The sequence below is a fragment of the Serratia sp. AKBS12 genome (assembly GCF_024793895.1).
Lineage (GTDB): Bacteria > Pseudomonadota > Gammaproteobacteria > Enterobacterales > Enterobacteriaceae > Serratia_F.
In genome coordinates, this window is the sequence record NZ_JANUSB010000015.1 from 628,670 (window position 1) to 742,302 (window position 113,633).

The window sequence follows — 113,633 nt, forward strand, 5'->3', positions numbered from 1 at the left end:
AGCCGTAAAATAAACTCACTTGCCGGCCCATTTATTAATGGGCTAAGGATAGCTATGTTCAAAAATATTCAATCTTCGGCTGCCGATCCGATTATGTCATTAATGGAAGCGTATTTGCAGGATGCCAATCCTCATAAAGTCAATTTGGGAATTGGCTTATATTATGACGAGTGGGGGAATATTCCGCTGATGCGGGCAGTACAGCAGGCGGAACGGCGACTGCTGGACGCGGGCCAGCCGCATGGCTACCCGCCGATCGAGGGCAGCGCGCCGTTTGCGCATCAGGTGCAGGCGTTGCTGCTGGGGGCCGACACCGTCGGCGACTCGCGCCATTTGGCCACGGTACAGACCGTTGGTGGCTCCGGTGCGCTGAAGCTGGCGGCGGATTTTCTCAGCCACTATCTGTCACGGCGTGAAATCTGGGTATCGGACCCGACCTGGGCCAACCACTGGGCAATTTTTGGCGGCGCAGGTTTACGGGTGAACGCCTACCCCTACTTTGATAACGACAGCGGCGAGCTGCGCTTTGCCGAGATGCTGGAGACGCTCGGCGCGTTGCCTGCCGGTACAGTGGTATTGCTGCATCCTTGTTGCCACAATCCAACCGGCACCGATCTCAGCCAGGCGCAGTGGCGAGCGACTATCGAGGTGATGCAGCAGCGTCGTCTGTTGCCGCTGTTTGACCTGGCCTATCAGGGATTTGGCGGCGGGCTGGAGGAAGATGGCTACGCACTGCGCGAAACGTTGAAAACCGATCTGGACTTCCTCATTTGCAACTCGTTCTCCAAAAACGTGGCGCTGTACGGCCAACGGCTGGGGGCGTTGACGGTATGCTGCCGCAACGCCGCTGACGCGGCCAACGTCAAGGGGGCGCTGAAGACGCTGATCCGCCGCAGCTATTCCTGCCCACCGACCCACGGCAGCCAGATTGTCGAAACGCTGCTGGCCGACCCCGCGCTGCGCCGCATGTGGCAAGACGAACTGGACGCCATGCGTCAACGCATCCGCCAGATGCGGCTGCAACTGGCCAGTGGGCTGGAGCGGGGTGGTTCTACGCTGGACTATCGCCGCATCCGTGATTGCCACGGCATGTTCAGCTATACCGGTTTGCAACCCCGGCAGCTTGACGAACTGCGCCACCGCTACGCCATCTATCTGGTCGAGCCGGGCCGTATGTGCTTGCCAGGCCTGAACCCGGCCAATATTGACTATGTGACCAGCGCCATCCTTGATGTTACCCGCAGCGCGTGAAAAAGGTAGGGCCATGATGAAAGACCAGAAACGTTTTGATGCCATTGCCCAGCGGCAGGGCGGTTTGAAGCAGCAGCTTACCGCCGCGCAAATGACCATGCTGGCGATTGGCGGTGCGATCGGTACCGGGCTGTTCCTCGGCAGCGCCTACGCCATCCAGATGGCAGGGCCGAGCGTGCTGTTGAGCTATTTTATTGGCGGTGTCATCGCGTTGCTGCTGATGGGCTGCCTGGCAGAAATGACCTCCGAACACCCAACGCCCGGTTCGTTCGGCGATTATGCCGAATTTTATCTCAGCCCGATGTGCGGATTTCTCGTGCGCTATTCGTACTGGTCGTGCGTGGTGCTGGCGGTCGGCACCGAAGTCACCGCCATCGGGATGTATATGCAGTTCTGGTTCCCAGCCACGCCGGTCTGGCCGTGGGTGCTGCTGTTTTCCGCTGCGGTGGTCGTGATTAACGTTATCGGCGTGAAGTGGTTCGGTCAGGTCGAATACGCTCTGTCGACCATCAAGGTGCTGGCGATCGCCGCCTTCATCGTGATTGGCATCGGCATTCTGGCGTTTTCCGCCAACCCTACCTTTGGCCTGCGCAATTTTACCGCCGGGGGCGGCTTCTTCCCGTTTGGCCTTACCGGCATGTGGTTTGCGGTTATCGTTTCAATTTTCAGCTATCTGAGCATCGAGATGATCGCCGTTGCCGCCGGCGAAGCCCGCAACCCGGTAGTCGCGGTAAAATCGGCGTTCAAGGGCACCATTCTGCGGCTGTTTATCTTTTACATGCTGTCTATCGCCCTGATGCTGGCGATCGTACCGTGGCGACAGTCGGGCACCTCGGAGAGCCCGTTCCTGGTGGCGATGAACGTGATACACCTGCCGGCGGCCGGCGGTATTTTCAACTTTATCGTGCTGATAGCCGCGCTGTCAGCGATGAACAGCCAACTGTATATCACCACTCGCATGATGTTTTCGCTGTCTCGTGCCGGGCAGGCTCCGGCGGCGCTCGGGCGGGTCAGCAAGCGCGGGATTCCGGTCAATGCGCTGGCGATGTCATGCATTGGCATCGTGGTGTCAATCGTGTTGAGCGTGGCTTACCCGGAAAAGTCCTTCGCCGCCATGATGTCGATCTCGGTGTACGGTGCCTGCTTTACCTGGCTGATGATTTTTGTCACCCACCTGTTTTTCCGCCGCCGCCATCGGCAAACGCACCTGAAGTTCCGCATGTGGGGCTTTCCGTATACTACATTGGCCGGGGCCGGGTTGATGACCGCGCTGATGGTTTCCACGGCGTTTACCGACTTCTTCCACATGACGCTGTGGTTTGGCATCCCGTTCACGCTGCTGCTGATTGCGGCCTACGTCTGCTACGCGCGTCAGGCGCCGCTGCCGGCGGCGTCGCCCGAGGTCTCGCGTGACGCTAACGGTACGCCATAGCGGAACCGGTCAGCGCGCGGATTACAATTGGCTCTTCGGCACCAGCGCGTCGCCGAAGGTCAGGCGTTGGCGGCCCGGCTCTTCTTCACTGAGCGGGGCTACTTCGCGCAAAGAGCGCTTGCAGCGGCCGACCAGATCCTGATACTCCCGCGTACCGGTGCGCTTCCAGCCTAGCTCTTGTTCGGTCAACTCGCGCACTACGCGCGCCGGGCTGCCCACCACCAGTTTATTGGCGGCGATGTCTGCGGCGGCCTTGATAAAGGAGCAGGCGCCGACGATGGTGTTTTCACCCACGATCGCGCCGTCCATCACTACCGCATTCATGCCGACCATGGCGTTACGGCCGACGCGGCAACCGTGCAGAATAGCGCCGTGGCCAATATGGCCGTCCTGTTCCACCACCGTATCCTGTTGCGGAAAGCCATGCATTACGCAGTTGTCCTGAATATTGGCACCGTCGTGCACCACGATACGGCCAAAATCGCCGCGCAGGCTGGCATTCGGGCCGATATAGACGTTTTTGCCGACGATCACGTCGCCAATCAGCACCGCTGTAGGGTGAACATAACTGCTGGGATCGACGACCGGCGTCAAACCGTCAATTTGATACACAGGCATGGCTAAAGCTCCTTAAAGCGTAACGTTATCGCGCGGCAAGCCGCCAAAGCGACGGTAATAACCTGCGCCGGGGGCCGGCAGGGCACCGATGGTAGTTTCCGCCAGTGCGCTGACATAGTCGGTGGCGGCACGGTCGACGCGCTGATAAATATTGATGCACAGGTTGCGGGCGATCTGGCCTTCCCACTGGGTTGGCAGTAATGCATCGGGCAACAGCGGGTCTTTCAGCACCACGCGACGGAAGAAATGAATCAATAATAGCTTAATCTGAAAGCATCGCTGCGGTGTCAGCACGCTATCGTCGGCGTCGCGCAACAGCGCCATCAGCGGCCGGAAAGAGACGATAAACTCATGATAATGGCCCGCCACCGCATCCAGCGACCAGCAGTCGGCCACCAGTTGGCGCAGCTGGTGCGCCGAACGGTCATAGGGATAATCGGCGCGGAAGTAAATCACCCGTTCGCTGGCGTTCAGCTCGCCAAGCAGCGCCGGGACGTCGGTTTGCGCGTGGGTCGGCGCGGCCATCAGGTTGTTGGCAATCTGGCCAAAACCCAGCCAGCCCAGTTCCTTGCGCAGCCGTGCGCGTTCGCTTTTATCTGCCGTTTCCAACAACAGCAGTTCCCATTTTCCGTCCCATTCGGGCTGTTCGCTAAGGTATATCTTTGATTCGGCGTGGCGAAACTGGCGCATACCCTGATCGGTAACGCGGTAATAGCTGCGTCGGCCAATCTTTTCCACATCCAGCCAGCCCTCTTTTTGCAGACGGAACACCGAGGTGCGTACGAAACGATCGCCAAAACCCAGCGATTCCAGCAGTGCGCTCAGACTGCCGAGCCACAGTTCGCCGCCACGGTGGCTGAGTGCATCACCATATAATGAAATGATCAGTGAGGTGCCGCTGATGGGTTGGGCGTCGAGAGCCTGATGGATAAATTCATCCAGTTTATGTTCCATATTTTCCCACGGGTTAGCCAACGGTGAAGCACAACATTAGCATAAAGCCGGGCCGCGGCAACCGCTTCCCCTTGCCACCACGGCGGCAAGGGGAAGCGGCCTGTCAGCGTGGTCGCAGATCGACCACCCGTTGGGCTTTGCCTTCCGAACGCGGGATATCCCCGCAGTTGGCGATGCTGACATCGGTGCTGACGCCGATAATCGACTTGATGTGGTGGCGCAGCTGATGGCAGATATCGCAGCGTTGCTGATGGCTCAGGCTGAGCGCCGTCTCCTTCAGCTCGACGCGCACCGCCAGCGTATCAAGGTGCCCGGCGCGGCTCACCTGCAGCTGGTAATGCGGCGATAGATGTTCGAACTGCATAATCTGTTCTTCCACCTGTGACGGGAACACGTTCACGCCGCGAATAATCAGCATGTCATCCGAGCGGCCGGTAATTTTGCCCATGCGCCGCATCTGGCGGGCATCACCCGGCATCAGGCGGGTAAGATCGCGGGTACGATAGCGGATCACCGGCAACGCCTCTTTGCTCAGGGTGGTGAACACCAGTTCGCCGTGCTGGCCGTCTGGCAGGCAGTTGCCATTATCCGGATCGATGATTTCCGGCAGGAAGTGATCTTCCCAAATGGTCGGTCCGCCGCCGCTTTCCGCACATTCCATTGCCACACCGGGCCCCATCACCTCCGACAGGCCGTAGATATCCAGCGCTTTGATCCCCAGCCGGTTTTCAATTTCATGGCGCAGTGATTCGGTCCAGGGTTCGGCGCCGAAGATGCCGATGCGCAGCGAACACCCCCGCGCGTCGCCGCCCAGTTTGCGTTCCAGCTCGTCAATCAGCGTCAGGCAATAGGACGGCGTAACCATGATTACGTCGGGTTTGAAATCCAGGATCAACTGCGCCTGTTTTTCGGTCTGACCGCCGGACATCGGGATCACCGTGGCGCCCAGCCGTTCGGCGCCATAATGCGCCCCCAGGCCGCCGGTAAACAGCCCGTAGCCGTAGGCGACGTGCACCTTGTCCCGTGCCGTGGCGCCCGCGGCCCGTAGGCTGCGAGCGACGATATCAGCCCAGTTGTCGATGTCGCGCTGGGTGTAGCCGACCACCGTTGGCCGGCCGGTGGTGCCCGAGGAAGCGTGAATGCGAACTATCTGTTCCATCGGCACCGCAAAGGTATCGAACGGATAATTGTCGCGCAGATCCTGTTTGGTGGTGTAGGGGAACAGTGCAATATCGCCAAGCTGTTGCAGATCGTTCGGGTGGACGCCGGCCTGATCGAACTTGCGTCGATACATTGGCACGTTTTCATAGGCGTGCTGCAGGGTCCACTTCAGACGTTGCAGCTGCAGCGCTTCGATCTCATCGCGCGAGGCGAACTCGATCGCGTCCAGGGGCTGGGGATTGATTGTCATTGTTGTTGCCTCAATCTTTAGACACGCTCAATAATCATGGCGATGCCCTGGCCTACGCCGATGCACATGGTGCACAACGCGTAGCGACCGGCTCGCCGTTCCAGTTCAAACATCGCGGCCAGCGCCAGACGCGCGCCGCTCATGCCCAACGGATGACCGAGGGCGATGGCGCCGCCGTTGGGGTTTACCTGCTCGGCGTCGTCCGGCAGGCCGAGCTGGCGCAGTACCGCCAGGGCCTGAGCGGCGAACGCTTCGTTGAGTTCAATTACGTCCATTTGCGCCAGGCTCAGCCCGGCGATTTCCAAGACCTTGCGCGTCGCCGGCAGCGGACCGATACCCATCAGGCGTGGTTCGACGCCGCAGGTGGCGGTGGCGACAATGCGCGCGCGCGGCGTCAGCCCCTGCTGTATGGCCATCGCCTCGGAGGCTACCAGCAGTGCCGCCGCGCCGTCGTTAAGGCCAGAGGCGTTGCCGGCGGTCACGCTGCCAGGCTGGCGAAACGGTGTTTTCAGCGCCTGCAGCTGCACCAGAGTGGTGTCTGCGCGTGGGTGCTGGTCCTGGTCAAAAAGGCTTAGCGCGCCTTTTTTGTCGCTGATGCTCACCGGTACGATTTGCTGGGCCAGTATGCCGGCGGCCTGCGCGCGAGCGGTGCGCTGCTGGCTACGCAACGCAAAGGCATCCTGATCGGCGCGGCTGATGGAGAACTGCGCCGCGACGTTTTCGGCGGTTTCCGGCATGGAGTCGGTGCCGAACCGCTGCTGCATCAACGGGTTGACGAAACGCCAGCCGAGCGTGGTGTCATACAGCTGCGCCTGGCGGCTGAAGGCGCTGTCGGCCTTGCCCATCACCAGCGGCGCACGGGTCATCGATTCGGCGCCGCCGGCCATCACCAGTCCGGCTTCGCCGGATTTGATACTGCGTGCCGCCATTGCCAGCGCATCCAGCCCGGAGCCGCACAGGCGGTTGACGGTGGTACCGGAAACGCTTTGTGGCAATCCGGCCAGCAGTGCCGCCATGCGCGCCAGATTGCGGTTGTCTTCGCCGGCCTGATTGGCGCAGCCGAGGATCACGTCGTCAACCCGCGCCCAGTCCAACCGGGGGTAACGCTCCATCAAGGCGCGCAGCGGCAGCGCGGCCAGATCGTCGGCGCGTACCGTCGCCAACGCGCCGCCGTAGCGGCCAATCGGCGTGCGCACGCCATCACAGATAAACGCCTGACTCATGATTGTTCCTCCAGAATGCGATGGCCAAGGCGATGTGCGCGACCGCGGAACCAGGCGACGGTTTTGCCCCGCTGGTTGACGATCTGCACGTCGTACAGGCCGCCGGTTTGGCCTTGATGGCGCACTTCGGCGCAGGCGGTCAGCCGGTCACCGGCCAGCGCCGGGCGGATAAAGTCAATGCTGCAACCGGCGGCGACCGCCGCCAGCCCCTGGCTATTGCAGGCGTAGGCAAATGCGGTATCGGCCAGGCTGAACAGCTGACCACCGTGACAGGTCTGATGGCCGTTGAGCATCTGTGGGCCGACCACCATACTGACCTGGGCAAAGCCGCAATCAACGGCGTCTAGCGTCATGCCCATCGCTTGCGCGCAGGTATCCTGTTGGTACATGTGTTCGGCACAGCGTTGTGCCAGATCGCGGGGAGTCATGGCGTTCATTGGCTTTCTCCTGACGGCAGAGCGGCGTGTTGAGTGGCAAGGTGGCGAAGCAACGGCATTGGCCGGTAGCGTGGCTCAAGATAGAAACGGTGCAGGTTTTCCAGCGTCGCCAGTATCTGCGGCCAGCCGAGCGCGGCACCCCAGGCCAGCGGTCCGCGCGGGTAGTTGACACCGAACAGCATGGCGTTGTCGGTATCGGCGGCGCTGGCTACACCCTTGTTCACCACGTCAAGCGCCTCGTTGGCCAGCATTGCGACGGTGCGCATCACCAGTAGTCCAGGATAATCCGGTAGGTCGATAACACGCTTGCCCAGCGTTTGCAGCAGGTGAATCACTTTGGCGTTGTCCTGCGGACGGTTCTGTGGCGCGCTGGCCAGGGTGAAAGTCGGCGCGTGCCGGTAATTGGCGGACAGATCGAACAGCACCACCGGCGTGCCGAGCCGTTCTGCCATCTGGCCCGCAGTTTTACCATTTGTTAACATAAATGTAACTTCATCAACCGTAGCAAACGGGCTGGTCTGGCCGGGTTGTTTGACCGCGTCCGCATTTTCCTGCAGCAGGGCAGCCAGCTCCGGCAGCGACGACCAGTCGCCATGCAGCGTTACCCGGGGTAGCGACGCGGCGCCTACCGGCTCGGCATATCGTGCTGCCGGATTGAGACTTTCATCATCGTAGCGATAAAAACCGCGCCCGCTTTTACGTCCCAGATGTCCGGCGCTGACCCGCTCCTGTTGCAGCAGCGAAGGGCTGAAGCGGCCGTCATGAAAGAACGCCTGAAATACCGATTGGGTAACGGCAAAGTTGACGTCCTGGCCAATCAGATCGGTGAGTTGCAACGGCCCCATGGCAAAGCCACCGGCGTCACGCATGGCAGCGTCCAGCGTCGCCACGCCGGCAATCTGCTCCTCTAATGCCCGCAGCGTTTCGGCGTAGAACGGTCGGGCGACGCGATTGACGATAAACCCCGGCGTCGAGCGACACTGCACCGGCTGTTTGCCCCAGTGTCGCGCCAACGTGTCGAGCCGGCGCAGGGTAGTGGCATCGGTCTCCAGACCGGCGACGATTTCCACCAGCTTCATCAGCGGCGCCGGGTTGAAGAAATGCATGCCGGCCATGCGCTGCGGATGGCGTAGCACGCTGGCGATGGCGGTGATGGACAACGAGGAGGTATTACTGGCAAACAGCGTGTCGTGGGTGCAGATCGTTTCCAGATCGCGGAACAGGCTTTGCTTGATCTCCAGCTGTTCCGCCACCGCTTCGATCACCAACCCGCAGTCGGCCAGTTGGTCGAGCGAGGTGGCAATGCTGATATTGGCCAGCAGCCGTTCACTGTCGGTGCGTTGCGCCTTGCCGGCCTCCACTCGGCGGCGCAGGCGTTGGCCTAACGTCTCCAGCGCCCGCACCGCTGCGGGCTGGGCAATATCAAACAGTTTGACCGGATGCCCGGCGGAGGCGGCCAGTTGGGCGATACCAATGCCCATGGTACCGGCGCCAATTACTGCCAGTGGCCGGTGAAGCAGGGGAGCGTTCATGTTTATTTCCCGCTGAACGAAGGTGGACGTTTGGCGAAAAAGGCGCTGACGCCTTCGCGATAGTCGTCGCTACGGCCGCCAAGGCGTTGCAGATCGCGCTCCAGGTCGAGCTGCTGATCGAGCGTATTGGTCGCTGCACTGTATATGGCCTTTTTGATCAGGCCCAGCCCATAGGTCGGCTGGCTTGCCAGATGCCGCGCCAGCGCTTGCGTGCGTTCGGCCAACTGTGCGCCGTCTACCACCTGCCAGATCAAGCCCCATTCCAGCGCCTGGCGCGCGTCAATCCTGTCGCCCAGCAGAGCCATGCCCATGGCGCGCGCATGGCCGGCCAGTCGTGGCAGGAACCAGCTACCGCCGGAATCCGGCACCAGTCCCAGTTTGCAGAATGACTGGATAAAACTGGCGTTGTCGGCGGCGATCACGATGTCACAGGCCATCGCCAGTGCAGCGCCGGCACCGGCCGCTACGCCGTTGACGCCACAGATCACCGGCTTGGGCAACGTGGTCAGCCGGCGGATCAGCGGGTTATAAAAGCGCTCGACCGACAGGCCGAGATCCGGCGCCTGCCGATCGGCGGTCACCGTGCGATCGTTCAGATCCTGCCCGGCGCAGAAACCGCGGCCGGCGCCGGTAATCACTACGCAGCGCACCGTATCATCGCGCTCGGCGACGGTCAGCGCTTCTGCCAGTTGATGGTGCATTTCATCATTGAAGCTGTTCAGCCGCTCCGCGCGGTTCAGGGTAATGGTCAACACCCCGGCGTCGAGCTGGCTTAAAATCAGTGCGTTATCCATAAATCAGCGCCCCTTGTAGTGCGGAGTACGTTTTTCAAAGAAGGCGGCGATGCCTTCGTGACGATCTTCCGTGGCCGCCAGCGTAACGAACTGCTGACGTTCAATGGCCAACCCGGCGCTCAGGCCGGTTTCTTCCGCCTGTTTCAACGCCTGTTTGGCGGCGCGTAACGCCAGCGGCGCTTGCAGACTGATGCGGGTGGCGATCTGCTGAGCGCGCTCCAGCGTCAGTGCGTCGACGCAGACTTCGCTTACCAGCCCGCTTTGCAGCGCCAGCCGGGAATCGATGGCTTCGCCGCTCAGTACCATCTGGCTGGCGCGAGATTTGCCGACGCAGCGAATCAGGCGCTGGGTGCCGCCGGCACCCGGCATCAGGCCGAGGGTGATTTCCGGCAGGCCGAAGCGGGCACTCTCGCCGCAGATAATGATGTCGCAGGCCAGCGCCAGCTCACAGCCGGCGCCGAGCGCGTAACCGTTGACCGCCGCCAGCAGTGGCTTGCTGAACTGGGCGAGACGTTGCCACAGCAGCGGGCGGCGATCGGCCAGTGCGGCCGGCAGGTCTTGCTGTTGCAGCTCGTGTAAATCGGCACCGGCGGCGAAGTAACGCGCCGAACCACCAATCACCACCGCGCCTACCTCGGCGTCGGCATCGGCCTGTTCCAGCAGATAGGCCAGCTGTTCCAGACACGGGGTGCTGAGCGCGTTACGGGCTTGCGGACGCTGCAAGGTCAGGGTGACCACGCGCTGGCGTTGGTGGCGCTGTATCCAGGGGGTATCCATCAATGGCTCCTATACGTCGAAATCCAGCACCACGCCGTCGCCCTTTGGCCACGACTGGCAACTGAGCACATAGCCAGCGGCAAGTTGATCCGCTTCCAGACTGTAGTTGACGCCCATTTCCACTTCGCCGGACGTCAGCCTGCATTTACAGGTAGCGCACACGCCACCCTTGCAGGCGTACGGCAGATCCGCACCCTGGCGCAGCGCGGCGTCGAGGATGCTGTCATCCTGCGCCGTGACGTCGATGTTTAACCGGCGGCCATCGAGCAGGATCTCCACCCGCGTGGCATCGCAGCTGGCATCGTGTTGCGGGCGCACGCTACGGCCGCTGGTGTTGAATCGCTCACTGTGAATACGGTCAGCGGGCAGGCCGGCCTGCTCCAGTACCCGGTGGGCGTCGTCCATCATCGCCTGCGGTCCGCAGATGAAGGCGTGGTGGTAGTCGAGGTAATCGAGCAGCCTGTCGCCCAGCGCCATCAGGCGTTCGGCGTCGATGCGACCGCTGAGCAACGGGCTGTCCTGGCTTTCCTGACTGAACAGGTACAGCGGCTGGAAGCGTTGCGGATAGCGGTTTTTCAGATCGGACAGCGCTTCCCTGAACATCACCGAACGGCTGCTGCGGTTGCCGTACAGCAGAGTAAATCGACTGTGCGGTTCGAGTTGCAGCGTGGCTTTGATGATCGACAGCATCGGCGTGATGCCCGAACCGGCGGCGATGGCCAGATAATTACCATGCCGTTCGGCCTGCGGCTGGTAGCCAAAGCGCCCCTGCGGCACCATGACGTCCAGCGCATCGCCGACCTTCAGACTCTGCGTAACGAAAGAGGAAAAGCGCCCCTGTTCCACGGCCTTGACGCCGATTTGCAGCAGGCCCTCCTGCGGCGCGCTGCAGATTGAATAGCAACGGCGCAGTTCTTCGCCATTCACCTGCGCCTTGAGCGTCAGGTGCTGACCGGGGGTGTAGCGGTAGAGACCCTTGAGTTTGTCGGGTACGCGCAGGGTGATGGCCACGGCATCCGGCGTTTCACGCTCAATGGCTGCGACGTTCAGGCGATAAAAGGTCGTCATGGTGTTCTGCGCTCCTGTCCTGCGATATTTTCCGCCGCCAGCCTGGCTGACGACGCATTGCGGGAGGTCTTTAAATGCATTTGAAATAATCGAACGGTTCGCGACAGGCGCGGCAGCGATACAGCGCTTTGCAGGCGGTCGAACCGAACTCGCTGATTTTTTCGGTGTGTTCACTGCCGCAGCGCGGGCAGGGCACCGGGCCGTGGCTGAGTGGTCGGTCGCAGCTGTGACCCTGCGGCGGCGCTACGCCGTATGCCCGCAGTCTGTCGCGCGCTTCGGCGTTCATCCAGTCGGTGGTCCAGGCGGGATCGAGGCGTACCTCAACCTTCACCGGGCTGAAACCGGCCTCTGTCAGTTGGCGTTCAATGGTTTCGAGCAGAAATTCGGTCGCCGGGCAGCCGGAATAGGTTGGCGTAAAGGTGATGCGCCAACCGGTACCTTCGGCTTCCACGCTGCGCACCATGCCCAGATCGGTAATCGACAGCACCGGCAACTCCGGGTCGCTGATCTGTTGCAGGCAGTGCCAGATTTGCGGAATTTCGGCGGGTTGCAAACGATTCATGTTCATCGGCCTGTCTACCAGCGGCAGTTTGGATAGGCGCGTTGCAGAAATTGCATTTCCGCCAGCATGAAACCAAGGTGCTCGGTGTGCTGCCCCTGTTTGCCGCCGAGACGAAAGGCCGGTTGCTGCGGCAGCGTTAGCGTAGCCTGTTGCAGCGTCTCGCTGACCAGCGCCTGCCACGGTTGCTGCAACTGGCGCGGATCGACGGCAATACCCCGTTCGGCCAGTTCGATTTCGGTGTCATCGGCGTGGAACAGTTCGGCGGTGAAGCGCCACAGCGCGTCCAGCGACTGCTGGAGCTTCTGATGGCTGGTTTCACTGCCATCGCCCAGGCGGATCATCCAGCCACGGCTAAAGCGCAGATGGTATTCCGCTTCTTTCAACGATTTTGCGCCGATTGCCGCCAATCGTGCGTCGCGACTGCGGCTCAGTTGGCGATGCAGCAGCAGGTGATAGGCATCCAGCAGGAACTGGCGCACCAGCGTGTCGTTAAAGCCGCCGTTCGGCTGTTCCGCCAGCAGCAGGTTATGAAATTCACGTTCGTCGCGGCCGAACGCCAGCGTGTCTTCACTGTGCGGCGGCCCCAGTAACTCGGCGGCATAACCGAGGAGGTTGCGCGCCTGCCCGAGCAGATCGAGCCCCACATTGGCCAATGCCAGATCGATCTCCAGTTCTGGCGCATGGCCGCACCAGGCGCACAGACGCTGTGCCAGAATCAGCGGCGTATCGCCCTGGCGCAAAATGTAGGTAATGCGTGGATCGCGTTGCGTCATGGAGAGCCTCACATGTTCTTGATGCCGTCGGGAATGGTATAGAACGTCGGGTGCCGGTAGATCTTGTCATCTGACGGATCGAAAAACGCCGCGCGATCCTCCGGCTGCGAGGCGATCAGATGGCTGGAGCGTACCACCCAGATCGAACAGCCTTCGTTGCGGCGGGTATAGGCGTCGCGGGCGTTTTCCAACGCCATCTGGTCATCGGCGGCGTGCAGACTGCCGACGTGGCGGTGCGCCAGACCTTGTTTGCTGCGAATAAACACTTCGTATAACGGCCATTCAGCGTGGGTCATCGGGATCTCCTCATCCAGGGGCGTCATGCTGCCTGATTGCCTTTTGCCGCGTGGGCCATTGCGCCTTCGCGCACCCAATCGCCCTGTTGCCAGGCGTGACGCTTGGCAGCAAGGCGTTCGTGGTTGCATTGGCCCTGGCCCTTGATCACCTGAAACAGTTCGTTCCAGTCGATGTCGCCAAAGCGGTAGTGACCGCTGGCTTCATCCCAGCGCAGATCGGTATCTGGCGCGCTCATGCCCAACGCTTCCAGTTGTGGAACGGTGTTGTCGACAAATTTTTGGCGTAGCTCGTCGTTGCTGTGGCGCTTGATCTTCCAGGCCATGCTTTGCGCACTGTGCGGTGAGTCGCTATCGCTCGGGCCAAACATCATCAGTACCGGCCACCAGAAACGGTTGATGGCATCCTGCAACATGGCCCTTTGCGCCGCGCTGCCGTTGGCCAGCGCCATCACCGCTTCGTAACCCTGCCGCTGGTGAAAACTTTCCTCTTTGCAAATCTTCACCATTGCCCGGGCGTAGGGGCCATAGGAGGCGCGGCACAGTGCCACCTGATTGACGATGGCTGCGCCATCCACCAGCCAGCCGATGACGCCGACGTCAGCCCAGTTGAGGGTGGGATAATTGAAAATCGACGAATACTTCATCTTGCCATCCAGCATCTTCTGGTAGATGTCCTGGCGTGAACAGCCGAGGGTTTCAGCCGCGCTGTACAGGTACAGACCGTGACCGGCTTCATCTTGCACCTTTGCCAGCAACACCGCCTTGCGCCGCAGGGTGGGGGCGCGCGTCAGCCAGTTGGCTTCCGGCAGCATGCCGATAACTTCCGAATGGGCGTGCTGACCTATCTGACGGATCAGGTTCTGGCGGTAGGCATCCGGCATCCAGTCTTTCGCTTCGATGGAAATATCTGCCGCGATCTTGTCGTCGAACAGCGCTTCATGTTGGGCTTCTGTTGCCATGCCAAACCTCAATATGGTTCGTTTATATCGATAGAAATAGAAAATATGAATCATTTATAGTAACCATAAAGCTACAAGTTGATAACATAAATATCAAACGTGATTATTGTTGTTTTGCGATGAGCATCACACGGGATGGTGTTAACTGGTTGTTTTAATTGTATTTTTAAGTGGTTATTTAAATGACAGACTACTGTAATCGAAGCTTTACGCTGGGTTTGTTTGCTTTTTGTTAAATATAGCCTTGGCGTTGACTGGCAAATATATGATACGTAATTATCCTTGTTGGTGTGATTTTGTGAAATCAGGAGAGGCAGATGCAGCAGTTAACCAGTTACCTTACCGGCCAGTGGCTGTTCGGACAGGGAAAAATGCGCCAGATCGCCGATGCCGTGACCGGCGAACCCTTGTATCAGGTGTGCTCGGACGGCTTACCACTGGCTGACAGTCTGGACTATGCGCGACAAAAAGGCGGGGCGGCGCTGGCGCGCATGACCTTCCAGCAGCGCGCCCAAATGATGAAAGCGCTGGCAAAGCATCTGTTGGCCCATAAAGAAACGCTGTATGACATCGCTTATCAGACCGGAGCGACGCGCAACGACAGCTGGGTCGACATCGAAGGCGGCATCGCCACGCTGTTTTCATACGCCGGGCTGGCTGGCCGCGAACTGCCTGACGATACTCTGTGGCCGGAGGATGAACCGATCCCGCTGTCGAAACAGGGGCAGTTTGCCGCGCGCCACGTGCTTACGTCGCGTCCTGGCGTTGCACTGCACATCAACGCCTTCAATTTCCCCTGTTGGGGCATGCTGGAAAAATTGGCGCCAACCTGGCTGGCCGGGATGCCGGCCATTATCAAACCCGCGACCGCCAGCGCGCAGGTGACGCAGGCGATGGTCAAGCTGATGATTGACAGCGGCCTGTTGCCGGAAGGCGCCTTACAGCTGATCTGCGGTGGCATCGGTGACATGTTTGCCCATCTGGACTATCAGGACGTGGTTACCTTTACCGGCTCGGCACAAACTGGCCAACGGCTGCGCTCGCATCCGCGTTTGCTGGAGAAATCCATTGCCTTCACTATGGAGGCGGACTCGCTCAACTGTTGTGTGCTGGGGGAGGACGTCACGCCGGAAATGCCTGAGTTCGACCTGTTCATTAAAGAAGTGTGTCGTGAAATCACCAGCAAGGCGGGGCAAAAATGTACCGCAATCCGGCGTATTATGGTGCCGGTATCGCAGGTAGCGGCGGTACGGCAGGCCCTGTTGCAGCGTTTGTCACGCGTGACGGTGGGCGATCCGCGTCTGGAACAGGTGCGAATGGGGGCGTTGATCGATCTGGCGCAGCGCGATGACGTCCAGCACAAAGTGGATCTGCTGCTGCATAATGGTTGTGAACCGCTGTGCGGCGGCACCATCCAGGGCGTTGAGGCCCTGGGCAACCACAGCGGTAAAGGGGCGTTTTACCCACCGACCCTGCTGTACTGCGCCGAGCCGTTTAGCCACACCGCGGTGCACGAAACCGAGGCGTTCGGGCCGGTGGCCACCCTGATGCCGTACCAGACCACCGAGCAGGCGATTGATTTGGCGTTGCTGGGGCGCGGCAGTCTGGCCGGTTCGCTGGTTACCGCCGATCCATCATTGGCCAGGCGTTTCGTTCGGGCGGCGGCCTGCGCGCATGGTCGCATATTGGTGCTCGACAGCGCGGCGGCGGCGGAATCCACCGGCCACGGCTCGCCGTTGCCAATGTTGCTGCACGGCGGCCCGGGGCGTGCCGGCGGCGGGGAGGAACTGGGGGGCCTGCGGGCGGTTAAGCACTACATGCAACGCAGCGCGATCCAGGGCAGTCCAACGATGCTGGCGGCGATTGGCAATGAGTGGGTGCGCGGTGCCGAGGTGGTTGAGGAGCAGCTCCATCCGTTCCGCAAATATTTTGAACAGCTACAGATTGGCGAGAGCCTGTTGACCGCGCGGCGTACGGTGACCGAAGCCGATATCGTCAATTTTGCCTGCCTGAGCGGCGATCATTTCTATGCGCATATGGACAAGATTGGCGCTGCGCAATCGCTGTTCGGCGAGCGGGTCGCGCACGGCTACTTTGTGGTTTCTGCCGCCGCCGGGCTGTTTGTCGATGCGGGCGTCGGGCCGGTGATTGCCAACTACGGGATGGAAAACCTGCGTTTCATCGAGCCGGTGAAAATCGGTGATACCTTGCAGGTGCGGCTGACCTGCAAGAAGAAGATCCGCAAACCGCAAAAAAGCGCCGAAGATCGCCCGCACGGCGTAGTGGTGTGGGATGTCCAGGTGCTGAACCAGCACCAGCAGGCGGTGGCGCTATACAGTATTCTGACGCTGGTGGCTCGCCAGCAGGGAGATATTGCAGCCGAGCAGTGAGCCGTTGAGGGCGCTACGCCGGTTGCTGCGTTGAGTACCCGGCAGCCTGGTTCAACCGGCACAGTGAGGTGACGCACTACCGTTTGGCACAACGGCAGGGGGAACGGTGTTAACCGATATCGGCTGCTTTCAGCCACTGCATACCCGGTTTTTGCCGTTCTCTTTTGCTTCGTACAACGCGCCATCGGCCTGATTGACCAGGCTAATGGGGGTGTCGCTGTATCGTTGTGGCACTTTGGCGCACAGGCCGATACTGACGGTTATCATTCCCAACGGGCTGCCCGAGTGGGGAATGTGCAATTGCCGCACCTGTGTCAGTATGCGTTCGGCAACGGCCAGCGCGCCAGCAGTGTCGGTGTCAGGCAGGATAATCGCCAGCTCTTCCCCGCCATAACGCGCCATGATATCGCCGGTGCGCCTGGACAGGTTTTGCAGCAGCTGCCCCAACTGCTGTAGACAGCGGTCGCCGGCTACGTGACCATAGATATCGTTGTACTGCTTGAAGTAATCTATATCCAGCATCAATAGCGCCACGCTGCGCGCATTACGCGCTGAACGGGTAATTTCGCTTGTTAACGCCATATCAAACTGCCGTCGGTTGGCCAGCCCGGTCAGACTGTCCAATAGCGCCATCTCCTCCAGCGTCTGATTCATCAGGGTGAGCTGGTCACGCGTACGCACCAGCTCGGCTTCGGTTTGCACACTGTGATTGATTTGGCGAATCAGCACCAGGCCCAACACCAGCAGCACGCTTAATAGCACCAGGCCGCCCAATACAAACAGCGTGGTGTCGCTGCGCCAGCCTGCCAACGCATCGTTACGCGACAACCCGGCGGCGATCACCAGCGGATAACGCTCTACGCGGGAATAACCGTAAATGCGCTCCACCTTGTCATAGCGCGAGATAAGAGTGGCGTTGCCAAAGGACGAATGCGGCAAGATTTGGCTGAACAGGATGCCTTGGGAAATGTTCTTGCCGATCGAGTTCAGCGAATAGGGGCGGCGATACAAAATGGTGCCGTCTGCCAACAGCAGGCTGAGCGAGGCATCGTTATCCAGCGCGAAGTCGTCATAAAACTGGCGAAAGTAGTCGACGTACAGCGTTGCCAGGACCACGCCGCCAAAACTGCCGTCGGGGTTTTCCAGACGGCGCGAAATCGGGATCACCAGATCACCGGTGGTACGGCTGCGAATCACCTGGCCGATATAGGGGCGTTTGTCATCATGGGTTTGATGATATCTGAAGTAGGCACGATCGCTGTTATTGGCCTGGGTGGGGACATTGCCGAACGAGGTGGCGATCCAGCGCCCCTGCGCATCGTAGACAAAACTGCCGTGCAACTGCGGGGCGTTTTCAACCTGCGCCTGCATCACCTTGTGCAGCCGTGCCCGCTGGGCCGGGCCACGTCCGTCGTGGTCGAGACGCTCGGTTAATTCAAGCAGAGTGTTATCTACCTGCTTGAAGGTGTCATCGGCATGTTGTGCCAGGGAGCGTGCCAGGTTGGAAGAGGTATTCTCCGCCGTTTTCAGATCTATCTGCCGCGCATGCCATATCTGCCAGGCGTTAAGCACGATCAGCGTAACGGCGACGATAATAACGAAAACGGCGGCTTGCAATAATAACGGTGAGTTTTTATGCCGATCCGGCGTGGGTGATTGCGGCGTTGGTATCATGTCATCCTTGTGTGTAGCGCAAAATATCTGGCCGATAACAACAATCTTAAACGCAGTTAAACGATTTTGCCGTGCCAAGAAGCGCCAGCCTGGAAATATTATCGCCTCAGGGTCGTCAGAAGCAGTGCCACGGCGCTACGCGGCACTGCGTGCCGTTATTCGACGTTGACCATCCAGTTTACGCCAAACTTGTCGGTCAGCATGCCGAATCCCTTGGCCCAGAACGTAGGTTGGTATGGCATGGTAATGTTACCGTCCTGCGCCAGTTTGTGGAACAGTTCGCGGCCCTGTTCGACATCGTTCGGGTTTAGCGACAGGGAATAGCCCTTGTGCGTCACCGCGGCGTCGCCTTCTTGCGGGCAGCCGTCCGACGCCATCAGACGGCTGTCGCCGATCCGCAGGCAGGCGTGCATGATCGATTCCGGATCCATTTCTGGTCCACCTTCCTGTTTGGCCTGCTCCGGCATCTCCTTGTAACGCATCATCATTTCCACTTCTGCGCCCAACTGCTGGACATAAAAATCAATCGCCTGTTCGCAACTGCCATCAAAAAAAAGATAAGGTTGAATCTGCATGACGTTGACCTCGCTAGTGGCTCGCCAACCCACGGTGCCAAGGGGCTGGCAGAATAGTTTCCAACGGCGATAATTACCGCAGGTAACCTACCAGTGTAGTCTGGTTCAGCGTGAATACCGGGCGATTGCTCACGCAAGCGGCATTGAACGAAAAACCGGGATAGTGCATCCCGTTTCGCGCAGATTATCTGTTCGATAACCCTTTCTATACTGACAACACCTTCACAAAAGGAGTTATTGCAATGGGTAATCAATCTTTAAGCGGAAAAGTGGTATTAATCGCTGGTGGTGCGAAGAACCTCGGCGGCCTGGTGGCACGAGACCTGGCGCAAAGCGGTGCCGCTGCGGTGGTAGTACACTATAACAGCGACACCAGCCGGGCAGCGGCAGAAGAGACGCAGGCTGCGGTGCAGGCCGCAGGGGCCAGGGCGATGACCGTGCAGGGCGACTTGTCTAAACCGGACAACGTGGCCCGTCTGTTTGCCGAGGCGGTACGGGCGTTTGGCAAAGTGGATATTGCCATCAATACCGCTGGCCTGGTGATTAAAAAGCCGATTGCCGAGGTGACCGAAGCGGATTACGACAGCAGTTTTGACGTTAATGCCAAAGCGGCGTTCTTCTTTATCCAGCAGGCGGGCAAGCATTTGGCAGACAATGGCCGCATTGTGACTATCGTCAGTTCCCTGTTGGCCGCCTACACGCCGTTCTATGCGGTGTATCCGGGCAGTAAGGCACCGGTGGAGCACTTTACCCGTGCGGCGTCGAAAGAGTTTGGCGAACGTGGCATCAGCGTGAATGCCATCGGGCCAGGGCCGATGGATACGCCGTTCTTCTATGGGCAGGAAAGTAAAGAGGCGGTGGCTTATCACAGCAGCGCCGCCGCGCTGAGCAAGTTCTCGAAAACCGGCCTGACCGATATCGAAGACATTGCGCCGATCGTCAAGTTTCTGGTCACCGATGGTTGGTGGATCACCGGTCAGACGCTGTTTGCCAATGGTGGCTATACTACCCGTTAATGGTCCTACCCGCTGCGGCGCTCGGTCGCAGCGGTTTTATCAGCATGAGGCAGCAGTGGATAAGATAGGGAGATTGCGGGTATTTATTCAAGTGGCCGATGTTGGCAGTTTTGTTCGCGCATCGGAGCTGTTGCTGATGCCGAAAACCACGGTTTCAGCCGCCATTCAACAGTTGGAAAACGAAATGGGCGCGCGGCTGTTTCACCGCACGACGCGCCGGGTTCAACTGACCGGCGACGGTGAACGCTTATTGGAGCGCGCCCGCAGCTTGCTTGACGATGTGGCGGCGTTGGACAATCTGTTCCAGTCTGCGGGCTCGCCGATCGGCGGGCGACTGGCGGTGGACGTGCCCAGCCGCATTGCGCGGCGAATCATCGTGCCGGCTCTGCCGGATTTCTTTGAGCGGTATCCTGATATCGAACTTTTTCTCAGTTCCAGCGATCGGGCGATCGATCTGGTGCAGGAAGGTATGGATTGCGTGGTGCGCGTCGGCAGTCTGAGCGACAGCAGCCTGGTAAGCCATACGCTAGGGCAGTTGAGCATGGTCAACTGCGCCAGCCCAGGCTATTTGCAACGCCACGGCACGCCGCAGGAGAGCCAACAACTGGCGGAGCATTGGGTGGTGGGGTATGCGCAACCGAGCCTGCTGACTGCCAACAGCTGGCAGTGGCGGCACAATGGGGAAACCGTTGAACACACGCTGCGCAGCAAGGTCACGGTCAACAATGTGGAAAACTACATTGGCAGTTGCCTGGTCGGCATGGGGCTGATCCAGATCCCGCGTTTTGATATTCAGCATTATCTGGATGACGGCAGCCTGGTAGAAGTATTGCCGCAGGCGCGCGCGCCTGCGATGCGCATTTCGCTGTTGTACCCGCACCGCCGCCAGCGTACGGCGCGCTTTAGCGCTTTTGCCGACTGGTTCAGCGGTTTGATTACACCGTTTTGTGAAGCTTGATGGCCATCAATATAGCGGTGCTTCGCCCGGCGGCCGAGTCTTGAAGCGACGGTGCAGCCACATGTACTGGTCTGGTGCCAGTAATACCTGGTCTTCCACCACCTTGTTGAGATAGGTTGCGGCGGCGATTTCATTGTCCAATGGCATACCGTCCAGCGGGGGTTGCACGATCAACTCATACCCTTTGGCATGCGGCAGGCGGCGAGGCACGAACGGCACGATTTCCGGGCGGCCAGCGCGCGCCAGCAGTAAGGTGCCGGTGGTAGTGGCAGCCTGTTTTACCGCGAAGAATGGCACAAAGACGCTGCTTTTGGCGCCGTAATCGTGATCCGGCGCATACCAGACGATCTCGCCCTGTTTCAGGCAGCGAATCATGCCTTTCAGATCTTTGCGATCGATCATGTATTTATTGGAGCGTAGCCGGCCCCAGGTTTGCACGTATTCCATCAATTTATTGTTATGCGGCCGGTGTACGCCTACGCCGGGGTTTTGCATGCCGAAAATGCGTGCGCCAAGCTCCAGCGTCAGGAAATGCAGGCCAATCAGCAGTACGCCTTTGCCGTCTGACCGTGCCTGCTGCATGTTTTCCATTCCTCGCACCCTGCACCAGCGGGCGATACGCCAGTCAGGCCAGAACCACGCCATGCCGACTTCGAACAGCCCCATGCCAACCGACTCGAAGTTTTTGACGATCAGCGCTTCGCGCTCGGCTGCGGGCATTTCGGGGAAGCACAGCGACAGGTTGCGTCGAGCGATATTTACCCTGCGGCGCATAAAATGCATGGCGATCCTGCCCAGCCCATGGCCAAGGCGGTAAATGAGGGGGTAAGGGAGTAATACCAGCAGATAGAGAATGCCGAGTCCGATCCAAAGCAGCCAGTATCGTGGGCGCAACAGCGAGCGCTCAAAAGTAGGGCTTAACCGCATTTGTTTTTCAATTCCTGACGTTAGGTAAAATTATCTCACTAAGGGATTTGCTGAATCATAATATAAACCAACGTTTGCTCGCGATTTTTCCCTTTTATGCCTTTGCTGGTTGCCGGAGTTTTCCCCGGAGCCAATGCGGTGAAAATCAGCCGGTTGGCATGGGTAAACCGCTGATTTTTGTCTATAGTAATAGAGTGCAAATGCGTTTTAGCGCAGATAAACCGGTAGGGCTTAACCTGAACTTTTCAGACTGCGTAATATAAGGAACTGAAATGTTTGCTAAAAATGACGTAAAGGATCGGGTAGACTCTGTACGCGACAGCGCCAAGGGTAGCGCGTGTGAAGTGCGCGCCAGCCTGAAGGACGCTGCCGATCAGTCCTGTAGTTATATCAAGGACAACCCGTGGGCTGGGGTTGGCGCCGGAGCCGTTGTCGGCTTGGTGATAGGTTTTCTTTTAGGCAAAAAGTAAATAGGGAGAGTACAAATGGGCATCATTTCCTGGATCATTTTTGGTTTAATCGCCGGTATCCTGGCTAAGTGGATCATGCCGGGCAAGGACGGTGGCGGCTTTATCATGACCGTCATCCTCGGGGTTATTGGTGCGGTTGTCGGCGGTTGGATCAGTACCCTGTTCGGTATGGGCCGCGTCGATGGCTTTAACCTGGGCAGCTTCGTTGTGGCTGTAATCGGTGCCTTGGTGGTGCTTTTTGTCTACAGAAAGATCAGAAGCTAATCAGGTGCTGATCAACGAGGGTCGCTGCGGCGACCCTTTTTCGTTTAAACACAGGTGACGATCGTGTGCTGACAATCGCCGATCGGAAAAGGGGAAATACCATGGGATTATTAGATGGCGCATTAGGCGGCGTGCTGGGCAATGTTCTTGGCGGCGCGCTGGGTAATGGCGGTAAGGGCGGCATCGATATCGCCGCCATTCTGCAATGGGTCGAGCAACAGGGCGGCCTGCAGGCGATCCTGAATAAACTGCAACAGGGACAGCTGGGCGACATTGTCGGCTCGTGGCTCGGCAACGGTGACAACCAGTCCATCAGCGGCGATCACGTACAGCAGGCGTTGGGCAGCGATGCGATCGCGCAACTGGCGGAGAAGCTGGGGGTTGATCAGACCCAGGCTTCCGACACCCTTGCGCAACTGTTGCCGGCCCTGACCGACAAAGCCTCGCCAAATGGTGAAGTCAAGCAGGACGAACTGGCCAATTACGTAGGCAAACTGTTCAGCTAAGCCTTATGCCTCCGGTTTATCGCCGGAGGCATTGCCAACATCAATCCCTTCCACGTTCTCCAGCGATCGTGCCAGATAATCGACCCAGGCACGTACTTTGGCCGGAATAAAACGCGCCGCCGGGTAGACCGCATGCAGCGCCATCGGCGGATAATGGTAGGCCTCCAGTACACGCACCAGGCTGCCCTGCGCCATTTGCCGACCAATCAGCGGTCGTTGCGCACCGCCGATACCCAGTCCCCCTTCGATGGCGGCCAGCAAGGCAAAGGAATTATTGGCACGGAACACCGGACGCAGCGGGATCAGCGTCGCTCCCTGCGGACCGATCAACGTCAGCGTGTCACCAATGGCCGCGCCGCTGAACCGAACGTGCGGATGCTGGCTGAGTTCTTGCGGCGTTTGTGGCGTGCCGTATGTGGCAAGATAGGCAGGCGAGGCGACCAGAATACGCTGCATGGTGCCCAGGCGGCGTGCCACCGTACCCGGGGCGTTCAGCTCGCCAAAGCGGATCGCAACGTCGATGCCCTCAGCGCTGAGGTCTGCCAGCCGATCGTCCAGCAGCAGTTCAATGCGCAATGCCGCGTGCAGCTGTTGAAACGCCGCCGCCAACGGCGCGATATGCGCCTGACCAAAACCGCTTGGCGCATGCACGCGCAGATTGCCCTGCAGCCGTTGGCTGAGGCCGTGCAGCGCGTCTTCGGCTTCAACCACCGCAGCCAGAATCGGCTTGATCTGTTGATAATAACGCTGGCCGGCTTCGGTCGGGGTGACCGTACGGGTGGTACGAAACAGCAGCAGCGTACCGAGCTGCTGTTCCAGGCTGACGATCTGCTGACTGACCGCCGGTTGCGACAGTTGCAGGCTGCGTGCCGCCGCTGACAGGCTACCGAGTTCCACCACGCGCGCGAAGGTGGACATGGCGTTCAGTTTGTCCATGTGGTTTCCATTGATAGTATTTTCTTATAAGTGTTAGTGCCTTTCCCCCTCTACCGCAAGCTTTCTATATCAATCATGCTTTAGCTTCACTTTGATGGCGGAGAAGCATTATGCAAAACCAACGGCTGGCACTGGTTATCGGCGCGAATGGCGTTATCGGCGCCAAATTGATTGAACATCTGGCACAGCAGCGCTGGCAGGCGATCGGCGTTTCGCGTCGTGGCGGACAGGAGCGTCCCGGCGTGCGCTATCTGGCGGTGGATTTACTTGATGCGCAGGCGACGCGTCAGGCCTTGCAGCCGTTGACGCAGGTGACGCATATCTTTTATACCGCTTACCAGGACGCCTCGGATTGGGCCAGTCTGGTGGCACCGAATCTGGCAATGTTGCAGAACGTGGTGGAGGCGGTGGAGCCTAGTGCCGCAGGGTTGCAGCACGTTAGCCTGATGCAGGGCTACAAGGTATACGGCGCGCATCTGGGGCCGTTTAAGACCCCGGCGCGGGAAAGCGATGCCGGCCATATGCCGCCGGAGTTTAACCTCGATCAACAATATTATCTGCAGCAGCGGCAGCAGGGCAAACGCTGGCAGTGGTCGGCGATTCGCCCGAGCGTAGTGGGCGGCTTTTCCCTTGGCAATCCGATGAATCTGGCGCTGTCGATCGCGGTATATGCCTCGATCAGCAAAGCGCTGAACCTGCCGCTGCGCTTTCCGGGCAAGCCGGGCGCCTATCACAGCCTGTTGGAAATGACTGACGCCGGGCTACTGGCAGAGGCGACGCTGTGGGCGGCCACCGAACCGCAGGCGGCGAACCAGGCGTTTAATATCAATAACGGCGATCTGTTTCGCTGGAGCGAAATGTGGCCGAAAATTGCCGACTATTTTGCACTGCCGGTCGCGCCGCCGTTGCCGATGCCGTTAACGCAGATGATGGCGGACAAGGGCCAGCTGTGGAGCGACATGGTGCGTCAGCATCAACTGGCCGAGACGGATTATCGGCAGGTGGCGAGCTGGCCGTTTGCCGATTTCGTGTTTTCCTGGGACTACGACATGTTTGCCGATGGCAGCAAGGCACGGCGTCTGGGGTTTCATCAATATGTCGCAACCGACGGTATGTTCTTTGCGCTGTTCGATGAATTTCGGCGCCGTAAGATAATTCCATAACGGTCGCTGGCAGCCAGGGGGGGTTTTATGGCAATCTTTGGCTGCCGCTACGCCATGCGGCGGCCAGAGCAGGGGGACTGGCTCTGCGCCGAACCATCTATGAGGACCGTTACGTGATAGGGATTACCGCCACACTGACGCTATTACTGGCGCTGGTAACCATTGCGCCGATGTCAAGGCACCCTGCCTGGTGGATTCGGGTATGGGATTTTCCACGCTTGCAGATACTGGCGCTGTCGTTACTGGTGCTGCTGATCAATCTGCTGTTTTTGCCCTTATCGTCACCGCTAGTGTGGACGATGATGGCGATTAACCTGGCCTGCGCGATTTACCAGGCGGTGTGGATTTATCCCTACACCGCGCTGAGCAAGCCACAGGTGCTGGACTATACCGGCTATCAGACCAGGCCACGCCTGCGGATCCTGGTGTCCAACGTGCTGACGCCCAACCGCCATGCGGACAAACTGCTGGCACTGGTGGCTGCGGAACGTCCCGACGTGCTGGTGGCGGTGGAAACCGACGCCTGGTGGGAAACGCAACTGGCGCCGTTGGAACGGGATTACCCGTACCGACTGGCCTGCCCGCAGGACAATCTGTACGGCATGCACGTTTATTCTCGTTTGCCGCTCAGCGATGCCGAAATCCAGTACCTGGTGGATAAAGAGATCCCATCGATGCATATGCTGGTGCAATTGCCTGATGGCCCGGCAGTGCGCTTGCATTGCGTGCATCCGATGCCGCCGAGTCCGACGGAAAATGACGAATCGGAAGATCGTGATGCCGAACTGGTGTTGGTCGGTAAAAGCGTGGTAGATGCCAAACTGCCGGTGGTCGTGACCGGGGACTTGAATGACGTGGCATGGTCGACCACCACTCGGCTATTCCTTAAGGTCAGCGGCCTGCTGGATCCGCGCCGCGGACGCGGAATGTTCAGTACCTTCCATTCAGGCTATCCGTTCCTGCGCTGGCCGCTGGATCACGTGTTTCACAGCGATGACTTTATTTTGGGCAGCCTGCGGCGTTTGCCGGATATCGGCTCCGATCACTTCCCGATCATGGCAGAACTGGTGTATGCGCCAAAGCAGGGCGCGCAGCAGGAAAGTCTGGAAAAAGACGGTCAGGATGAGGCGCTGGCGCAAGAAAAACTGGCCAGCACCGACAGCGATCCGGACGACGTGCACGCGCCTGCCGCCTAACTGTCCGGCCCCGCCGTTACGGCGGGGCAAGGCTGGTTTATTGCGTCAGCATGATTTTGCCGATGTGCACGCTGGACTCCATCAGTGCGTGCGCTGCGGCGGCCTGTTCCAGCGGGAAGGTTTTGAATATTTGCGGCTTGAGCGCCCCGCGCTCCAGCAGCGGCCACACCTTCTGCTGTAGATCGGCGGCGATCTGCGCTTTATCTTCGACGCTGCGCGCTCGTAGCGTCGAGCCGGTATGCGTCAGGCGCTTGAGCAACAGCGGCATTAAGTTCAATTCTTTCACCACGCCATTCTGCGTGCCGATCTGCACGATGCGCCCATCCATGGCGGCGGCCTGATAGTTTTTGGCCAGGTAGTCACCGGCAATCAGGTCGACAATCACCTCGGCACCTTTACCGTTAGTGGCCTGTAGGGTTTGTTCGACAAAATCTTCCGTACGGTAGTTGATCGCAACGTCTGCACCCAGTGCCAGACTGGCTTCACGCTTTTCCTCGGAACCGACGGTGGTGATGACGCGTGCGCAGAATGCCTTGGCCAGCAGGGTGGCAACGGTACCGATGCCGGAGGTGCCGCCATGGATAAGCACCGTTTCGCCGGCTTTCAGATGGCCGCGCTGGAATACGTTAACCCACACGGTGAAGAAGGTTTCCGGTATGGCTGCGGCCTCCACCAGGCTGAAGCCCTTGGGCACCGGCAGGGCATTGCTTTCGTGTACCTTGCAGTATTCGGCGTAACCGCCGCCGGCGATCAGCGCGCAAACGCGGTCGCCGATGGCATAATGCTGCACGCCGGCACCGACGGCGACCACTTCTCCGGCAATTTCCAGCCCCGGAATATCCGATGCGCCCGGTGGCGGTGCGTATTGGCCTCGACGCTGCAATACGTCCGGGCGATTTACCCCGGCTGCCGCGACCTTGACCAGGATTTCGCCCTGCGCCAGTTCCGGCAGTGGCCGTTGCGTTACCACCAGCACCTCCGGCTCGCCGGGTTGTGCAATTTCAATTGCTTTCATGTGCTTCGGTAGTGTCATTGCGGGCATGCGTTTCTCCTCATCAAATGCTCAGTCATCTCTACCAGTGTAGGTAAACGACCGTATAAATCCCATTGGTTATGCTAGCGAAATTGCCAAGGGCGCATATGACTGAAAGGGCGATCGGTACAGATTCGGTAATGCTACAGGCAGCGCGAGGCGAACATGTGGATGAAAGGGCGATCGGTACGGGTTTGGTGATGCTACAGGCGGCGCGAGGCGAACATGTGGATGAAAGGGCGAACGGTACAGATTCGGTAATGCTACAGGCAGCGCGAGGCGAACATGTGGATGAAAGGGCGAACGGTACGGGTCTGGTGATGCGTCAGACCGTATGAAACGCCAGGAGATAGCCGGACAAAGGGCGCAGAAGGAGCCGCCGCAAAGGGCGGCACGGGGATTAGTCGTTCGGGGGAATGCGAAAACCTTTCAGAGAGACGATAAAGTGTTCTTTACCTTTGGATATTTTTGCACCTTTATCACACCATAAGCTGGCGAGTTTAAAAAAGTCGTCGCTACCGATGTCATAAGCTAATTCTATTTTTTTTGCTGTTCCTGCGCGGATTAGCCTTTCCGCTTCCTGGTGATTTACCGCTTTAATGGTTGTCATGGGCGAAATCCTTGGTGTAAGCCTGTGAGGATAACCGCCGACCATCATATGGCTAAATTGTGACATTTTTGTGATGGAAAAGTGACAGCAAGGGTAAAGAGCGCGAGGAAAAAGCCGGGGAGACCCCGGCACTGATGGACGCGATCAGACGTCCGGACGAATCAACTTGCTTTTTTTTACGGATTTGAAGTGCTTATACAACGCATATCCGGAAACGGCAGCCAGTATGGCCAAAACCAATAAATAAGAGCTCGCCATGTAGGTTCCTCCGTTAAGACGGGTTTGAGCGCCATAGTTGTGACAGTTATCACACTCCATCTCAATGAGAGCATTCTGTATCTGCCGCTGCGCTGGTGATGCCATGGCATGACGCAATAAAAAAAGCGCCGATGAAGGCGCCTAAATATGCAACACAGCTTGTAGAGCCCAGCTCCAGGAGGAGTGGTGAACTTGTTGCCATTGTAAGAACGCCGGGCGGCAGAGAATATAGGCAAACTCCTAAAGCCGACGTCGCGTGTCATGCCTGGTACAATTTGCTCTGGCAAATGGCGAGGCTGATGACGAATGAAATATCGGCGCATCGGCGATAAAATCGGCATGCCGGGCTGAAACTTGAGCGTTTATCTCCCTTTAGCGTTTTTAGCGACGAAAACAGTTGCTATTGATCGCCCGTCATGAGTTAATGATTCCCGGCCTGTGGTACAGACCTATTTATGCACGACATTTTGAGTAAAGTAGTTCAAATTTAAAGCGTTATCCCTGATAACCCTTCTATGACGAATTTCCTTTCTAGTGCCTCCATAAGTAACTGATGACCGGCTATAACATGCCCATGGTGGCTTACATTTAATATTGAAGGAAATAGACATGTCTAACATGATCAAAGGTCAAGTGAAGTGGTTCAACGAGTCTAAAGGTTTTGGTTTCATCACTCCTGCTGACGGCAGCAAAGACGTGTTCGTACACTTTTCTGCTATCCAGGATCAAGGCTTCAAGACCCTGGCTGAAGGCCAGAACGTTCAGTTCTCTATCGAGAACGGCGCTAAAGGTCCATCAGCGGCTAACGTTACCGCTATCTAATCGGCTTGTTGCTGATTGATAAAAACCCGCCAAGGCGGGTTTTTTTGTGCCTGTTATTTGGCAAAGGTACAAAAAAAGCCCGCAGGTCTGCGGGCGAAAGTTCCTTGTTACTGCATGTACAGATGTTCCTCTGGGGGGACCATCTGCGAATAGGCTAACCGTTGGGCATGCTGGATTCTGCGGGCAAAACGTTAAGGAAGCGAAAAAGTGCCGGCTGTGGATGGCTATGCTCGTTGGCGGTGGTGGGTGAAGCGCCGCACCGTGTTTCTTGCCGCGTTGTGTAATACACTGACTAGAGAAACAGATGATGAGGTCAACGATGAAAGTAAAAGATTTGGTGACGGTCAAAACCGACGGCGGGCCGCGGCGCGAAGGAGTTATCCTGGCGGTGGAAGCGTTTAATGAAGGAACCATGTATCTGGTGGCGCTGGAGGAGTATCCGTCCGGCGTCTGGTTCTTTAACGAGATTGACAGCCGTGATGGTACCTTTGTCGAACCGCGTATAGCGGCGGATCAATAATCTCGCGGCTGGCGCAGCCAGTTGCAGGGTGTTGAATGGTTTTTCCAGGAAATAATATTCATCTGTAACAATCGCGTTACCTTACCGAATATTGCTGCTCATTTATCAATTAACGTCGATTTAACATCAGGCGCCGTTTATCCGCTGCATTATTTATGCCGCAGCGGATAAACTATTGGCACGGGATAAATAGAACCCGTAGTGCTAGAGGCGGCTAATAACTCCGCCGGCTGTGGACGATCATGATACTTATCCGCATATTATCGGCTATTAACAAATATTCCACTGGTCAGCGTGTCGGTTAAACGAACAACGTGGTAAATAATCTGCTTGTTGTGCGTTTTTATCTTCCTTTTGATATTTCCCTTATGGGATGACACCGTTTTTGCTTTAATTTGCATCTGGTCGGATATCTGGATGGTCCCCTGTCCGGACATCCACATGCGCAACATATTTGATTCCGTTTGGCTTAGGGTAACCGGCGTCTGGTCGAGATTGACCTTTTCCGCACGTGGCGCCTTGCGTTCAAGATAGTGACCAAGTAGCTGATTCATGGTCTCTGGCTTGATCGATTTTGACGAAATGATGACATTTTTACGAACATATAAATAATCGTCAAAATGTACGTTGGTAATAGCCATGAAAATGAAGAATAACGTATCCGGGTTAAGAGAAATCACCCGTTTTATTCGTTCCGTGGCGTTGGCTTCATGGATGAAACAGTCTTCATTAATAAACACCAGGCTGGGCTTTAGCCGGTTGCACTTTTCATGCAGGCTGGCTATGTCCGTAATAGCATTTATATGACGTTTCTTGACTCCATGCGTCGTCAGGTAGTCGGTAAGACCCAGCCGCGTATAGCTGCATGAGTCCATGATGATCGTTGGCATATCGCACCCCCACTTAAATCCGTTTTACCGCGGTAATAATGAGAAAAAGCCTAAAAGCCAAAAGGCAAAAAAAACAAAATGTACTAATTAAGAATGTTCTATCAACAAAAGAGAAACGGCTCAATGACATTTTCTGACTTAGCTTATCAATCAGCATGATCCATAAGTTTGGCTTAAGTCAGTCAAACATGCTGCGGTCTTGGCCTGGTGTGAAGACTGGCAATCCAGGCCTGAGCGATCGACACGCAACCCGCTCTCTCATTGATTCTGTTTATCATGTCACGAAATTAAATTTTAGATTGCTAAGAAAATTCTTAAAAAAAATTCATGTGTTGTTTTTTTATCACTTTTTTGGCTATTTTTTCTTCCGCTTGGGGTAGGTGTTATCCGGCTGGAACAAGAAAACTCTTATATATCATATAATTAGTGATCATATGGTTTGCGCATGATAATGATAACCTTTTCATTTGTTATCATTAACGTTTCTTTCCTAACACATTGGTGCAACATTTCCCTGGTGCGACGTTACATAAAATTAAACTGTAACAGGCAGATAGCAATTTTTCGCCGTTACCGTGCGGCGTCAGCGGTGGGAAAATTGTGAATTAATTGGTTTTTCTGAACTGTTGCGGCAGATACTTGCCGGTATCCCTCAGCAAGAAGGATACCGGCGGTAGGCAAGCCAGGCGCGTTAGCCGGCGGGGTAGCTTACCAATAGCGCTTCCAGCTCTGCGTCAGCCGCGTCAGGGCTTCCAGGTAGAAATAGTCACCCCAGCTGCAGCATTCATCAATGCCTTTGCCGCTGGCCATATGGTAGACCGAATGCTTCAGCAGGCCGTCGATGGGTTCATCGTCCTGTGCCAGATACTTCTCGGTCAGTGACGCCATGATGCGCAACGCCATTTCTTCATAGCTGGCGCGCTCGGTGTCCAGCAGCGGTAACTGACCAACCAGTTCCAGTAGGCCGCAAACCGCAATCGCCGCCGCCGAACTGTCGCGCGGCTGATCGGTGCCCAGCAATGCCAGATCCCAATGACACACCTCATCTTGCGGTAAACGGTTGATGAAGTAATTTGCCAGCCGCTTGGCCAGATCGACCATCTGGCGTTCGCCGCTGTAGGCGAAGCTCAACAGGAAACCGTAAATGCCCCAGGCCTGGCCGCGTGACCAACAGGAGTCATCGGCGTAGCCCTGGTGGGTATTGCCGTAACGCGGCTTCCCGGTGACGGTATCCATATAATAGGTGTGATAGGTTGAGGCATCCGGCCGCACAATGTAACGCGCCGCCTGGGCTGCGTGGTGACGCGCGGCATCGGCAAAGCGTGGGTCGCCGGTTTGCTCGCTCGCCCAGTACAGCAACGGCAGGTTCATATTGCAGTCGATGATCATGCGTCCGGCCTGTTCGGGATCGTGCAGATCGCCCCAGGCCTGGATAATGCCGGCCTGGGGGTTGAAGCGTTCCAACAAGGCTTCTGCGGCCAGCAGCGAAAAACCGCGTGCCGGGCGATTGCCGGTCAGCCGCCAGGCGCTGACGCACGACAGCGTATACAGAAAGCCCAGATCGTGGGTGGCAGTATCCTGGCGGCGCGTGATGCGCTCGCCAAAGGACAGTACGTTAACCTCGGCGGCGCGACGATATTTGTCATCGCCGGTCAGTTCGAACGCCAGCCACAGCTGGCCAGTCCAAAAGCTGGTGGTCCATTCGACGTTTTCCGTCAGCGGGTAACGGCCATCGATACAGGTTTCACCGGGAAAACGTTCGCCAAAGCGCGCCATATTGCGATCGATTTTGTTCAGTACGCTATGCCGAGCCGCATTTAAGCGCTGTGCCAGCGCGGTACGGTCAAGCTGGTGCAGTTCAATGGGGCGCAACTTTTCGTGCGTGACGGATACGGACATGCTGATTTTCCTTCTACGGCAGATTATCGTTTCAATGTGGTGAGATCGGCATTCTTCGCCAGCGGCGGCGTTGCGCGTACCGGCCGTTTGTTTTGGCAACTGGACAGCGTAAAGGCTGAAACGCCGGTGAATAACAGGGCGATACAGCCCATGATCAGGTAGGTATGCTCAAAACCGATGCGGTCATACAGATAGCCGGCTGGCGGCGCGATGACGATCGAGCCGACGTAGATCATTGCCTGATAGCCCAGCAGATACATGGTGGCATTGACGCGCTTGCTGAAGTGTTCGGCAATGTATTTGAATACCGAGATCAGCAGCATTGAAATTTCCATGCCGTAAAATGGTTTGATAATCGAGATCACCAGCGGATCGCTGGTCAGGCCGGAGGCTATCAAGCGTGCACCGACCAGCACACCGGTAAACAGCAATCCCTTTTTGGCGCCGAAATGGTTAACCAAAAACGGGATCGCCATCATCATCAGGAATTCGAGGCCGGACTGTAGGGTGCTCAGATAGCCGTACATGGCATTGCCCTGCGCCTGACTGTCAAAGAAAGACACGAAATAGCGCGGGAACTGCTGTTCGGCGATAAACATCATCCAGGCAACGCCGGCGACGTACAGACTGAACATCCAGAACTTACGGTTCCTCAGCAGCGTGATGACGTCGGCAAAGACGATTTTTTCTTGCGCTATCACATCGTTATTCCGCAATTGGGCCTCGCCGATGCGCAAACTGAACAGCACCGCCAACATCAGCAGCGAGGTCGCGCTGCTGAGCATGAAATTCATCACCGGCGAGATATTGAACAGCAGGCCGGAAAACGATGCGGCCAACGCCCACCCCAGTGACCCCCACATGCGTATCTGGCCGAACTCCAGCCCATACAGCCGGCTGAAACGATCGGCGTAGGATTCCGATGCCGCCACCCCGGCGTACCAACCCAGACTGAGATACAGTGCGCCGATGATAATGCCGATCGGCGTGTGGCTGGCGAGCAATGGCTGATAAACGTAAATGAAAAACGGCGCCATCAATGCCGAGGTCAACACCACGAAATACAGCAGATTCTTGCTCATGCCGATTTTATCCATGATGTAGCCGTAAACTGGCTTCATGATCACCGCAAAAATGCCGTTGACGGCAAACACGCTGCCGATGGTAACGCTGTCCAGTCCGGCTTTTTGAGCCAGCCACAGCGTATACAGTCCGAAGCTGGCCGACCAGGTGAAGAAATACAGGAAAATAAAACTGCTCATCTTGTAATAAGCCGATTTGGTCGGCGTGGTGAAGGCATTCATATCAACTCCTGTAGAGCGGATGCGTATTGTTATGGTTAACGCGCTATCGTCAGCGTGCGTTGTGGGGAGGTCACGACGATCCGCGTGCCGTCAATACGGCAGCTCGGTTGCGGATCGCGTAGCCGGGCAGCGTGGCGATGGGCCGCAGCAGCGCAAACCAGCCAGTGCTCGCCCGGTAGCAACGTGTGGGTAAGTACGGGAATGGCCGCGGTTTCGGCGAACAGAATATTGCTGTTGGGCGGTGTAATGACGGTGGTGGCTGTCCGCTGCCGCTGCGAGCCAAGATCGTGAAGCGTACTGAAACCGTGAACGTCGTCGACGCTGCTGACGCCGTCGGCGCAGTGGCACGGCGTGGTGCGGCGATAGGGTACGGCAAAGCCGCCTTCTGCGCTGTGCAGCGTACGCGCGCTGGTGACGTGGTGAACCCGTAGATGCCAGTCGCCGCAGGCAACCAGCCAGGTGGTGATGGCAACGTCGTGCCACGGTGACCAGCGGCTGACGATGTAATCCGCATGGGTTGCTACCGCGCTGCATTCACGGCGACCGCGGTAATAGCCGTCCTGCTCTGCCAACAGCAGCATTGAGTCGCCGGCCGCATGATTCAGAGCGTAACGGCCACGTTCAATGGTGAAGCCAAACAGGTTGGAATAGGCAAACTTGGTGTACTTGGCCTCGGTATTAACATAGTTGTTCAGCTCCAGTTGGCCGGAGGTCAGCATATAGACGTGTTCTGCCTCGGCGTCGTGCACCAGAATCTGGTTGGCCTGCGGAATGCTGCGCTGGCGTGCCAGGGGGGGCAATGGCCGCTCTTCGGCCTGCCAAAAGGCGTGTCTTGCCGGTAGCGCCAACACCAGAAACAGTTTGCAGGCCCAATATGGCGACCCCGGCGCATTGTAGTCCTCGGCCATGGCCAGGTTGGGATAGGCATAACCGACGCTCAGTACGCCGTCGCGATCAAAAATCGGCTGTGCCAGCCACCAACGCAGATGGCGTAGAATCAGCCCCTTCACCGTACCCATGTCGAAAACGTCCAGTTCGGCAAATGCCACCGCACTCCAGAACGCCGCTTCGGCAAAACGATAGGTCAGGCTGCGACCGAACGGCACCGCAGAGCCGTCGGCGGAAAACAGGTAAATGAAGTCCTGGGCAAAGCAGCGCGCGCGCTCACGCAGGCACCGGGCTCGCTGTGGGTCGACATCTGCCATCAGCGTGGCATACAGCAGGCCGTAATAATGGAATGCCATCGAAATGTAATAATCACGTGGACGCCCCGGCCCGTCGGCATACCAACCTCCGCCAAGATAATAGTCCTCCATTTTGTCGAACAGGGCAGCGATCAGCGCGGCGTCGTAGGGCAAACCGGCTTGCTTAAAGCCCATTTGCACCATAATGGGGAAGTAGTTCCAGTTGTTGTTCGGGATGACCGCCGTTGCGCTTTGTTGCAACCAGACGATCAGGTTCCGTTGCTGGGCGGTGTTTAGCTGCGCCAGCAGCTGACCTTTCATCAATGCCAACCCGACGCCAAACGCCGCCATTTCCACCACCCGCTGGTCGAACTCGGCGATATCACCCCAGTAAGCCGCGTGCTGCGGGTCACTGCCGTTAATGATTGCGCTGCGATAAAACCCCCAGTCATCCAGTTCATCGCCACCGGCCAACAGCGGGAAAATGCCCCACAGCATGCGTGACAGCCCTTCCATTTCTGCCACTCCGGCACCGTAATGCGCGGTAAAGTTGCCCAGCGCAATGCCGCTTTGCCCTGCTGAACAGTAGGGCGTTACCGCAGCAAGCAGTTGCCTCACTGCACGTTGCATATCGCTGCGCGTTGCGAGTGGGTTAGGATCATCATCGGATCTGTGGTGCATGATATTCTCCAAATCCATTGGTGGATCAGGGGGTTAATAGGAGTCTGACGGTGCGTTTTTGCTGAGTGTCTTGCGGAGGGAATATAAATTAAAACTGCGTTTCAATTGTTATGGCGGTCACAAAATTGCCTTTTATTTAAAACCAGCGTTGAAAAAAAACGCCAAAAAGGCCTTAAATTGCAAAAAACGCGGGGAAAATGTTAAACGGTTGCGGTGGAGATATGGCTGAGCAAAATTATCTGGAACGCATTGCGCTGAATGAACGTTTTATCAGCTTTAACCGCATGAATATCGGCAGCGCCAACTATTTTCATTGGCACCAGTGTCTGGAAATGCTGTTTGTCAGCCGCGGATACGGCATCGCGATTGTTGATAACCAGCAGTACACGCTACGACCTGGACGGCTGTTTATTTTCCCGCCGTTCAAACTGCATAAAGTGTTTGTCGAGCAAAACGACGGCAATTGCTACCACCGTACCACTCTGCATCTCGAGCATACGGTGATCGAACACTTCCTGCGGCCTTTTCCCCAGCGGCGCGCGCAGTTCCAGCGGCTGTGCTATAGCCAGAGTAATGCGTTTATCTGCGATCTGGCAGACAGCCAGTTGCAGGTGGAAACCGTTCTGGAGCGCTTTAATCAGCGCTACCTGACGGGAACTCACCAGTTGGAGGATGTGGCGTTCCTGACGCTGGAGATGATGGCGTTTCTGCCGGAAAAAGAAGGCGAAGCGTTGAAAATCTCTCAGGGAAGTCCGGCGCGTATCATGCAGTGGGTGGAAGAAAACTATCAGCACAAATTTTCTCTGGCACGCCTGGCTGCAGATCTGGGGCGCTCAAAAAGCTATCTGTCGCGGCTGTTCAGCCGTGAAACCGGCAGTACCATTCAGGAATATCTTTTGACACGTCGAGTCAAGCGGGCCTGCGAACTGTTGCGCAGCAGCGATCTTGCCATCGGCCAAATCGCCGCTGCGGTGGGGTTTGCCGATGCACCGTACTTCATCAGCTGTTTTAAAAAAATGCTTGGCCAGACGCCGTTGCAGTATCGCAAGGGCGCGACTGGCCGGGGTGATTAACCTGCTTGTGGTCGACAGGCGCGCAGTGAGTCCAGCGCGAGCGTAATATCCTGTTCCTGCGTCATCCAGTTGACCAGTGCGGCGCGTATCCCGGCCTGGCCGTGATAAAGGGTAGGGGTACAGCGCACCACGCCCTGCTGATCCAGACGTGCAAGAAAATCATCGCGTGCTGCTAGCGCATCGCCGCTGGCGCCATCGAGCGCAAAACACACCACGTTAAGATTGACCGGCGCCAGCAGGCGGAATCCTTCGCTTGCCGCCAGCCCGGCACCCAACTGCCGTGCCAGCCTCACGTTGCGTTCCACCATATCGCGCATGCCGCTGCGGCCGTAGGCCTTCAACGCCATCCACAGCGGCAGGGCACGAAAACGGCGTGAGTTTTCTGGCGTCAGGTGCAGGTAATTGTCCGGGCGCAACGTTGGCGCTTCCAGATACGATGAATGGTTTTGAAACACCTGCATCTGCAATGCCAGATGGCGGGTGAATTGAATGGCACTGTCATACGGCACGTTAAGCCATTTATGGGCGTCTACGGTAATGGAATCAGCCTGTTGCCAGCCCTCCAGCAACGGGGCAAATTCGGGAGAACAGGCCGCCACGCCGCCGAAGGCCGCATCCACATGCAGCCAGAACGGATAACGTTCACGCAGTGCCAGCAACTGCGGCAGATTATCGTAGGCGACGGTGTTCACCGTGCCGGCGCTGGCCAACACCAGCGTTGGCATATCGGGCTGTTCGGCCAGGCAGTGAGCCAGCGCATCAACGTCGATGGCTTCGGAATTCGGCAACGTACCGACGATTTTCAGCGCTTCTCGGCCGATACCCAGCATGCTGAGTGCTTTCACGCTGCTGGAATGCGGGTTGGCTGACAGCACACGGATCGGCCCCAGCGCCGCTATGCCCTGTTCGGCGACGTCGATGCCGCGTTGTAAACCGAGCCATTGGCGGCCGATGGCCAGGCCGGTAAAGTTGGCCATGGTGGCGCCACTGACAAAGCTGCCGCTGAATGCCGCTGGCAGGCCGAGCAGCGATTTTAATTGTTCCACCGTCGCCAGTTCTATCGCTGCCGCAACGGTGTCATGACTGAGCAGGCTATTCTGGTCGATAACGCTAACCAACCAGTCGGCGGCCAATGCGGCCGGTGTCCCGCCGCCGGTGACAAAGCCGAAATAGCGTGGCCCGGCGCTGGCGGAAATGCCGTCGGCATAATGGTGCCAAAAGTGCTCCAGAGCGGCGAGCGCACCGTCGCCATCTTCTGCCAATAGCCGATCGCCATTTTTTACCTGCTGCGTCGCCATTGGCGGGGAGACGGAGCGTTCGCTCAGACCGGCCAGAAAGTCTTGCGACCATTGACGGGTACGTTCCAGTATCTGCGGTAACTGGGTGAAATCCTGTTGTAAAACCGGGTGCATGGCGTTTCTCCTGATAAAAATGATAGAAAGAGCTTATCGCTATTGCCAGCCGTCGATAATCGATAAAAAATACGTTTTTTGGATAGAAAGGCTAACCAATGTGAATGAGCGATTACCGTTGCACCTGCTGCCGACGTTCGTTATCGCCGCTCGGCTGGAAAACCTGCGCGCTACGGCGCAGCAGATTCATTTGACGCACGGCGCGGTCAGCCAGCAGATCCAGCAACTGGAGCACGCGTTGGGCTGTCCGCTGTTTGACCGCCCTGGGCGCGGCATACGGCTGAACGCCGCCGGCCGAGAATTGCTGGCGATTGCGGAACCGGCGTTGCAGGCTCTGCAACAGGGCGTCACGCGGGTGAGGCGCATTGCCGCCAGCCAAACGTTACGCATCAGCGTGCTGCCGTCGTTTGCGCATTACTGGCTGTTGCCGCGTTTGTCTGCATTCCGTCAGACGCATACGGATATTGTGCTGGATATCGATGCGTCGCTGGTGGTGCAGGATCTGGCGCAGCAGGGGTTTGACGGTGCGATCCGCATCGGCAAAGGGCAATGGCCAGGGGCACACGCGCAGTGGATTGCCGCTGGCGAAGTGGTGCCGGTGGCGACCCCGCAACTGGCGCAGCAATGGCAATCGGCCCTGCAGCAGGGAGCGGAGGCACTACCGCTGTTGGAACACGATGTTACTCCCTGGCGCGGCTGGTTCCAGGCACAGGCGTTGACCGAGCCCGGACCCGCACTGGCGTCGTTCAACGACGCCGGTCTGTTGATCCGTGCCGCCGAGCAGGGATTTGGTATCGCACTGGTGAAAAGCCTGTTGGTACAAGACGCGTTGGCGGCGGGTCGACTGGTGGCGCTGGGCGCCGCGTGGCGGCCGCAGGACAGTGATTTCTATTTTGTCTGGCCGCAGTCAGCCGCCGACAATCCGGCGGTACAGACCCTGTTGCAGTGGTTGCAGCAGCAGGTGCGCTGATTCAGCGCCGCAGCCATTCGGCCTTTGCGCTGCCTAGCGCATTCGCCGGCAGCGCCCATTGCAGCGCGGTACCTTCCAGCCGTAGCGGAGCCTGCAAGCGCTGCGCTGCTCCCCAGGTCGTCAGTTCCATCTCTGGATTTTCGTCCTCCAGCTGTGCCGGTTGCAGCGGGGCAAGCACGTGATGCCGCGGATGCGGATTGTCAAACAGCAGTTGCGCGGTTTTCGCCAGTGAAAGTCGGGCGCTGTAGCCGGTGCCTCGCGCCAGCCGCTGGCACATTCCTTCCAGTACTGCGGCGGCCATCATGTAGCCAGTCGCGTGATCCAATGCCTGTACCGGCAGCGGCAGTGGCATATCACAGGTACTCCAGACCATGCCTTCCGCCGCCAGTCCGCAACTCATTTGCACCAGGCTGTCGAAGCCGCGACGGCTGCGCCAGGGGCCACTCCAGCCATAGGCATTCAGGCAGACGTCAATCAGCCCTGGAGACAGTCTGCGCCGTTGTTCGGTGTCGTAGCCCAGCTTTTCCAACGCGCCGGCGCGATAGCCGTGTACCAGCACGTCGGCCTGGCTTAACAACTGCTCGAAGGTCGCGCGATCGTGCGTATTGTGCAGATTCAAGCGAGCGCAGCGCTTGCCTAGCGTCACTTCGTGTTCCGCACCGGGTTCGTCCCAGCCGTAGGGGTCGATGCGTAAAACGTCGGCCCCAAGGCCGGCGAGAAAGCGGGTCGCCACCGGACCGGCGATAATGCGCGTCAGATCCAGCACGCGTATCCCCTGCAATGGCCGTGCGGTTGGTAGCGGCCAATCCGCTTTGCCGGCTTGCGCTTGCAGCGACTGATGGATCAGCGGCTCCATGGCCACGCTTTTCCCCTGTATATGCTGCCGCCATTGTTCGGTAGTGCGCATTTCCGCCGCGCAGCCGCCGGCGTCAATGACCGCCTGTTCCAGTGAGGTCTTCTGCCAGCTTTCCACGCTCGCCGCCAGCGAGCTTTTGTCGTGGTGTTGGCCCAAAACCTGCTCCACGGCTTTACGGTGTTGCGGGGCATTGGTATGCAGGCGGATCCAGCCGTCGCAGGTGGCGTAGTCGCCGGCCAACGGGTCCCAGACCGCCGGCAGCGTCCAGCCGACGGGGCGCAGAGTCCAGCCAAACCACAATGACGCCAAACGCCGATCGACATACACCTGCGGCACGCTGCCGTAACGCTGTTGCAGCAGGCGAGCGCAACTCAGCCCGGCGGCGGCCCAGCAGGCGGTGGCGAGTTCGGTCACTGGAAACTCCGAGCCTAGTTCGCCAATGCCAGTCACGGTCACTTGGCCGAACGGGGTTTCTGTATGGCCCAGACTTTGCCAGATGTCATTGAGCAGCGTATGCGTCAGAGTATTCATCGGATGCTCCTACGGCTGAAAAGGGGTATGCGCATAGCGTAGTCCACTGCGTCAATGGCTGCTATGACTCCGCCACTATTATTCATGGTCGCCGGAATACTTTGTTAAATTATTTATTGGGTTTATATTTCGTTTAATAATTTAAGCTTTACAGTATTGGTTTACGTCATTATAATCCGCTCAAAATTTCACAGGAGAAATTAATTGGACAGTTTTAGTTGCGATAACATCAATAAGGCAAGCTGAACAATCTCTTCTGATTTTGCTGCTTGCCTAACCGGCGGGCGGCACCCTCCCAGTTTTCTGAGTCGTGCATCCCCGAATATTTTCATTCTGCCCAGTGCCGTACGGTATTGGGAGGTTCAATTCGGACATTATTATGACACTGTTCCGCTTTAGTCTTTTTCCTCCAGGCCTGCCTGCGCCTCGACGCTGAGTTTTCTCGGCGTGATGGCGGCTGCGCCGTAGGGGCGTTGCCGAGTAGCCGATCTTGCGTTATTCACCGTACCTGGTGATAAGGAGGCGTCATGGACGATCATCCCAGAACCGTTATTAATTCGTTTTTTAACGTGCAATATCGCCGTTAATATCGCGAAAGAAAAGTTCATCTCTGTGTAAGACACCTATTATTCGGGCGGGATGTGCCTGCGCGTGTAATAAATAAAGAGAATAGCGTTATGTCCTATATTAATCACAAGACTCGCCGCCATAATAAAGGCTGCGAAACCTATGTCATCGCCCAAGAGGCAGCAAACAGCCTTGACCAAACCCTGGCGAATTTAAATTGCAATCGTATTGGCCTGACGCAAGAGGATGCGCAAGAGCGGTTGCGACATTTTGGTGCGAATCAGGTCGCGCATGAAAAAGCGCCGCACGCATTGGTACAACTGGTCAGCGCGTTCAACAATCCATTTATTTTCGTACTGATGGCGTTGGCGGCGATCGGTTTCTTTACCGACTACTGGTTACCCGCCCGGCACGGTGAAGAAACCGATCTCACTGGCGTAATCATCATTTTAATCATGGTAGCGCTCAGCGGTCTGCTGCGCTTCTGGCAGGAATACCGTACCAATAAGGCCGCCGAGACGCTGAAATCCCTGGTGCGCACTACCGCGACGGTGTTGCGTCGCAGCAGTTTCAGCAGTCAGGCGCTGACGATGGAAATTCCGATCCGCGAGCTGGTGCCGGGCGATATCATTCAGCTATCAGCCGGCGATATGGTACCGGCAGACGTGCGTTTGCTGGCCTCTCGCGATCTGTTCATCAGCCAGGCGATCCTGACCGGCGAAGCGATCCCGATTGAAAAGTACGACGTTCTCGGCAACGTTAGCCCAAAGTCCTGCGACACGGACGTCACCAACGAAAGCCAACTGCTGGAACTGGCCAACGTCTGCCTGATGGGTACCAACGTTGCCAGCGGCACGGCCACGGCGGTGGTCGTGGCAACCGGGGGCAAAACCTACTTTGGTTCATTGGCGAAATCTATCGTCGGCAGTCGCTCGCAAACTGCGTTTGACCGCGGGGTAAACAGCGTCAGCATGTTGCTGATCCGCTTTATGTTGGTGATGGTACCGGTGGTGCTGCTGATCAACGGATTTACCAAAGGTGACTGGGGTGAAGCAGCGCTGTTTGCCTTGGCAGTTGCGGTGGGCCTGACGCCGGAAATGCTGCCGATGATTGTCAGTTCCAACCTGGCGAAAGGTGCGATTGCCATGTCACGGCGCAAAGTGGTGGTCAAGCGGCTGAACGCCATTCAGAACTTTGGCGCGATGGACGTATTGTGCACCGACAAAACCGGTACGCTAACGCAGGATCGCATTATTCTGGAGCACCATCTGGATGTGACAGGGGCGAGTAATGGCCAGGTGCTGCACCTGGCCTGGCTAAATAGCGTTCATCAGAGCGGCATGAAAAATTTGATGGATCAGGCAGTGATCCGTTTTGGCCGTGGCAAACCCGGAATCGAGGCGCTGGGGCGTTACCGTAAGCTGGATGAACTGCCGTTTGACTTCATTCGTCGTCGTCTGTCGATCGTGGTCAGGGAGGAAAATGGGCAACCGCTGCTGATCTGCAAGGGTGCGGTAGAAGAAATGCTGCAGATCGCTACCTGGGTGAAGGACGGCGAGCAGACTTTGCCGTTGGACGACGAGCGTCGGGCGGCGCTGGTGGCGCTGGCCAATCGGTATAACGAAGACGGCTTTCGCGTGCTGATGTTGGCAACGCGCGAGCTGGGGGAAGAGGGCGGTAAATTGCCACTGAGCGTGGCCGATGAGTGCGATATGGTGATCGAAGGGCTGTTGACGTTCCTCGATCCGCCAAAAGAGAGCGCTCAGCAGGCCATTGCGGCGTTGCAGGAAAACGGCGTGGCGGTGAAAGTATTAACCGGCGATAACCCGGTAATTACCTGCAAAATCTGTCGCGATGTGGGACTGGAACCGGGAACGCCGCTGTCCGGGGCGCAAATCGAGCAAATGGACGATCGCCAGTTGGCGCATGAAGTCGAGTTGCGCACCGTGTTTACCAAGCTGACGCCGTTGCAAAAATCGCGCGTATTGAAAACGTTGCAGGAAAATGGTCACACCGTCGGTTTTCTCGGAGATGGCATCAACGACGCCCCGGCGTTGCGGGATGCCGATGTCGGTATTTCGGTGGATACCGGTACCGATATTGCCAAAGAGTCGGCGGATATCATCCTGCTGGAAAAAAACCTGATGGTGCTGGAACAGGGAGTCATCAAGGGCCGCGAAACCTTCGGCAATATCATCAAGTATCTCAACATGACCGCCAGTTCCAATTTCGGCAATGTATTCTCGGTGCTGGTCGCCAGCGCTTTCATTCCGTTTTTACCGATGCTGGCGATTCATTTGCTGATTCAGAATCTGATGTACGACATTTCGCAGCTGTCTTTGCCATGGGACAAGATGGATAAAGAGTTTCTGCGCAGGCCGCGCAAGTGGGACGCCAAGAACATTGGCCGCTTTATGCTGTGGATCGGGCCGACCTCGTCGATTTTCGACATTACCACCTACGCCTTGATGTGGTTCGTGTTTGCGGCCAACAGCATTGAGCATCAGGCGCTGTTCCAGTCCGGCTGGTTTATTGAAGGCCTGTTGTCGCAAACGCTGGTGGTGCATATGCTGCGTACCCAGAAAATTCCGTTTATCCAGAGTACCGCTGCGTTGCCGGTACTGCTGATGACCGGATTGGTGATGGCGATAGGTATTTATATTCCCTTCTCGCCATTGGGCACGTGGGTTGGCCTGCAACCGCTGCCCTGGGAATACTTCCCATGGCTGGTTGCCACGCTGGTCAGCTACTGTGTTGTTGCACAGCTGATGAAGCGTTTTTATATTCACCGTTTCGGTGAATGGCTCTAATGGTGAAGGCCGCCGTACGTTACCCGGCGGCTACCATAATGCCTTGATCAACAGACCGAGCATGGTGGTCAGGGTGAATGAGAACAGCGTACCGAGCATCACGTACTCGGTACGCATTTTGTCATCACTTTGGCGTAAATCACCAAAGCGAAAGATTGATTTGGCCGCCAGCAAAAAACCGATGGCCGGTAGTTGGCCGATCAGCACAAAAGTCAGGATCAGCGTCCTTTCCAAATAGCCGATCTGCTTGCCAGCGCGCAATAGTGAGTCGTCGTCGGCCTTGGCCGAGGGGGGCATCTGTGGTGTCCAGCGAGCCAGAAACAGCCCAATCAGAATCCCCATCGGCATATAAATCAATAAATAGGCCAATGCCAACAGCCCCATATGCCAACCGGTAACTGGCAGCGCCGCGATGGCGGTTAGGGGGTAGGCGTTTGGCGTGAACGACAGCCATAGTAGTAGCAGCATCAACAGATGCAGTCCCTGATCGAGCAAAAAACCGCCGACGTGCTGCAGCTGCCTCAGCAACGTGACCTTCATTAAATCAATCAAATAGTGGCTAATGCTGATAAAAAGCAGCGCCGCCAGCACGCCGACGGCCGTTATGCCGCCGTAGATCCCGCCAAAGGCGGCGACCCCCCATGCTGCTACAACGCCATGGATCAGCGCATGTAACACCAATAAGCGCGAACGGGCGCGATGCCTGGACTTGTCTTGCACCCAACTGAGCGGTTGCAGCGGAAAGTCGGCTATCACATGGCCCACCAGCAACCACAGCAACAAAGGAGCGTAGGGGATTTCCATACTTAAATGATCCTGTTAACCGCCTCGACGAACCGTATGGTTTCTTCATAAGCTGCGCGTTTTAGCGTAGCAGAAACGGTGGACGCTGCCTTTTGCAGTTTTTTTGCCACCTGCGCATTGCTGTCGGCAAACATGCGCGCCTGCATGACTTGCGCTTCCGCCTGGGACAAACGGCTGAGGGTATGATCTAGCATCGGTAGCAGATCGCTGACAATGGCGTTGGCGCGTTGGTTGTCAATTTTCAGAGCCAGCCTGCAACTTTTTGTCATCTGGTCCATGGCGTTGCCAGAATTAAGGAAGGCGCTGCCATAACCAGCGCCCCTTGCGGTGCGGCTGCCCAATCCGACGGCGATGCGCGCATCCCACTCGGCATTGCCGGCCTTTAGCGAAACACGTAGGTACACCGCCAGCAGCAAGCCATGTTGCGGTTTACATACCGCCTGGAAGGCATCACCGCGGAAAATATCAAAATGCTGTAGCCAATTTTCCTGCTGGAGTCGGTTGAGCAGATGGCGTAACTGCGCAATGTAATGCGCGGTATCGACGTGGCGTGAGTTGACCAGGTCGCCGGTAATAACGCTGAGTTGTGCTTTCATAGGCATTGAACCAAGGGGGTAGAGAGTAATAAATTCGCATCTGGGGGCGAATTTGTCAATAATTCGTATCTAGAGGCGAATTTAAGTAATATTCGTATTCAGGGGCGAATGTTTTACAATGGATGTTGGCAGCGTAAGAGCCAGCGCAGGGAACCGCCACACCGCCCTGCAAGGCGGTGGGCTGGGGCGTTTAGAATTCACCATCGGTGCTGATGGAAAGCTGACGGTAGGCGGCCAACTCCTGGCTCAGCGTGGCGATTTTATTTTCTGCTACCATGACTGCATCACTGCCGGCGAGAAAGCGTATCGGGGGGCGTTCGCTTGCCGCGAGTTGCAGTATGGCATCAGCGAGTTTCTTCGGATCGCCGGCTTGCCGATGGTTGCGCTGTTGCATGCCGTCGGTGAACTGTTGTGACATGGCATGGTAATCATCAATGCTGGCCGCGGCAAAACGCACCGAGCGGTTATCAAGGAAGTCGGTGCGAAAATAGCCCGGTTCGATCAGCGTAACGGCAATGTTGAACTGTGCCACTTCGGCCGCCAGCGATTCGGAAAACCCCTCCACGGCAAATTTGCTGCTGCAGTACAGCGATGCGCCGGCACCGCCGACCATACCGCCAATGGATGAGAGATTAAAAATCATCCCTGCGCGTTGGGCGCGCATCAATGGCAATATGGCACGAGTGACGTTAAACAGACCGAACACATTGGTGGCGAACTGCCGCTCAGCCATCTGCGGTGGAATTTCTTCAAACAACCCCAGTTCACCGTAGCCGGCGTTATTGACTAATATATCAATCCTGCCAAAGCGTGCGCTAGCGGCTGCCAGCGCCTGGGCAATCTGCCCGGGTTGACTGACGTCCAGCCTGACCGTCAGCAGTTGCTTGCCATCAGGCGTCGATGGGGAGGGGTTACGCATTGCCGCCACCACGTTATCGCCTGCCGCCAGGGCCGCTTTGACGATTTCGGCACCGATGCCGCGGGAAGCGCCGGTAATCAACCATGTCTTGCTCATACGCTGTTCCTCTCTGTAAAGTCAGAGTCCAGTATGCGCGGCATCGTCTGGTTGGTTGTGCCAATTACTGGCTGATTCTTGCCTAAAACTGGCAAATCGCGGTGGAGAGACATATGCAGCAGCTTGATGAACTACGTGGTTTAATCGACAGGCATTGTCGTCGGATGATCGAAATGACGGCCATCCCGCGAGTGATATTGTCCCGATCCGACTGTCTGACCGCAGCGTTGCCGGCGGTTTACCAGCCGATGATCTGCATTGTGGCGCAGGGGGCGAAACGCGCTTCGCTGGGTGAAAAGGTATTTGAGTATAATCCGGCGAATTACCTGATTACTTCAGTGGCGCTGCCGCTGAGCGGCGCGGTGTGTTGCGCCACTAAAGCCGAGCCCTATCTGGCCATTGGACTGGAACTGGATAGTGCACAACTGGCGTCACTGGCGATTGGCATGCCGGCCACCACTGGTGAAAGCCCCAACGCGGCAATCGCCGTACATAGCCTGAACACCGACTTACTGGATCCGGTTGTACGCCTGCTGCGGTTACTTGATCACCCACAGGATGTTTCGACCTTGGCACCGCTGATTGAACGCGAAATACTCTACCGCCTGTTGCAAGGCGAGCAGAGCGCGATGCTGCGGCAAATTGCCGTGCCTGACAGCCGACTGGGACAGGTGCATCGAGCGGCGCAATGGATCAATCAACATTATACGCAATCATTTGAAATTACTCGGTTAGCGGCTGATTGTGGTATGAGTCCATCCTCATTGCACCGGCATTTCAAAGCGGTAACCGGCGTCAGCCCATTGCAATATCAAAAGCGCATTCGTCTGCAGCAGGCGCGCCATATGCTGGTGGCCCAACAACGGGATGTCGGTAGCATAGCGTTCAGTGTGGGGTATGAGAGTCCCTCGCAGTTCAGCCGCGAATACGCGCGGCTGTTTGGCCTGCCGCCGGCAAAGGACGCCAGCGAATTGCGTAAAGCAGGCCGCTATTCGGCGTAGCGCTGGCCGGGTTAAAAACTTTTTACCAGCACCTCGCGCGGTTCACTACCGTGCTTGAGCAGGTGGTCAAACGATTTTTCGGTGCTTTTTAGCTGTTGCAGGAATTCTTGCGGTGACAGGTCATGTCGTTTACCGCTCATATAAGCCAAAGCCAGTTCTTTGGCCTGATAGCGCGAAAAGTTGTACATGGAGTGCTCCCAGAAAGGTTAGGTGTGGCTTTTTTATGCAGTTACATTGTAGGGGAAGCGCACATAATGAACAGACGCTTTGGCGTATGGAATCAATAGCCGAAACTTAACTTATTGGTACCAGCAGAGCGTCGCACATGCGTTTGATGGTTTCCGGCTGTGTTAAACCACTGTCCAGCAAGCGGCGAATATTGTCCGCATCATTGGCTCCACGCAAGACAAAACGTTCAAGCGTTTGTAGCAATTGGCGTTCCTCATCATCAGCGGCTTCTGGGCGAAGCCGAGCCAGCGTCGTCAGGATATGTTCGGCCAGGCTGCAACGCTGCAACGTTTGTGCATCGACGTAATCGGCCTGCAATCCATGACGGCAGGCATTCAATTTGTTGTACATGGAGAACGCGTTATATTCCGGGATGATTTCATGCCGGTTTTTCAATAGATAACGGGCAATTAAGCGACAATATCCCACCAGGTTTGCCGCGTGGTTAATATGTAACGGCGTGTCACAGACTCTTATTTCTACCGTGCCAAGCTCCGGTTTTGGTCGCGCATCCCAATAAATATCCTTGATGCTTTCGATAACGCCGGCAGCGGTTAGTGTTTCATAATATTCAGTAAATTCCTGCCATGAATATACTTTTTCAATACAGCCATAGTTGGGGAAGGAGTTTTGCGCGCTGAAACGAGAACTGGCAAATAGCGTATCTTCGCCCTGATAATAAGGTGAGGATGCACTGAGTGCCAGAAGTTGCGGGAAGTAGGGCGTTAACGCGTGGCATAAATATATCGATTCATCACCGTTGCTTACGCCAATATGGATATGCTGGCCGAAAACACAGGCCATTTTGCTGATATAACCGAAGCGCGACGCCAATTTTTTGTAGCGCTGTGCATTGGTAATCTGTTGATCTTTCCAGTCATTGGACAGATGGCGTCCGCCGCCGGTGACGTCGCACTGGTGTCGCTGGGCGGCGGCACGTACACGCTGCACCTGGGCGGTCAGTTCCTGCTTTAATTCAGCCAGCTGAAGATGCACCGAACTGTTGATTTCCAGCATGGAACGCGTTAATTCGTGTTTAATGTGTTTTTTATCATTGATATCCGCAACTATCAACGCCGCCTTGTCAGACAGGTCGAGGCTTTTAATATCAATCAGTTGGAGTTCTATTTCCGTACCGATGCTGAGAGGAGTAGAAGGCTTGAATTTACGAGGCATATTCACCTCCGCAATGAATGCGCTTTTGATAATTATAATGTGCTTTCAGCCCATTACCAGCCATCCGGTTAAATAACGTAGCCAAACCGCTAAGTGGCAGTGTTTTATGTTTTTTATCCGTCTCATGGTAGCGTTACATTGGTGTTATTTGCCGTTGCGTTAGCCGATTGGAGTGCATACGAATATTGGTCTACCCTTTAATGCTGAATATAACTGCGTTGGCTTTTATTTCTTAACGTTCGGACAAGGTGGAACAATGACGAAAAAACCTATTGAAAAACCGCAGGATAAAACGACCAGAATGAAAAAGGCATCGGCAGGCAATCCTGCGGATGAGATTCATTTGGGGGATACGGCGCCGGTAGATAATTCACATTTGCCTAGCTCAAAACCGACCGCGCCAGGCAAAGAGCCGACGGCACCTGGCAGCAAGAAAAAAACCGGGCCGGCCAGCGCCAAAATCAAGGCGTTGGAGATCAATCGCAAATATGACGATCGACAACCGCTGACCACTAACCAGGGCACGCGCATTGGTGACGATCAAAACTCGCTGAAGGCTGGCGCACGTGGCCCGACGCTGCTGGAAGACTTCATCATGCGTGAGAAGATCACGCATTTTGACCATGAACGCATTCCAGAACGCATTGTGCATGCGCGTGGTTCGGCGGCGCATGGCTATTTTGAGCTATATAAAAGCCTGGCGCACCTGACCAAGGCGGATTTCCTGCAACATGAAGGACAAAAAACGCCGGTTTACGTTCGTTTCTCAACGGTACAGGGTTCTCGCGGCTCGGCGGATACGGTTCGTGATATACGTGGCTTTGCCACCAAGTTTTATACTCAGGAAGGCATATTCGATCTGGTTGGCAACAATACGCCGGTGTTTTTCATTCAGGATGCGATCAAGTTTCCTGATTTCGTGCATGCGGTGAAACCGGAACCGCATAATGAAATCCCGCAGGGCGCCAGCGCCCACGACAGTTTTTGGGATTTTGTTTCGCTCCAGCCCGAAACGCTGCATAACGTAATCTGGGCGATGTCGGATCGCGGTATTCCGCGCAGCTATCGGACGATGGAAGGGTTCGGCATTCATACCTTCCGGTTGGTTAATGCGCAGGGCAAAGCCACGTTTGTGCGTTTTCATTGGAAGCCGGTAGCGGGTAAAGCATCGCTGCTGTGGGACGAAGCGCAAAAGCTGGCGGGAAAGGACGCCGATTTTCACCGCCGCGATCTGTGGGAAGCGATCGAAGCCGGTGATTACCCGGAATATCAGCTTGGGGTTCAGTTGATCCCGGAAGAAGACGAGTTCAAGTTTGATTTTGATCTGCTGGACGCCACCAAGCTGATCCCGGAGGAACTGGTACCGGTAGAGCTGGTCGGCAAAATGGTGCTGGATCGCAACCCGGACAATTTCTTCGCCGAAACCGAGCAGGTGGCATTCCATCCGGGGCATATTGTGCCGGGGATCGATTTCACTAACGACCCGCTGTTGCAAGGTCGCCTGTTTTCCTACACCGATACGCAGATCAGCCGGCTGGGCGGGCCTAACTTCCACGAAATACCCATTAACCGGCCAACCTGCCCGTATCACAATTTGCAACGCGACGGCATGCACCGGATGGACATCGACACCAATCCGGCCAACTACAGCCCGAATTCGATCAACAACAACTGGCCGCGCGAAACGCCACCTTCGGCTAGCGGTGGCGGCTTTGCCAGTTATGCTGAGCGGATTGATGCGCATAAAATTCGTGAAAGAAGTGAGTCGTTCCAGGAATATTATGCGCAGCCGCGGCTGTTCTGGCTGAGTCAGACGCCGGTAGAGCAGCAGCACATCATTGATGCATTCTCGTTTGAACTGGGCAAAGTGGCGCGCGCGTATATCCGCCAACGTGTGGTGGAAAAACTGGCGCATATCGATATCACATTGGCAAAAAAGGTGGCGTTCAATCTGGGCATCACCCTGTCGTCTGGCGTGTTGAAAACACCCGCACCGAAACCGGTCAACGGGCTGCAAAAAGATCCGGCATTGAGCCTGTATGCCATGTCGGGCGGTAGCGTCAAAGGCCGCGTTGTTGCCGTGCTATTGGGGGCGGGCGTGGTGTCCAATGACCTGCTGACCATCCTCAAAGAGCTGAAAAAACGCGGCGTGCACGCTAAGTTGCTGGCGGCTACGCAGGGTGTGTTGCAGGGCAGCGACGGTTCGCAGATTCATATCGATGCGACCTTCGCCGGTGCACCTTCCATTACCGTTGATGCGGTAATGGTGCCTGACGGCGCGGCTGCTGCGTTGCTTGGCAGCGGCGATGCCCAGCATTATCTGTTGGAGGCCTACAAGCACCTTAAAGTCATTGGCCTGAGCGGCGATGCGCTGCAATTGAAATCGCTGTGGCGTGGGAATGAGCAGGCAGAAGAGGGCATCATCGAGGCCAGGGCAGTGAAAGGTGAGATGGTGGAGCGCTTTATTCAGGCGCTGGCCGCACACCGGGTATGGAGCCGCAGTGACAAAGCGGCGACGATCCCCGCGTAGCGTTTCTGGCGGGCAGCACGGTGTTTGACGCCATGCTGCCCGTGAGAGTTAATCGAGCGCCTTTTCATAAGGGGTGACAATGACATCTTCCTGACCTTCGAGGATGGTAATGCCCGCAATGCCTTTAATCTGTTCCGGCTGATGTAAAATAGCTTCCTTGTTAATACTTTCCCGAGTGCGGATGAATTGATTGAGGCCAAAACGTTTCAACGCGGCCAACGCCTGTTGGGGATCGTTGACAATCACCGCGGGTGGGCGGATACGCCATTTTACTTCACCGGTGATCAGATTGACGGACTTTTTGCCATCGTCCGTTAACAACCGTTCCTTATGGGCCTCACACCAGATGGCGATATCCTGATAGAGCTTCTGATACTGAGTTTTGGTCTGCTTAATGCTGGTCATATAGCGGTCGGTCAACTGGCTTATTTTTTCATTGAGCTCGTTTTCCAGGGTGTTCATTTCTCGACCGAGCTCGCCAAGCCGTTTAATCGCATCGGCGATATCATCACGGTTTCTCGGTTTGTCTTGCAAATTGAATGTTTCACTGTGGTTATGCATGGTGGTATTTCCTTTGTGACAAAAAGTGACCTTAATAATCACTGTGAACATGAATTCATATATTTTTATAAGAATAATCTTAAATGATGATTTGCTATTTGTTTGAGTTGTTTTAAGATGTGTAAATTGTAATTTTCATTAACCTGACTGGAATATTTAGCATGATTTACTAAAGTTATCTGGGTGAGGTGAAATAATTCTGCTTTTTCATCCTAAATGCACGGGAGAATATAATGAGCGATTTAAAAGACCACTTCATCGACTGGCTGCGCGATGCACACGCCATGGAAGAACAGGCGGAAACCATGCTTAACGGCATGAAAGATCGCGTCAAGGATTACCCACAGCTGCATAACCGTGTGATTCAGCATCTGGAAGAAACCAGACAGCAGCAACAACAGCTGAAGAGCTGTATCGAACGGCTGGATACCTCCACGTCCAGCATGAAGGATCTGGCGGGCAAGGCGGTAGCGCTTGGCCAGACGCTGAGCGGCTTCTTTGTCGAGGATGAGATCGTCAAGGGCTCCATGAGCTCTTATGTCTTTGAGCATATGGAGATTGCTTCCTATACCACGTTGATCGCCGCTGCCGAATTGGTGGGAGACTATGAAACCCAATTGGTACTGGAAAAGATTCTCAAGCAGGAACAGGCGATGGCCGACTGGTTGCTGGAAAATATGCCATCTATCACAAAGGCTTATTTAAATCAGAAATAAACGTTTCTCTTATCCAGAACAGAAGCAAAGAAATGCTTAATGCATCCTTAGATATTTAATCGAAAACTAGCGAGGAAATATCATGGCTGATGTTGTGAGGTATCAAAATAAGATCATCTTAGGTGCCGAGATATTACCACCGCCGCATCCCATGGACGGCAGTTGTAAGGGCAGTATTCTTATCCACTGCGAGCAGTCGCCGGAAATTGCCAAGATATTGAGCTCATTAGGTGAATGGGACGAAATAGAATTGGAAATTAACGGCGAAAAGACGCTGTGTCAGGTTGAAAAGTACGACCGAGAAAGAAATATCATTGCCTTGAAATCTGACAAAAGGCAAAGCAACGCTGAGATCCCCTATCAGCAGGAAAAGTAACCCAATTTCATTGGCTAACGATACAACGGAGGCGACATGGAACAGAGAAACCAACCTGCACAGCATCAAGACGAACAGCCGGGCTTCGAGAATGAAATGCTGCCTGAACCGGTCTATGACGATCCGGCGTACCGCGCCGGCGGTAAACTGGAAGGGAAGGTGGCGATCATTACCGGCGGTGATAGCGGTATTGGGCGAGCGGCAACCATTGCCTATGTGAAAGAAGGGGCAAAGGTAACGGTGGTTTATCTGGATGAAGATGAAGACGCTAAAGAAACCAAGCGTTGTGCGGCGAAGTACGGCGGGGAAATCCTGCTGCTGAAGGGCGACCTGCGAGATAATAGCTTCGTGAAGCAAATCGTGGCGAAAACCATCGCCAACTTCGGCAAGCTGGATATTCTGGTCAATAACGCCGGCGAACAACACCCGGTCGATCAACCGGAGATGATCACCGAAGAACAATTGGAAAAAACCTTTGCCACCAATTTCTTCAGCATGGTGAAGCTTACCCAGACGGCATTGGAATATCTGCCCAGGGACGGGGCGATCATCAACACTTCGTCGGTGACGGCCTATCACGGCAATCCCGATCTGATTGACTATTCGGCGACCAAGGGTGCGATCACCGCCTTTACGCGTTCGCTGGCGCTGAAGCTGTGCGAACGGGGGATCCGCGTCAATTCCGTGGCACCGGGGCCGATCTGGACGCCACTCATTCCCGCCTCATTTGGCGCAGATAAAGTGGCCAAGTTCGGTAAAGATACGCCGATGAAACGCCCTGGACAGCCCTCGGAACTTGCTGCGGCCTATGTGTATCTGGCAAGCAGCGATTCGTCGTACATGACGGGACAAACGCTGCATATCAACGGCGGGATGATCCTGAACGGCTAATTGCCCCTCTCGGCCCGGTCTGCGCTCAAAACCGGGCTTTTTTGTGCCCGAAAACGACGCTTTCCAGCATAACCTTTACCTACCAAGGGGCTAGCGTATGAAAGTTTTTGATTTCAATAGAATTGCAATCAATGATTATCCGTACACCTATCTGCTTGAAGTGGCGTTTCGTTCGGTGTTTACCTTTTTCCTGGCCTATATTTTCCTGCGCTGGGTGGGGCGGCGTGGCGTTAAGCAAATGACCCTGTTCGAGTTGATCATCATTCTGACCCTGGGGTCGGCGGCCGGCGATGTAGCGCTTAACCAGGATTCGCCGCTACTGCCGGTGATCGTCACGTTTATTACCATTACCGGGCTGTATCGATTTTTTACCACCTTGATTAATAAAAGCACACGCTTGCAGATTAAATTGGAGGGCAAGCCGATTTTATTGGTTAAAGAAGGTGTGCTGCATTGGGAAAATACCAAGAAACAAAGTTTTGCCTATGAAGAGTTTATTATGGAGTTGAGAGAGAAGGGCATTGATCATCTTGGGCAGGTCAGACTGGCGATATTGGAGATAGATGGCAATCTTAGCGTCTATTTTTACAAGGACGAAGATGTCAAACCAGGTTTGTCGGTGCTGCCATTTTCCATGGTTGAGTGTTGTAATGCCATCGAAAATGATAATTACTATTCATGTACTTGTTGCAGTCATACCTGTTTTTTGAAAAAAGGCGACGATTTTATTTGCCCACGTTGCCAGTCTAAAAAGTGGACCGTGGCCAGTAAAGAAAAACGTATTACCTGACGTCCCTGTCAGGAATATATTACCAATACATTATACTGTATATGATGGCTAGAATGACCACAATAACGCCAATAATATAAGCGTAATAGGGGCGTGGCCCCTTCATGCCGGTTTTTGAGGACTTTTCCCTGGCTGTTTCAGATTGTTGGTCTCGCATGGTTTACCCTCCAATAACAGTGTCGCCTCCGAAAACAAAATACAAAAAAGGCCGGTAAGAACCGGCCTGTTTTCCCACCGGGAAGATAAGCCTGTTTAGGCGGCTTTTTGATTCACTTTCTTCTCTGCCAGCAGGGTCAGTTTGCTGTCGGTTGATTTTTCTTCTTCCAGCGTTTCGCCTAACAGTTTTTTCGCCGTGGTATAGCCCAATTGTTCTGCCAGCGCACACAGGGTGCCATAGGTGGCAATTTCATAATGTTCAACTTTCTGTGCCGCAGCAATCAGGCCTGCATCACGCACTGCGCCCGCTTCAACACTATCAATCACTTCCTGGCCTTCCTCGATCAATCCCTCCATCGCCAGGCATTTAATACGCTTTATGCGTACTTCCGGTGTGTTTTCCACCAGCTTGTCCAGCCGCTCAATTTGCCCCTGGGTTTCTTCCAGGTGCGCTTTGAACGCATTGGCCAAATCTTCCGAGCTGGCGGCGCGCGCTAATTTAGGCAAGGCTTTTGTGATCTGTTTTTCGGCGCTGTAGACATCCGATAGTGCATGAATGAATAAATCCTTCAACGTTTTAATTGACATAGTGACACTCCTATTTGGTTATTTCGGTGTGATGCTACGTTGTGAACATTAATCACATGCTCAATAATTAAGTTTAGCTGATGCTAGCCATTCTTGCCGCCTTGCAGGAGGCAGATTTTCTTGCGCACCATGGTTTGGGAATAATCTTAAAAAACTTTCTTTGTTAACTATTTAAACCGCAATTTTATTCTTGCTGCTGTGGGATTATGGATATGTCACCGTTTTTTTCCATGATGGCAAATTTAATTTTCTCCACATCCTCTATACCCTGTTTGTTACGTGCCACCTCCAGGATGTCATCAATGGTCAAATGCAATTTGGTTAGCCGCCAGCGCAGTATTTTGCCGTTTTCTACCAGAATTACCGGTGAGCCATCCAGAAACTTATCGGCTAAAGGGATATATGTTTTTATCAATGAGAAAATAATATCGATGGTAAATAATGTGATGATGGTAATAAAAGCTGCCGTGACCGAAAAGTCGTCCGGTAACATGGCCTGTTGTGTGGCCTCGCTGATAATCAACAATAAAATGAAATCAAAAGAGGTCATTTGCAACAAGGTGCGGCTGCCGGCGATTTTCAATACAATAAACAGAATCATATAGATAGCCGTAGCGCGGAAAACAATGTCCATAGCGATTCCTCACGGGTAAATCCATTGGTGAATAACGATAGGAGGAGCCTCACCATGCGCGAGGCTGGCGCTGAACCGTCCCCAAGCCTGGGCGCGTAAGGTGAGACTGAATGTGTGCCATTGCTGCCGATCGTCATCCGGCACGCTGAACAGGATCTGATTGCCGCGCTGCGTGACCTGTACCGATTGCGGCTGGATATTTTCTATCAGGTAGCTTGCCGTCAGGCTGTCCGATACCGTCAAGGTGAGCGGACCATCACCGTCATCTTTCACTTTTACCCACCACTGGCTTTGCGCACCTTGGCGTGCGAAGCGCTGATAGTCAACGGTGAGGGTGCCGTTAGGGTTTTCCTGTCGGGTGTTGCTCAACACGCCGTCGGCAAACACGCCGGCCAGGGCGGCGCCCACCACCGAGAACATCAGCGCATAACCCAGTTTTTCCAGGAACCATGACAAACGTAACAGCGGTATATCTTCTGTTACCGGCGTTTGTCGGCTTTGCTTTTCGTTTTTTATCGGGAGCGTCATTCAACCTCCAGGCGTGGTTGCATGGAATAACAAGTTTAGCGTAATTACGCAGCGGTAAACGTGGGTTCGCCAACGGTCAAGTCAACACATTCGTTTTTTCATATGTTTTGTTGACTTGTTGCCCCACCGGAATATGATAGGCGCGAGCAACAACCTGAGGCCATTATGACAACGCTGACACCTTTACGGCTGTTCAAAAACCTTTCAGACGATACTCGGCTGAGCATGGTGCTGCTGTTGCGGCACGCCGGGGAACTGTGTGTGTGCGAGATTTCGGCCGCATTGAGCGAATCCCAGCCTAAAATTTCCCGCCATTTGGCGATGCTGCGCGCCAGTGAGTTGCTGCAGGACCGACGGGAAGGCAAGTGGATCTACTATCGTCTTTCGCCGCATATGCCGGCGTGGGCGGCACATATTATCGAGCAGGCCTATCTCAGTCAGCAGGAACGGGTGACGCAGTTGGCCAGGCAACTGGCTGCCAGTGGTGCGTTAGCTGATAGCCGTGCGATCTGCCTGTAACGATGGCGAGTGCGATTTATAACATATGAAATTCCATATATTTTCAGCGTGTCACAAGGAGGCCCCATGTGGCTGGCAGGCGCAATTTTTATTCTGACCATTGTATTGGTGATTTGGCAGCCCAAAGGACTGGGCATTGGTTGGAGTGCTTTATTGGGAGCTGCCCTGGCCTTGCTGAGCGGCGTGGTGCAGGTGGGTGACATACCGGTGGTGTGGCACGTCGTCTGGAATGCCACGGCCACGTTTATTGCGGTAATCATCATCAGCCTGTTGCTGGATGAGTCCGGCTTTTTTGAATGGGCAGCGCTGCATGTTGCCCGCTGGGGGGGCGGCAAAGGGCGTTGGCTGTTTACCTATATCATTCTGTTGGGGGCGGCGGTTGCTGCGCTGTTTGCCAATGACGGCGCGGCGTTGATCCTGACGCCGATCGTCATCGCCATGCTGCTGGCGCTGGGCTTTAGCCCGGCGGCGACGTTAGCCTTCGTGATGGCGGCCGGCTTTATTGCCGACACCGCCAGTCTGCCGCTTATCGTCTCCAATCTGGTTAATATCGTCTCGGCCGACTTCTTCAAGCTGGGCTTTAACGACTATGCGTCGGTGATGGTACCGGTGAATATGGTGGCCATTGTTGCGACGCTGGCCATGCTGCACTGGTTTTTCCGCAAGGACATTCCGACCCGTTATGACGTCGCACGGCTGAAGGTGCCAGCGCAGGCGATTCGCGATCTAGCAACGTTCCGCGCCGGTTGGGGCGTGTTGCTGTTGTTACTGGTCGGTTTCTTCGCTTTGGAGCCGCATGGCGTTCCGGTCAGCCTGGTCGCCGCGGTTGGCGCATTGATTTTATTGTTGATCGCGAAAAAAGGCCAGGCGATCAACACCGGCAAAGTGCTGCGCGGCGCCCCATGGCAAATCGTGATTTTCTCGTTGGGGATGTATCTGGTGGTCTACGGCCTGCGTAATGCAGGGCTGACCGACTTGCTTTCTGCCGTGCTCAATCGTCTGGCAGATAGCGGCCTGTGGGCCGCAACGCTCGGTACCGGATTTATTACCGCCTTTCTGTCGTCGGTGATGAACAACCTGCCGACGGTACTGATTGGCGCGCTGTCGATCGACGGCAGCACTGCCGACGGTGTGGTCAGGCAAGCCATGATTTACGCTAACGTGATTGGCAGCGATCTCGGGCCGAAAATCACCCCGATAGGCAGCCTGGCGACGTTGCTGTGGCTGCACGTGCTGTCCCGTAAAAACATCAACATCACCTGGGGATACTATTTCCGCGTGGGGGTGGTGATGACATTGCCGGTGCTGTTTGTCACGCTGGCCGCTTTGGCGCTGCGCCTGTCCGTTGCGCGATAACAGAGAAAGAGGTGAGAGCGTTTATGAGCAATATAACGATTTATCATAACCCGGCCTGCGGTACGTCACGCAATACGCTGGCGCTGATCCGCAACAGTGGCGTACAGCCAACGGTCGTTTTGTACCTGGAAACGCCGCCAAGCCGTGATGAACTGATCGGGTTGATTAGTCAAATGGGCATATCGGTGCGCGATTTGCTGCGTAAAAACGTCGAACCTTACCAGCAACTGGATTTGGCGCAGGATAGCTGGAGCGATCAGCAGCTGATCGATTTTATGTTGCAACATCCGATCCTGATTAATCGCCCGATTGTGGTCACGCCGCTGGGCACCCGGTTATGCCGTCCGTCAGAGGCGGTGCTGGATATTTTACCGGATGCACAGTTAGGGCCGTTCAGCAAGGAAGATGGCGAAGTGGTGATTGACGCGCAAGGGCGGCGGGTGAGGTAAACCATGCTGCGGTATGGCAAGGGGGTTGCACAGGGGTGACCCCGGTGCTGAATTAAATTCCCTGCGTCTTCAGCCTGATAATGGCTTTTCTTTATCTGCCGCTTGATCCCGGTCGGCACCTCTAATACTGTATATAAAAACAGTGTTAGAGGTGCCGGATAATGTTTATCAAACTGAATGAAAAAGCAGCAGAATCTGCTTTCCCCTTGTTTGCCGAGCGCGTGCCCTGCGGGTTTCCTTCCCCGGCGCAGGACTATGTCGAGTCGCGGTTGGATATCGGCAAGCTGCTGGTGCGGCATCCTAACGCCACCTATTTTGTACGCGCCAGCGGCAGTTCGATGATCGATGCCAATATTCATGACGGCGACCTGTTGGTGGTCGACAGCGCACTTCATCCTGAGCACGGAAATATCGTGATTGCCGCCATCGACGGCGAATTCACCGTCAAGCGATTGCAGTTACACCCCACGCGGCAACTGATACCCATGAACCCGGCCTATGCGCCGATTATCCTGACCGAAGATGCAACGCTGGAAATCTTTGGCGTGGTGACGTTTATCGTCTACGCGGCGCGGTGAATTGACGCCATGGCCATGATTGATGGTGCAAACGTCATATTGCAGCCTATTGCTTGGGCGGAGTTTGGCCTTGAGCATTGGCATTTCCCGCCATTTTTTAACAGATGACGCGATCGCGCTTGTGACATAACTACGTTGTATCTATATACAGCAATTATTGTGAGTATCATCATGTTTGCTCTGGTGGATGTGAATTCGTTTTATGCATCTTGTGAAACCATCTTCCGCCCGGATTTGCGAGGGCAGCCGGTAATCGTGCTTTCCAATAACGATGGCTGTGTGATCGCCCGCAGCGCCGAAGCCAAAGCGCTGGGTATCCCGATGGGGGCGCCGTATTTCAAAATACGACAGGAAGCGCAGCGGCTGAATGTGGCGGTGTTTTCTTCCAATTATGCGTTGTATGCCGATATGTCGGCGCGTGTGATGGATACCCTGGAGGCGATGGCGCCAGCGGTAGAAATCTATTCGCTGGACGAGGCCTTCCTAAAGCTGGATGGCATGAGCAACGGCGTACCGCTGGCAGAGTTTGGTCGGGCGGTGCGCGATAGGATCAAACGAGAAACCCACCTGACGGTGGGCGTGGGCATTGCGCCATCCAAAACGCTGGCCAAACTGGCCAATCATGCGGCCAAAAAATGGGGGCAAACCAAAGGAGTGGTGGACCTTTCCGATCCGCTGCGCCAGCGTAAGTTGCTGGCGTTATTACCGGTGAGCAAGGTGTGGGGCGTTGGCCGCCGCCTGACGCGGCAGTTGCAGACCATGGGCATTGAAAATGCGCTGCAATTGGCGGACTGCGATACGCAACTGATCCGCAAAACGTTTAGCGTGGTGTTGGAACGTACGGTGCGTGAACTGCGTGGGGAATCCTGTTTGCATTGGGAAGATGTCGCGCCGACCAAACAGCAGATTGTCTGTTCCCGTTCGTTTGGCCATCGCCTGACGTGCTATCAGCATATGCGTGAGGCGATTTGCAGCTATGCGGAGCGTGCCGCGGAAAAGCTGCGTGGCGAAAAACGCTTTTGCCGCAACGTATCGGTATTTATCAAAACCAGCCCGCATGCCGCCGGCGAAGGTTATTACAGTAACCTGGCGACGGCACGGCTGACGATGCCGAGCAATGACAGCCGCGATATCATCGCGATGGCGGTACGGGCGTTGGATGAAATCTGGCGTGAGGGATGTCGCTATCTGAAGGGCGGGGTGATGCTGGGGGATTTCAGCGAGTCGGCGATGGCGCAAATCGACCTGTTTGACGAGCACCCGCCGCGCCGCAATAGCGGCCAATTGATGGCGGCGCTGGATAAATTAAATCAGGAAGGGCGAGGGCGGGTGTGGTTTGCCGGGCAGGGGATTGTCAAACCGTGGCAGATGAAGCGCGATATGCTGTCGCCGGCGTATACCACGCGGTATTCAGATTTGCTGCGTGTCAAATAGCGCGCTTAGGGATGTTCTGACCTAGCGGCATGTTATACAGGCCACCGCTGGACTGTGGCAGGGAATCAGTCCTCAAAATCATCAGGGAAGGCTGCTCAACGCTGGGCGAAGGGTTTGCTAATAACATAAAAAAGCCCCAGAGTGAATGGGGCATAAATCGGTAAAACTACTGTAGGTTTGCTTTATAATTTAATTAGGTTGTTATGAACTACCATAATTTAATTTTTAAACCTTCGGTAATCTGAGATTTAGCGATTATCTTACGGTGAATACAGTATACACATTTACCTGAACGCCAAAAATTAACCTGTGGTTACTGAGTGTTTTCCTGCTATTGTCGTGCAATAAAAAAGATATATTTAATGTGGGTCGGTAATTCATAAAATATCAATGGCTTGTTAATGTAATAGCAGAAACTAACGTGAGCAAGGAGCTGAAAGTGCGTACACTGTATTTACTGTCTGCTAAAACCGAATTTTCGTCGTAAGGGTAAATCACGCTTGCACTGGCCACGCCGGGAACCCTTAACCTGCGCTGCTTCATCGATTTTTGCCTGATATACTGGTTTGAGGAAGGCGCTTTCGCACCTGTCATCACGGAAACTATCGGCTCTGATTAACCTAAATAGTGAACAATGGTTATTGATTATAAGTCAATAAGTTATTTATTTTAATTAAATCGTCTTGCCTTTCTTTACTGATAGCCTTTTGAAGGCTGTGAAAGAGTAACCAGAATCAATAACACTATTGTGAAAGGATATGTAATGAAAGGGAATAAACCTGACCAGGTACGGCGCCTATTGGTAAAAGCCCCACTGTTAGTGCCACTATTAACCAGCCTGCCCGTATCAGCAAGAGAAAACATGATATTGTCGCTGGATGATAGTAATTCATATTCAGCGCCTTTGAGTGCTGGGCAAACATTACTGCTGAAGAATGCCGACATGCTTGTTACTATGGATAAAGAGCGCCGGGAAATTAAACAAGGCTGTGTTTTTATCAAAGGTAATACTATTGTGGCGGTGGGAACTGCAAGCGAAGTGCCACAAATAGCGGATAGGGTTATCGATTTGAAAGGCCATATTGTGATCCCGGGTCTGATCAATACCCATCATCATATGTTTCAGAGTCTGACCCGGGTGATCCCGGATGCACTGGATGGTGAGCTATTTAAATGGCTAACAGCGCTTTACCCCATCTGGAAAAAACTAACGCCAGAAATGATGAAGATCGCGACTAAAACTGCCATGGCGGAACTGATGCTCTCTGGCTGTACCACTACCAGTGACCACCAGTACATTTATCCTAACGGTATCAAGCTGGATCACAGCATTGAAGCAGCAGAGGAAATGGGTATGCGTTTCCACGCCTGCCGTGGAAGTATGAGTGTTGGACGTAAGCAAGGGGGGTTACCACCGGAGTCGCTCGTTGAAGATGAAAAAACAATCCTGAAAGATACTCAACGGGTAATCGAGCAATTCCACAATGCCAGCCGCGGTGCGATGGTCCGGATCGTGGTGGCGCCATGCTCACCGTTCACGGTCAGTGAACAACTAATGCGCGATTCGGCGAAACTGGCCCGCGAGTATGCTGTCTCGTTACACACTCACTTGGCAGAAAACGTCAGCGACATTGAGTACAGCAAAAAAAACTTCAATAAAACACCAGCTCAGTATGTAGAAGACCTGGAGTGGGTGGGCAGTGACGTTTGGCACGCGCATTGTGTGAAGCTCGACGATTACGGCATAAAGCTCTTTGCACGCACCGGTACCGGGGTCTCACATTGCCCGTGTTCAAACATGCGCCTGGGCTCCGGTATAGCGCCGGTACGCCATATGCTTGACGCCGGTATGCATGTAGGGCTGGGCGTTGATGGTTCTGCATCAAATGATAGTTCAGACATGCTTGCTGAAGTACGCCAGGCACTACTACTGCAACGTGTGGGATATGGTCCGGAGGCTTTGACCGCACGTGAAGCATTGGAAATCGCAACCCTCGGCGGGGCGAAAAATCTCAATCGTGATGACATTGGGGCATTGGCACCGGGTATGATGGCGGATATCGCCGTGTTCAGACTTGACAGTATTGGTCTCGCTGGCGCACAGCACGATCCTGTGTCGGCGCTGGTATTCTGTAATCCGGGGAAAGTTGCTTACAATATCATTAATGGTCGTGTGGTAGTAGAGGATGGCAAAGTCACTACGGTGGATGTGCCTATAATTATTGAACAGCACAATCGATTGTCTCATCAGCTTTTTGTTTCCTGAAAAAAACAGGGGTAAACCATAAGCGTTATCATGGTGGGCAATTGAATATGGTTTTTTAATTAATTGTATTAATTAAGATAAGCCAAATGGGAAGCCTGTGCGCGCATTCTGTATAATGCATTTTCTCAGAAGTGGCCGTCCAGGCGCTCTCCGAACTCGATAACAAAGCGGCTCATTACCTACTGTAGCCGCTGGTAAAAATTTCGCCGCTAGTTTGAGTGCCCGCAACTTTGACTGACGGTTGCCCGTCAATACTTCCCGGCGTCGATGACGCCAGTTGGAATCCCTGCACGGTGTTTTCCAGCTCTTTGGCCAGGCGAGCCGCGACTTTGTGCAACGTATCGTCAGGCGTAGCCGTGGCGCGCGAGACGACAAAGGTAAACTCGCTGGCATTGTTTTCACTTAACGTGAAGAGATTCATCGTTCTGTCTTTAAATGCATCGGGCAATTTAAATTTTGCCTCTTGCGTTACATAGTGCGTCATAGCTTATCCTTTACCGTTCCCTTCGGGAAAGAAGCTTTGAATCTGGGAATTGATCGCATCTTTATGGCCGGCGCCTGGTGCATCGGTCTTTTTACTGCCGCTGGAGGGGTTGAGGTTGAGCTTGCCACCCGTGGTATTGATCTCACCGGCATTATCAACGGTGATGTTGAAGTTCACCCCTTTGATATTGATATTGCCCTCTTTGGTCAGTTCCAAAACGCTTTCCCCACACTCAAGGCGAATTGACTCGCCAGAGCCGATAATGAAGGCGCCAAGCGCATTATCGGTACGCTTTTGCGCGGTCAGCATGGTGGAATCGCCCTTGACGCAAATAGTCTGGGTTTCGACCACGCGTTGTTCCTCTTTGCCGCCGACAAAATGGGTATGGTTTTTATCAATGGTATGGGTCTCGTCGTTCTCCACGTCGATGTCCATATTGCGCTCGGCATGCAACCACACCTGCTCGGAGCCCGCCTTGTCCTCAAATCGCAGGGCGTTGGCGTTGTCCGGCGTACCGTCTTTCGAACGGCTCATAAAGCCCATCTGGGTCGCGGCAGCCGGCAGCGCCCACGGTGGCATGCTGGCTTCGTTGTAGACTCGGCCGGTGACGATCGGCCGGTCCGGATCGCCGTTGATAAAGTCCACCACCACTTCGTCATTGACCCGCGGGATCTGCACGCCGCCGTACCCCTGGCCAGCCCAGGCGCTGGAAACGCGCACCCAGCACGAACTGGTGTCATCGCCTTTGGCCAGCCGATCCCAGTGGAACTTCACCTTGATGCGGCCATATTTGTCGGTCCAGATGGACTCGCCTTTCGGGCCGACTACCCGGGCGGTCTGCGGCCCGTGGGTTTTGGGCCATTCGGCACGCTGCGCCGGCCGCCATGGCACGTCCGCCGGGATAACGGTAAAGTCGATGCGGTGTTCGCTGGATTGGTCGTCGCCACTGGCGTAACGGTTCTCTTGCAGCCTATAGGTGGCGGCCAGCGTCAGGTATTCACCGTTGTCGGCAAGGTAGGGGGCGTTATACAGCGTGAAGGTGCAGCCGGGGGCGATGCCCAGCGCGGTAGCAGTGCCGCCGATCTGTTGGTGTTCGGCCTGCCATGCTTCCTGACGTACGCGGGCGTAGAACTCACCCTGCTGATGCTCGGTGTAGCGGCCCGGCCAATCATAAACGTCGATCTGGCCCGGTGACGGTGAAACCGGGTTTTGCCGTGCCTGGAACAGCCAGGCGTTAGGTTTGCGGAAGTCGTAATCATCGACGCTGTAAATGCCCGGTGTTACCCGATCCGCCAGCGTCCACTGGCTGATGCCTTCTTCGCTGGTGCTGCCACCGGAGGGCGTAAGGTGATAGGGGATCATTTCATAGCCGGGGAACGGTTGATGATGGTGTGGCGCGTCGGCCAGTACCAGCGTGTGCTTGTCTTTCTCGTGCTTGAAATAATAGTAAATCCCTTCCAGCTCCATCAGACGGCTGATGAAGTTAAAGGTCGATTCGCTGTACTGTACGCAGTAACCCCATTGGCGATAGCTGCCGGTCAGCCGATCTTCCAGCTGGACATTGTGCTCGCCGAGCAGCGTTTTGACGATCTGCGGAACGGTCTGTTCCTGAAAGATACGGAAGTTGCGGTCTTTGGTCATCGGCCACAGATCGGGCTGCATGCGCAGCGAATACACCGAATACCGGGTGCCGCTGATTTCTTCGCTGCTGACGGCGATGGCGGTGATTTTGCCATTCAGGTAACGCGTTGGACCAATCAGACTCGAGGTGGGGATTTCCAGCGTCAGCGGTTGACCGAGTAGCGCCTTGCGATCCAGTCGCGCGTCTTTGCTCAGCAATTCAACGTTGAAATCAAACGGGGTGGAAAGGGCTTCGCTCCCTTCCAATGAGCGGAACAGCAACTGCTCCTTGCCCAGCGGCGTATGCGCAATGATGCGGTCGAACATGAAAACATCCTCGGTAAATGACATCCCCCGGCTCATTTGACGCTGTCCCTGCATCGGCTGCTGGCTCTCGCCTGCGTCACTTACCGCGTAAGCGCCGCGGAACCAGCCCGCTTGCCGTTCTGAGTCAATGCCAACCGTGGGGGTAAGTATGTCAATCCCATGAAATAAGGTAACAACGGCGCCGAAAGCCCGGCGCTCGATAGGGGAGGGGTCAGCCGGCGCTTGCCGGGTTGACCAGCCAGGTGCCGGCGCTGTCGATGGTCAATTGCTGGCGGCGCAGGCTGTCGTTGCGGCGGATCTCTAACTGATAGCTGCCCGGTGCCAGATTCAGGCGGGCGTTGCCGTTGCTGTCGGGTTGCAACTGTTGCGCCTTACCGTCCAGGGTAACGTTTTCGCCCGGCTGCAATTTGAAATACACCAACGCTACCGGAGCAGGTGCCGGTGCCGCTTCAGCAGGCAGCGCCTGCTGTTGGGCGGTCGCCTGCTGTGGTGCGCTCTGCTGTGCGCTCAGCGTTTTCTCCGCAGGCGGCGTATTGGCACTCTCAACGGCAGCGGTGGCGGGTTGAGCCTCTTCCGGGGCGCTGCTGATCCAACTGATGGCGCCGACGATCAGCAGGGCGGCGACGCCGGCGCCAATCAGCATCGGGCGGGACAGTTTGAGGCTGCCGGCGGTGGCCGTGCCGGCTGCGGCGGCGCTGGCCGCCGGATTGGTGGCGATCAACGGCGGCTCAGGCGTCGCGGCCGGCGTGCTGATGATTTCCGCTTCGTCAGCGACCGTCAGGTGCAGCAGTTCGGCCATTTCATCAATGGTTTGTGGACGATCTTCCGGCCGCAGCGCCAGCGACTGGTCAATCACCCGCAGCAGTTCCTGCGAATAGCCCTCTGGGCGACGCGTGGTCAGCGGCTGATAGCTGTCTTCGATGCTGCGCACCACGCTCACCGGCGGCGGGCTGCCAACAATCAGCGTATGCAGTACCGCTCCGAGCGCATAGATATCGGTCCACGGTCCTTGCTCGCCGTCGCTGTTTTCGGTGTATTGTTCGATCGGCGCAAAGCCCGGCTTGAGCATGATTTCCGTTTCGTCGGACAGGTTGCCGATCTCTTTGCGCGCCGAGCCGAAGTCCAGCAGCACCGGCAGCTGGTTTTCCTGAATCTGGATATTATCCAGCGAAATATCGCGGTGTAGGTAACCTTCCTGATGGATGGTGTTGATGGCGCTGAACAGCGGTGGTAACAGCCTGCGGATCCACGCTTCGTCAACGATCTCCGGCTGCTGCGCCTTGAGGTTTTTCAGCGTGGTGCCGCTGTAGAACTGGGTGCCCATATAGGCGGTGCCGTTTTCTTCCCAGAACCGCAGCACGTGCAGCAAGCCAGGGTGAGAAAAACGGGCCAGCAGCCGTGCTTCCTGAATGAAGCTGTTCAAACCGGCCTGGAATGTCTTGCTGAAGCGTTCGCCGCGCAGGCTGAGGGTCAGATCGTCATTGCGCCGCGCCAGCTGGGTTGGCATGTATTCCTTGATGGCGATGGTGCGTTCCAGCTGGTGGTCATAAGCGCGATAAACGATGCCGAAGCCGCCTTCGCCAATCACTTCCCTGATTTCGAACTCATTGAACCGATGGCCGACAGGCAGGCTGTTTGAGTTCGGTTTTTTTATCCCGGTTCCCGACATAATGGCTACTCTCTGTGTTCAAACGGTCGCCGCCGGGGCGACCTTGGCATTAAGCCTGAAATTGACAAACAAATTCGTGGTCTTGCAGCGTGATATGCAGCTGACGGTAACGTTGATCGTTGGCGCTGGCCGACAGCAGGGTATGGCTGATCTGCGGCAGCAGGGTATTGGTCAGGATCGCGTCGACCATGCGGCCGCCGGACTCCACTTCGGTACAGCGGCTGACGATAAGAGAAATCACCGCATCGTCGAAGGTGGTGGTAATGGCATGGTTTTCTGCCATACGGCGCTGTATGCGGCCCAGCTGCAAACGTACGATATTGCCGAGCGTGGCGTCGGTCAGCGGATAGTACGGCACCACCAGCAGACGGCCCAGCAGCGCCGCCGGGAACACCGACAGCAGCGGTTGGCGTAGCGCGGCGCTGAGCGCCTCGGGCTCCGGCATCAGCTCCGGATCGCTGCACAGGCCGGCGATCAGGTCGGTGCCGACGTTGGAGGTCAGGATAATGATGGTATTGCGGAAGTCGATGTGGCGACCTTCGCCATCTTCCATCCAGCCCTTGTCAAAAACCTGGAAGAAAATTTCATGCACGTCCGGGTGTGCCTTTTCGATCTCGTCCAGCAGAACCACGCTGTAAGGACGGCGTCGCACCGCTTCGGTCAAAACGCCGCCTTCGCCGTAACCAACGTAACCCGGCGGCGCGCCTTTCAGGGTGGACACGGTGTGCGATTCCTGGAATTCGCTCATGTTGATGGTGATGACGTTCTGCTCGCCGCCGTACAGCGTTTCCGCCAGCGCCAGTGCCGTTTCGGTTTTACCGACGCCGGACGGACCGGCCAGCAGGAATACCCCCACCGGTTTGTTCGGATCGTCCAGCCGGGCGCGTGAGGTGCGTACGCGGCGGGCGATCAGATCCAGCGCGTGACGTTGACCGATCACCCGCTGGTTCAGGGTATCGGACAGCTGCAATACCGCATCGATTTCGTTTTTGACCATGCGCCCCAACGGGATGCCGGTCCAGTCGGCAACCACCGCCGCGACGACGTTGGCGTCCACCGCGGCGAAGATCAACGGCGCCTCGCCCTGCAACGCATTGAGCTGCTGTTGCAGAACGGTCAGCTGTGCGCGTAGCGCATCGGCGCTGAGCGGTGCGTCAGTCGGCGAGGGATCCTCGGCGTGGTGGGCCAGCGCTGGTTCACTGGCGCCTGGCTCATCGCTGTCGTGCGGCGTTTCCTGCTGATGCAGTTGGCTGCGCAGATCGATAATCTGCTGAATCAGCGCCAGCTCTTGTTGCCAACGCTGGGTCAACTGCGCCAACTGCTGTTGCAGCGTGGCCAACTGGGCTTCGATTTCTTCAGGACGTTGCAGATTGCCAATGCCGACTTTGCTCTCGCGGCGAGCAATCTCCAGCTCGATTTGCAGTGCCTCAATGCGGTGACGGCAATCTTCCACCTGTGCCGGTTCAGCATGCTGGCTGACCGCCACGCGCGCACAGGCGGTATCCAGCAGCGCCACCGCCTTGTCCGGCAACTGGCGCGCCGGAATATAACGGTGCGACAGGCGTACCGCCGCTTCGACCGCTTCATCCAGCAGCAGCACACGGTGGTGCTGTTCCAACGGGCTGACGGTACTGCGCAGCATCAGCAGCGCTTTGTCCTCGCTGGGTTCATGCACCTGTACCACCTGGAAGCGGCGGGTCAGCGCCGGATCCTTTTCGATGTACTTTTTGTACTCGGACCAGGTGGTAGCGCCTACGGTACGCAGTTGGCCGCGCGCCAGCGCCGGTTTCAGCAGGTTGGCGGCGTCGCCGGTGCCCTGGGCACCGCCAGCGCCGATCAGCGTGTGAATTTCATCAATAAACAAAATAATCGGCGTCGGGCTGGACTGAACTTCGTCGATCACCGCCTGCAGGCGTTTTTCGAACTCGCCTTTCACCCCGGCGCCGGCTTGCAGCATGCCGATATCCAGCAGCATCAGTTGTACGCCACGCAGCTGCGGTGGCACATCGTCGGCGACAATGCGCAGTGCCAGGCCTTCGACCACGGCGGTTTTACCGACGCCGGCCTCGCCGGTCAGCAGCGGGTTGTTTTGGCGGCGGCGCATCAGGATGTCAATAATCTGGCGAATTTCTTCGTCACGGCCGGCGACCGGGTCGATCTCGCCGTTGCGTGCCCGGGCGGTCATGTCCTGCGCATATTGTGCCAGCACGCTGCCACCGCTTTGGCTGGCCGCGGCGGCGTTGCCGTCGGCAGCCGCTGCTGCGGGCTGCGCCAGTGCATTTTCGGCGGAATTGGCGGTGATGTCGGCAAATTGCGCCATTAAAATATCACTGTTGATGCGCTCGAACTGGCCGGAGATGGCCTTCAACTGGTGACGCAGACTGTAGGTTTTCTGAATGCCGAGCAGCAAATGACCGCCGCGAATGGTTTGAGCGCCGAACTTCAGCGAGCCGTATACCCAGGCGCGTTCTACCGCGTTGTCGATGTGTTCCGAGAGATCGGAAATGGCGCTGGCGCCGCGCGGCAGGCGATCCAGCGCCTCGACGATATCGCGCGCCAGCTGTGCTTCGTCAACGGCAAAGTGGCGGAAAATCTGTTGCAGATCGCCGTCTGGTGCCTGCATCAACTGGTGCAGCCAGTGCGCCAGTTCGACGTAGGGGTTGCCGCGCAGCTTGCAGAAGGCGGTTGCGCTTTCCAGCGAGGTGAATAATAAACTGTCCAGTTTGCCAAATAATACCGAGCGGCTGATTTCAGACATGGTGTTCCTCAAGTCTCATTAAAATGGATTTTCCAGCGGTTCCGGGCTGAAGATCAGATCGCCGACGTCGTGGCGTCGTTGCGCCGCGGCCATCCAGCTGCTGAGCCCGAGACGCTGAACACCGCCAAGTTGAGTGCCGACCAGCTGTTCTTTTGCCAGAATCAGCCGCACTTCCCAGACGAACTCAATACCAAGATACTGTCGCACCCAGTCGCGGAGCTGTTCGCACAGCGCTGCGCCGGGCAGAAATCGATCGTAATCGCGTTGTGACATCGGCCCCAGCTCGATGCGAAACTTATGCTGCACATCACGCACCGCGACGCCGAGAAACGCAGACTCCCCGAGGCGTGGCGCATTGCGGCCGGCCTTCAGCCGTGCCTGTTCGCGCGGTTCCACCCGTAGCCAGTGCGGGACATTTTCCACGATGCGCACCGGCACCTGAAAATACTGTCGCAGAATCTTGCTCAGGCCTTCCGGATCGCGACTGTGGCGAATCAGATGACCGGCCATAAAATGCTTGGCGTGGGCATTGATTGCGTCGCGTCGGCGCTGCGCCGGCTGGCCGTTGCCAATCAGGCTGGCCAGATAGTCATCGAAGCGGCCGTTATCGGCGCGATCGAGTGACACCGTCGGTTGCGCATCGGCCCAGGCGCGGTAGAACAGCAGCGTCAGGCGGTGGTGAAACAGATTGGCAAAGGCCATCAGGGTGGTGTCCTGATGGTGGTGGATCCGTTCGCGCACGTATTCGGTCATATGCAGCGGTAGCGGCCCATTGGGACCGAACAGGCCGAAGCTGAAGATCGACACGTCATGCAGCGGGCTGCCGTCACGCGGGCTGACTCGCGCCAGCGTTGATGGCGCGAACGACAGCGACGGCTCCTGGCCAAGCCGCAGCATTTCGTGGCGCGGCAGCGGTGCACGGCCCAGCAGATAAGGCTGTCCGCCTTGCGCGTCAAGGCGGCGCAACAGCTGGAACAGATCGTATTGATACGGCGCGGCGCGCAACCGTTGCCAGAAATCCTCCGGCAGACGGTAAAGCGCGTTGATCTGCGGCCTGTCGCTGACCGGCCGTTCGGTGACGCTGTCGCTCATATCAACGTCCTTTTGCCCATGCGGGCCTGCCAGTGGGCGATTTCACCGCGTTGCTGGCTGGACAACGTCATTTCGGTAAAGGTGTTCATCGCCACCAATCGGGCGAACAGCCGCTCCAGCACGCTGCCCAGCAGGTAGGGGCTGCTGCCGGAAAAGGCCTGATCGTCAACGGTCAGGTCAATGGCAATACCGCGCGCGAATACGATCGGTCCTGGCTCCGGCACCCGGCGGTAGACCGGTCGCAGATGACAGTGGCGCACTCCCTGGATCTGCTTGGCAACCGCCGGTTCGCTCAGGTTGCCATACAGACCGAGCAGTTGACGCAGGCTGGCAGCGCCCTGTTCAGGATCGCCGTCCATCATGCTCAGGTAGTTGAGCTGCAACTGGCTGATCAGCCGCCAGGTGATCATGCCGTCCGCCAGCGCCGGGCGCGGGGGCGTAGGGCCTTTTCTCAGCGTGACCTGCTTGATCGGAATGGAATCCGGCATCACGAAGTTGCCCTGATCCTGTTGCAGCAGCATCAGCGGTAAATCGCGGCTGGTGCACAGCACGTCGGCGGTCAGGTATTTCAGATCGCTATGCCACGGTGACTGACGCTCGTCCACCAGCGACACGAACACCTCGGAACCGAGATAGCCGGTGCGCGTGCCGTAACGGCGCGCATGTTCAGACAGCGTGCGCTGTTCGCGGCGCAGCGAGAAATAGGCACCGTAATTGCCGTCATCCTCGCTCAGCGTGCTGTAAAACGGACGAAACTCCTGCTCGTAGCGTTTTTCGCTGGCGCTGCCTCCCAGCCGTTGTACCGAAAACACCTCATAATCCAGCGGGCGTATGTTGTCGACTACCAGGTGGTATTCATGGTTTTTCTCGTTGACCGTGATGCGTTCGGCGACTTTCGGGAACAGGTTGATCACCGGCGTGCAGTGCAGCGCCAGATGGCTGACGTCGATTACGCGTTCCAGCGCGGCATCCTGCTTGTCGAGCAGCACCACGATTTCGAACTGACGCAGCGGTTTCTTGCCTTCGCGTACCCCGTGCAGCAGTGGCTGTAAGCCGCCGATGCTGAAGAACTGAAAACGCGCCGGGAAGGCAAAGTATTCCTGCAACAGCCGATAGCCGTCAAAGTTGCGCAGATCGTTGGGTAATAACGCCTGCTCGGCGTCGAAACCTTCCTGACGCAGCGCGTCCTCCGCCAGTACCCGGCGCTGCGGCTGTGCATCGACGGTTTGGCACAGCAGGCCGACGGTATGCTGCATCAGCAGTTCCAGCAGTTGCTGCGCTTGCAAATCCGGTCCGGCCAGGTAGAACATCAGCCGATCGAGATTCAGGTTGTTCAGCGTGACGGTGTCGTAGCATTCCAGCGTGATGCGCAACGCACTGACGCAGCCGCTGTGCTGCAAGCCGAGCGACGCCAGCGGAATATCGGCCGGAATGCCGCCCAGCTCGACGTTTTTCAGCCGTACCGGTTGCAGCGTGACGTCATGCGCGGTGGTGTAACTGCAGGTAATGCCGTTTTTCTTCAGCGTCTGGCTGTCCATCATGGTGCCGCGTGGCACCACAAAGCCATTGCTGATATCGCCTTTATGGCTGTCCGGCTGTAGCTCGGCAATCGCCATCGACGGAGTGGGCGATAAATAATTCGGATAAATAATTTCCAGCAGCCGTTGGGAAAAGCGCGGAAACTCCGCGTCCATCTTCAGCTGTACGCGCGAGGTGAGAAAGGCGAAACCCTCCATCAGGCGTTCAATGTACGGGTCCGCCACGTCAATGCCGCGCATGCCAAGACGCCCGGCGACCTTGGGATACTGTTCGGCAAACTCGGCGCCCATCTCACGCAGATAGGCCAGCTCGCGGTTGTAATACTCTAAAAGTTTACTGTCCATCGCCTTACCCTATGTCTTTCAGATCGAAATGGCCGTTTTCCAGGTCTACGTCGGTACGGAACAGAAACTCCAGCGGGTAGGGCACGCACCACAGGCGGCCCTTGATTTCTATCGACAGCACGTTGTGCAACTCCAGCGAACCGGTGTCGGAAATACAGCGCACCTGCAAGCCGTCGGGCAGGATGCGCGGTTCGAAATTGAGGATTGATTCGGTGAGTGCGCGCTGAATATCCAGCCATTCGATGTCGGACATGCGTTTGCCGGCCAGCGAGGCAATGCCGTAATTGAGGGTCGAGCGACGCACCTGCGGCAGATCGGCGAGATCGAGATTCGATTCGCTGTTGACGCAGTTGAACAGCCATTGCAGATCGCGCAACACCCGGCGGCGCAGTTCGCTGTGCGACACCAGGTTGCGCGTTTGCGCTTCCTGTTTTTTCTGCGGTTCGTCATCGGTCAGCAGATCCAGCAGTACTGGCTGCATTTTGTCGCGCGAGGTCAGGCGATCGCTGTCCTGACGCTGACGATAACCCTGACGATGCAGATCGCCGTCACTGGGGGGCGCGGCCGGGCGTTTGGCGTTCATCATCAGGCGTCCTGGTTAAAACTCAGCTGGCGCAGACCGTGCAACGGCAGCTCATCGCTGTCGCTCAGCCAGGTTTTCAGACCGAAACCGGCATAATGCGGGCTGTCACCCAGCGGCTGCCATTCGGTGCGCTTGCCGAGCAGCAGCGCATCGTCGCTGCCAGCCACCAACGGATAGCGTGCCGGTAATTGACACACCTGCTCGCGGCCGTCGGTCAGGCGCACCAGCGCGTGACTCCACACCAGGTCGATGGCGCTTTGCGGCGCCTGAAACTGAATGTCGGCGATGTCGCAGAACGGCAGCCAGTAATACACGCCGTTCAACGCCAGTTCGCAGATCGGGCCGAGACGGCCATCGCCATCCATCAGCCAGTCGAAGCTGAGGGTGTTATCGCCGTTGGCGTCGGCCTGCGTCAATTGCCCGCCAACCGCCGGCGCCTGTTCCAATGCACTATCGCGCGAGGCTTGCGCCGCCTGATGCTCGCCGTTAGCGTCCTGTTGCAATGCCTGGATCATCAGCGCTGGCCACTGCTGGTGCTGTTTCAATAAGGCAGGCGCGGCCTGGCCGGCAAACACCGCCTGGCGTTGCAGTTCGGCGTCAACCGACTGCATCAGCAGCAAGGTGGTGGGTTGTGCGATAGGTTTTAGCGCCTGCCATGACTTCAACTGCGCCTTGGCTCGCTGCCAGTTGCCGCTCAGGCACAGCAGTTGCACCAGGGCGGCGCGCAGATCGGCATCCGCCGGCCGCGCCTTGATTGCAGATTCTACCGCCAGCGTTGCGTCACCTATGGAGCCGCCTTGCAACATCTCAGCTAATGATTTCACAGCAATTCCTCTTGATTCAGTGGGCAACGTTGTTAACGGACAGGTAACTGCCGCTGGCGGGATCGGCGCGGTCGGCAACCAGTTTATCCACCAGACGTACCGTGAGCGCCGCGTTGTGCTCGCTCAGCAACGGTTGCCAGGCGGCCTGTACCTCGGCGGCGCGTTGCTTGACGCGTTCGGCGTCGGCGGCCTCAAGGCGCGGAAATTCGGCGATAAGCGTGCCGTTAAATGACCAGGCGTGCTGTTTGGCATCAAACGGCAGCAGCAGATAACTGCCGGCCGCCTGCGGATTGCCGAGCACCAGCCGTTGCGCGTTGGCGCTGACCACCTTCAGTGGCTGCGTCGCCACCTCAATGTTTATCAGCGGATAGCCCTGGTAGAAATTGACGGACGGCGTCAGCGTTTTCCCGCCTTGTTGCAGCGTGACGGCGCTATTGCCGTTCAGCCAGCCGTCCACGCACTGCAAGGCATCACCGCTGGGGATGAACAGCGCGCTGCCGGCGTTGCCCTGGCCCCAATAGGTGCGGAACTTGCAGCCTTGCGGCAGGGTAAATACCTGTGCCGGTGCCGCGTCGGCCGGGGCGGAGCTGACCGCCACCGCCGGTGGCGGCGTAGGGGCCGGTTCTGACTGCTGTGCCGCCGCGCTCGACGCCACTTCCGGCTGCCACTTGCGGTTTTTGCTGGCGTTGCCGCTGGCCAGGGTAGCGCCGCTTTTATCGGTCAGCGTCCAGGGCAGTTGCGTGGCTTTGGCGCATTGCTTTTCCAGCAAATTGCCGACGCGTGGCAGAAAGTCATCCAGCACCGCGGCATCGCGACTTTTGGCGGACACAATGCGTAGCGGAATGCTTTTCGCACACCAGCTGGCAGGTTTGTTGTTCTTGACGTCGTCGATGAATACTTCGAGTTTTTGGCTGGGGGAATACACCAACCGATAATTTGCCGCGTGAACGGCAGGCATCGCCATCAGGGCGATAACACCGGGCATCCAATATTTCATCGTTAACCTTGCTAACGTGGGCTGTGTTAAGCGACTCAATCGCGCGAGAGGAAACGTTCGGCATCCGCCAGCGAATGCAGCAGCGTGGTTTCTTGCGGCGAGCCAATCCATACGGCGATAGCGCTGTAGTTATCGCTGTTATTATTTTTCTTCCATGCCTGTTGCATCAGAGCGATCCACTCACCTGGTGAATTGACCATGTGTAGCGACTGCTCCAGTTCCGACTGGGTAAAGCTGTGCCAGAAGCCGTCGGTACACAGCAGGAAAACGTCGCCGTCTTCCAGTTGCAGTACATCGCTGTAGGTGGCGTCACGCTCTTCGCTCAGGCCGAGCGCAAAGTACAGCAGGTTGCTGTTGATGCCGCTGGTTTGATAGCCGGCGTCCTGCATTTGCTGGATCAGGCTGTGATCGGTGGTCACGGCATGCAGATAACCGCGGCGGAACAGGTACAGGCGGCTGTCGCCGGCATGCGCCCAGTAGGCCAACTGATAATCGCGATCGATAAACAGGCTGACCAGCGTGGTGCCCATTTTGCTGAGCTCGTCCGACTGGCTCTGCTGCTGGTGGATGGCGGCGTTGGCCTGCGAAATGTGCTGGCGAATGCTCTGCGCATTCAGGTGTTTTTCACCGTCGAAATTATGCAGAATGGTGTCGCGTGCCAGCTTTGCGGCGATATCGCCACCGGGGAAGCCGGCGATGCCGTCGCACACCACGAAGCAGGCGGCGCGGTTGCCAACCACTTCACCGGTCTGATCCTGATTGGAATCGCGGCCGCCTTGATTAGAGGTAGAGGCTATAGTGATATTCATTACGCGTCCGGTTTGAGCCAAAATTGCGCCTATCAAGACAGGCCTTGGGTTTGTGAGTCTTTATACTGATTCACTTCAACGTCATAGGCGTGCAGGAAGGCTTCGCCAAACAGCGTATGGAAGTCATCTTCGATTTCGCCTGCGGTTTGCTGGTAATTCTTGACAAAGTAATCCCACAGCGCGGCCTTGCGATTGGACGGCAGCGCCAGGCGCGGTGCCGAACCTTCCTTGCGCGCTTCTTCTTCCAGACGATCCGGATTAAACGACTGCAACATTGCGGCGATGATGGCGCGGATGCCGGCAATCATCCCCAACTGGTGAGCCTGCAAATCGATCAACGCATCGCGCACCGCCTGTTCCGGAGGCATAAAGCCCGGCATCTGGCTGCCGAACATCTGCATCAGTACGGTTTTCCCGGATGGCAACAGCTTGAACGGATTATTGGCCTCGTCGAGGATCATGGTCATTTCCGCCTTTACGCCGCGCTTGAGAATCGAGCGCGAGGAGAGCAGGGCAACGGTACCTTGTGAAAACAGGCTCAGCAAACGACCAACCTGGCGCACCTGCTGTTCGTCGAAATGCGGTTGCGGCTGCAGATCGTCCAGACCGATACCTTGCAGCAGCGCATTCAGCAAAGGCCCTTCCAGCAGATCGCCGTTCGGCGTAGCGGCGTTTTGCGCGCGGGACGACTGATAGGCCACCGGATCGATACCCAGACGGTTACCGGCGCGTGGCCGATGCTGCGGCGGTTGGGTGAATTCAGGTTGTGTCGCGGTAGATTGGGCAAACTGCGGCTCTGGCGCAGGCGGCGTGCGTGGTTGTTCTTTTGCTGCCACAGGCGGCACTGGCTGCGTAACGGACGGCGTCGGCGTCGGCTCGAGTGGCGCAGGCTTCGGCTGCTGTGGCGGCTGCGCTTGCGGTGACGGTGGCGCTTGCAGTGGCGCCGCGGGCGCCTCGGCGTCCACCTGGGTCAGCGGCACGGCACCGCCCATCAGCAAGCCCAACGGGTCATTGCCGTTCAGTGCGTCCGGCGCGGCGGGCGCCGACGATGCGCCAAACAGTGCCAGCGGGTCGAGTTCTTCGCTCGGCTGGTTGGTGGTTGATGCAGCACTGGCGACATTGGCCGCCGGTTGCTGCGGCGCCTGCGGGCGATTTTCCGCCAGCAGCGCGCTCGGCGTGGTGTCGGTCAGAATATTGTCACGTTCGAAAGTGCTATCGGTGTTGAACAGCGCGCTGGGATCGGTCTGTTTTTGCTGTAACTGATGCAGATCGACGTTGCCATCCAATTGGCTCAGTGGATCCGCCGGGTTCAGCTCGCTGCGCGGTTTTTCCAACAGCGGGTTATGCCCGCCGTGGGCGGGGTTGGTCTGCGCGGGCTGCGCTGTGCCGCCGACCGGCGTGAACTCTTCCACCAGGCTGTCCCAGATTTCGTTGGGGATCGGTGCTGCGCCAGGCTGCGTCTTGGCGGCAGGTGCGGCATCGACCGCTTTGGCGACCACCGGCTGTGCCTGCTGAACCGGCGCGGCCTGCTGGTGCAGGGCACTGACCTGAATCTGGTAATCGTCGATGCCGAGGATATCGCCGTCTTGCAGTTCCACCTGACGGCCTCGCTCCAATGGAATATCGTTCAGCAGGACGCGGGTCACGTTGCCACGGTTGGTGATGCGGCATTCGCCATCAGCAGAAATATGCACAATGGCCTGCAAGCGGGAAATGGCACGCTCTTCATCCGGTAATACCAGATTGTTATCCACGCTACGACCAATAGTGCCGCCCGGCGGCAGAAAATCGCAGCTGCTTTGTGGCGGCAACTGGCCATTCTTGTTCTGTACAATGGTAAATCGCATAAGGCATTCCTGCTGATTAGGTTTTAAATATTACAATACCCTCACCCCAGCCCTTGGGCAGGAAAGGGCTGGGGTGAGGGGAATTAACATCGTTAACGCGTAAGCCCGAAGCAGACAAACAGTGCCAGGCGATGAAAATGATTACGCGGACATAAGGCATACGTGGTTACGCATATTGCAGCGAAGGGTTTTTTATTATTGTCATCGATATATGAATGCCCCTCTTATTGAGGGGCATAATAGACACAGATTACGCTTCGCGGTTTTCCTTGATATTCCAACCGGCGCTGCTTTCTGCACCTTTACCGCCTTTGTCACTCTGCTCCCAGTATTGCTGTTTGACTTTCGCCGCCTGGAAGGAATAGGTCACGCCAACGGTATCTTCGCCACCGGCACCGGTGTACTGCACCGCGGTAACCAGCACGTCGTCGAGGGTGATCTTCATATATTCGACCTGGGTACCGCCGGCTTTGCAGACGGACAGCTCAACCTTGGTCAGGTGTTTACCGCTGGAGCAGTGCTTCAGCAGCGCAGGGGTTGATTTATCGACCAGCGCATTGACATGCAGATCGTTAAAGCAGACTTTACCGGCACCGCCGCCGCCGCCCACGCCCATGTTGCCAGGTTGGGAAGCGCCCCAGGAGAAAGAAGTAATGTCGGTCCAGCCTTTGTGGTTTGAATCTTTAGATTCGCCGCTGGCACCTTCGACTTTCAGGAACATATCAATAGCCATAGCTCATTCACTCTTTATTAAGGGTTAACAGTAGTATTAACGTTGCGTTGAAAAATTCAGGTTATAGCAGCAGGAAGTCAAAATGCGGTAATGCACTACCAACCAATATCCTTGTGCCATGCACCTTGTGAAATACCGAAATTTAACGGTATTGATTACCGAACCATTATTAATCGTGCCAATGGCCCAAGTTTTAATTATTGCGGATTATCCTGGTTCCAGGAGTGATTCGCATCGCCGACGATAACTTGGCGTGACAGGGCGTCTAGCTCGGCGCTGTGATACAGCCGCAGGCAGTTTAACGTAACGCCTTGACTCTGGGTTTTTGCTTCGCTGTGGGTCGCATTGTGGCTGGATTTGAACTTATCGATCAGCGCATTGATCTTCGTATCGCCTGATTCGATATCAAACGGCATCCATTCCCTCATTGCGTTTGCCGTTCTGGCAGCATCAACGGAAAAGGCATTGTCCGCTTTGGAAACCTGCGCCAGGCAGCGTGCCAACGCCAGTTCTTTAACCACCTGGGTGTAGGGCATCTGTTTGATAAATGCCACCGGGTCCACAGCGTCTTTGGCGAGCGAAGGTTGTGACATAGTCAACAACGCTGACACCAGACCGACCGTTAACAGCGTCTTCATGGCAACTCCCAAAAATTGGCTCGAGGCGTCGAGTAATTGGTACCTGGTTCATTGAAATAGCAGTGATCGGAACATTGGCTGCCGTTCCAGAACGTCGCGTGTCCACCGGCGTTGTCCCAACCCGAAACCTCAAACAAGATCAATCCCTTTTTGTTAGCCAACTGGGACACCGGCAATTGAGGATAATTAACAATCAAATCAGGCTTTCCCCAGGTTTTGGTCAAATACGCCACCAAATCCCGCACGCGGAAAAAGTACCATTTCTTATCAGCACCGGAGACCGTCAGTTGGCTTATGCGAGGTACCGGGTGACCGGTGTAATTGAGCACATAACTCATTCTTACCGCACAACTGTTCTCCCAACCTCCTGCGCTGGCAGGGATCTCGAAATTACGTTTTACCGCACCACCAATGGTGTTTTTGACTTTTACCAAAGCATCGTTTGGGTCGTAAATATTTCTGGCCGCCGTCCAGGCAGCCAGAAAGCGGGGTCTTGCTCCCATACAGCATCTCCATATTCTGTTTGCTCAGGCTGCGGTGCCGCAGCCTGATATCGGGTTTATCAAGAGGCGTCGTTCTGTTTCAGCGACGGCAGTTTAGAAACCAGACGCAGTGAAACGGTCAAACCTTCCAACTGGTAATGCGGGCGCAGGAAGAACTTGGCGCTGTAGTAACCCGGATTGTCCTCGATCTCTTCGACCTGAACCTCGGCGGCTGCCAGCGGCTTGCGTGATTTGGTTTCCTGCGACGAGTTGGCTGGATCGCCATCGACATAGTTCATGATCCAGTCGTTCAGCCAGCGTTCCATGTCGTCGCGCTCACGGAAGGAACCGATCTTGTCACGGACGATGCACTTCAGGTAGTGGGCAAAGCGGCAGCAGGCAAACAGATACGGCAGACGCGCGGACAGCTGGGCGTTGGCCGAGGCGTCTGCATCATAATATTCCGCCGGTTTCTGCAGCGATTGCGCGCCGATAAAGGCGGCGAAATCGGAGTTTTTACGGTGTACCAGCGGCATAAAGCCGTTTTTGGCCAACTCCGCTTCGCGGCGGTCGCTGATGGCGATTTCGGTTGGGCACTTCATGTCCACGCCGCCGTCGTCGCTCGGGAAGGTATGGCATGGCAGGTTTTCTACCGCGCCGCCGGATTCTACGCCGCGGATTGCCGTGCACCAGCCGAACTCTTTGAACGAACGGTTGATGTTGGCGGCCATCGCGTAAGCGGCGTTGGTCCAGGTGTAGTTGCCATGGGTCGCGCCGTCGGTTTCTTCTTCAAAGTCGAACTCGTCAACCGGGTTGGTGCGGATGCCGTAAGGCAAACGCGCCAGGAAGCGCGGCATCACCAGGCCAAGATAGCGTGCGTCCTCGGATTCACGCAGGCTGCGCCAGGCGGCGTACTCGGTGTTCTGGAAGATTTTGGTCAGGTCGCGCGGGTTGGCCAGTTCCTGCCAGGATTCCATCTGCATCACGCTTGGCGCAGTGCCGGCGATGAACGGGCAATGCGACGCGGCGCCGATTTTTGCCATTTCACCGAGCAGTTCAACGTCTTGCGGACTGTGGTCAAAGTAATAGTCGCCCACCAGACAGCCGAACGGTTCGCCACCGAACTGGCCGTACTCTTCTTCGTACACTTTCTTGAAGATCGGGCTCTGGTCCCAGCCCACGCCCTTGTGGCGCTTCAGCGTGCGGCCGAGCTCCTGCTTGGAAATGCTCATAAAGCGGATCTTCAGCATTTCGTCGGTTTCGGAATTGTTCACCAGATAGTGCAGGCCGTGCCAGGCGCCCTCCAGCTTCTGGAAGTCCTCATGGTGAATGATCTGGTTGATCTGCTGAGACATTTTCTCGTCGATTTCGGCGATCAGCGCCTGAATGGTGCGGTAGGCGTCGGAAGACACGGTAACGGTGTTTTCCAGTGCCTGCTGCGCCAGGGTCTTCACCGCATTCTCGACCGCTTCTTTGGCCTGATCGGTCTTTGGACGGAACTCTTTGTTCAGCAGCGCGCTGAACTCGTCGCTGGAGAAGGTTTCGGTGGTCTGCAACGCGTTCTGTTGCTGAGGCAGGTTGCTCATCAATCAGTCCTCCTTCTCGGTGTTGTCGTCGGTAGACGCCGGCTTCGGCGCGTTGGTCAGGGACTTCAGCAGTTCGGGATTTTGCAGGATCTTGGAGATCAGCTCTTCGGCGCCGTTTTTGCCGTCCATATAGGACAGCAGGTTGGACAGCTGGGTGCGGGCTTCCAGCAGGTTATCCAGCGAATCCACCTTGCGCGCGATGGCGGCAGGGGAGAAGTCTTCCATGCTTTCAAACGACAGATCGATGTTCAGCTTGCCTTCGCCGGTCAGCGTATTGTCGACCTGATAGGCGACGCGCGGCTTCAGCGATTTCATGCGTTCGTCGAAGTTGTCGATATCGATGTCGAGGAATTTACGCTCGTCAACGCTTGGCAACGGGTCGACCGGCTTGCCGACCAGATCCGCCATCACCCCCATCACGAACGGCAGCTGGATTTTGCGTTCTGCACCATAGATTTCGACATCGTATTCAATCTGTACGCGCGGTGCGCGGTTGCGGGCGATGAACTTCTGTCCGCTGCGGGATTTCGAGTTTGCCATGAGTTACTCCATCTGATGATGATTAAGAACGTCTTACGTGGGCATAAGGGCGTTCAAATTCTGGCCTGAAGCGCATTGCACAGGCGACGAAAAGTGTGTGAGGAAAACGACGCATCTTAAGGTCAGTTGTTCTCCTCGTTATCCGGGCGACCAAGGATGGTCTCCAGTTGGTTGAGGCCATCAGGTGCCAGATCGCGGACGATTTGCAGGAAGTCCAGGGCAATCAGCCGCTGTACCCGATCGATCATCAGCGGAGCCGGGTGGCTTGGCTCATGCCGCTGAAAATAGTTTTTCACCTTGTCCAGCATCAACTGAGCGTCATCGCGCGACTGGATCTGGGCGCTGCGCCAGTTGAGCGTCTGCGCTGCGCCGGGCGTGGCCACCGGGCTGACGCTGGCGTCATCGTCGTGGCCGTCTTGCAGTTCTTCTGCCGCCGGCGCTGCGCTATGACACGCCTGCGCCAGGGTGTTGAACATCTTCATCAGGGCGTTCATTTCCGGCAGTGCACTTTCGCCCAGATGCCGGGTAACCACCTCGCGGATGGCGGTGAGCTGATGAATGATATTTTGCACCCATTCCGCTGCCGGCTGCTCCGGCTGCGCCAGCTCATCCTGCAAGCGCGCGCGGCCGCCGGGGAAGGTGGCGCATTCCAGCTTGCTGCCATCGAGCAGGGCACAGGCGTCACGCAGGGAAATCTCGCCGGCGGCCCCCTTCAGCAATGTTGCGCTGCGCACGCAGCTGGTCAGCGCCGCCTTGTCGCCAAGGTCAGCCAGCACGTTGATGCGAAACAGCGGATCGACTTCGCCGTCAAATTCCAATGGCGGCAGCAGCGGCTCCCAGTAGCGTTCCAGCGCCTGATGAATCAGCGCCAGGCCGTCGGCGTAACCTTGCAGGCCGCGCAACTGCGCCCAGGCGTGGGTCAGACGCAACATCACGCGTAAATCCTTGGTTCGCGACAACAGGGCGGTCGCCAAACGCTCAACCTGCATCCAGTCCGGCGCTTCGGCCGGGATGATGGTACTGCCAAACTGTTGCTCGGCCTTGCCTGCCGAGGCCTGTTCCATCGCCAGGAAATCGGCGTCATATTCCAGGTTGTCGCCACAGGGACGCTCGGCGTCAATCGGTGCCAGCAGGGTTTCGATAACCATACAGTTTCTCTATAGTAAACTACGTTTAATCAAACATTTGCGGATACTGACCGCCGCGACCGGGCCGCGCCCAACCGTTGGGTTCAAACAGCAGCGAAAACAGCTGCACCGTCAGGTTACCGCTGTGGACGTGGGTATAAAGCGGGTGGCCGTCAGCCTGATTGGTCCACCAGAAGCTGGTGTACTGCGCCGGGTCGAAACAATCGGCGGCCTGCTGCCAGCCCAGCCCCGGCACGTCCGGATGGCGAAAACCGATAATCGACAGAATTTCGGACTCGCTCTCTTCCGGCGGGATCGGCAGCGCCGGGATCGACAGCAGCGAACGGTCAATCTGTTCGGCGGAAAACCCGTTGCGCACGCCGTTGAGCAGCGTATGCCCCAGTTGGCGATACCACTCCGCCGCCATGTTTAACTGCTGGCTGCGCCACTCTTCCGGGGTAAACAGCCGAATGGCGCAGATCGGGTAGTGGCGACCTACGCGGTCGCGCGCCGGCAGCAAGCACCCCATCTGCACGTGCTGGCTACCGAGCGTGGCAGGAATGACGAAGTTCCATACGGGGGCATTGCTGAACGGATGCCCGGCATCGCCCGGCAGGTTACGCTGCAAATTGACCAGGCCATTATGAAACCAATGGGCCCAGTTATTGACCACTAAGTCGGGCAGGCGGCGCTGTAAAAAATCACCGGCGGTTGGGATCTTGCCATACCAGCCGATGCTCGCTGTCGGGCTCTGGTCATTGTTCATGGTAATGAGTGTCCTTTCGGGGCTACGGGCACGAGAATGCCGGTAGCTGGAACGGATTGCGGATACTGTTCGGGGTGAACTCCAGCGTGACGCGGTGGCCGTCGAGGTTAAACGTGGCCTGCCGACCCAGGCTGCTGCTGCCGGCGGAGCTGTGCGCCATATCCACCAGGCGGTTCAGCGCCCAGGGGCCGCTGGTGACCAGGCTGGCAGTGGTGCCGTTGGCCAGAGCCAGTTGCAGGTGCACCTGATTGGTATTACGGGTGCCCGGCCAACTGACCACCAGTGGGACCTGCGGGCCATGGCTGTATTTGAACAATTGCCCGTCGATATCCAGCGTCATGTTCAGAATATCGTTATCCATACGCACCGGACGCACCGTCACGCGGTACGAGGGGGTTGCCGTGCCGTTGGCAAAGAACGCATCGCGTATGCGTTGTGCCTGCTGGAACGACCGTAGAATGCCTTCGCCGCCTGGCAGAGTCTTGCCGTCTACGCCCGGTGTAAAGCGCCAGCTGGCGCGCGTGGTATCCACTTTGCCTTGCAGGTTTTCGCGAAAGAAACTGTCCATCAGCCCGCTGTTTGGCGCGAACATGCGCGCCAGATCGTCCGGCGTGACCTCTCTTTGTGCACGCGAGGAGAGGGGATAGCGTCCGGCGATCGCCTGGCGGCAGAAGCTGCCAACTTCAAAACTGATGCGCTTTTTGACGTTTTCCATTTCCTTGCGCTGGGTATCGCTGCTGGCGCCAATCGCCAGCGATAACAGCATCTGCTTGAACGGCACCGGCAGTCGGCCTGATTCAGCCTGCAGGCGCGGGATCACGTCGCTTGGCGGCGCGGACATGCCGCTGTTGGCCGCACCCTGTACCGCCGTCAGATAGCTGTACAGCTCGTCCACCTGTTTCAGCACGCTGTCGAACGGGATCGCCTTGTTGCCTTCGCCCTGGCTTTGCGCCAATTCCAGCAACGGCGCAAAGTGCGCCATCACCACCTGTTCCGGCTGGGCTGACACGTCGCCGTCGGCATTGGCGGCACGGTTGGTGAACAGCGCCTCTAACGTGCGGTTGGCGCTCTGGTTGAGCGACTCGCCGGCTTTGTCCGCCAGCGAACGCTGTTCGGCCGTGCTTTTTTCCTCGCGCAGCGTGACGTTTTTACTGACATTGACCAGCAGATTGCGCATCGGCGACGGGTTGCCGGAGAGCAGACGCGCGCTGCTGATGCGTTGGCCAAGGTTGCTGATATTGGCCAACTGGATATCGCCGAGCAGTTCATCCCATGCGGCGATAAAATCCTGCATATACAGCTGGCGAACGGTTTTGGTCAGATCGGCGCTTTTCTGCTCGGGGGTTTTGGTGTTCAACACCCAAACGTCTTCCTGACGCAGGGTATCGGTAACGCGATCGATATTGCTGTCGAACGCCTGCCAATACCCCTTTGGCGTAAACAGACCCGGTACACCGTCGGTAACCGGCTTGCCGCTCTTGCGCGAAAAGGCCAGTTCGGTTTGCGGCCCGGCCAGATCCACCAGCCCGACCGGCTTGATCTCGCTCTGCTTCAACAGCAGGCGCTTGAGTCGACCGTAAACCCGTTGCGACAGCGGCGCGCGGTTAATCGCCGCCTGCGCCTGTTCGACCAGCGCGTCGTCTTTGGCATACGGCGAAGACTGAATCTGCGTGTCCAGCAACTGGCTCAGATGCCATTCAATTTGTTGCAGCTGCTTTTGCGTACTGCCCTGCGGCAGATTACGTTGCAGATTGAGCATCACCCAGGCACGCAGGAACTTGCCGTCGTACTGTTTGGGGAGATACAGCATTTGATAGGCTTTCAGCGCCTCGTAGCTGAAATCGGCATCGCCGTGATTGTCGTTGCGCAGCGTGGTAGCGATCTGCTGAGCTACCTGCGGCAGCAGCAGTTCCTTCAGCGTTTTCTGATACAACGCGTTGCTGGCGTCACTGACCTGATCGCCGCGATACAGCCCCATGCGATAGGTAAATGGCGGATCCTCCAGCGAGAAGCTGCGGCTTTCCGGCAGGTGCAACACGCTATTGAGGAACGGCAGCAGTGCCAGCATATCGCCAGAGTCCAACTGGGTTAACCCTTGCCCCTGTCGCTCCACCGACGGTACCTTGGCGGCGACTTCTTGCAGATACGCCTTGTTGTTGCCGTAGCTGGTGAACCAGATAATGCCCAATACCAGCAGAACCAGCGCCAGCGCGATATAACCGGCCCAGTGCAGGGCGCGGTTGCGATATTCCCACCAGCGGTTGCTGCCGGCCAATCCGGACTCCTGGAAAATCACCGTTTCCAGCATCTCCTTCAGGAAGAAACTCTGGCCTTTGCCAGCTGGAATGGGGGTTTCGTTGCTGACGCCATCCCAACTGGCGCTGGCGCTGTTACCGCCGTTGGCCGCAGGCAGTTGCAGGTAACGATTCAGTTCGCCCATCACGCGGTCGAACGGCAGGCCCTCCTGGGTGCCGCTGGTGAAATAGATACCGCGTGGCGTGAAGCGGGTTTCAAAGCTGGAGGTGGCAAACACCGCGTCGAGGTACTGAGCCAATAGCGGACGCAGCGCCGCAAACTCCTGCGGGAACAGGTAACTTTCGGCGCGCTGGCGGGCATCGTGCTCCACCAGCAGGGTATCCGGCAACCCGGCATCCAGCCGCTGTTGCAACAGGTCATATTGCTGTTCGAAGGCATCGCCAAGCGAAAAATCCGCTTGGCGCGATTTTTCGTACGGGAAGGTAAAGCCCCAGATCTGGTCACGCTGCGCTTTGTCAAAGCCGCTGAAATAGGCCATAAAGCCATTCAGCAGATCGGTTTTGGTAACCATCACGTAAACCGGGAAATGGATGCCCAACTGTTGGTGCAGTTCGATCAGGCGCTTGCGCAGCGCACTGGCCTGTGCGGCGCGCGCGTCAGCGCTTTCGCTCAGCAGATCGGCGACGCTGACCGTCACCACCACGCCGTTGATTGGCTGCCGGGTGCGGTATTTCTTCAGCAGTCCGACAAAGCTTTTCCATTCGCCCGCATCTTCTTCACGCTGGCTTTCCTGCGTGGTGTAGCGGCCGGCGGTATCCAGCAGTACCGCGTCGTTGGTAAACCACCAGTCACAATTGCGCGTGCCGCCGACGCCACGCAACGCCGACTTGCCGAAGCGATCGGCCAGCGGGAAGTGCAACCCGGAATTGACCAGCGCGGTGGTTTTACCCGCGCCCGGCGCGCCGATGATCACGTACCATGGCAACTGGTAGAGATATTGGCGGCTAAAGCGGGTCATCCAGCGGTGTTTGTCACCTTGGCCCGGCGCAAAGCGCGCTTTTTTCAACAATTGGGTGGCTTCGTCAAACCGCTGTGCCAGAACCTGATCCTGCTGCGGCTCGGACTTGGCGTCGGTGGCCGGCGTTTCCTCTGCCGCCCGCAGGTTACTCAGCAGTTTGCGGTTAAGCCAGGCGCTGTAGAGCCGCGGGATGATGCGGCACAGTAGCCAAATCCCATAGATAACGCCAATGGCGATCAGGCGATTCAGCTCCGGCTCCAGCGGCCGGTAATCACCGATGGCCACCAACGGGCCGATGGTCCAGATGACGAAGGCCAGCGCGGTGATGCCGAAGAAGCCCCAAAGCAGGCGGCTGGTGATGATGGAGAATAACGTGCTAAGCATTACTTTCCGTTTCCTTGCTGCAGTCCGTTGATTTCCGCCTGGGTATTTTCAGGCGCTACCAACAGCGTAATTTCAACCCGGCGGTTCAATGCACGGTTCTCTTTACTGTCGTTCGGTGCCACCGGGTTGCTGTCGCCGCGGCCTTCCGCTTTTACCCGCTGCGGGTTATCAAGCTGTTTTTGCAGGCGTTCGCTGACCGCTTCGGCCCGCGCCAGCGACAGTTCCCAGTTGGATGGGAAGCGGGCGCTGCGGATAGGCAGGTTGTCGCTGTAGCCGGTGATCAGGATTTTGCCGCTGACGCCGTTCATCGCCTTGGCGATGCGGTCGATCACCGGGATATAAGCCGGGCGAACCGTGGTAGCGGCGGAGTCGAACAGGCCGTCACCCTTGAGGATCACTACGCTTTGCTGCGCTTCGTCCCGGACCACCACCAGCCCTTCGGCAATTTCCCTGCGCAGGAAGGTCTTCAGATTCAGCATCGCCGGCGCGGCCGGCGCCGGATTGCCGATCGTCACCTGCGGCAGATTGGTCTGATAAATCGATGCCAGCACCGGGGCGGTGCCATCACCCAGCCGCCAGTTGAGGATAATGAACAGCAGCGAAGCCAGAAAACCGGTCAATGCGGCGCAGGCCCACAGCGGCACCAGCGGTCGCCACAGTTTTTGCTGTACCGGCAGGTCCACCGCGTTGGGCGACAGCGGCGGGGCATAGCCGCCGCGTACCGAGCGGATCAGTTGCAGCAGACGCTGTTTCATGGTTTCCAACTGCGAACGGCCGTTTTCCATTACCCGGTAGCGGCCTTCAAAGCCGAGCAGCAGGCAATAATTGACCAACTCCAGCAGGTTGATATGCTCGCGCGGGCTTTGCGACAGTTTGGCCAGCAGTTGGAAGAATTTCTCGCCGCCCCAGGTTTCGTTATGAAACGTCACCAGCAGCCCGCTGCCGGACCAGACGCTGTTGCTGCCCCAGGGCGTCAGAGCTGCCGCCTCATCCAGCGCGGTGCACAGGCAGTAACGTGCGCCAATAATCACTTCATATGGCAGGTTGGCGCGTTGTCCACGCACTTCGAAACGGCGCACCTCGTCGATCAACTGCTGGCGCAACTGGGCCGGATTGGCGTGGGTGGCCGACTGGCGGATCTGCGAAATCGCGTTGAGCAGCGGGTTGGCGGCGGCCACCAACGGGTTGTCCCACTGCGCGGCCTGGATGTTTTCTGTCATAAGTTACCGATCCGTATGGCTGCGAATGGCCCAGAATTCCATATCCAGACCGGGGAACTCCCCGGCCAGGTGCAGAGCAAAGGCGCTGGATTTCTCCATCTGCTTCCACAGATCGCCGCCTTTCTCCAGTTCGAAATAGGTATAACCGGCGTGATAGGGGATTTGGCGCGGCGCGGACGGCATGGTGCGCAGACCAATGCCTGGCAGCTGCAGTTGCACCAGATCGCGGATGCGCGTCACCGGCGCGATTTTCATCTGCGCCGGGAAGTGGGTCAGCAACACCTCGGCGGCCACATCGGCACGTACCGCCAGCACAAAGCCGAAGTCGCGCATCATTTTGGCGTCCTGCACCGTGGCCACGTTTAGCCCATGCGAGCGTTCCACCAGCGTCAATTGAATGGCGTTGTCTTCCAGCACCACCGACAGTCCCTGACGCAACAGCAGCAGCAATTTGCCGAAGCACAGCGCCAGATTGTCGTGGTCATACACCGGCAGGCGCGCCTCCGGCGTGCGCTGCGCAGAAAAGCTGGCCAGTTCGGTGGCGAACTGCAGCCATTCGGCGAACAGGCGCTCAGGGTGCAGATGATCCAGGTGCCAGGCGTGGCTCACCTGGCCAAGATGACGGTTGATCAACTGCAACAGCATAAAATCGACCATTTCCGAACTGCCGCCACGGCCCGGCTGTAACAACCGCTGGCTCATCTGCTGGCTACGCTGCTGTAACAGGCCCTGCACGTCATTGATAAAGGTTTTCAGGACCGGACTGCCCTGGCAGTTCAACATTGGCGGGATCAGGTCAGGCGCCAGGCGCAAACTGTTGTCGCCGCGTTTTTCCACCACGTTGGTGACCGTCATGGCGGTCCATTCGGCATTGAGCTCGCTTTCCAGCATCAGCCGCAGACGTAACTTGCCAAACTGCAACGCCGCGCTGCCGACCGATACCGCGTTCAGATCGTCGACCTCGGTTTCATACGCCAGATAACGCGCCAGCGCATCCGATTTCTCCTGGAAGATGACGTCCTCGCGCCCGGCGCGGTAGGTTGGCAAGGCCAGCACCACATTTTCGCCAGTCTTGTTTTCGGCAATCGCCAGCGGTGCCGGTGCCTGATCGGCGCCGTTGAAGCGGAACGGGGTGCCGTCCGGCATGATGCCGCTGGCGGCGGTCAGCGCGATTTTGCCTTGACGCAGCAATGACTGATCCAGCTCCAGCGTCAGGAAGCCCCAGAAACAGCCGTTAAGCGCCTGTCCCCAGTTACGCATGTAACTTTCGAGGTAATTTTCCGCCTGCTGGAAATGATGGGGACGCAGGAACATCCCCTCGGTCCAGACCACTTTATGAGCATTTTTCATCATCACACCTAATGGAGCTTCGCCTCAGCAAAGCGAATTGTCAGTCTTCGTCGTTGACGGTGCGCAGGCCGTTGATTCCGGCGACGATGTGCGCTTCCAGCTCATCCGGCGAGAATTGCCATACTTTGTAGAAATTGGTTTCGGTCGGCTCCGGCAGCGGCAGGGTAATGCGCCACGCCTTGCCATCCAGATTCTGATATTCGGCGATGATGCCGATGTAACGCGCATCCAGCGTCGCCTGGCCCGCGAGCTTTTTGCCGATTTGGCCCGGCGTCAGGAAGAACTGATCGCTGTCCAGCAGGCTGTTGCCGAGCACCCCTTTGGCATCGTTTTGCAGGCTGAAGAAGTCGGCGTCCATAAATTCTGCGCTGGAGCGTAGCAGCAGCACCCGTAGCTTGATCGGCGCCGGGCGCTGCCCCGCAGTGGCATTGACCTGCCGATCCGCATCAAATGCCAGGCTGTAGCGCGAGGGCACGCTTTTGGCGGAGGACATGCAGCCGCCAAGTGCCAGGGTACACAGCAGCAACAACGCCTGTCCCCAGCGGTGTGGGGCGTTGAGTGGTTTCATCATCTGGGTTCTCTTGGCTCGGCGACGGTTACTGGATAATCCAGGTAGCCGAATTGGCATCCTTGCAGGCCTTGCTATCGCCGCCGACCTTGACGCAGTCCTGCTTGGCGGCGCGAGCGCGGCGCGGCAAATCCTTACGCAACGCAGATTTGTACTTTTTCTCTGGCACGCCGGCATTGCGCTGGATGTAGCCGATCAGATTGCCACCGCGGATAGCGGAAATGGCCAGCCAGTCGCCCTCCACCGCGCCCAGCGCATAAAACGGCGCTGCGTTATCGAGCTGGCTGACGATTTCACCGTTATAACCCGGTTGGCTCATGACGCTGGCAGCGTAAAGGCTGCGGTATTCCTCGTTGATTGGCGTGAACTGTTTTGGCGCGCTGACGGCGACGCGGTGTTGCAGCTGTACGCCGTTGACTTCGCTGGTGACCAGGGTGTCGTTGTTGATCACCGGTGGCGGCGGCGGTGGGGTGGAACAGCCGGCCAATACCAGGGCGGAAAGCAGTGTCATCGTAATCCGGATTTTCACAATGTCCTTAATCCTCTATCTGTTTTGTTTTTGACAAAAATCGCTGTGTACCGTGGGCCTGCCGCTGCCGCTGCCGCTGCCGCTGCCGCTGCCGCTGCCGCTGCCGCTGCCGCTGCCGCTGCCGCTGCCGCTGCCGCTTATCGGCGCATCAGAGCAGCGGCCCGGTGTGGCAGCTCGGCGCGTCGGGTGGTCGAAAGCGCAGTGGGTGATTCGATGGCAGGCGATCGGCGCTGCCGAGGGTAAATGCCTTTGGACTGGTGCCGTTGGCGTGCAAACAGCCGCTGGCAGGACACCAGTCCAAAGACATCAGGGGTGGGTAAACCGCAGGCACAGGGCGCGCGCGCCGCCAATGGCGGTCGTCAACGATAGTTGCTGACATATTGCGGTGGGCTTGCGTCATGCGGGCGAGACTGGCGAGTGGACGTTCGGGTAACGGATGAGCGAGACGTTCCGTACATTCAGTGGCAAAGGAGGGGGCATGCATGCCGTCGGCGGCGTAATGATACCGTGCGAACCCGGAGTGCAGGCGCGGGGCAACCTCCGTAGTGGTCGGAGCCAAAACAGAGAATTTCGAAGGGTAATGTCCTTGCCGACCGGCAGGACGTGGGCGCACGTTCAGGCGCAACGGTTTTACGACTTTCATTGTGTGTGTAAGGCTTCCTGTGGATACCCGCGAACAGACACGCTGCACCGCTCAAAAACAATCCCGTTTTTCGCTTTAATAGATATCAGGCTACGTCACAGCAGATGAATACGACCGGCGGCGAGGCTGCCGGTAAAGGACGGTGAGGCCACCTTCCCGAAATGAAACCAAAACTGCGCAAAAATTCAAAAGACCACTGCCGAGTAGCGAGGATGCGCATTATCACGCCTGAGGCCCTTCGCCGAAGTCAGGGCGAATACGCTCAGAAGGGACGCTGGTGGAAGACGCGCTGTTGTCTCAGCAAAGTTTTGTGTCAATGTCATTACGCCAGCTTAACTGTTTGATGACAATTATCAGTACGTCGCGGGCATTTTCCGTGACAGCGGAGACTATGACCGACGCAGTGTAATCGCACGCCTTGCTGACGGCAATGTTAAGGCATTTCATACTATCTCTTGGTTTTAGCCATGGCTACCGCACGAGATTGACGCACGATCCCGAGGGCGTATCTGACATAAAAACAGACAGTGGCTGACTAAATATTTAACAAAGTTTACACATGTAGAGGTTTGGCAGCAGTCTACAATAGCCGTTCGCAATTGCAAAACCTGCGTCACTTTTCCGTTATGTTATGGGTAAGGTAAGTAATTTTATTTTTTTAAGCAATATAAACAAATAGTTAAATAGGCTTGTAGTAACTGCGTGTATGGTTTGTGAAAATGGTCATACCAAGTTAGTTATGTGTTTAAGGTGCGCTAAGCTACTTAAATAGAAACTATTTTTTAACGAAAATTAAGTGGTTGGCTTTTTTTTATCCTTACCATTCATTGCGTGAATGAAAACATATAGATGAATTATATGAATATAATTTAGGATGATTCTTATTGGAGTGCTGATTTTTTGTGACACGGCATGGGCGGGTGGTGCGTTAATTGTGTACCTCGTATCCCGGGACGAAGTGGAATGTAACGATCATTATTGTTAATGGATTAGGGGTAAAATCCGAACGGTATACTTAATCAACCGGAGGCGGGCAGGAAAACGGCAGAGGTAGGGACAGGACGCAGCAGGCTGCGCCCTGTGAGGCCAAGAGAATGCGATTATTCTGGTGCTACGCGGACCACCAGTTTGCCGAAGTTTTTACCTTTCAATAAGCCAATAAAGGCTTGCGGCGCATTTTCCAGCCCGTCGACGATATCTTCACGGAACTTGATCTTGCCCTGTTCGACCCAGGGAGCCATCTGTTGCAGGAATTCGCCATAGCGTGGGGCGTAGTCGTCGAAGATGATAAAACCCTGCATGCGGATGCGTTTTCGCAGGATCAGCGCTTGCAGCATGGGGAGCCTATCCGGTCCCTCCGGCAGGCCGGTGGCATTGTACTGGGCGATAATCCCGCAGACCGGAATGCGGGCCTTGGCGTTCAGTAGCGGCATCACGGCGTCAAAAACCGCGCCGCCGACGTTTTCGTAATAGACGTCAATGCCCTGGTGGCAGGCTTTCGCCAACCGTTCGGCGAAGTCATCGGCACGGTGGTCGATACAGTCATCAAATCCTAATTCTTCACGTACGTAGCGGCACTTTTCCGTTCCACCGGCAATGCCGACCACACGACAGCCTTTCAGCTTCGCCACCTGACCAACAACCGAGCCTACCGCGCCGCTGGCTGCGGCAACGACTACCGTTTCCCCCGTCTGCGGCTGGCCAATATCCAGCAGTCCCATATAGGCGGTAAAACCCGGCATGCCCAATACGCCAAGCATGCGTGAAGGGTGGGATAACCGCGCACCAAGGTTGCGCACTTCCTTGCCGTCGGTCAGGGAATAGTCTTGCCAGCCGGTGGCGCCCAGAACCCAGTCGCCGACGGCAAAATCGGCATGTTTGGAACTCACCACGCGCGACACGGCGCCGGCTACCATCACTTCGCCGACCTCAACAGGCGGCGCATAGGACGGGGCGTCGCTCATACGGCCGCGCATATAGGGATCGAGCGACAGGTATACCGTGCGCAGCAAAACCTGTCCCTCGGCCGGTTGCGGTATCTCTACCGTTTCCAGCCGCAGGTTGTCTGGGGTGGGTTCGCCGTGGGGACGAGAAGCCAAAACGATACGGCGATTATGCTGGGAGTGTTGAGACATCTGATGCTCCTGGACTGAGGATGTGTAACTCTCAGTCTAGTCAATGCCGTCGATCAATAGGGCGCGTAAGATGCTCAATCGGCATGGCGTCGGTTACAGCGGAACGATCAGCACGTCTATCTGACTGGTATCGACAAAGCGCGCCGCCGAACAGGCGATTTTATTCATTATGCTGTCGCTGTGGTTACCGCAAATTACCAGATCAAAAGGATGTCGCTGGCTGGCGTATTGCAGGCTATCGCCGAGTTCGCCCTGTAAAATCAAGGTGTCGTCAATCGGGTAATCGGCCTGATTGCGCAGCGTTTCCATAAACAGCTGCGTTTCCTCTTCCATCAGGCTACGCAGGTCGCCAAGCATTGGGCCGGCAAAACTGTTGTAGATTTCCGGGTTGGCGATCATGCTCACCAGCGTGATTTTTCCATGGTAGGGGCGAACGATAGCGACGGCTTTTTCCACCAGGCGATGGCTGTCGGCGGCGACGGCTACCGCGACCAGGACGTTGTGATAGGTCATTTATCACCTCCATTCCGTTTATCCTGTTAAAAGGGTAGAACGTGGCGGGGCGAATAAATGTGTGTTACATCACGCGCGACAATAAATTCCCCTCACAAGGCGGATATCGCCAGCGAGGTGAACGTTATTTACGCGCGTAATAGTGTCAATTACAGCACTTGCGTCCACAGCGTTTTTGGCACCTTGCCTAAATCGAACAATTTGCCAGCAACCAATTCGGCTCGACGGTGGTCGGCAGCACGGTACATGTGGCTCATTTCCAGATCGTTATTAATAGAATAGTTAAGTTTATCATAGACTTTTTCCAGGCTGTCCAGCGTCGAGCACTTACGGAAAGTCATGAGATAATCAGCGGTATTGGTCATGAGTGAAATATAGCCTGTTAAGGGAAGGACCGAAGAAAAACATCACCTCTGGCACAGCCGTCGCGCTGGCCGCCAGATGATGAACGACGTAAGAACGGTATTTATAAAAGTGCCGCGATGGACGGAAAATAGGCTTCGCCCTTGCGACTAACCTGAAAATAATAATCTGCAAGTGCGTTATCGGCAATGCTACTCCACGGCCGGCCGCTAAATTCGGGAAAGTCTCAGCCCTCAATCCATCTGTATGCTTGTGCAGTGCAGAGACTGTTGCGGCAGGCATGATGCCCCGAGGTAAATGGCGCGGCCATGCTCATCACGGCCTGTAACAGATGCTGGCATTTCGCGACGCAACATTTCTCGCTGCCGCCGGGCGATTCACCGCTAATGGCTAACGCGAGTGCGCATTAATTTTCGCCAAAGTATAAGCAAAGCGAAACTGTGTTTTATTTGCCGAACAAACGAGCAATGCCATGGGAATTTTACCAATAAAAATCCGTGGTGCTGCGTTGCGACAAAAAATGCTGATAAAACTAAAGTTATAAATAAAGTTGCCGATAATCCGTTTTAGCCGTCTCTTTAGCCAAAAATAACCCGCTTGCGTTTTTGTGCGCTGACACAACTCGTTACGTCTGTTTTCTTGTTGGTGACCTAATCGCTACCCGGTTAACCTGATAATTCTCCCCGATGAAATTTAAAACAGACTTTTTAGACATTTCTGCCATCGACTGAATATTTCAAATCCATATAATTCATGTGTGTTATTTTTATGACTGCGATATTATCGTTACTTAACTGGTTATTTATCCTGTCATTATGCGATCTTCACAGATTTTTGTTCTGTGATTTTGGTTTGGTGATGCTTTTGTTCGAATTGATCTAAAAAAGATAATTTTTGGGCTTATAAACGTTGTTTTTAAGACGTTTTTTTACCTGTGACCATTTTTTAAACGTAATTGCGCTTAAAAATCACCCAATGCTGCCGATATTTGGCTTAAATATTTTTTATTTTTGTGATCAACATCACATTGTATTTAAAATTGCCTGCTAGTTACATTGTATGTGCTAATGGTTCGGGGGTAGAGTTGCGCTGCTTTAGGAATAATCTTATTAATTTTGTAAAAATAGTTTCATGGTGAATAAACACTATCGAAGCACAATGCTGTACATCCGTACACGTTGCTTATGTACGTATCAATTACTGAATGACGGTCCGAATAAGTTAAACGGCAAAGAGTTTCTTGGCCGGCAATCAGGGATTCATTTGCCAACTTTGGGATAACTCCCAGGTCACGGGCGATAAATTTATCACCCAGCGTATGTTTTTAAACATAGTCTGTCGGGATGGGGAATATGGGTACGTCTGAATTACTTAAGCATATTTATGACATCAACCTGTCATATTTACTTTTAGCACAGCGTTTGATCAATGATGAAAAAGCATCGGCAATGTTCCGCCTGGGGATCGACGAGACCATGGCGGATGCCCTGTCGCAGCTGACCTTGCCGCAAATGGTCAAACTGGCAGAAACCAATCAGCTGGTTTGCCACTTCCGTTTCAACGATCACAATACCATCGCGCACCTTACCAAAGAGTCGCGCGTGGACGATCTGCAACAAATCCACACCGGGATTTTGTTATCAAGCCATTTACTGCAAGAGCTGTCCGGCAAAGGCGGAAGCGCGACGAAGAAAAGAGCCTGATAATGGTAGAGAAAAGTATTGTTCAGGAAGCCAAAGACATACAGCTTGCCATGGAGCTGATCACGCTGGGTGCGCGCTTGCAAATGCTGGAAAGTGAAACGCAGCTCAGTCGCGGGCGGTTGATCAAACTTTACAAGGAGTTGCGTGGCAGTCCGCCACCCAAAGGTATGCTGCCGTTTTCCACCGACTGGTTTATGACGTGGGAACAAAACATCCATTCCTCAATGTTTTACAACGCCTATCTGTTTTTGCTGAAAAGCGGCCAGTGCACCGGCGTCGAGGCGGTGATCAAGGCATATCGGCTGTATCTGGAACAGTGTCCGGAACAGCCGGGTGAAGCGCCGCTGCTGGCGCTGACCCGTGCCTGGACATTGGTCCGTTTTGTCGACAGCGGCATGCTGCAACTGTCCGCCTGCAACTGCTGCGGCGGTACGTTTATCACCCACGCGCACCAACCGCTGAACAGTTTTGTCTGCAGTTTGTGCCAGCCTCCATCCCGCGCAGTAAAAAGACGTAAACTTTTGCCGCAACTGGCCGATAGTACTCCACAACAGCTGGACGAACAGGTTAAACGCGCGATCTAGGCCAGGCGCAGTTCTGGCTGACAGCAACAACAACGCTATTCAATCGTAGGGATCGGCCAACCGGTCCAGAGAGGCGCAGCCTGCTGCGCCGTTACGCTTGCGTCGCGCGTTTACCCCACCTTCCATCCACATTGTCACTTTAAGGAATGCGTGTGTTAGTTATTTTGGGTTATCTGGTGGTACTGGGTGCGGTATTTGGCGGTTATACGATCGTCGGCGGCCACCTTGGGGCGCTGTATCAGCCGGCGGAATTTCTGATCATCGGCGGTGCCGGCGTCGGGGCCTTTATCGTCGGCAATAACGGCAAAGCCATCAAGTCCACGCTGCGCGCCTTGCCAAAACTGATGCGCCGTTCCAAATACAGCAAGGAATTGTATATGGATCTGATGGCCTTGCTGTTCCGTCTGCTGGCCAAATCTCGCCAGCAGGGCATGCTGTCGTTGGAGTTCGACATCGATAACCCGCAGGAAAGTGAAATTTTTTCTAATTATCCACGCATTCTTGCCGATAACCATCTGGTGGAATTTATTACCGACTACTTACGGCTGATGGTGAGCGGCAACATGAACGCATTCGAGATCGAAGCGCTGATGGATGAAGAGATCGAAACTTTCGAACAGGAAAGTGAGGTACCGGCAGGCAGCCTGGCAATGGTCGGCGATTCATTGCCGGCGTTTGGCATTGTTGCGGCGGTGATGGGGGTAGTACACGCGCTGGCTTCCGCCGACCGGCCGGCGGCCGAACTGGGCGCGCTGATCGCCAATGCGATGGTTGGGACTTTCCTGGGTATTCTGCTGGCCTACGGGTTTATCTCACCGCTGGCGACGCTGCTGCGGCAAAAGAGCGCGGAAAACGTCAAGATGATGCAGTGCATCAAGGTAACCCTGCTGTCCAGCCTGAACGGCTATGCCCCGCAAATCGCCGTCGAATTCGGCCGTAAAACGCTTTATACCACCGAGCGACCTTCCTTTGTGGAACTGGAAGAGCATGTTCGCCGGGTGAAAGCGCCGGCGCAAACGGCAGCGGAAGAAGAGCAGGTATGAAGCAGAATCACCCGGTCATACTGGTGCGCAAGCGCAAGGCGCATCAGGTGGCTCATCACGGTGGATCGTGGAAAATCGCCTATGCCGACTTTATGACGGCGATGATGGCCTTTTTTCTGGTGATGTGGCTGCTGGCGATTGCCAGCCCGCAGGAACTGACGCAAATCGCCGAATATTTTCGCACCCCGCTCAAGGTCGCATTAACCAGCGGCAATAAAAGCAGCTCCGAAAGCAGCCCGATCCCAGGCGGTGGCGACGATCCGACGCAGTTGGAGGGGCTGGTGAGAAAACAGCTCGACTCGCCCGAAAAACAGGCCGAAGAACGGCGTCTCAACAGGCTGCGCGAACGCCTTGATGAGCTGATTGAGTCGGATCCACGCCTGAAGGCGCTGCGCCCGCATCTGCTGATCAACATGATGGATGAAGGGCTGCGCATTCAAATTATAGATAGCCAGAATCGGCCAATGTTTAAAACCGGCAGCGCGCAGGTGGAAAGTTATATGCGTGACATTCTGCGGGCGATAGCGCCAATCCTCAACGATTTGCCGAACAAGATCAGCCTGTCCGGTCATACCGACGATCTGCCCTATGCCACCGGCGAACGCTATTACAGCAACTGGGAACTGTCGGCGGACCGTGCCAATGCGTCACGGCGTGAGCTGATTGCCGGCGGGCTGTCGGAGGGCAAGGTGCTGCGCGTGGTGGGCATGGCTGCGACCATGAGTTTGAAACAGCACGGTGCGGACGATGCGATTAATCGGCGCATTACCATTCTGGTCTTGAACAAGCAAACCCAGCAGGGCATTGAACACGAAAATGCGGAAAGCAACGCCACCGAGATAGGCAAACCGGCAGCGCTGAAACAGCTGAAACCGGATGTCACCGCGCCGGCCAGCGTCGCCCCGGCTGCAACGGTTGCGCCGACCGCCGCCATTCCGGCCGCGCCGGAAGCGATGCCTTCGACTAACAGCGACTCACCGCAGAGGTAACCCCCGTGAGCATGGATATTAGCGCGTTTTATCAGACTTTTTTTGATGAGGCAGACGAGCTGCTGGCCGATATGGAGCAACATCTGCTGGAGCTGGATCCGCTCGCGCCGGACATCGAACCGTTGAACGCCATTTTCCGCGCTGCGCATTCGATCAAGGGCGGAGCGGCGACCTTCGGCTTTGCGGTATTGCAGGAAACCACGCATCTGCTGGAGAACCTGCTGGACAGCGCACGGCGTCAGGAAATGGACCTGAGCACCGACATTATCAACCTGTTTCTGGAAACCAAAGACATTATGCAGGAGCAACTGGACGCCTATAAAACGTCGCAACAACCTGACACCGACAGCTTTGAATATATTTGCCAGGCGCTGCGGCAACTGGCATTAGATGCTCAGCGGCAGGTTCCCGTTGCAGCATCGGCTGGCGAAGCGCTGACGGCAGCGTCGCCTGCGGCCATCGAGGGCGGCATGCGCATCGTGTTGAGCGGCCTGAAGCCAAACGAAATACCGCTAATGCTGGAAGAGCTTGGCAATCTGGGCGAGGTGAAGAACCCGCAAACGGGTGAGAACAGCCTGGAGGTTACGCTGTTGACTTCCGCCAGCGCAGACGACATCAGCGCCGTGCTGTGCTTCGTGCTGGAGCCGGAGCAGATCGCCTTTAACCCGGCGGCTACCGAGCCACCATCTGCGCCGATTGCCATGCCGGAGCCAGCGCCGATTGCGGCTCCGACGCCGCCAGTGATAAAACCGAGCGCGCCGGCCACCGGCGAAGCGCCAAAAGTGCGGGCCAAAGCCAGTGAGTCCACCAGTATCCGCGTGGCGGTCGAAAAGGTCGACCAACTGATCAACCTGGTTGGTGAACTGGTGATCACCCAGTCAATGCTGGCGCAACGCTCCGGTACTCTGGATCCGGTCGCCCATGGCGATCTGTTGAACAGCATGAGCCAGCTGGAACGCAATGCGCGTGACTTGCAGGAGTCGGTGATGTCGATCCGCATGATGCCGATGGAATATGTGTTCAGCCGTTTCCCTCGCCTGGTGCGCGATCTGGCCGGCAAGCTGGATAAACAGGTGGAACTGACCCTGCAGGGCAGCTCTACCGAACTGGATAAAAGCCTGATCGAGCGGATTATCGATCCGTTAACTCACCTGGTGCGTAACAGTCTGGACCATGGCATTGAGGACCCGGCAACGCGCGAGGCGGCGGGCAAGTCGGCGGTCGGCAATCTGGTGCTGTCGGCAGAGCATCAGGGTGGCAATATCTGTATCGAAGTGACCGACGACGGCGCCGGCCTCAATCGGCAGAAAATTCTGGCCAAGGCCGCATCACAGGGGCTGGTGGTCAACGACGGCATGAGCGATGAAGAGGTCGGCATGCTGATCTTCGCGCCCGGCTTTTCAACCGCCGAACAGGTTACCGATGTCTCCGGCCGTGGCGTCGGTATGGACGTGGTGAAGCGGAACATTCAGGAAATGGGTGGCCACGTTGAAATTCATTCACAAGCGGGCAAGGGTACGGCGATCCGCATTCTGTTGCCGCTGACGCTGGCGATCCTTGACGGCATGTCGGTCAAGGTGAACGACGAAGTGTTTATTTTACCGCTGAACGCGGTGATGGAATCGTTGCAGCCGCAGGCCGAGGATCTGCACCCGATGGCCGGCGGCGAGCGGGTATTGCAGGTGCGCGGCGAGTACCTGCCGCTGGTGGAACTGTACCGGGTGTTTGACGTGGCCGGGGCGAAAACCGAAGCCACGCAGGGCATCGTGGTGATCTTGCAAAGCGCGGGACGCCGTTATGCGCTGTTGGTGGATCAGTTGATCGGCCAGCATCAGGTGGTGGTGAAAAACCTGGAAAGCAATTACCGCAAAGTGCCGGGCATTTCTGCCGCCACCATTCTGGGCGACGGCAGCGTGGCGCTGATTGTCGACGTATCGGCGCTGCAAACCCTGAACCGCGAAAAGCTGTTGGCGGACACGGCTGCTTAACGATTGATTGACTGAATTAGAGGCATACAACATGGCAGGATTGGCAACCGTCAGCAAACTGGCTGGCGAAACGGTAGGACAGGAATTTCTGATCTTTACGCTCGGCAATGAAGAATATGGCATCGATATCCTCAAAGTGCAGGAAATCCGTGGTTACGATCAGGTGACGCGCATTGCCAACACGCCGGCATTTATCAAGGGCGTAACCAATCTGCGCGGCGTGATCGTGCCGATTATCGATCTGCGAGTGAAGTTCGCCCAGCAGGGCGTCAGCTACGACGAAAACACCGTGGTCATCGTGCTCAACTTTGGCCAGCGGGTGGTGGGTATTGTGGTGGATGGTGTGTCTGACGTGCTGTCGCTGACCGCCGAACAGATTCGTCCGGCACCGGAGTTTGCCGTTACGCTGGCGACCGAATATCTCACCGGCCTGGGGGCGCTGGGTGAACGCATGCTGATCCTGGTCGACATTGAAAAACTGCTCAGCAGCGAAGAAATGTCCCTGGTCGACAGCGTGGCGAAAAACGCCTGACCTTCCTCACGGGCGCAGCGCTCTGCGCCCGTCATTTCCGGCGCCGTGCCGCCAAAATAGTTACCGCCAACCATAAAGTTCTCTTCCATTGCGCCGATAACGTTGACAGTCAACGAACTCAGAGCCTGTCCGTGCGGGCTTACAAGAAGGGAAAACATGTTTAATCGTATGAAGGTGGTCACCAGCCTGCTGCTGGTGCTGGTGTTATTTGGCGCCTTGCAACTGATTTCAGGCGGGCTCTTTTTTTCCTCGCTCAAGAGTGACAAAGAAAACTTTACCGTGCTGCAGACCATTCGTCAGCAGCAGTCGGAGCTGAATGGCAGCTGGGTTTCACTGTTGCAGACCCGTAATACCCTGAACCGCGCGGGTATTCGCTACATGATGGATGCCAGCCATATCGGCAGTGGCTCGACGGTAGCAGAACTGCTGACCTTCGCCAAAGGTGCGCTGGCGGTGGCGGAGCAGCGCTACGCCGCGTATGAAAAAATCCCACGCGACGCCCGGCAGGATGCGCAATCCGCCGAGCAGCTCAAGCAACAGTACGACATTCTGCATGGCGCACTGGCCGAACTGATCCAACTGTTGGAGCAGGGCAAGATCAACGCCTTCTTTGACCAGCCGACGCAAAGCTATCAGGACGGTTTCGAGCAGGTCTATAAAACCTACCTGATGCAGAACGACACGCTGTATCAAAGCGCGGTCGAAGACAGCAACCGTTCCTTTACCTCGGCCAGCTGGACCTTGGCGGTGGTATTGCTGGTGGTACTGGCGGCGATCGTCCTGGTGTGGAGCGGTATCCATCACATTCTGGTGCGTCCGCTAAATCGCATTATCGAACACATCAAGTTTATTGCCGCCGGTGATTTGACGCACAGCATCGACGTTACCAGCCGTAATGAAATGGGCGTGCTGGCCGCCAGTCTGAAACATATGCAGAGCGAACTGGCGGACACCGTCAGCGGCGTGCGTCAGGGGGCAGACGCCATCTATAGCGGCGCGTCGGAAATTGCCGCCGGCAACAACGACCTGTCGTCACGCACCGAACAGCAGGCGGCGTCGCTGGAAGAAACCGCCGCCAGCATGGAACAGCTGACCGCCACGGTAAAACAGAACGCCGAAAACGCCCGTCAGGCCAGTCAACTGGCGCTGAGCGCGTCGGAAACGGCGCAGAAAGGTGGCAAAGTGGTGGCGAATGTGGTGCAAACCATGCACGACATCGCCGGCAGTTCGCAGAAAATAGCCGACATTACCGGCGTAATTGACGGCATTGCCTTCCAAACCAACATTTTGGCTCTCAACGCGGCGGTAGAAGCGGCGCGTGCCGGTGAACAGGGCCGCGGTTTCGCGGTAGTGGCCGGTGAAGTGCGTAACCTGGCGCAGCGCAGCGCGCAGGCGGCAAAAGAAATCAAAGGTCTGATCGAAGATTCCGTCAGCCGCGTTGACATGGGGTCGGTACTGGTTGAAAGCGCCGGTGAAACCATGGGCGACATTGTCAATGCGGTAACGCGCGTTACCGACATCATGGGCGAAATTGCCTCGGCGTCCGATGAACAGAGCCGTGGTATCGATCAGGTGGGGCAGGCGGTGGCCGAAATGGACCGCGTAACCCAGCAGAACGCTTCGCTGGTTGAGGAATCCGCTTCCGCCGCCGCGGCACTGGAAGAGCAGGCCAGCCTGCTGACGCAGTCGGTGGCGGTATTTCGCCTGCAGCCAGCCGGACAGGAGCAATTCAAAGCCCCCGTTGCCGGCAAAGTCGTTACCCCCAGCAATAACCATAAGAAAGCGAATGCCAGCGATCTGCAAGATAACTGGGAAACGTTCTAAAACCGGTATTGGGTGACCCTTGCTCCGCTTCGTTCCCTAAACGAAGGCCGTGGAGCCATGGTCGCCCCTTTTTCCGTGCTGGCTGCGGCCGGCTGCAAGGAGGTTTACTGTGTTCAACCGAATCCGTATCTCTACCAGTCTGTTCCTGTTGCTGCTGACTTTTTGCATAATGCAGTTGATCAGCACCGGCCTGTCGTATAGCGCTTTCCGTTCCGATAATCAGAATCTCAATATCATTACCGTGGGCAGCCAGCAGCGCGATGCGCTCAGCCTGAGCTGGGTTGCCCTGTTGCAGGCGCGCAACACCCTGAACCGCGCCGCAACCCGCGCGGCGCTGAAGGTGCCGCAGGAGCAGGTCAACGTGCTGATGGGTAATGCGCGCAGCTCGTTGCAAAAGGCCGATCTCTATTTCAATCAGTTTCTGGCGGTGCCGCGCGTCAGCGATCGGGAGCGGCAACTGACCGAACATACCAAAGCCAGCTATGACCAATTGCGCAGCGCCCTGCGTGAGCTGATCGGCTTGCTCGAGAGTAACAACCTGCAAGCATTTATGGATCAGCCGACGCAAAAGACGCAGGACCTGTTCGAAGCCGAGTTTGTGCAATATCTGCAAGGGGTCAATGACAGCATCGAGCAGGCCAGAGAGGCCAACCAGCGCTCGTACGCCTATGCAATCTGGCTGGTGGCCGGCGCGGTGCTGATGCTGATCGTGGTTACCGGCAGCGCGATGTGGTGGCTGCGCAACATGCTGGTGCGGCCGCTGGAAATCATGCGCACCCACTTTGAGCGCATCGCCAGCGGCGATCTGGCCGCGCCGATTCAGGTCTATGGCCGCAATGAAATCAGCCTGCTGTTTGGCAGTCTGCAACGGATGCAGCAGTCGCTGATCGGTACGGTGGGCGCGGTGCGTGAAGGCGCGGAGTCGATACTGATTGGCCTGCAGGAAATTTCGGAGGGTAACAACGATCTGTCGTCGCGCACCGAACAGCAGGCCGCCTCGCTGGAACAAACCGCCGCCAGCATGGAACAGTTGACCGCCACGGTAAAACAGAACGCCGACAATGCCCGCCAGGCTTCACAGCTGGCGCGCGAGGCGTCGGCCACCGCCGCCAAGGGCGGTGAACTGGCCAGCGACGTAGTGACCACCATGCATGATATTGCCAATAGTTCGCAGAAAATTGGCGCCATTACCAGCGTAATCGACGGTATCGCCTTCCAAACCAATATTCTGGCGCTCAACGCGGCGGTGGAGGCGGCGCGTGCAGGCGAACAGGGGCGTGGCTTTGCGGTGGTGGCCGGCGAGGTGCGCAACCTGGCACAGCGTAGCGCCCAGGCGGCAAAAGAAATCAAAGGCCTGATCGATGAATCGGTCAGCCGGGTCAAGCAAGGGTCGACGCTGGTTGAAAACTCCGGCTCGACGATGCAGGACATCGTGCACTCGGTAACGCGGGTGACCGATATCATGGGCGAAATCGCCTCCGCGTCGGATGAGCAAAGCCGCGGCATCGAACAGGTGACTCAGGCGGTGACCCAGATGGATCAGGTCACGCAGCAGAACGCCGCTCTGGTGGAGGAGGCCGCTTCGGCCGCCGCCACGCTGGAGGAGCAGGCGATCACGCTGGCGGATGCGGTGGCGGTTTTCCGTCTGGCGGACGACAACTTCAGCGTAGCAGACAGCCATCAGCACGCCGTTTCTCTTGAGGTAAAGGAACTATCAGATTGTCAACAAGCATGAGATTGAAACGGTCGGGTGGGGCGATATGACGTCATCGTCTCCGCAAAGCCCCTTACTGCTCCAGATGGCGCAGCGACTGCCGCTGTCGGACGTGCATTTTCGCCGCATCAGCCAGCTGATCTATCAGCGTGCCGGCATCGTGCTGGCGGCCCACAAGCGCGAGATGGTCTACAACCGCCTGGTGCGGCGCCTGCGTCTGTTGGGGTTGCATGACTTTGGCGACTATCTGGCGCTGTTGGAAAGCGATCCGAACAGCGCCGAATGGCAGGCGTTCATCAACGCGCTGACCACCAACCTGACGGCGTTTTTCCGCGAGGCGCATCACTTCCCGATTTTGGCGGAGCATGCACGCTCGCGGCCAAACGGCTACAGCGTCTGGAGCACTGCCGCATCGACCGGCGAGGAGCCCTATTCGATCGCCATTACGTTGAGCGAAGCGCTGGGGCAACGCGCCACCGGCTGCCAGGTGTGGGCCAGCGACATTGATACCCAGGTGCTGGAGAAGGCCGAGGCTGGCGTCTATCGCCAGGAAGATTTACGTACCCTGACGCCGGGCCAGATGCAGCGCTATTTCCTGCGTGGCACCGGACCACACCAGGGGCTGGTGCGGGTTCGACCGGAACTGGCGGCGCGGGTGAACTTTCAACCGTTGAACCTGCTGGCGCCGGAATGGGCGCTGCCCGGGCAGTTTGACGCCATTTTCTGTCGCAACGTGATGATCTATTTCGATAAGGCAACCCAGGAACGTATCCTGCGGCGGTTTGTCCCCCTGCTGAAGCCGGGAGGGTTGATGTTTGCCGGTCATTCCGAAAACTTCAGCCAGATAAGTCGCGATTTCTATTTGCGTGGCCAAACCGTATATGGCCTGGCCAGGGAGAGGTAATGAATAAAATCAGCGTACTAAGCGTAGATGATTCGGCATTGATGCGACAGCTGATGACCGAAATTGTCAACGGTCATCCCGATATGGAGATGGTGGCGACCGCGCCAGACCCCTTGGTGGCGCGCGACCTGATCAAAAAATTCAACCCGCAGGTGTTGACGCTGGACGTTGAAATGCCGCGCATGGATGGGCTGGATTTCCTCGAGAAACTGATGCGCTTGCGGCCGATGCCGGTGGTAATGGTGTCCTCGCTGACCGGCAAGGGCTCGGAAATTACCTTGCGCGCGCTGGAGCTGGGGGCGGTGGATTTCGTCACCAAACCGCAGTTGGGCATTCGCGAAGGGATGCTGGCCTACAGCGAACTGATCGCCGAGAAGATCCGCACCGCTGCCAAAGCGCGGTTGCCGCAGCGCTCCAACGCGCCGACGCCGGCCATTCTCAGCCATACGCCGCTGTTGAGCAGTGAAAAACTGATCGCCATTGGCGCATCGACCGGCGGTACGGAAGCGATTCGCCAGGTGCTGCAACCATTGCCGGCCACCAGCCCGGCGCTGCTGATTACCCAGCATATGCCGCCGGGCTTTACCCGTTCGTTTGCCGAACGCCTGAACAAGCTGTGTCAGATCACGGTGAAAGAGGCCGAAGACGGCGAGCGTGTGCTACCGGGCCACGCCTACATTGCGCCGGGCGACCGGCACCTGGAGCTGGCGCGCAGCGGCGCCAACTATCAGGTGAAGCTGCACGACGGCCCGCCGGTCAATCGCCATCGCCCGTCGGTGGATGTGCTGTTCCGTTCGGTAGCACAGTTTGCCGGTCGTAATGCGCTGGGGGTGATCCTTACCGGCATGGGTAACGACGGCGCAGCGGGAATGTTAGAAATGCATCGTGCCGGGGCCTATACCCTGGCGCAGAACGAAGCCAGCTGCGTGGTGTTCGGCATGCCACGTGAGGCGATAGCCAGCGGCGGCGTCAACGAGGTGGTGGAGCTGGAGCGCATCAGCCAGCGCATGCTGGCGCAAATCGCCGGCGGCCAGGCGCTGCGGATTTAATTTTAGGCGGCCGGGGTTCGGCTGCCGTCATGTAAAAGTAACGACCTTAGGAGTCACAATGGCGGATACAAATCTCAGATTTTTGGTGGTGGACGATTTCTCAACCATGCGTCGCATCGTCAGGAATCTATTAAAAGAGCTGGGCTTCAATAACGTGGAAGAGGCCGAAGACGGCGCGGATGCGTTGAACAAACTGCGCGCTGGCGGTTTTGATTTTGTGGTATCCGACTGGAATATGCCGAACATGGACGGGTTGGCGCTGTTGCAAACCATCCGCGCCGACGCTCAGTTGGCGGCGTTGCCGGTGCTGATGGTGACGGCGGAAGCCAAAAAGGAAAATATCATTGCCGCCGCACAGGCTGGCGCCAGTGGTTATGTGGTGAAACCTTTTACGGCGGCGACGCTGGAAGAGAAGCTGAATAAGATCTTTGAAAAACTGGGCATGTAAGGAGAACCGGCAATGAGAGATATTCCGATGCCTGCCAGCGATGCAGCGACCGCCGGAGAGATCATCTCGCGCATCGGCCAGTTGACGCGAATGCTGCGCGACAGCATGCGCGAACTGGGACTCGATCAGGCGATTGCCCAGGCGGCAGAAGCGATACCGGATGCACGCGACCGCCTGGACTATGTGGTTACCATGACGGCGCAGGCGGCGGAACGTGCGCTGAACTGCGTAGAAGCGGCCCAGCCGCGTCAGGCTGAGCTGGAGTCACAGGCCAAAACGCTGAAAGGGCGTTGGGATGACTGGTTTGCCAACCCGCTCGAACTGTCGGATGCGCGTTCGTTGGTGAGCGATACCCGCCAGTATCTGGATCGGGTACCGGAGCACACTGCGTTTACCAACGCACAACTGCTGGAAATCATGATGGCGCAGGACTTTCAGGATCTGACCGGCCAGGTGATCAAACGCATGATGGATGTGGTGCAGGAAATTGAAAAGCAGCTGCTGATGGTGTTGATGGAAAATATCCCGGAACCGGAAGCGCGCACCAAACGCGCCAATGAAGAGTTGCTCAACGGACCTCAACTGGACGCCTCTGCCGCTGGCGTGGTGGCCAGTCAGGATCAGGTGGACGACCTGCTCGACAGCCTCGGATTCTGAACGACCGCGGGCGCGCCATCGCGCTGCGCCCGCTGCGACTTGCCGCAGCGTGCCACGCTGCATACCGGCAGGCAGTAACCGCCGGAGCCGCACGGCAACGGTTGGCATCAGCTGACTCCTGCTGGACCATCCTTTAAATAACCTACCTTTTTCCCCGCTGTTCCATCAATGAAGTCGGGTTTTTTTTGGCATGCTGGCGGCAATTTTATTCGTTCCCCACACAGGGTGCCGCCGTGGCTGAAGACAGCGATCTGGAAAAAAGCGAAGCTCCCACTCCCCACCGGGTGGAAAAAGCGCGCGAAGAGGGCCAGATCCCGCGTTCACGCGAACTGACATCGATCCTGATGCTGATCGCCGGGTTGGCCATCTTGTGGGGCGGCGGCAGCAATCTGGCGCGACAGCTGGCGCAGATGCTGACCGATGGACTGCACTTTGATCACGGCATGGTCAACAACGACCGGCAAATGCTGCATCAGCTTGGCATGCTATTGCGCCAGGCGGTATGGGCGCTGCTGCCGGTGATGGCCGGACTGGTGCTGGTGGCCTTGACCGCGCCGATGCTGCTGGGTGGCATTCTGTTTAGCGGCAAATCCCTCAAGTTCGATCTGAAACGTTTGAATCCGCTTTCCGGTCTGAAACGCATATTTTCCAGTCAGGTGCTGGCGGAGTTGCTGAAAGGCGTCCTGAAAGCCTTGCTGGTCGGCTGGGTGACCGGGGTGTTTCTGTGGCACAACTGGGCGGCGATGCTGCACCTGGTGACGCAGCAGCCGCTGGACGCGTTAGCCAATGCGTTGCAAATGGTGATTTTCTGCGGCTTGCTGGTGGTGCTCGGGCTGGTGCCGATGGTGGCGTTCGATGTGTTTTATCAGCTATGGAGCCACATTAAAAAGCTGAAGATGACCAAGCAGGACATTCGCGATGAATTCAAGGAACAGGAGGGCGATCCGCACGTCAAGGGCCGTATTCGACAGCAACAGCAGGCCATTGCCCGCCGCCGTATGATGTCCGACGTGCCAAAGGCTGACGTGATCGTCACCAACCCGACCCATTACGCGGTGGCATTGCAGTACAACGACAGGCAGATGAGTGCGCCAAAGGTACTGGCCAAGGGAGCCGGCGAGATCGCGTTGCGCATTCGTGAGCTGGCGGCGCAGCACCGCATACCGACGCTTGAGGCGCCGCCGTTGGCGCGTGCGTTGTATCGCCATAGCGAGATCGGACAGCATATTCCCACCACCCTGTACGCTGCCGTGGCCGAGGTTCTGGCCTGGGTCTATCAACTGCGTCGCTGGCAGCGCGAAGGGGGGTTGATCCCGAAAAAACCTGAACGTTTACCGGTGCCGGAAGCACTGGATTTTGCTGGAGAAAGTAACGCCGATGGCTAATTTGGCCTCCCTGCTTCGTTTGCCGGGTAATTTTAAAGATACGCAGTGGCAGGTTTTGGCCGGCCCGATCCTTATCCTGCTGATATTGTCGATGATGGTGCTGCCATTGCCGGCCTTTATCCTCGATTTGCTGTTTACCTTCAATATTGCCTTGTCGATCATGGTGCTGCTGGTGGCGATGTTCACCCAGCGGACGCTGGAGTTCGCCGCGTTCCCGACCATATTGCTGTTTTCCACCTTGCTGCGCCTGTCGCTGAACGTGGCGTCGACGCGCATCATCCTGATGGAAGGACACACTGGTTCCGCTGCGGCAGGGCGGGTAGTGGAAGCCTTCGGTCATTTTCTGGTTGGCGGTAACTTCGCCATCGGCATCGTGGTGTTTATCATTCTGGTGCTGATCAACTTTATGGTGATCACCAAGGGCGCCGGGCGCATTGCCGAAGTTGGCGCGCGTTTTGTGCTGGACGGCATGCCGGGCAAGCAGATGGCGATCGACGCCGATCTCAACGCCGGCCTGATTGGCGAAGACGAAGCGAAAAAGCGCCGCGCCGAAGTGACGCAGGAAGCAGACTTTTACGGCTCGATGGACGGCGCCAGCAAGTTCGTGCGCGGCGACGCGGTTGCCGGTCTGATGATCATGGTGATTAACGTGGTTGGCGGTTTGCTGGTTGGCGTTATCCAGCATGGCATGTCACTCGGCAGCGCTGCCGAAAGCTACACCTTGCTGACTATCGGTGACGGTCTGGTGGCACAGATCCCGGCGCTGGTGATCTCGACGGCGGCCGGGGTGATCGTCACCCGCGTGGCGACCGATCAGGACGTCGGTGAACAGATGGTCGGTCAACTGTTCAACAATCCGCGGGTCATGCTGCTCAGCGCCGGCGTGCTGGGGTTGCTCGGCATGGTGCCGGGTATGCCGAATCTGGTGTTCCTGCTGTTTACCGCCGCCTTGCTCGCCCTGGCCTGGTGGCTGCGCGGGCGTGAGCGGCAGCCAGTGCAGCCCCCTGAACCGACGGTAGCGCAAGACAACCCACAGGCGGTGGAGGCCAGTTGGTCTGACGTACAGCTGGAAGACCCGCTCGGCATGGAGGTCGGCTATCGACTGATCCCGATGGTCGACTTCCAGCAGGATGGCGAACTGCTCGGCCGTATTCGCAGCATACGCAAGAAGTTTGCCCAGGAAATGGGCTATCTGCCGCCGGTGGTGCACATTCGCGATAACCTGGAATTGCCGCCGGCCAGCTACCGCATTCTGATGAAGGGGGTAGAGATCGGTAGCGGCGAAGCGCATCCGGGGCGCTGGCTGGCGATTAACCCCGGCAATGCCGCCGGCACGCTGGCGGGAGAAAAAACCGTCGATCCGGCCTTTGGACTGGAGGCGGTGTGGATTGACAGCGCGCTGCGCGAACAGGCGCAGATCCAGGGCTTTACCGTGGTGGAAGCCAGCACGGTGGTGGCGACGCATTTGAATCACCTGATTGGCCAGTTCGCCAGTGAACTGTTTGGCCGTCAGGAGGCGCAGCAATTGCTCGATCGCGTCACGCAGGAAATGCCAAAGCTGACCGAAGATTTTATCCCCGGAGTAGTGTCGCTGACCACGGTGCATAAAGTGCTGCAGAATCTGTTGGCGGAGCGGGTGTCGATTCGTGATATGCGCACCATTATTGAAACGCTGGCGGAGCATGCGCCGGCACAGAGCGATCCGTACGAATTGACTACCGTGGTACGGGTGGCGCTCGGACGCGCCATTACCCAGCAGTGGTTCCCGGGTCAGGGCGAAATACAGGTTATCGGGCTGGATACCCAGCTTGAACGCTTGCTGTTGCAGGCGCTGCAAGGTGGCGGCGGTCTGGAGCCGGGGTTGGCGGATCGTTTGCTGGATCAGGCGCGACAGGCGCTGCAACGCCAGGAAATGCTCAGCGCGCCACCGGTGCTGCTGGTTAACCACGCCTTGCGCGCACTACTGACGCGCTTTCTGCGCCGCAGCCTGCCGCAAATGGTGGTGCTGTCGAACCTGGAAATCAACGACGAGCGGCAAATTCGCATGACCGCCACCATCGGTGCGGCATGATGTGGCGTGTCCTGGCTGTGCTCTGGGGTTTGGCCGCCGGGTCGGTGCAGGCGGTTTCCGGCTCCTGGGTGGCCGACAGCGTGGGCGTTTCACTCGGCCATGGCGGGGTGCGCTTGGCATCGCCGCCGCTACGCCCACCGAACGCATTGCCAGAGGCCAGCGCGCGCATTACCAGCATTAGCTGGCGCTACCGGCTGGCATCCAGCGCACCCGCCGGGCTGCGGGTTGAATTATGCATGCCGGGGCGCTGCATAGCGCTAGAGGGGGGCAGCGGCCGCAGCGAGGCGTTGCAAGGGGAGCTTGCCAACGGCGAATTTTACTTTGTTTACTCGATTCAAACGCGCGGTACGGTGTTCCCGCCGCTGCGGGTACTGAGCAACCAGCTGATTGTCAATTACCAATAGCGTTCAGCCGAGGATTGTCAAACCGTTGTGCTCCACCAGTGACAGCAGCTTCATGGCGGCCGAGTCGGGTTGAGCTTCTCCGCGCTCCCATTTTTGCAGCGCTTTTTTACTGACGTTCAGATACAGGGCAAACACCGGCTGGCTGACGTTTTCACGCTCGCGCAGCGCGCGGATATCGGCGGGCGTATAGTGTTTTACCGGCCGCAGACACAGCATGTCAAAGGTGCGTGCTATCGCTGATGCGTTTTTTTGCGGCAAAGGCTTGAAAGGTTTTGCTGAGATAAATATCAACCATTGCGACTCCCTGTTGAACCTATCTATACCCATGAAGGGTATAGAGCAAGTGATTTCACCGGCAGAGAGACTGGACAGAAAATGCGTTGAATGGAAGGCGCGAGCGCAGGATGTGCGCGCTGTTAGCCATGAATTGATAACGGCTTGAATGCTGTTTCAACCCGCTTGCACGGCGTATCGCCAAATAGGCAACGGCATCCGGCGGCTGAATGCCGCAGATGTGCCGGGTGACTATACGCCGATTTTGCGCCCCAGCACGCTGCCGGCCCGCGATTGGCCATCGGGGCCGTACAGGGTTTTATTGTGCCTGTTCAGCACCGTCAGCGCGGCGGCGTTGTGCTCGATATGGCGGCTGAGCAGCAGGCCATTATGCTGATTGCTGTCGCGCAGGCGCTGGCCAATCTGCTGGATCTGCTGCCAACGCGCTGCCAGCGTCGCTACGCCGGCATAGGGCGCCTGCAGGTGGCTGGCGTGCTCCAGCTCCAGTCGCCGTTGTTCCAGGTAATTCACCGTGGCCAACAGTTGGCTCTTGCCGTCGGTAATACGTTGCAATGCCACGCCCGGCAACGGCCCGGCGCAAAGCAGGTTGTGTTCTTGCGCCAGCACGCTGTCCAGCGCGTCGAGCGTTTCCAGCAGTTTATCCAGGTGCTGCGCCAGGCTTTCCATCTTGATTGATTACCTTCCGTTAACCACCGAGTTCGGACCGCTCAGCCGCGGGCGGGAGCGATCGGGTTGTCGTTTTGCATCTCTTGCAGCAGCGCGTCGGCAATTTTGCCGGCATCCATTTTCAAATCGCCGTTGCGGATAGCCTGTTTGATGGCTTCCACCCGGCCCATATCGATATCCTGGCTGCCCGGTTGCATCAGGCGCGCTTGTGCATCGCTCAGTTTGACCTGCGTAGCGCTGACGCCAGTTTCCGAGTGCGCATTTTTTGGCGGTTTAAGGCTGTTTTCCGCTGCGGTGTCGCGTGGCTGTACCGCCGGAACGGCTGGTAACCGTTGAGTGCGTTCGATACTCATGTTCAATCTCCATCACCACGACCACACGTGGCGGTTATGGCGTTTGTTGCCCGTGGAGGCGTTAACTGGGTGTTATGGTTGTAGTATCGGCACGGTGTGGCAAACCTTTACTTTTTTATAACGTCACGCGGATGGCGCCATCGTCGCCGGCGATACCGCTGACGATTTGGCCCGAGGACATGCGCACGCGTACGCGATCGTCGGCGGCGGCATTGTTCATCGCCTTGCCAGCGCCGCTGATGCTAAAGCCCTCGCCCTGTGCGGTTACCTGTACCGGTTGGCCGGCCTTGATAACCCAGGCGCGCCGCAGCATCGACAGCGTCAACGGCTGACCGGGGCCGAGATTGCGCAGACTGACCGCACCTATCGCACGACGGCTGTCGGACAGCATGCGCGGCGGCAGCGTATCCAGACGGCCGGTTTTCAGCGTCACGTCTTCAGCGGTCAGGATGCTGCCGGCGCTGATACTGCGCGCCGTCACCAGATAACGGCCGACCACCTGCACCT

Annotated in this window: 108 protein-coding genes (1 of these 108 cut by a window edge); 42 read left to right on the forward strand and 66 right to left on the reverse strand. The window is 56.9% G+C overall.

Annotation, left to right across the window (positions count from 1 at the left end; all coding sequences use genetic code 11):
- The first annotated feature begins 54 nt into the window (after positions 1 to 54).
- A complete protein-coding gene (locus NYE85_RS12835; RefSeq protein ID WP_259005151.1) occupies positions 55 to 1,251 on the forward strand; it encodes an amino acid aminotransferase in 1,197 nt (398 codons plus the stop codon).
- A gap of 16 nt (positions 1,252 to 1,267) precedes the next feature.
- Positions 1,268 to 2,683 carry an amino acid permease gene (locus NYE85_RS12840; RefSeq protein WP_259006317.1) on the forward strand — a complete coding sequence of 472 codons (1,416 nt, stop codon included), beginning with the start codon at positions 1,268 to 1,270 and terminating at the stop codon, positions 2,681 to 2,683.
- Positions 2,684 to 2,704: 21 nt separating this feature from the next.
- Here the strand turns inward: NYE85_RS12840 and paaY are convergent, their stop codons facing one another.
- From paaY to paaA, 13 genes are all read right to left on the reverse strand, one after another.
- Positions 2,705 to 3,301, reverse strand: a complete 597-nt coding sequence (gene paaY / locus NYE85_RS12845) for a phenylacetic acid degradation protein PaaY (RefSeq protein ID WP_259005152.1) — start codon at positions 3,299 to 3,301, stop codon at positions 2,705 to 2,707.
- Between the two features lie 12 nt (positions 3,302 to 3,313).
- On the reverse strand, positions 3,314 to 4,255 hold the full coding sequence (paaX, locus tag NYE85_RS12850) for a phenylacetic acid degradation operon negative regulatory protein PaaX (protein ID WP_259005154.1): 942 nt from the start codon (positions 4,253 to 4,255) through the stop codon (positions 3,314 to 3,316).
- A 103-nt stretch (positions 4,256 to 4,358) separates the two neighbouring features.
- Complete coding sequence (gene paaK / locus NYE85_RS12855; protein WP_259005155.1) at positions 4,359 to 5,666, reverse strand: phenylacetate--CoA ligase PaaK; 1,308 nt, start codon at positions 5,664 to 5,666, stop codon at positions 4,359 to 4,361.
- A gap of 17 nt (positions 5,667 to 5,683) precedes the next feature.
- Positions 5,684 to 6,889, reverse strand: a complete 1,206-nt coding sequence (gene pcaF / locus NYE85_RS12860) for a 3-oxoadipyl-CoA thiolase (RefSeq protein ID WP_259005156.1) — start codon at positions 6,887 to 6,889, stop codon at positions 5,684 to 5,686.
- A complete protein-coding gene (gene paaI / locus NYE85_RS12865) occupies positions 6,886 to 7,326 on the reverse strand; it encodes a hydroxyphenylacetyl-CoA thioesterase PaaI (protein ID WP_259005157.1) in 441 nt (146 codons plus the stop codon). The genes pcaF and paaI overlap by 4 nt, the downstream gene beginning before the upstream one ends.
- Positions 7,323 to 8,858 (reverse strand): 3-hydroxyacyl-CoA dehydrogenase, encoded by a 1,536-nt coding sequence (locus tag NYE85_RS12870; protein WP_259005158.1) that lies wholly within the window; start codon positions 8,856 to 8,858, stop codon positions 7,323 to 7,325. Before NYE85_RS12870 ends, paaI begins: the two co-directional genes overlap by 4 nt.
- 2 nt (positions 8,859 to 8,860) lie before the next feature.
- Positions 8,861 to 9,652 (reverse strand): 2-(1,2-epoxy-1,2-dihydrophenyl)acetyl-CoA isomerase PaaG, encoded by a 792-nt coding sequence (gene paaG / locus NYE85_RS12875; RefSeq protein ID WP_259005159.1) that lies wholly within the window; start codon positions 9,650 to 9,652, stop codon positions 8,861 to 8,863.
- Positions 9,653 to 9,655: 3 nt separating this feature from the next.
- Positions 9,656 to 10,429 carry a 2,3-dehydroadipyl-CoA hydratase PaaF gene (paaF, locus tag NYE85_RS12880; RefSeq protein ID WP_259005160.1) on the reverse strand — a complete coding sequence of 258 codons (774 nt, stop codon included), beginning with the start codon at positions 10,427 to 10,429 and terminating at the stop codon, positions 9,656 to 9,658.
- Positions 10,430 to 10,438: 9 nt separating this feature from the next.
- Positions 10,439 to 11,497: a 1,2-phenylacetyl-CoA epoxidase subunit PaaE gene (gene paaE / locus NYE85_RS12885; protein WP_259005161.1), complete on the reverse strand. Its 1,059-nt coding sequence runs from the start codon at positions 11,495 to 11,497 to the stop codon at positions 10,439 to 10,441.
- 70 nt (positions 11,498 to 11,567) lie between these two features.
- Entirely contained in the window at positions 11,568 to 12,065 is a 498-nt protein-coding gene (gene paaD, locus NYE85_RS12890) for a 1,2-phenylacetyl-CoA epoxidase subunit PaaD (RefSeq protein WP_309600867.1), read from the reverse strand.
- An 8-nt stretch (positions 12,066 to 12,073) separates the two neighbouring features.
- Entirely contained in the window at positions 12,074 to 12,832 is a 759-nt protein-coding gene (gene paaC / locus NYE85_RS12895) for a 1,2-phenylacetyl-CoA epoxidase subunit PaaC (protein WP_259005162.1), read from the reverse strand.
- An 8-nt stretch (positions 12,833 to 12,840) separates the two neighbouring features.
- Positions 12,841 to 13,128 carry a 1,2-phenylacetyl-CoA epoxidase subunit PaaB gene (gene paaB, locus NYE85_RS12900; RefSeq protein ID WP_259005163.1) on the reverse strand — a complete coding sequence of 96 codons (288 nt, stop codon included), beginning with the start codon at positions 13,126 to 13,128 and terminating at the stop codon, positions 12,841 to 12,843.
- Between the two features lie 23 nt (positions 13,129 to 13,151).
- A complete protein-coding gene (paaA, locus tag NYE85_RS12905) occupies positions 13,152 to 14,087 on the reverse strand; it encodes a 1,2-phenylacetyl-CoA epoxidase subunit PaaA (RefSeq protein ID WP_259005164.1) in 936 nt (311 codons plus the stop codon).
- Between the two features lie 317 nt (positions 14,088 to 14,404).
- Between paaA and paaZ the strand changes: the two genes are divergently transcribed.
- Positions 14,405 to 16,477, forward strand: a complete 2,073-nt coding sequence (gene paaZ, locus NYE85_RS12910) for a phenylacetic acid degradation bifunctional protein PaaZ (RefSeq protein WP_259005165.1) — start codon at positions 14,405 to 14,407, stop codon at positions 16,475 to 16,477.
- Positions 16,478 to 16,606: 129 nt separating this feature from the next.
- Here the strand turns inward: paaZ and NYE85_RS12915 are convergent, their stop codons facing one another.
- A complete protein-coding gene (locus tag NYE85_RS12915) occupies positions 16,607 to 18,151 on the reverse strand; it encodes a GGDEF domain-containing protein (RefSeq protein ID WP_259005166.1) in 1,545 nt (514 codons plus the stop codon).
- Between the two features lie 155 nt (positions 18,152 to 18,306).
- Positions 18,307 to 18,726 (reverse strand): VOC family metalloprotein YjdN, encoded by a 420-nt coding sequence (gene yjdN, locus NYE85_RS12920; RefSeq protein ID WP_259005167.1) that lies wholly within the window; start codon positions 18,724 to 18,726, stop codon positions 18,307 to 18,309.
- A 242-nt stretch (positions 18,727 to 18,968) separates the two neighbouring features.
- On the opposite strand from yjdN, the gene NYE85_RS12925 reads away from it, so the two are divergent.
- Complete coding sequence (locus NYE85_RS12925) at positions 18,969 to 19,742, forward strand: SDR family oxidoreductase (RefSeq protein ID WP_259005169.1); 774 nt, start codon at positions 18,969 to 18,971, stop codon at positions 19,740 to 19,742.
- A gap of 55 nt (positions 19,743 to 19,797) precedes the next feature.
- Entirely contained in the window at positions 19,798 to 20,700 is a 903-nt protein-coding gene (locus NYE85_RS12930; protein ID WP_259005170.1) for a LysR family transcriptional regulator, read from the forward strand.
- Positions 20,701 to 20,706: 6 nt separating this feature from the next.
- Here the strand turns inward: NYE85_RS12930 and NYE85_RS12935 are convergent, their stop codons facing one another.
- Positions 20,707 to 21,627 carry a Kdo(2)-lipid IV(A) acyltransferase gene (locus NYE85_RS12935; RefSeq protein ID WP_259005171.1) on the reverse strand — a complete coding sequence of 307 codons (921 nt, stop codon included), beginning with the start codon at positions 21,625 to 21,627 and terminating at the stop codon, positions 20,707 to 20,709.
- Positions 21,628 to 21,899: 272 nt separating this feature from the next.
- Here NYE85_RS12935 and NYE85_RS12940 point away from each other — a divergent pair, with 272 nt between their 5' ends.
- The 3 genes from NYE85_RS12940 (at position 21,900) to NYE85_RS12950 (ending at position 22,867) form a co-directional block, all read left to right on the forward strand.
- A complete protein-coding gene (locus tag NYE85_RS12940) occupies positions 21,900 to 22,097 on the forward strand; it encodes a glycine zipper domain-containing protein (RefSeq protein ID WP_259005172.1) in 198 nt (65 codons plus the stop codon).
- Positions 22,098 to 22,112: 15 nt separating this feature from the next.
- Entirely contained in the window at positions 22,113 to 22,361 is a 249-nt protein-coding gene (locus tag NYE85_RS12945; protein ID WP_004961263.1) for a GlsB/YeaQ/YmgE family stress response membrane protein, read from the forward strand.
- 101 nt (positions 22,362 to 22,462) lie between these two features.
- Complete coding sequence (locus NYE85_RS12950) at positions 22,463 to 22,867, forward strand: YidB family protein (protein ID WP_259005173.1); 405 nt, start codon at positions 22,463 to 22,465, stop codon at positions 22,865 to 22,867.
- Between the two features lie 3 nt (positions 22,868 to 22,870).
- Here the strand turns inward: NYE85_RS12950 and NYE85_RS12955 are convergent, their stop codons facing one another.
- On the reverse strand, positions 22,871 to 23,803 hold the full coding sequence (locus NYE85_RS12955; protein WP_259005174.1) for a LysR family transcriptional regulator: 933 nt from the start codon (positions 23,801 to 23,803) through the stop codon (positions 22,871 to 22,873).
- Positions 23,804 to 23,913: 110 nt separating this feature from the next.
- Here NYE85_RS12955 and NYE85_RS12960 point away from each other — a divergent pair, with 110 nt between their 5' ends.
- Together NYE85_RS12960 and NYE85_RS12965 are read left to right on the forward strand one after the other, a co-directional pair.
- Positions 23,914 to 24,966: an SDR family oxidoreductase gene (locus NYE85_RS12960; protein ID WP_259005175.1), complete on the forward strand. Its 1,053-nt coding sequence runs from the start codon at positions 23,914 to 23,916 to the stop codon at positions 24,964 to 24,966.
- Between the two features lie 113 nt (positions 24,967 to 25,079).
- Entirely contained in the window at positions 25,080 to 26,162 is a 1,083-nt protein-coding gene (locus tag NYE85_RS12965) for an endonuclease/exonuclease/phosphatase family protein (protein WP_259005177.1), read from the forward strand.
- Between the two features lie 37 nt (positions 26,163 to 26,199).
- Here NYE85_RS12965 and NYE85_RS12970 read toward each other — a convergent pair whose 3' ends face one another.
- Positions 26,200 to 27,204, reverse strand: a complete 1,005-nt coding sequence (locus NYE85_RS12970) for an NAD(P)H-quinone oxidoreductase (RefSeq protein WP_259005179.1) — start codon at positions 27,202 to 27,204, stop codon at positions 26,200 to 26,202.
- Positions 27,205 to 27,595: 391 nt separating this feature from the next.
- The gene (locus NYE85_RS12975) at positions 27,596 to 27,805 is read right to left on the reverse strand and encodes a hypothetical protein (RefSeq protein ID WP_004961277.1); all 210 of its coding nucleotides are present in this window, start codon (positions 27,803 to 27,805) and stop codon (positions 27,596 to 27,598) included.
- A gap of 867 nt (positions 27,806 to 28,672) precedes the next feature.
- Here NYE85_RS12975 and cspE point away from each other — a divergent pair.
- Positions 28,673 to 28,885 (forward strand): transcription antiterminator/RNA stability regulator CspE, encoded by a 213-nt coding sequence (gene cspE, locus NYE85_RS12980; RefSeq protein WP_004946278.1) that lies wholly within the window; start codon positions 28,673 to 28,675, stop codon positions 28,883 to 28,885.
- A gap of 319 nt (positions 28,886 to 29,204) precedes the next feature.
- Positions 29,205 to 29,405: a protein DsrB gene (dsrB, locus tag NYE85_RS12985; RefSeq protein ID WP_259005180.1), complete on the forward strand. Its 201-nt coding sequence runs from the start codon at positions 29,205 to 29,207 to the stop codon at positions 29,403 to 29,405.
- Between the two features lie 260 nt (positions 29,406 to 29,665).
- On the opposite strand, the gene rcsA is transcribed toward dsrB, so the two are convergent.
- The 4 genes from rcsA to NYE85_RS13005 all read right to left on the reverse strand — a co-directional run bounded on the left by rcsA (position 29,666) and on the right by NYE85_RS13005 (position 35,363).
- Positions 29,666 to 30,295, reverse strand: coding sequence for a transcriptional regulator RcsA (gene rcsA, locus NYE85_RS12990; RefSeq protein WP_259005181.1), 630 nt, complete (start codon positions 30,293 to 30,295; stop codon positions 29,666 to 29,668).
- Positions 30,296 to 31,003: 708 nt separating this feature from the next.
- Positions 31,004 to 32,194, reverse strand: coding sequence for a glycoside hydrolase family 88 protein (locus NYE85_RS12995; protein ID WP_259005182.1), 1,191 nt, complete (start codon positions 32,192 to 32,194; stop codon positions 31,004 to 31,006).
- A 23-nt stretch (positions 32,195 to 32,217) separates the two neighbouring features.
- Positions 32,218 to 33,498 (reverse strand): oligosaccharide MFS transporter, encoded by a 1,281-nt coding sequence (locus tag NYE85_RS13000; protein ID WP_259005183.1) that lies wholly within the window; start codon positions 33,496 to 33,498, stop codon positions 32,218 to 32,220.
- 35 nt (positions 33,499 to 33,533) lie between these two features.
- Positions 33,534 to 35,363, reverse strand: a complete 1,830-nt coding sequence (locus tag NYE85_RS13005; RefSeq protein WP_259005184.1) for a DUF2264 domain-containing protein — start codon at positions 35,361 to 35,363, stop codon at positions 33,534 to 33,536.
- Positions 35,364 to 35,584: 221 nt separating this feature from the next.
- On the opposite strand from NYE85_RS13005, the gene NYE85_RS13010 reads away from it, so the two are divergent.
- On the forward strand, positions 35,585 to 36,436 hold the full coding sequence (locus NYE85_RS13010; protein ID WP_259005185.1) for an AraC family transcriptional regulator: 852 nt from the start codon (positions 35,585 to 35,587) through the stop codon (positions 36,434 to 36,436).
- Here the strand turns inward: NYE85_RS13010 and NYE85_RS13015 are convergent.
- On the reverse strand, positions 36,433 to 37,848 hold the full coding sequence (locus NYE85_RS13015; protein WP_259005186.1) for a pyridoxal-dependent decarboxylase: 1,416 nt from the start codon (positions 37,846 to 37,848) through the stop codon (positions 36,433 to 36,435). The genes NYE85_RS13010 and NYE85_RS13015 overlap by 4 nt on opposite strands.
- Between NYE85_RS13015 and NYE85_RS13020 the strand changes: the two genes are divergently transcribed.
- Positions 37,847 to 38,818, forward strand: coding sequence for a LysR substrate-binding domain-containing protein (locus NYE85_RS13020; RefSeq protein ID WP_259005187.1), 972 nt, complete (start codon positions 37,847 to 37,849; stop codon positions 38,816 to 38,818). The genes NYE85_RS13015 and NYE85_RS13020 overlap by 2 nt on opposite strands.
- Position 38,819: 1 nt before the next feature.
- Here NYE85_RS13020 and NYE85_RS13025 read toward each other — a convergent pair whose 3' ends face one another.
- Positions 38,820 to 40,205, reverse strand: a complete 1,386-nt coding sequence (locus NYE85_RS13025; protein ID WP_259005188.1) for a CoA transferase — start codon at positions 40,203 to 40,205, stop codon at positions 38,820 to 38,822.
- Positions 40,206 to 40,600: 395 nt separating this feature from the next.
- Positions 40,601 to 40,813 (reverse strand): hypothetical protein, encoded by a 213-nt coding sequence (locus NYE85_RS13030; RefSeq protein ID WP_259005189.1) that lies wholly within the window; start codon positions 40,811 to 40,813, stop codon positions 40,601 to 40,603.
- A gap of 69 nt (positions 40,814 to 40,882) precedes the next feature.
- Between NYE85_RS13030 and mgtA the strand changes: the two genes are divergently transcribed.
- Positions 40,883 to 43,582 carry a magnesium-translocating P-type ATPase gene (gene mgtA, locus NYE85_RS13035; protein WP_259005190.1) on the forward strand — a complete coding sequence of 900 codons (2,700 nt, stop codon included), beginning with the start codon at positions 40,883 to 40,885 and terminating at the stop codon, positions 43,580 to 43,582.
- Positions 43,583 to 43,612: 30 nt separating this feature from the next.
- Here mgtA and NYE85_RS13040 read toward each other — a convergent pair whose 3' ends face one another.
- The 3 genes from NYE85_RS13040 to NYE85_RS13050 form a co-directional block, all read right to left on the reverse strand.
- Positions 43,613 to 44,386: a DUF3307 domain-containing protein gene (locus NYE85_RS13040; protein WP_259005191.1), complete on the reverse strand. Its 774-nt coding sequence runs from the start codon at positions 44,384 to 44,386 to the stop codon at positions 43,613 to 43,615.
- A gap of 2 nt (positions 44,387 to 44,388) precedes the next feature.
- A complete protein-coding gene (locus tag NYE85_RS13045; protein ID WP_259005192.1) occupies positions 44,389 to 44,982 on the reverse strand; it encodes a SatD family protein in 594 nt (197 codons plus the stop codon).
- A gap of 190 nt (positions 44,983 to 45,172) precedes the next feature.
- Positions 45,173 to 45,997, reverse strand: coding sequence for an oxidoreductase (locus NYE85_RS13050; protein ID WP_259005193.1), 825 nt, complete (start codon positions 45,995 to 45,997; stop codon positions 45,173 to 45,175).
- Between the two features lie 113 nt (positions 45,998 to 46,110).
- Between NYE85_RS13050 and NYE85_RS13055 the strand changes: the two genes are divergently transcribed.
- A complete protein-coding gene (locus NYE85_RS13055; RefSeq protein WP_259005194.1) occupies positions 46,111 to 46,998 on the forward strand; it encodes an AraC family transcriptional regulator in 888 nt (295 codons plus the stop codon).
- Between the two features lie 11 nt (positions 46,999 to 47,009).
- Here the strand turns inward: NYE85_RS13055 and NYE85_RS13060 are convergent, their stop codons facing one another.
- On the reverse strand, positions 47,010 to 47,186 hold the full coding sequence (locus NYE85_RS13060) for a hypothetical protein (protein ID WP_259005195.1): 177 nt from the start codon (positions 47,184 to 47,186) through the stop codon (positions 47,010 to 47,012).
- A 106-nt stretch (positions 47,187 to 47,292) separates the two neighbouring features.
- Positions 47,293 to 48,402 carry a YbdK family carboxylate-amine ligase gene (locus NYE85_RS13065; protein WP_259005196.1) on the reverse strand — a complete coding sequence of 370 codons (1,110 nt, stop codon included), beginning with the start codon at positions 48,400 to 48,402 and terminating at the stop codon, positions 47,293 to 47,295.
- A 256-nt stretch (positions 48,403 to 48,658) separates the two neighbouring features.
- Between NYE85_RS13065 and katE the strand changes: the two genes are divergently transcribed.
- Entirely contained in the window at positions 48,659 to 50,932 is a 2,274-nt protein-coding gene (gene katE / locus NYE85_RS13070; protein ID WP_405050670.1) for a catalase HPII, read from the forward strand.
- 48 nt (positions 50,933 to 50,980) lie between these two features.
- On the opposite strand, the gene NYE85_RS13075 is transcribed toward katE, so the two are convergent.
- Positions 50,981 to 51,544: a host-nuclease inhibitor Gam family protein gene (locus tag NYE85_RS13075; RefSeq protein ID WP_259005197.1), complete on the reverse strand. Its 564-nt coding sequence runs from the start codon at positions 51,542 to 51,544 to the stop codon at positions 50,981 to 50,983.
- 182 nt (positions 51,545 to 51,726) lie between these two features.
- Here NYE85_RS13075 and NYE85_RS13080 point away from each other — a divergent pair, with 182 nt between their 5' ends.
- From NYE85_RS13080 to NYE85_RS13095, 4 genes are all read left to right on the forward strand, one after another.
- Positions 51,727 to 52,209, forward strand: coding sequence for a ferritin-like domain-containing protein (locus NYE85_RS13080; protein ID WP_259005198.1), 483 nt, complete (start codon positions 51,727 to 51,729; stop codon positions 52,207 to 52,209).
- 82 nt (positions 52,210 to 52,291) lie between these two features.
- Positions 52,292 to 52,585, forward strand: a complete 294-nt coding sequence (locus NYE85_RS13085; protein ID WP_259005199.1) for a hypothetical protein — start codon at positions 52,292 to 52,294, stop codon at positions 52,583 to 52,585.
- Positions 52,586 to 52,621: 36 nt separating this feature from the next.
- Positions 52,622 to 53,476: an SDR family oxidoreductase gene (locus NYE85_RS13090; protein WP_259005201.1), complete on the forward strand. Its 855-nt coding sequence runs from the start codon at positions 52,622 to 52,624 to the stop codon at positions 53,474 to 53,476.
- A gap of 97 nt (positions 53,477 to 53,573) precedes the next feature.
- Positions 53,574 to 54,266: a DUF421 domain-containing protein gene (locus NYE85_RS13095; RefSeq protein WP_259005202.1), complete on the forward strand. Its 693-nt coding sequence runs from the start codon at positions 53,574 to 53,576 to the stop codon at positions 54,264 to 54,266.
- A 252-nt stretch (positions 54,267 to 54,518) separates the two neighbouring features.
- Here the strand turns inward: NYE85_RS13095 and NYE85_RS13100 are convergent, their stop codons facing one another.
- The 3 genes from NYE85_RS13100 to NYE85_RS13110 form a co-directional block, all read right to left on the reverse strand.
- Positions 54,519 to 55,010, reverse strand: a complete 492-nt coding sequence (locus tag NYE85_RS13100) for a ferritin-like domain-containing protein (RefSeq protein WP_259005203.1) — start codon at positions 55,008 to 55,010, stop codon at positions 54,519 to 54,521.
- A 184-nt stretch (positions 55,011 to 55,194) separates the two neighbouring features.
- Positions 55,195 to 55,644, reverse strand: coding sequence for a DUF421 domain-containing protein (locus NYE85_RS13105; RefSeq protein ID WP_259005204.1), 450 nt, complete (start codon positions 55,642 to 55,644; stop codon positions 55,195 to 55,197).
- A gap of 9 nt (positions 55,645 to 55,653) precedes the next feature.
- Positions 55,654 to 56,172: a hypothetical protein gene (locus NYE85_RS13110; RefSeq protein ID WP_259005205.1), complete on the reverse strand. Its 519-nt coding sequence runs from the start codon at positions 56,170 to 56,172 to the stop codon at positions 55,654 to 55,656.
- A gap of 165 nt (positions 56,173 to 56,337) precedes the next feature.
- On the opposite strand from NYE85_RS13110, the gene NYE85_RS13115 reads away from it, so the two are divergent.
- The 6 genes from NYE85_RS13115 (at position 56,338) to NYE85_RS13140 (ending at position 62,774) form a co-directional block, all read left to right on the forward strand.
- On the forward strand, positions 56,338 to 56,691 hold the full coding sequence (locus NYE85_RS13115; RefSeq protein WP_259005206.1) for a metalloregulator ArsR/SmtB family transcription factor: 354 nt from the start codon (positions 56,338 to 56,340) through the stop codon (positions 56,689 to 56,691).
- 66 nt (positions 56,692 to 56,757) lie between these two features.
- Entirely contained in the window at positions 56,758 to 58,047 is a 1,290-nt protein-coding gene (locus tag NYE85_RS13120; RefSeq protein WP_259005207.1) for an arsenic transporter, read from the forward strand.
- A 23-nt stretch (positions 58,048 to 58,070) separates the two neighbouring features.
- Positions 58,071 to 58,496: a glutaredoxin-dependent arsenate reductase gene (gene arsC / locus NYE85_RS13125; RefSeq protein WP_259005208.1), complete on the forward strand. Its 426-nt coding sequence runs from the start codon at positions 58,071 to 58,073 to the stop codon at positions 58,494 to 58,496.
- A gap of 161 nt (positions 58,497 to 58,657) precedes the next feature.
- The gene (umuD, locus tag NYE85_RS13130; RefSeq protein WP_259005209.1) at positions 58,658 to 59,074 is read left to right on the forward strand and encodes a translesion error-prone DNA polymerase V autoproteolytic subunit; all 417 of its coding nucleotides are present in this window, start codon (positions 58,658 to 58,660) and stop codon (positions 59,072 to 59,074) included.
- Positions 59,075 to 59,245: 171 nt separating this feature from the next.
- Complete coding sequence (gene umuC / locus NYE85_RS13135; RefSeq protein ID WP_259006320.1) at positions 59,246 to 60,508, forward strand: translesion error-prone DNA polymerase V subunit UmuC; 1,263 nt, start codon at positions 59,246 to 59,248, stop codon at positions 60,506 to 60,508.
- Between the two features lie 862 nt (positions 60,509 to 61,370).
- Positions 61,371 to 62,774: an 8-oxoguanine deaminase gene (locus tag NYE85_RS13140; RefSeq protein ID WP_259006321.1), complete on the forward strand. Its 1,404-nt coding sequence runs from the start codon at positions 61,371 to 61,373 to the stop codon at positions 62,772 to 62,774.
- A gap of 175 nt (positions 62,775 to 62,949) precedes the next feature.
- Here NYE85_RS13140 and NYE85_RS13145 read toward each other — a convergent pair whose 3' ends face one another.
- The 27 genes from NYE85_RS13145 to ydgT all read right to left on the reverse strand — a co-directional run bounded on the left by NYE85_RS13145 (position 62,950) and on the right by ydgT (position 94,520).
- A complete protein-coding gene (locus NYE85_RS13145; protein WP_259005210.1) occupies positions 62,950 to 63,258 on the reverse strand; it encodes a DcrB-related protein in 309 nt (102 codons plus the stop codon).
- 3 nt (positions 63,259 to 63,261) lie between these two features.
- Positions 63,262 to 65,205: a type VI secretion system Vgr family protein gene (locus NYE85_RS13150; protein WP_259005212.1), complete on the reverse strand. Its 1,944-nt coding sequence runs from the start codon at positions 65,203 to 65,205 to the stop codon at positions 63,262 to 63,264.
- Between the two features lie 211 nt (positions 65,206 to 65,416).
- Positions 65,417 to 66,874 carry a serine/threonine-protein kinase gene (locus NYE85_RS13155; protein ID WP_259005213.1) on the reverse strand — a complete coding sequence of 486 codons (1,458 nt, stop codon included), beginning with the start codon at positions 66,872 to 66,874 and terminating at the stop codon, positions 65,417 to 65,419.
- A 49-nt stretch (positions 66,875 to 66,923) separates the two neighbouring features.
- Positions 66,924 to 69,632 carry a type VI secretion system ATPase TssH gene (gene tssH / locus NYE85_RS13160; RefSeq protein ID WP_259005214.1) on the reverse strand — a complete coding sequence of 903 codons (2,709 nt, stop codon included), beginning with the start codon at positions 69,630 to 69,632 and terminating at the stop codon, positions 66,924 to 66,926.
- An 18-nt stretch (positions 69,633 to 69,650) separates the two neighbouring features.
- Positions 69,651 to 70,724: a type VI secretion system baseplate subunit TssG gene (gene tssG, locus NYE85_RS13165; RefSeq protein WP_259005215.1), complete on the reverse strand. Its 1,074-nt coding sequence runs from the start codon at positions 70,722 to 70,724 to the stop codon at positions 69,651 to 69,653.
- Positions 70,721 to 72,607 (reverse strand): type VI secretion system baseplate subunit TssF, encoded by a 1,887-nt coding sequence (tssF, locus tag NYE85_RS13170; protein WP_259005216.1) that lies wholly within the window; start codon positions 72,605 to 72,607, stop codon positions 70,721 to 70,723. The genes tssG and tssF overlap by 4 nt, the downstream gene beginning before the upstream one ends.
- Before the next feature lie 4 nt (positions 72,608 to 72,611).
- The gene (locus tag NYE85_RS13175) at positions 72,612 to 73,190 is read right to left on the reverse strand and encodes a type VI secretion system baseplate subunit TssE (protein ID WP_259006322.1); all 579 of its coding nucleotides are present in this window, start codon (positions 73,188 to 73,190) and stop codon (positions 72,612 to 72,614) included.
- Between the two features lie 2 nt (positions 73,191 to 73,192).
- Positions 73,193 to 74,014 (reverse strand): type VI secretion system accessory protein TagJ, encoded by an 822-nt coding sequence (locus tag NYE85_RS13180; RefSeq protein ID WP_309600868.1) that lies wholly within the window; start codon positions 74,012 to 74,014, stop codon positions 73,193 to 73,195.
- Positions 74,015 to 74,030: 16 nt separating this feature from the next.
- Positions 74,031 to 75,011 (reverse strand): type VI secretion system-associated protein, encoded by a 981-nt coding sequence (locus NYE85_RS13185; protein ID WP_259005217.1) that lies wholly within the window; start codon positions 75,009 to 75,011, stop codon positions 74,031 to 74,033.
- Between the two features lie 35 nt (positions 75,012 to 75,046).
- Complete coding sequence (locus tag NYE85_RS13190) at positions 75,047 to 75,820, reverse strand: PP2C family serine/threonine-protein phosphatase (RefSeq protein WP_259005218.1); 774 nt, start codon at positions 75,818 to 75,820, stop codon at positions 75,047 to 75,049.
- Between the two features lie 32 nt (positions 75,821 to 75,852).
- The gene (gene tagH, locus NYE85_RS13195; protein WP_259005219.1) at positions 75,853 to 77,667 is read right to left on the reverse strand and encodes a type VI secretion system-associated FHA domain protein TagH; all 1,815 of its coding nucleotides are present in this window, start codon (positions 77,665 to 77,667) and stop codon (positions 75,853 to 75,855) included.
- Between the two features lie 250 nt (positions 77,668 to 77,917).
- Positions 77,918 to 78,400: a type VI secretion system tube protein Hcp gene (locus NYE85_RS13200; protein ID WP_259005220.1), complete on the reverse strand. Its 483-nt coding sequence runs from the start codon at positions 78,398 to 78,400 to the stop codon at positions 77,918 to 77,920.
- A gap of 197 nt (positions 78,401 to 78,597) precedes the next feature.
- On the reverse strand, positions 78,598 to 79,038 hold the full coding sequence (locus tag NYE85_RS13205; protein ID WP_259005221.1) for a type VI secretion system amidase immunity protein Tai4: 441 nt from the start codon (positions 79,036 to 79,038) through the stop codon (positions 78,598 to 78,600).
- Entirely contained in the window at positions 79,035 to 79,541 is a 507-nt protein-coding gene (locus NYE85_RS13210) for a type VI secretion system amidase effector protein Tae4 (RefSeq protein ID WP_259005222.1), read from the reverse strand. Before NYE85_RS13210 ends, NYE85_RS13205 begins: the two co-directional genes overlap by 4 nt.
- Before the next feature lie 59 nt (positions 79,542 to 79,600).
- Positions 79,601 to 81,106, reverse strand: a complete 1,506-nt coding sequence (tssC, locus tag NYE85_RS13215) for a type VI secretion system contractile sheath large subunit (RefSeq protein WP_004961378.1) — start codon at positions 81,104 to 81,106, stop codon at positions 79,601 to 79,603.
- Between the two features lie 3 nt (positions 81,107 to 81,109).
- Complete coding sequence (tssB, locus tag NYE85_RS13220; protein WP_004961380.1) at positions 81,110 to 81,646, reverse strand: type VI secretion system contractile sheath small subunit; 537 nt, start codon at positions 81,644 to 81,646, stop codon at positions 81,110 to 81,112.
- A gap of 122 nt (positions 81,647 to 81,768) precedes the next feature.
- Positions 81,769 to 82,794 (reverse strand): type VI secretion system protein TssA, encoded by a 1,026-nt coding sequence (tssA, locus tag NYE85_RS13225; RefSeq protein ID WP_259005223.1) that lies wholly within the window; start codon positions 82,792 to 82,794, stop codon positions 81,769 to 81,771.
- Between the two features lie 25 nt (positions 82,795 to 82,819).
- Complete coding sequence (tagF, locus tag NYE85_RS13230) at positions 82,820 to 83,539, reverse strand: type VI secretion system-associated protein TagF (RefSeq protein WP_259005224.1); 720 nt, start codon at positions 83,537 to 83,539, stop codon at positions 82,820 to 82,822.
- Positions 83,540 to 83,561: 22 nt separating this feature from the next.
- Positions 83,562 to 87,197: a type VI secretion system membrane subunit TssM gene (gene tssM, locus NYE85_RS13235; protein WP_259005225.1), complete on the reverse strand. Its 3,636-nt coding sequence runs from the start codon at positions 87,195 to 87,197 to the stop codon at positions 83,562 to 83,564.
- Positions 87,197 to 88,417 carry a DotU family type VI secretion system protein gene (locus tag NYE85_RS13240; RefSeq protein WP_259005226.1) on the reverse strand — a complete coding sequence of 407 codons (1,221 nt, stop codon included), beginning with the start codon at positions 88,415 to 88,417 and terminating at the stop codon, positions 87,197 to 87,199. Before NYE85_RS13240 ends, tssM begins: the two co-directional genes overlap by 1 nt.
- Before the next feature lie 3 nt (positions 88,418 to 88,420).
- A complete protein-coding gene (gene tssK / locus NYE85_RS13245; RefSeq protein WP_259005228.1) occupies positions 88,421 to 89,767 on the reverse strand; it encodes a type VI secretion system baseplate subunit TssK in 1,347 nt (448 codons plus the stop codon).
- Between the two features lie 40 nt (positions 89,768 to 89,807).
- Positions 89,808 to 90,335 (reverse strand): type VI secretion system lipoprotein TssJ, encoded by a 528-nt coding sequence (gene tssJ / locus NYE85_RS13250; RefSeq protein ID WP_405050686.1) that lies wholly within the window; start codon positions 90,333 to 90,335, stop codon positions 89,808 to 89,810.
- A gap of 28 nt (positions 90,336 to 90,363) precedes the next feature.
- Positions 90,364 to 90,864: a type VI secretion system accessory protein TagV gene (gene tagV / locus NYE85_RS13255; protein ID WP_259005232.1), complete on the reverse strand. Its 501-nt coding sequence runs from the start codon at positions 90,862 to 90,864 to the stop codon at positions 90,364 to 90,366.
- Positions 90,865 to 91,012: 148 nt separating this feature from the next.
- Positions 91,013 to 91,507, reverse strand: a complete 495-nt coding sequence (locus tag NYE85_RS13260) for a hypothetical protein (RefSeq protein ID WP_259005233.1) — start codon at positions 91,505 to 91,507, stop codon at positions 91,013 to 91,015.
- 1,100 nt (positions 91,508 to 92,607) lie between these two features.
- Positions 92,608 to 93,642: an NADP-dependent oxidoreductase gene (locus tag NYE85_RS13265; RefSeq protein ID WP_259005235.1), complete on the reverse strand. Its 1,035-nt coding sequence runs from the start codon at positions 93,640 to 93,642 to the stop codon at positions 92,608 to 92,610.
- A 93-nt stretch (positions 93,643 to 93,735) separates the two neighbouring features.
- The gene (gene uspC, locus NYE85_RS13270) at positions 93,736 to 94,155 is read right to left on the reverse strand and encodes a universal stress protein UspC (protein WP_259005236.1); all 420 of its coding nucleotides are present in this window, start codon (positions 94,153 to 94,155) and stop codon (positions 93,736 to 93,738) included.
- Between the two features lie 149 nt (positions 94,156 to 94,304).
- Positions 94,305 to 94,520, reverse strand: coding sequence for a transcription modulator YdgT (gene ydgT, locus NYE85_RS13275; RefSeq protein ID WP_259005238.1), 216 nt, complete (start codon positions 94,518 to 94,520; stop codon positions 94,305 to 94,307).
- 1,350 nt (positions 94,521 to 95,870) lie between these two features.
- On the opposite strand from ydgT, the gene flhD reads away from it, so the two are divergent.
- The 15 genes from flhD (at position 95,871) to NYE85_RS13350 (ending at position 111,813) form a co-directional block, all read left to right on the forward strand.
- Positions 95,871 to 96,221, forward strand: coding sequence for a flagellar transcriptional regulator FlhD (flhD, locus tag NYE85_RS13280; protein ID WP_259005239.1), 351 nt, complete (start codon positions 95,871 to 95,873; stop codon positions 96,219 to 96,221).
- Between the two features lie 2 nt (positions 96,222 to 96,223).
- Positions 96,224 to 96,805 (forward strand): flagellar transcriptional regulator FlhC, encoded by a 582-nt coding sequence (flhC, locus tag NYE85_RS13285; protein ID WP_259005240.1) that lies wholly within the window; start codon positions 96,224 to 96,226, stop codon positions 96,803 to 96,805.
- Between the two features lie 152 nt (positions 96,806 to 96,957).
- Positions 96,958 to 97,848 (forward strand): flagellar motor stator protein MotA, encoded by an 891-nt coding sequence (motA, locus tag NYE85_RS13290; RefSeq protein ID WP_259005241.1) that lies wholly within the window; start codon positions 96,958 to 96,960, stop codon positions 97,846 to 97,848.
- Complete coding sequence (gene motB / locus NYE85_RS13295) at positions 97,845 to 98,837, forward strand: flagellar motor protein MotB (RefSeq protein ID WP_259005242.1); 993 nt, start codon at positions 97,845 to 97,847, stop codon at positions 98,835 to 98,837. Before motA ends, motB begins: the two co-directional genes overlap by 4 nt.
- A 5-nt stretch (positions 98,838 to 98,842) precedes the next feature.
- On the forward strand, positions 98,843 to 100,825 hold the full coding sequence (cheA, locus tag NYE85_RS13300) for a chemotaxis protein CheA (RefSeq protein ID WP_259005243.1): 1,983 nt from the start codon (positions 98,843 to 98,845) through the stop codon (positions 100,823 to 100,825).
- Between the two features lie 31 nt (positions 100,826 to 100,856).
- Complete coding sequence (gene cheW / locus NYE85_RS13305) at positions 100,857 to 101,357, forward strand: chemotaxis protein CheW (RefSeq protein ID WP_259005244.1); 501 nt, start codon at positions 100,857 to 100,859, stop codon at positions 101,355 to 101,357.
- A gap of 156 nt (positions 101,358 to 101,513) precedes the next feature.
- Positions 101,514 to 103,181: a methyl-accepting chemotaxis protein gene (gene tsr / locus NYE85_RS13310; RefSeq protein ID WP_259005245.1), complete on the forward strand. Its 1,668-nt coding sequence runs from the start codon at positions 101,514 to 101,516 to the stop codon at positions 103,179 to 103,181.
- 109 nt (positions 103,182 to 103,290) lie between these two features.
- The gene (locus NYE85_RS13315; RefSeq protein WP_259005246.1) at positions 103,291 to 104,916 is read left to right on the forward strand and encodes a methyl-accepting chemotaxis protein; all 1,626 of its coding nucleotides are present in this window, start codon (positions 103,291 to 103,293) and stop codon (positions 104,914 to 104,916) included.
- 25 nt (positions 104,917 to 104,941) lie between these two features.
- Positions 104,942 to 105,799, forward strand: a complete 858-nt coding sequence (gene cheR, locus NYE85_RS13320) for a protein-glutamate O-methyltransferase CheR (RefSeq protein ID WP_259005247.1) — start codon at positions 104,942 to 104,944, stop codon at positions 105,797 to 105,799.
- A complete protein-coding gene (locus tag NYE85_RS13325) occupies positions 105,799 to 106,848 on the forward strand; it encodes a chemotaxis response regulator protein-glutamate methylesterase (RefSeq protein WP_259005249.1) in 1,050 nt (349 codons plus the stop codon). The genes cheR and NYE85_RS13325 overlap by 1 nt, the downstream gene beginning before the upstream one ends.
- Before the next feature lie 58 nt (positions 106,849 to 106,906).
- Positions 106,907 to 107,296, forward strand: coding sequence for a chemotaxis response regulator CheY (gene cheY, locus NYE85_RS13330; protein ID WP_004961437.1), 390 nt, complete (start codon positions 106,907 to 106,909; stop codon positions 107,294 to 107,296).
- 12 nt (positions 107,297 to 107,308) lie between these two features.
- Positions 107,309 to 107,953, forward strand: a complete 645-nt coding sequence (cheZ, locus tag NYE85_RS13335) for a protein phosphatase CheZ (RefSeq protein WP_259005251.1) — start codon at positions 107,309 to 107,311, stop codon at positions 107,951 to 107,953.
- A gap of 233 nt (positions 107,954 to 108,186) precedes the next feature.
- On the forward strand, positions 108,187 to 109,338 hold the full coding sequence (gene flhB, locus NYE85_RS13340; protein ID WP_259005252.1) for a flagellar biosynthesis protein FlhB: 1,152 nt from the start codon (positions 108,187 to 108,189) through the stop codon (positions 109,336 to 109,338).
- Positions 109,331 to 111,409: a flagellar biosynthesis protein FlhA gene (gene flhA / locus NYE85_RS13345; RefSeq protein ID WP_259005253.1), complete on the forward strand. Its 2,079-nt coding sequence runs from the start codon at positions 109,331 to 109,333 to the stop codon at positions 111,407 to 111,409. The genes flhB and flhA overlap by 8 nt, the downstream gene beginning before the upstream one ends.
- A complete protein-coding gene (locus NYE85_RS13350) occupies positions 111,409 to 111,813 on the forward strand; it encodes a flagellar protein FlhE (protein WP_259006324.1) in 405 nt (134 codons plus the stop codon). Before flhA ends, NYE85_RS13350 begins: the two co-directional genes overlap by 1 nt.
- 3 nt (positions 111,814 to 111,816) lie before the next feature.
- Here the strand turns inward: NYE85_RS13350 and NYE85_RS13355 are convergent, their stop codons facing one another.
- The 4 genes from NYE85_RS13355 to flgA all read right to left on the reverse strand — a co-directional run.
- Positions 111,817 to 112,104: a DNA-binding transcriptional regulator gene (locus tag NYE85_RS13355; protein ID WP_259005254.1), complete on the reverse strand. Its 288-nt coding sequence runs from the start codon at positions 112,102 to 112,104 to the stop codon at positions 111,817 to 111,819.
- A gap of 234 nt (positions 112,105 to 112,338) precedes the next feature.
- Complete coding sequence (locus NYE85_RS13360) at positions 112,339 to 112,773, reverse strand: flagella synthesis protein FlgN (protein ID WP_259005255.1); 435 nt, start codon at positions 112,771 to 112,773, stop codon at positions 112,339 to 112,341.
- A 41-nt stretch (positions 112,774 to 112,814) separates the two neighbouring features.
- Entirely contained in the window at positions 112,815 to 113,126 is a 312-nt protein-coding gene (gene flgM, locus NYE85_RS13365) for a flagellar biosynthesis anti-sigma factor FlgM (protein WP_259005256.1), read from the reverse strand.
- A gap of 115 nt (positions 113,127 to 113,241) precedes the next feature.
- Positions 113,242 to 113,633, reverse strand: partial view of a flagellar basal body P-ring formation chaperone FlgA gene (gene flgA / locus NYE85_RS13370; RefSeq protein WP_259005257.1) — the 3' portion only. 262 nt of this gene lie beyond the right edge of the window; only the last 392 of its 654 coding nucleotides appear in the window; its start codon lies off the right edge, out of view; the stop codon is at positions 113,242 to 113,244.

What these genes read in the sequence shown, in the direction of transcription:
- NYE85_RS13040 (WP_259005191.1), bottom strand. Translation starts at nt 44,386, where the DNA reads ATGGAAATCCCCTACGCTCCTTTGTTGCTGTGGTTGCTGGTGGGCCAT.
- NYE85_RS12970 (WP_259005179.1), bottom strand. Translation starts at nt 27,204, where the DNA reads ATGCCCGCAATGACACTACCGAAGCACATGAAAGCAATTGAAATTGCA.
- NYE85_RS13000 (WP_259005183.1), bottom strand. Translation starts at nt 33,498, where the DNA reads ATGAATGCCTTCACCACGCCGACCAAATCGGCTTATTACAAGATGAGC.
- paaZ (WP_259005165.1), top strand. Translation starts at nt 14,405, where the DNA reads ATGCAGCAGTTAACCAGTTACCTTACCGGCCAGTGGCTGTTCGGACAG.
- NYE85_RS13010 (WP_259005185.1), top strand. Translation starts at nt 35,585, where the DNA reads ATGGCTGAGCAAAATTATCTGGAACGCATTGCGCTGAATGAACGTTTT.
- paaY (WP_259005152.1), bottom strand. Translation starts at nt 3,301, where the DNA reads ATGCCTGTGTATCAAATTGACGGTTTGACGCCGGTCGTCGATCCCAGC.
- NYE85_RS12945 (WP_004961263.1), top strand. Translation starts at nt 22,113, where the DNA reads ATGGGCATCATTTCCTGGATCATTTTTGGTTTAATCGCCGGTATCCTG.
- paaD (WP_309600867.1), bottom strand. Translation starts at nt 12,065, where the DNA reads ATGAACATGAATCGTTTGCAACCCGCCGAAATTCCGCAAATCTGGCAC.
- tssK (WP_259005228.1), bottom strand. Translation starts at nt 89,767, where the DNA reads ATGAAAAATGCTCATAAAGTGGTCTGGACCGAGGGGATGTTCCTGCGT.
- NYE85_RS12840 (WP_259006317.1), top strand. Translation starts at nt 1,268, where the DNA reads ATGAAAGACCAGAAACGTTTTGATGCCATTGCCCAGCGGCAGGGCGGT.
- NYE85_RS13150 (WP_259005212.1), bottom strand. Translation starts at nt 65,205, where the DNA reads ATGTTCGACCGCATCATTGCGCATACGCCGCTGGGCAAGGAGCAGTTG.
- NYE85_RS13360 (WP_259005255.1), bottom strand. Translation starts at nt 112,773, where the DNA reads ATGGAAAGCCTGGCGCAGCACCTGGATAAACTGCTGGAAACGCTCGAC.
- NYE85_RS13050 (WP_259005193.1), bottom strand. Translation starts at nt 45,997, where the DNA reads ATGAGCAAGACATGGTTGATTACCGGCGCTTCCCGCGGCATCGGTGCC.
- NYE85_RS13200 (WP_259005220.1), bottom strand. Translation starts at nt 78,400, where the DNA reads ATGGCTATTGATATGTTCCTGAAAGTCGAAGGTGCCAGCGGCGAATCT.
- tssG (WP_259005215.1), bottom strand. Translation starts at nt 70,724, where the DNA reads ATGAGCGACAGCGTCACCGAACGGCCGGTCAGCGACAGGCCGCAGATC.
- NYE85_RS13020 (WP_259005187.1), top strand. Translation starts at nt 37,847, where the DNA reads ATGGCGTTTCTCCTGATAAAAATGATAGAAAGAGCTTATCGCTATTGC.
- NYE85_RS13085 (WP_259005199.1), top strand. Translation starts at nt 52,292, where the DNA reads ATGGCTGATGTTGTGAGGTATCAAAATAAGATCATCTTAGGTGCCGAG.
- NYE85_RS13240 (WP_259005226.1), bottom strand. Translation starts at nt 88,417, where the DNA reads ATGACAGAAAACATCCAGGCCGCGCAGTGGGACAACCCGTTGGTGGCC.
- NYE85_RS13045 (WP_259005192.1), bottom strand. Translation starts at nt 44,982, where the DNA reads ATGAAAGCACAACTCAGCGTTATTACCGGCGACCTGGTCAACTCACGC.
- NYE85_RS13100 (WP_259005203.1), bottom strand. Translation starts at nt 55,010, where the DNA reads ATGTCAATTAAAACGTTGAAGGATTTATTCATTCATGCACTATCGGAT.
- NYE85_RS12940 (WP_259005172.1), top strand. Translation starts at nt 21,900, where the DNA reads ATGTTTGCTAAAAATGACGTAAAGGATCGGGTAGACTCTGTACGCGAC.
- yjdN (WP_259005167.1), bottom strand. Translation starts at nt 18,726, where the DNA reads ATGCAGATTCAACCTTATCTTTTTTTTGATGGCAGTTGCGAACAGGCG.
- NYE85_RS12995 (WP_259005182.1), bottom strand. Translation starts at nt 32,194, where the DNA reads ATGTCCGTATCCGTCACGCACGAAAAGTTGCGCCCCATTGAACTGCAC.
- flhD (WP_259005239.1), top strand. Translation starts at nt 95,871, where the DNA reads ATGGGTACGTCTGAATTACTTAAGCATATTTATGACATCAACCTGTCA.
- umuC (WP_259006320.1), top strand. Translation starts at nt 59,246, where the DNA reads ATGTTTGCTCTGGTGGATGTGAATTCGTTTTATGCATCTTGTGAAACC.
- NYE85_RS13175 (WP_259006322.1), bottom strand. Translation starts at nt 73,190, where the DNA reads ATGAACGCCAAACGCCCGGCCGCGCCCCCCAGTGACGGCGATCTGCAT.
- NYE85_RS12925 (WP_259005169.1), top strand. Translation starts at nt 18,969, where the DNA reads ATGGGTAATCAATCTTTAAGCGGAAAAGTGGTATTAATCGCTGGTGGT.
- NYE85_RS13260 (WP_259005233.1), bottom strand. Translation starts at nt 91,507, where the DNA reads ATGAAAGTCGTAAAACCGTTGCGCCTGAACGTGCGCCCACGTCCTGCC.
- tssA (WP_259005223.1), bottom strand. Translation starts at nt 82,794, where the DNA reads ATGGTTATCGAAACCCTGCTGGCACCGATTGACGCCGAGCGTCCCTGT.
- NYE85_RS13075 (WP_259005197.1), bottom strand. Translation starts at nt 51,544, where the DNA reads ATGTTCACAGTGATTATTAAGGTCACTTTTTGTCACAAAGGAAATACC.
- cheR (WP_259005247.1), top strand. Translation starts at nt 104,942, where the DNA reads ATGACGTCATCGTCTCCGCAAAGCCCCTTACTGCTCCAGATGGCGCAG.
- pcaF (WP_259005156.1), bottom strand. Translation starts at nt 6,889, where the DNA reads ATGAGTCAGGCGTTTATCTGTGATGGCGTGCGCACGCCGATTGGCCGC.
- dsrB (WP_259005180.1), top strand. Translation starts at nt 29,205, where the DNA reads ATGAAAGTAAAAGATTTGGTGACGGTCAAAACCGACGGCGGGCCGCGG.
- katE (WP_405050670.1), top strand. Translation starts at nt 48,659, where the DNA reads ATGACGAAAAAACCTATTGAAAAACCGCAGGATAAAACGACCAGAATG.
- NYE85_RS13090 (WP_259005201.1), top strand. Translation starts at nt 52,622, where the DNA reads ATGGAACAGAGAAACCAACCTGCACAGCATCAAGACGAACAGCCGGGC.
- arsC (WP_259005208.1), top strand. Translation starts at nt 58,071, where the DNA reads ATGAGCAATATAACGATTTATCATAACCCGGCCTGCGGTACGTCACGC.
- paaA (WP_259005164.1), bottom strand. Translation starts at nt 14,087, where the DNA reads ATGGCAACAGAAGCCCAACATGAAGCGCTGTTCGACGACAAGATCGCG.
- tssB (WP_004961380.1), bottom strand. Translation starts at nt 81,646, where the DNA reads ATGGCAAACTCGAAATCCCGCAGCGGACAGAAGTTCATCGCCCGCAAC.
- NYE85_RS12955 (WP_259005174.1), bottom strand. Translation starts at nt 23,803, where the DNA reads ATGGACAAACTGAACGCCATGTCCACCTTCGCGCGCGTGGTGGAACTC.
- paaG (WP_259005159.1), bottom strand. Translation starts at nt 9,652, where the DNA reads ATGGATAACGCACTGATTTTAAGCCAGCTCGACGCCGGGGTGTTGACC.
- tssF (WP_259005216.1), bottom strand. Translation starts at nt 72,607, where the DNA reads ATGGACAGTAAACTTTTAGAGTATTACAACCGCGAGCTGGCCTATCTG.
- NYE85_RS13095 (WP_259005202.1), top strand. Translation starts at nt 53,574, where the DNA reads ATGAAAGTTTTTGATTTCAATAGAATTGCAATCAATGATTATCCGTAC.
- uspC (WP_259005236.1), bottom strand. Translation starts at nt 94,155, where the DNA reads ATGACCTATCACAACGTCCTGGTCGCGGTAGCCGTCGCCGCCGACAGC.
- paaC (WP_259005162.1), bottom strand. Translation starts at nt 12,832, where the DNA reads ATGACGCAACGCGATCCACGCATTACCTACATTTTGCGCCAGGGCGAT.
- NYE85_RS13005 (WP_259005184.1), bottom strand. Translation starts at nt 35,363, where the DNA reads ATGCACCACAGATCCGATGATGATCCTAACCCACTCGCAACGCGCAGC.
- NYE85_RS13120 (WP_259005207.1), top strand. Translation starts at nt 56,758, where the DNA reads ATGTGGCTGGCAGGCGCAATTTTTATTCTGACCATTGTATTGGTGATT.
- NYE85_RS13265 (WP_259005235.1), bottom strand. Translation starts at nt 93,642, where the DNA reads ATGTCTCAACACTCCCAGCATAATCGCCGTATCGTTTTGGCTTCTCGT.
- NYE85_RS13140 (WP_259006321.1), top strand. Translation starts at nt 61,371, where the DNA reads ATGATATTGTCGCTGGATGATAGTAATTCATATTCAGCGCCTTTGAGT.
- paaX (WP_259005154.1), bottom strand. Translation starts at nt 4,255, where the DNA reads ATGGAACATAAACTGGATGAATTTATCCATCAGGCTCTCGACGCCCAA.
- tssJ (WP_405050686.1), bottom strand. Translation starts at nt 90,335, where the DNA reads ATGAAACCACTCAACGCCCCACACCGCTGGGGACAGGCGTTGTTGCTG.
- tssC (WP_004961378.1), bottom strand. Translation starts at nt 81,106, where the DNA reads ATGAGCAACCTGCCTCAGCAACAGAACGCGTTGCAGACCACCGAAACC.
- mgtA (WP_259005190.1), top strand. Translation starts at nt 40,883, where the DNA reads ATGTCCTATATTAATCACAAGACTCGCCGCCATAATAAAGGCTGCGAA.
- tagF (WP_259005224.1), bottom strand. Translation starts at nt 83,539, where the DNA reads ATGAACAATGACCAGAGCCCGACAGCGAGCATCGGCTGGTATGGCAAG.
- NYE85_RS13325 (WP_259005249.1), top strand. Translation starts at nt 105,799, where the DNA reads ATGAATAAAATCAGCGTACTAAGCGTAGATGATTCGGCATTGATGCGA.
- NYE85_RS13105 (WP_259005204.1), bottom strand. Translation starts at nt 55,644, where the DNA reads ATGGACATTGTTTTCCGCGCTACGGCTATCTATATGATTCTGTTTATT.
- NYE85_RS12915 (WP_259005166.1), bottom strand. Translation starts at nt 18,151, where the DNA reads ATGATACCAACGCCGCAATCACCCACGCCGGATCGGCATAAAAACTCA.
- rcsA (WP_259005181.1), bottom strand. Translation starts at nt 30,295, where the DNA reads ATGCCAACGATCATCATGGACTCATGCAGCTATACGCGGCTGGGTCTT.
- NYE85_RS13145 (WP_259005210.1), bottom strand. Translation starts at nt 63,258, where the DNA reads ATGACGCACTATGTAACGCAAGAGGCAAAATTTAAATTGCCCGATGCA.
- flgM (WP_259005256.1), bottom strand. Translation starts at nt 113,126, where the DNA reads ATGAGTATCGAACGCACTCAACGGTTACCAGCCGTTCCGGCGGTACAG.
- NYE85_RS12975 (WP_004961277.1), bottom strand. Translation starts at nt 27,805, where the DNA reads ATGACAACCATTAAAGCGGTAAATCACCAGGAAGCGGAAAGGCTAATC.
- paaK (WP_259005155.1), bottom strand. Translation starts at nt 5,666, where the DNA reads ATGACAATCAATCCCCAGCCCCTGGACGCGATCGAGTTCGCCTCGCGC.
- NYE85_RS13210 (WP_259005222.1), bottom strand. Translation starts at nt 79,541, where the DNA reads ATGGGAGCAAGACCCCGCTTTCTGGCTGCCTGGACGGCGGCCAGAAAT.
- NYE85_RS13155 (WP_259005213.1), bottom strand. Translation starts at nt 66,874, where the DNA reads ATGTCGGGAACCGGGATAAAAAAACCGAACTCAAACAGCCTGCCTGTC.
- ydgT (WP_259005238.1), bottom strand. Translation starts at nt 94,520, where the DNA reads ATGACCAATACCGCTGATTATCTCATGACTTTCCGTAAGTGCTCGACG.
- cheY (WP_004961437.1), top strand. Translation starts at nt 106,907, where the DNA reads ATGGCGGATACAAATCTCAGATTTTTGGTGGTGGACGATTTCTCAACC.
- cheW (WP_259005244.1), top strand. Translation starts at nt 100,857, where the DNA reads ATGGCAGGATTGGCAACCGTCAGCAAACTGGCTGGCGAAACGGTAGGA.
- NYE85_RS13110 (WP_259005205.1), bottom strand. Translation starts at nt 56,172, where the DNA reads ATGACGCTCCCGATAAAAAACGAAAAGCAAAGCCGACAAACGCCGGTA.
- NYE85_RS13350 (WP_259006324.1), top strand. Translation starts at nt 111,409, where the DNA reads ATGTGGCGTGTCCTGGCTGTGCTCTGGGGTTTGGCCGCCGGGTCGGTG.
- NYE85_RS13025 (WP_259005188.1), bottom strand. Translation starts at nt 40,205, where the DNA reads ATGAATACTCTGACGCATACGCTGCTCAATGACATCTGGCAAAGTCTG.
- tssM (WP_259005225.1), bottom strand. Translation starts at nt 87,197, where the DNA reads ATGCTTAGCACGTTATTCTCCATCATCACCAGCCGCCTGCTTTGGGGC.
- NYE85_RS12870 (WP_259005158.1), bottom strand. Translation starts at nt 8,858, where the DNA reads ATGAACGCTCCCCTGCTTCACCGGCCACTGGCAGTAATTGGCGCCGGT.
- tagH (WP_259005219.1), bottom strand. Translation starts at nt 77,667, where the DNA reads ATGCGATTTACCATTGTACAGAACAAGAATGGCCAGTTGCCGCCACAA.
- NYE85_RS13115 (WP_259005206.1), top strand. Translation starts at nt 56,338, where the DNA reads ATGACAACGCTGACACCTTTACGGCTGTTCAAAAACCTTTCAGACGAT.
- NYE85_RS12935 (WP_259005171.1), bottom strand. Translation starts at nt 21,627, where the DNA reads ATGCGGTTAAGCCCTACTTTTGAGCGCTCGCTGTTGCGCCCACGATAC.
- NYE85_RS13080 (WP_259005198.1), top strand. Translation starts at nt 51,727, where the DNA reads ATGAGCGATTTAAAAGACCACTTCATCGACTGGCTGCGCGATGCACAC.
- paaB (WP_259005163.1), bottom strand. Translation starts at nt 13,128, where the DNA reads ATGACCCACGCTGAATGGCCGTTATACGAAGTGTTTATTCGCAGCAAA.
- motB (WP_259005242.1), top strand. Translation starts at nt 97,845, where the DNA reads ATGAAGCAGAATCACCCGGTCATACTGGTGCGCAAGCGCAAGGCGCAT.
- flhA (WP_259005253.1), top strand. Translation starts at nt 109,331, where the DNA reads ATGGCTAATTTGGCCTCCCTGCTTCGTTTGCCGGGTAATTTTAAAGAT.
- NYE85_RS13030 (WP_259005189.1), bottom strand. Translation starts at nt 40,813, where the DNA reads ATGAACTTTTCTTTCGCGATATTAACGGCGATATTGCACGTTAAAAAA.
- NYE85_RS13065 (WP_259005196.1), bottom strand. Translation starts at nt 48,402, where the DNA reads ATGCCTCGTAAATTCAAGCCTTCTACTCCTCTCAGCATCGGTACGGAA.
- NYE85_RS13205 (WP_259005221.1), bottom strand. Translation starts at nt 79,038, where the DNA reads ATGAAGACGCTGTTAACGGTCGGTCTGGTGTCAGCGTTGTTGACTATG.
- NYE85_RS13015 (WP_259005186.1), bottom strand. Translation starts at nt 37,848, where the DNA reads ATGCACCCGGTTTTACAACAGGATTTCACCCAGTTACCGCAGATACTG.
- umuD (WP_259005209.1), top strand. Translation starts at nt 58,658, where the DNA reads ATGTTTATCAAACTGAATGAAAAAGCAGCAGAATCTGCTTTCCCCTTG.
- paaF (WP_259005160.1), bottom strand. Translation starts at nt 10,429, where the DNA reads ATGGATACCCCCTGGATACAGCGCCACCAACGCCAGCGCGTGGTCACC.
- NYE85_RS13185 (WP_259005217.1), bottom strand. Translation starts at nt 75,011, where the DNA reads ATGAAATATTGGATGCCCGGTGTTATCGCCCTGATGGCGATGCCTGCC.
- paaI (WP_259005157.1), bottom strand. Translation starts at nt 7,326, where the DNA reads ATGAACGCCATGACTCCCCGCGATCTGGCACAACGCTGTGCCGAACAC.
- NYE85_RS12950 (WP_259005173.1), top strand. Translation starts at nt 22,463, where the DNA reads ATGGGATTATTAGATGGCGCATTAGGCGGCGTGCTGGGCAATGTTCTT.
- NYE85_RS12960 (WP_259005175.1), top strand. Translation starts at nt 23,914, where the DNA reads ATGCAAAACCAACGGCTGGCACTGGTTATCGGCGCGAATGGCGTTATC.
- tssH (WP_259005214.1), bottom strand. Translation starts at nt 69,632, where the DNA reads ATGTCTGAAATCAGCCGCTCGGTATTATTTGGCAAACTGGACAGTTTA.
- tsr (WP_259005245.1), top strand. Translation starts at nt 101,514, where the DNA reads ATGTTTAATCGTATGAAGGTGGTCACCAGCCTGCTGCTGGTGCTGGTG.
- flhC (WP_259005240.1), top strand. Translation starts at nt 96,224, where the DNA reads ATGGTAGAGAAAAGTATTGTTCAGGAAGCCAAAGACATACAGCTTGCC.
- NYE85_RS13190 (WP_259005218.1), bottom strand. Translation starts at nt 75,820, where the DNA reads ATGAATATCACTATAGCCTCTACCTCTAATCAAGGCGGCCGCGATTCC.
- cspE (WP_004946278.1), top strand. Translation starts at nt 28,673, where the DNA reads ATGTCTAACATGATCAAAGGTCAAGTGAAGTGGTTCAACGAGTCTAAA.
- paaE (WP_259005161.1), bottom strand. Translation starts at nt 11,497, where the DNA reads ATGACGACCTTTTATCGCCTGAACGTCGCAGCCATTGAGCGTGAAACG.
- NYE85_RS12835 (WP_259005151.1), top strand. Translation starts at nt 55, where the DNA reads ATGTTCAAAAATATTCAATCTTCGGCTGCCGATCCGATTATGTCATTA.
- NYE85_RS13055 (WP_259005194.1), top strand. Translation starts at nt 46,111, where the DNA reads ATGCAGCAGCTTGATGAACTACGTGGTTTAATCGACAGGCATTGTCGT.
- NYE85_RS13060 (WP_259005195.1), bottom strand. Translation starts at nt 47,186, where the DNA reads ATGTACAACTTTTCGCGCTATCAGGCCAAAGAACTGGCTTTGGCTTAT.
- cheZ (WP_259005251.1), top strand. Translation starts at nt 107,309, where the DNA reads ATGAGAGATATTCCGATGCCTGCCAGCGATGCAGCGACCGCCGGAGAG.